Raw genomic sequence first — 115,343 nt, 5'->3', positions numbered from 1 at the left:
ATTAAACGAAGGCAAAAGAAAGGCGAATCAGTTGTACGAAGAAGGGGTACACAAGGTGAACGAAGTAGAAGAGAACGTCAAGGAATATTCTGATCATTTAGTGAAGAAAGTACAGGAAAATCCATTAACTTCTATTTTAATTGCTGGAGGAATAGGCTTTTTGTTATCTCGATTAATGAAGAAATAATGGAAGTCTTAAAACAGTTAGAAGGTCTTATCGCTGCAAAAATATCTGTTTTTAAAACGGTTTGCTCTTTAATCCGTCTTGAAGCACGATTAGCTGGGCTTAGCCTTTTTCCTTTATTATTAAATATATGCATGCTGTTCGTTGTGTTAATTACAGCATGGTTAACGGCGATGTTCTTAACAGGGTATCTTGTGTTCCTGGTTTTAGGATATTGGGAGCTTTTGATTCCCCATCGTTTCCTGGTTTCTATTTCTCTTGTTTTTCTACTTAATGGAGGATTATTACTGGGATTACTTAAGTACTTATCCTTTAATTTAAATAGTATGAGTTTTCCAAAGACAAGAGAATTTTTTTCACAAAAGAGCGTAGAACATGAAAAACTCGAGAAAGCAGATAATAGCGCAAATTGAATTGATGAGTAATATACTCCAATCCCAGAAAAGCAGGGTTAGGGAACATGAAAAGTATTTTAGTGTAAGTGGGATTACTCGTTATCACTTAGCAACCTGGATGATGCTAATTTCTGCATTCTTTATAGGTTGGAATGCCGCACGAAAACATTGGAGTGGGAACGTGATGCGGCAAATAGTTGATATAGGGAAATTAGCGGTGCTTAATTCGTTCAAAAAAACAATTATCTCTTTTATAAAGTAATTGTTCGGATTTGGTGTTGATGCATAAGAGCTATGACCAAATACTACGATCGGAGACAGAATATCCTCCGTCGATGGGAATAATTGAACCGGTTATGAAATCTGAACCACTTGAAGAGAGAAAAACAGCCAAAGGTCCAATATCTTGAGGCTGACCCCATCTACCTAGAGGCGTTCTTTTCCGGATTTCCTCACCTCTATCGGTTTGAGGTAAAGAACCGTTAATTGCGGTTTCAAACCAACCTGGCAAAATAGCATTGACTTGTATGTTCCAGACACCCAGTTCTAATGCAAGCGAGCGTGTTAGGCCTAATATTCCTGTTTTTGTTGTCGCATATCCAATTGAATGAGGATGTCCATAAAGAGAATACATGGATCCTACATTAATAATTTTTCCCCGATGATGGATTTTCATGAGACGAGCCGCGCTTTGTGAACAAAGAAAAACCGAGGTAAGATTAGTGCTGATGAGTTGCTCCCATCCTTCAAGTGAGAGATCTAAAAGATGCTGATCTTCGTAGATACCTGCATTATTAATTAATATATCTAATTGTTCAAATTGGTCTGAAATGATTTTAAAACCATTGTGAATACTTTCTTTGCTTCGTACATTCATAGTGATTGGAATTAGCCCATATGTTTTGGCATGTTCTAGCTTTTCCTGATCTCGACCACTCACGATGACTTGTGCCCCAGCTTGCCGCAAGGCGATTGCCATAGCAAGACCTAGCCCTCCATTTCCGCCTGTGACTAAAGCAACGCAATTATTCAATGGGGTCTTTGAGTTCATAGTGATAATGTACCTTATTAATTGCAGTTAAAAATTCATCTAGATCTTCTTTTTTCAATGTAGGTGAAAGTGCAATATCAATATAGGAGCGGATGTGTTTAAAACTATTAGGGTAAAGATTGGGAATTTCGTGTCTTGCTATATCCTTGAATAAATAGCTCCAATCCCAAAATCGGCGTACATTGATTTTATTGAGATCTCCGAGGGCTTTTGTGTCTATACCTTCTGCAGTTAGCGCATCTGCAAACCAACAGCACTCTTTAATCGAACCATCTAATTCCAAAAGTAAGTTATCACCAAGAGGTAATACCTCCTCATGCCAGGTGCTGCGCGGCCTTAGGTGTTTTAAATGGGTCATACCTTGAATGGCATAATGATAATTTTGTGACAACAAATTGAGTCGCTTATTGAGTTTTTTTAATTGGGATAATCCAAGTGCCCCGCGAATTTCATCTAAGCGAAAATTAAATATGGGTAATGAGGTAAAATCAATGGCACACTGTTGCCCGCAAAAATGTTTTTCATAAAGACGCTCATAAGCTCCAGATAAAATAACGCATTTTAGGTAGAGTTCTCTATCATTTGTTAAAATAAATCCGCCTTCTCCAGTGTTTAATGATTTATCAGATTGAGTGCTGAATGCGCCTGCTAGACCATAGGTTCCTAAATATTTATTCTTCAATTTACATCCAAGACTGGGAACAGCATCCTCAATAATAGGCACACCATGTTTGCTCGCAAGCTCCATAATTTGTGGGAGAGGAGCAGGAAACCCTCTCATATGCACCACAACTAATGCACTCATATGAGGAATTTTTTTCTCAAGATCTGTTAAATCAATGTGGAGATCACGATCCACTTCGATAAGGACAGGTTTCAATTGAGCTTGGATAATGGCACTGGGTGTTGCAGTAAATGAATATGCGGGACAACCCACCAATGCATCGTTAGGTAAATTCAGAGCCATAAGGGGTAATGAAATTGCTGCAGTACCAGAACTTACAGCAAGAGCATATTCAGAGTTGAAGTAGTCTTTTAGTTCTTCTTCAAATTGACCTACTTTTGTATCCTTAATGTCACGATTATCATAACGAAATAATCGCTTACTTTTAATCACATCCAGAACAAGCTCCAGATCTTCTTCATCAATAATGACATTTCCTTTGTCATAGGTGGGCCAAGGTTTGGCTCGAACTGGGCTCCCACCATCTAATGCTAATTTTTCAAAAGAAGGGCATTCTTTTTTTCTACTACTCATACTACCTGTCTCCGTATTACCACTCAGGTTTGTAGTTCTTTATTTGTTTTTTTTTTATCAAGCCACAAGCGAAAGCGGGCTAATGATTTATTCCCCATAAATAGCCTGATTGTTGCAAGTACAATAAAACCTTTTAGAAATTGAAATTTAGAGCCCTTCCTAATCCAAAAGTCACATTCTTTTCCTTTTGTAGGTACAAATAATTTTTCATAGAAAATAATTTTGGGGAAAGGGATAGAAAAAAAATTATTGATATTTTTTCCATGAGTTCCAAAAATTAGGGGGCCGGGACGCAAACAAAGCACATCCATAAATAATATAAAATAAAGAAATACTACCCATGCGGAATGTTGCGAATTTTTTTCGATCCAAAGGCACGAAATTTCATGAGGATGTTGGCGATCAAAGTGATGATTACTATAGAGTTTTTGTAATTGCAATGGATTTAAAGGAAGAAAAGTTCGATAATTAGGGCCTGAGTTGATACAAAAGCCTCCTATCATTTTTTCCTCTGAATCTTTAAAAAAAATACGTACTTTAGAGCTTTTAAAATATTCTATATCTGCACGATTATGGGCCAATGATGAATAATTGGTTTCATAGATTTTAAGTAAACTATCATTTTTAATTATTTTTGTTTTAATCATCATCCTGGCTCAAAAAAACCCTATTTCCCAATTATAGAACATATTGGGATTTTTTTGCCCAGATGGTATGAAGGAGGAATCCTCATAAACCAAAAATCGATTAATGAGTCTTTGCTAAAAATACAATCGATTACAATGTGGCATAGCTCTGGATCCCGCATTCCTAAGTCAGTAACTTATTAATTAATTTGCGTGAATTTCGGGACAGTAGGTGGAGTTAACAAATAATCCCTTAAAAAATTAGGGATACGTTGCTCCAACCAAAATTGTTTTTTCTCAGCAATAAATCCTACATGACCTCCATGCTGGCTCAACTCTAGAAGGATATCTGGGGATAATTCATCAACTGTAGGAAGGACATCCGGGGTCATAAAAGGATCGTCCAATGCATGAATAATTAACGTAGGTGTCGTGATTTGAGATAAGTACTGCCTCGAACTGGATTTTTGATAATACTCATGGGCATTAACAAATCCATGTAATGGAGCAGTTATTTGTTCGTCAAATTCATGCAGGGTTTTTATTGAATACAATTTTTGTTTGGAAAGTGGTAATTGGCAATTGATAATATCCAATTTTTGTAAAAAGACGGTCCGTAATTTTTCGAGCAGATGTGCTTGATATACCCGAGAAAATCCTTTGTTTATCTTTTGAACCACATTATGCAATTGAAACGGTACAGAAACCGCGACTGCTGCATCAATTAGGGATTGGGAGCTATTTTCTCCTAACCATTTGAGGAGTATATTGCCGCCTAATGAAATACCTACTACCGCTTTTTTGGTTGTGGGTTCTCTAAGGTTTAGTACATTGAGAAAATAAGCCAAATCATCGGTATCGCCTCCGTAATAAGCGCGCGGCAGACGATTGGGTTCTCCACTTGCGCCACGGAAATTCATTAAAACTGCTCGATAACCTGATTTATTGAATGCATGGAATAATGTCGAAACATAAGCCGAATTGATATTTCCACCTAATCCATGAAGTAAGATAATTAAAGGAGCATTATTGTCTAATCCATTTGTTTTCCACGATAAATCAATAAAATCTCCATCAGGTAACTCTAAACGTTCACAAGAATCTACAGCAGTATTTGTTCGATGGGTGAACGTTCGATACAGAGTTTGTCCATGATTATTGGTAAGCCACCAAAGCGGCTTAAATTCACTATGAATGATCATACTCTGTTACCTATGAATTGGATTTTATTTAATCTGTTTAGTGTTGTCTTAACCTATAAGTATAAAATACTACTAGGAAGAAATAAATGGAGTACTAAAGTGTAGTTTACGTTGAATTTTCATTGCTAAAGTATTCATCTGCATTTAAATTATCTCATTGAGAGTAACATTTTTTCAATAAATTCAGTGGTTAAGATTATTGACGGTGAGTTTTTCTATAAAGGGAGGTTTGATGCAAGTCAAGGCAGCGGTAGCATACGAGGCAGGGAAACCATTGGTGATTGAAACAGTTGATTTGGAAGGTCCTAAAAAGGGAGAAGTACTGGTTGAAATTAAGGCGACAGGTGTGTGTCATACCGACGCATTTACATTATCTGGTGATGATCCTGAAGGTATTTTCCCAGTTATTTTAGGGCATGAAGGAGCTGGTATTATTGTCGATGTTGGTCCAGAAGTAACCTCCCTCGAACCTGGTGATCATGTAATTCCCTTATATACACCCGAATGTCGTCAGTGTGACTATTGTCTTTCTCAGAAAACCAATCTTTGTCAGGCCATTCGAGCAACACAAGGACAGGGGGTGATGCCTGATGGAACAAGTCGTTTCAGCCTTAATGGAAAAAAAATATTCCACTATATGGGGACATCGACTTTTGCAAATTATATTGTATTACCTGAAATTGCAGTTGCGAAAATTCGCAAGGATGCTCCTTTTGATAAAGTATGTTACATCGGCTGCGGCGTTACTACAGGGATAGGGGCTGTAATTTATACCGCAAAAGTGACCCCAGGTTCCCGCGTTGTTGTTTTTGGCTTAGGTGGCATTGGGCTTAATGTAATTCAAGCTGCTCGTATGGTTGGAGCCGATCAGATTGTGGGTGTGGATATTAATCCAGACCGAAGAGCTTTAGCTGAAAAAATGGGGATGACGGACTTTGTTAATCCTATGGAAGTGGATAATGATTTGGTAGCGCATCTCGTTGAACTGACTAAAGGCGGCGCAGATTATAGTTTTGAATGTGTAGGTGATGTCAAATTAATGCGTCAGGCATTGGAATGTTGCCATAAAGGTTGGGGCGTTTGTACGATCATTGGCGTTGCAGGTGCTGGAAAGGAGATAGCCACCAGACCGTTCCAACTGGTTACCGGTCGAGTATGGAAGGGCTCGGCATTTGGTGGAGCCCGTGGCCGTACGGATGTACCTAACATTGTTGATTGGTACATGGAGGGCAAAATCAATATCGATGATTTAATTACTGAGGTTTTTCCTTTTGAACAGATTAATCACGCCTTTAACTTAATGAAACAAAGAAAGTCAATTCGTACAGTGCTCACTTATTAAGGGATAATTAATGGCTATTGAGCTTCTAGAAGAGCATTACTGTTTTGATGGTATTCAACGAGTTTATTCACATCAATCCAATGTGACCCATTGTACTATGCGTTTTGGCCTTTTTTTGCCTCCTCAGGCGCAGAAACAAAGCGTTCCTGTTTTATATTGGCTTTCAGGATTAACCTGTACAGAGCAGAATTTTATTACTAAGGCTGGAGCCCAACGAATCGCTGCTCTTTTAGGTATCGCCCTTGTTGTACCCGATACCAGCCCCCGAGGAATTGATTTGCCTGGTGATCGAGATAGTTATGATTTTGGTGTTGGTGCTGGATTTTACTTGGATGCCACGCAGGCACCTTGGTCAAAATATTATAATATGGCCACTTATGTACATGAGGAATTGCCTGATTTGCTACTGCAATATGCGCCACTGAATCATCATGCTTGTGGTATCTTTGGCCACTCAATGGGAGGCCATGGAGCGCTTACTTTGGCATTGAAATATCCTCAGCAATATCGCTCTGTTTCCGCGTTTGCTCCTATTTGTGCCCCATCTCAATCCCAATGGGGGCAAAAAGTATTCACTGGTTATTTGGGGCCGGATAAGAAACAGTGGAAGGAGTATGATGCGTGCGAACTCATTGCGGAGAGGGGGTGGCCGCATCAATGCATTTTGATCGATCAGGGTGTTCAGGATCCTTATTTAAAAGAGCAACTCAAACCCGGATTATTTCAGGCAGCATGTGTAAGGGCAAAGGTTGCGCTTAATTTACGTATGCATGAAGGCTATGATCATAGCTATTATTTTATCGCAAGCTTTATTGAGGATCATTTACGTTTTCATGCATCAATATTGTATGAAAATCATTAATAAAGCCAATCAAAAAATACTTGTCAACAGAGGATTTTTTATAAAGTAAGCCTTTCAGTTGGCAAATCGGATTTTGGGAGTGGAGCATCGAACGACTCATTATCTTTGAGAAAATTAAACAATTTGTATCCTATTTCCTCGTAATGAAGTATTATCTTTCCAGGTGAGTTGCTGATTTTTTTAGGTTTTATTGTCATGAAAAAAGTATTATGTTTATCTGCACTGATGATGGTATTGAACCATTCAAGCTTTGCATATCCACTGCCAAATCCTTTTCCCCCATTTCGTATTGCTGGAAACTTGTACTATGTAGGCACTGATGATCTTGCTAGTTATCTGATAGTCACTCCAAGAGGGAATATATTAATCAATAGTGATCTTGAAGCGAATGTTCCCATGATTAAAGCCAGCATAGAAAAACTAGGTTTTAAATTCAGTGATACGAAAATTTTGCTCATTAGTCATGCTCATTTTGATCATGCTGCCGGCAGTGAATTAATTAAGCAACAGACAAAAGCAAAATATATGGTTATGGATGAAGATGTTTCTTTGATCCTATCTGGTGGCAAATCTGATTTTCATTATGCAAATGATACCAGTACTTATTTTCCTCAAAGTACTGTTGATAAGGTACTTCACGACGGAGAACGGGTGGAATTAGGTGGGACCGTATTAACTGCTCATTTGACACCGGGGCATACTAAAGGCTGTACCACTTGGACACTAAAACTAAAGGATCACGGGAAACAATATCAGGCGGTCATTATAGGAAGTATGGGCGTGAATCCTGGCTATAAATTGGTCGATAACATAACTTATCCAAATATAACTCAGGATTATAAGCACTCCATAAAGGTACTGGAATCACTGCGTTGTGATATTTTTCTAGGAGCCCATGCTGGAATGTTTGATCTGAAGAATAAGTATACATTATTGCAAAAAGGGAAAAATAACCCCTTTGTTGATCCCGCAGGTTGTAAAAAATATATTGAACAAAAGGCACAGGATTTTTATACAGAACTTAAGAAGCAAGAACCTGCTTAATCACTTTGCCTTTACCCAGGCTAGAACGGTATGATTTTCTTTCATAAAGATTTGTAGCCTGTTCAGCCTAGCGGAAATCCAGGTTAACGTTTCATCTTCGATTTTTACAAAAACAATCCACTAAATGATCATCGACCATGCCAACGGCTTGCATATAGGCATACATGATTGTTGACCCGACAAAACTCATTCCTCTTTTTTTCAAATCTTTAGATAAGGCATCTGATTCTGATGTACTCGCAGGAACTTCTTGGAGTGTTTTAGGATAATTTATTTTAGGTTTTCCACCCACAAATCCCCAGACGTACTTGTCGAAGGATCCAAATTCCTGTGCAATTTTAAGGAATGCTAAGGCATTTTTGCGAGCCGAGAACACTTTAAGACGATTGCGAATAATTCCTGAATCAGTCAGTAGGGTATTTAATTCCTTATCAGTCATTTTGGCTACACTATGAGGATCAAATTGTTTGAATGCCTTGCGGTATCCTTCTCGACGTTTGAGAATTGTTTCCCAGCTTAATCCGGCTTGTGCTCCTTCAAGCAAGAGCATTTCAAAGTGCTTTTGATCATTGTGTACAGGAACTCCCCACTCTATATCATGATACTGTTCATAATGAGGCTTACCAACTCCAACCCAGGTGCAACGTTTCATGATGAGCAATTTCTCCTATATGATCCGGATTTGTGTAGGTGTGGTGATGTTTATAATTTATTTTTTAATCATAACGTTTTTAAGGTGTAAAGACTATTTTAATTCGCGTTTTGCTCGCTTGTTTGCCTGATAAACAATTGCTTCGGCTTGTATTTGTTCTGGAATGCCTTAAAATTCACTACATACGATAACTTTATATTTATTTAGAGAGCTTCATGTCCGATTTTTATCAGGATTTTAATACAAGACGAACTTTTGCAATTATTTCTCACCCTGATGCCGGTAAAACGACCGTAACCGAAAAGTTACTATTGTTCGGAGGCGCAATTCAATTGGCAGGAACCGTTAAAGGACGTAAAGCCGATCGACATGCGACTTCAGATTGGATGGAAATGGAAAAAGAACGTGGGATTTCTATTACAACTTCGGTAATGCAGTTTGTTCATAATCAGCATGTCATGAATTTGTTAGATACCCCAGGACATGAGGATTTTTCTGAAGATACTTATCGTACCTTGACAGCAGTGGACTCAGCCTTAATGGTTATTGACGTGGCCAAAGGGGTAGAGGAACGAACCGTTAAATTGATGGAAGTATGTCGTTTGCGTGATACGCCGATTATGACTTTTATAAATAAACTGGATCGTGAAGGCCGTGATCCCATTGATTTACTTGATGAGGTAGAGTCTGTTTTAGGGATCCAATGTGCTCCCGTTACCTGGCCTGTTGGTATGGGAAAGCGCTTTAAAGGTATTTATCATCGCTATGAAGATACAGTGTATTTATATCAACCGGGTAAGAATGCACAAAAGCAAGATGCTGTGCAAATCAAAGGATTGGATAACCCTCAATTGGATGAACTATTAGGTGATAGTGCCCAGGAGTTACGCGACGAAATTGAGTTAGTTAAGGGGGCTTCCCATGAATTCAATTTGGACGATTATTTAGCGGGAAAAATGACACCGGTTTATTTTGGTTCTGCAATTAATAATTTTGGTATCAAAGAGTTACTGGATGATTATGTGCGTTATGCTCCAGGCCCGCAATCTCGAACAGCTCAAGAGCGAACTGTATCAGCAGATGAACAAAATTTTTCTGGGTTTGTGTTTAAAATCCAGGCTAATATGGATCCGAAGCATAGAGACCGGATTGCATTTTTACGTATCTGTTCAGGAGCTTACAGAAAAGGAATGAAAATCAATCATCTGCGTATTGGAAAAGAAGTGCAAATTTCTAATGCGTTAACCTTTATGGCTGGTGATCGTTCCCATACAGAAATTGCTTTACCTGGCGATATTATTGGTTTACATAATCATGGAACGATTCGCATAGGGGACACTTTTACTCAAGGTGAGCAATTAAAATTTACGGGTATTCCCAATTTTGCTCCTGAATTGTTTCGATTGGTACGTTTGAAAGATCCATTAAAGAGTAAAGCTTTATTAAAAGGTTTGATTGAATTATCTGAAGAAGGAGCAACACAGGTATTTCGACCATTAAACAGCAACCAATTAATCTTGGGGGCGGTTGGTGTGTTACAGTTTGATGTCGTAGCTCATCGTTTGAAACATGAATATAAAGTGGATTGTATTTATGAAACAGTAAGCGTTGCGTGTGCTCGTTGGGTTTATTCAGATGATGATAAGGCAATGAGTGAGTTTCGAACAAAAGCGTATGACTATTTAGCTTTGGATGGAAGTGATGCGTTGATGTATCTTGCCCCGACTCGGGTTAATTTGACCATGGCTGAAGAGCGATATCCTAAAATTAAATTCCATGCGACGCGGGAACATTAGAACGAAAGTGTCTTAGTAGCCCGGGTGTCCCGAAGCAAAACCCGGGCTTGCAGCGATCAGAATTCCTGCTCTCTTCGCTGCATCTCGACTAAGTATGTCTAAAGGGATTTTCTAAATAGATGGTGTATTAAGCAGTACAAGTTGCTTTTACTGTGTGTGCACCGAAATTAGTAATTTCAACTTTTGCGCCAGATTCAGCACTTAATTTCAGATTTTCATTTTGATGAACAGTGATTCGTAACGACTCTCCTGCTGATAGAGTGATGTCATTAACTTTTCCTTTTTTAGCTAATGCTACAACTAAAAATTCATCTCCGTCATCTTCGGTAGTAATTTTACAATTGGCTTCTACTGGCCAGAAAAGATAATTAAGAAATATTTGCGGATCATTGCTAGGCAATTCATATTCAATCGTAACTCCACGCTGGAGTAAATGACTTTCGGTTGAATATGCGCTTGTGCTTAAAGATGCAGCAATACATAATAAGCCAAGTCCAAATTTTCGTAACATTATATAACTCCATAATGATAATAACTGAGCTAAGATACATTTATTTTATAGGTATGGCAAATTAATCTCATTCAAGTTTTTAATGAGTAATAAATATGAAGTCATCGACAAAGTCTGTGTTCCCGACTTCAAAGATCAACAAACCACTTCATTATCTACACTGAAATGCACAATTTACGTATATTCATTAAGTACCTTATAACGTACCGACTCTAAAATAAGGGGAACCAATTACCACTTATTGAAGAGATTATGGCTTTAGGATTATTTAAATTTAGGGGTACTAAAAGTACTTTGAGAAAAGAATCATCAAATATAATTCTGCAAGCAGACGGTTGGGGTAGAAATTGGTTTGATTGCATTAAAAAAGAAGAGGGGCCAATAACAAAAGAGTTGTTGGAAGAAGCGTTTGATATGATGGAGATTGAGCGCGAAAAAGCTGAGATTATCCTCGTTACCCAGGAAATGGCTAAAAGAATAGATTTGCTGCCCAAGAGATTCACTTCAGTTGTGTTTTTTAACCGACTCTTTACCTATCCTGGTTCAATATCCAAACCAGCTGAGCAATCGAAAGAGGATTGCATTAACTATCTAAAACAGCTTCCTGATTGTGTTACTAAGGTTGAGCTAAACCTCTATTATAAATGGAGTCGTCCAGAAGAAGTAATAAAGGTTATACCCAAAAACGTGACTCATTTTACTATTAATGCGGACGTTATTGAAAATTGTACGTACGAAGAGCTAATTCCATTTTTTAGTAGTTTCCCTAGCCAGATAAAAGAAATTTCTCTATTAGGCAACGATACTAAAATACTGGCTTTTGATGATAAAGTATTACGTGATTTGATAATAAGATTACCTCTTTCTGTTAAAACACTTACTGTTCCTAGGGATGATTTAAGCATTTTCAACCTTGCTACAGAAAGAAAAATAAATCTGGATGAATACAGAAAAAAAGAGTACTTTCCTCAAAGCTATGATGATCTTACTGATTCGGTTTCAGAAGATTTATTTCAAAAGGCAAAAAATCTTTTAAATGATTATACAAAGAGTGCTAGTTGGTGTCCTGGATTCGCTCTTTTTGCTACGTTTCACTGGAATCGGCATTATGTGGATCAAGTGAATAAAATACTGCAAGAAAGTACCAATATAGAAGACCTATTGGGAAGACTTAAAGCGATCGAGATGCAAAAAGATTTCAATCCCACAGGTTCTCTGGCACGTCGAATGTATTACATAAAGAATATGCAGCATCAGGTTCGAAAGTTGGATAATGACGTTGTTGAAGTACCTAAATATAATTAATTAAAATAGAGTGTTTCACTTGGGTTCTGAGTAAAGTATAAAATCGCTCCCTTAGCCTGATGAGTACAGGCTAACGAGGAGTGATTCCTACAAATTAAATACTTAAATTAAAATACATGAAGAAGAGGAGGCGGTTTTTTTCTTGTCGTTATGCTGCTCTCTTTTGGCTTCATCGAGGAAGATTTTTCCTCCTCTTTTTAAGTTTAATTTAGCGCCTGAAAATTGAGGAGCAGATTGTGCTGAGGCGACTGAAGTTTCAAGCATTTCAATACCAAAGTTTAGGTAATGAATGGTTCGAATCTCACTATTTACCAATCCTTGCACGCTATGTTGATAGTATTCAAGCGGGTCTTCTTCAACAGTAGAAACACTAAAAAATGAGCTGGAGGCTATTTTATTTGACTCCACATTATTGTTGTTGAGCAGCGCACGCATTGCTTTAGTAAAAAATGGGATGCATGCTGCATTATCATTAAAGCTTCGATAAAATGGGCAAGCAAAACCTTCTTCTCCAATTTGAAAGATCGTTTTTCCATCAATTTGCTTACAAAAATCTTTACTCGCATAAAGAGACAATGTAATGGTAGAAATTTTCAAACTGTTGTCTTCAATTGTTTCCCCCGCTAGATGGTGTCTGCCTTTCAAATAGGTGTTTATGGTCTCAAATAAATTACGGGGAATTTTTCCCTTATCTGCGAGAGTGTATGGTGCTTTGAACGTAGCCTCCTTCATGGCTTGATAAGTAGGCTCATCAATAAAAATCCTTAACGAAATGGGAGTCTGTCCATCCTTTAGATGACCTACATATTCAGAAACAAGATTTTTCGTATAAGCAAGGACTCCTGGAACTTCTGTGATTTTATTAAGAGAACGCGTTGCACCCACTGCTTTATATTTAACTTCAACCGCATACCGCAAGGGTTCATTGATCTGATCTTCGCCATTAAATACTTGAGGATGAATAATACCCCGTAAACCGCCGCTCCCTACAAAATAATTAGTATCAGGGTATTGTTTTTGTAATTCATCAAAGTCTTTTACTTCCTGATATTGAATTTTAATTCCAATGGATGTGGCATATTCTCTAAGTTTTTTTTCCAAGTCGCTTATTATCACTTTGGAGGGGATGCTATCCAGCACTTCTCCAAAGCCTTTACTTCTATCCATTTCTGCAAAGGAACTTTGTTCAACATACATCGCATGATTGCGTGTAGGAATCTCATATTTTTCAAACATAAGAATTTCTTTTTCTGGACATTGTAGTTTTAATTGTATAGCCCCTAAAAGACCAATAGGTCCTGAGCCAATAAAAATAATATCAGTCATATTTATTTGTATTATTTATAAACAGAAAAGTATAATAACAAGTCTTGACTTATTTGTATGTGTTTTTTTAATCAGTTCATTGAAATAAGGTCTTAGGCAATTATTCCTTCTGGGGAAGAATGCTTTTTATTGAGTTAATAATTATATAGAGGAGGGGCTTCGAATCTGATAAGCCTTATTGGTCACGCATTATGGTACTCTTCAGAACATACACTTCTTAAACTAAAATATACCTTATCTTACTGATAAATATTAGATATATGATAGCATTCAACCTGTTGTACTAAGGTTAGAAAGTGTGTCTAAAAACTATTACAGATTAAATTGAACACCGTAGTACATAGAGGATTTTGAATATGCCTAAAGAGCAATTATCAAAAATAGTAGTCATTGAATCCAATTACCAGATAGATGCAAACTCGCGGCCAAAGTCTGGCTTCCTGCCGATGCATCGAAAAATCCCGAAATCACTCTTAAACATAGCTTTAAAGTAGAATTAATGAAAAAAACTGGAGAAAAACCAATGCATCGAAAAATGGAAGGGTATTATAAAAAAGAAAAATGTGATGTACCTCGAGAAAAAGGTCAAGACCTATCTTCATATGATTTGATTCTTAAGTTATTAGGGCCCTATGGAACAGATACACGTATAATTCGTGATGAGAATAATGAGGTTATTGGCTGTTTAAGTGTACCAGTACCTAATTTTAGGCCTGTACAATCAGAAGAAGATCCAGAACAAAATTTAGAAACACAAAAAGTAGCTGAATGTGTACAAATGACTTTGCCACTAATGCTTATTCAAGAGGATGATTTGCATTTTGATTCAAGAACAGAAGAGCAGTCTTTCGTTCCTCGCTCTTTTAAATAAAGGACAATGTAAATAAAAACAATCGGTTACCTTTTATGAATTTGTATACTTCCTTAAGCTTCCTATTGTATTTGGCCTATTAATCAAAATAAGCTTGAGCAAACTGAGTTGAAAAGTTTTACTACCCGATAAAAAAAGATAGTTAATTTGGATACTTCTAATGAAGCAATTAATCTTTTTGGTCTTAAATTTGGTCAGATTGTACGTTGGCGAGGGCGCAGTATTCTTACAATTGGCGTTGAGCCTGATGCCAAGATGTTATACTTCTAAATCGAAGATGATATAGCGGTATCTTTTGGGGATCATATTAAGCCAGACGGCAATATAAAAGAGCTTCCAGAGTTTGAGGTTACAAATATGGTTCTATCAGAATTTTTTATTTATAAAAAATTCACTGAATTGAATCAAGTTTTTGCTCCCAAAGTAAAAGAAAAAGAAAAAAACCTTTGATACAGCCAGGTACGCTGGCTGTATATTTATATTGGCTTACTTCTTAGCTGCTTGCTGTCACGATACTCCTCTACAATGGTTTTTGCTGATTTAAAAAAGGGATGAAACTTAGATAGCTTGAAAATATTCAAGGCTATATCGGATGCATTTATTTTATGGTGTAACAAATAATCCGCGCTGCTTGCCTGATAGCGCATATTGTTTAATTCGTATTTCTGCTGCGGTGGAAGAAGCTTGAGTAGTGTTTTGTCTTTTTCTAGCAAAAAATCAATGATGTGATAATGATTTTGTTGTATGGCATAATAAAAAACATCTTGAATGAGTTTACGCGGAGTTTTGTCTTTGTCTATGTGTCGTGTAATAACGCCAAAATACACTGCTGCCGATTTAAGCTCCCAAGAATTTGTTACAGGCATTACTTCCTGCAGCTTAAAAGGGGCATTTGTTACAAGAAACTTGAGTAACTCGAGAGAACCATTCATTCCAGCAACTTGAAAAGCAAAACCATTCTCTGCTGCAATCATTTCTTGTAGTTTGTCCGGAGCCTTTTTTGCAAGAAAGCGAAGTACCTCAAGGTTGCCCTTCTCTGCAGCCTTTCGAAAAGCAAAATAATTCTCTGCAGCAATCATTTGTTGGACCATGTCAGGGGCTTTTTCTGCAAGAAAGTGTAGTACATCTATACGACCATTCATCGCTGCCCAGCGAAACGCATTAAAATCCTTTGCGGCAATCATCTTGAGCAGTTTGTCAGGAGCTTTTTCTGCAAGAAATTGCAATACCTTAAGATGACCGTTTTTTGCAGCCATACGAAAAGCATAATAATCCTCTGCGGCAATCATCTCTTGCAGTTTGTGAGGCGCTTTTTCTGCAAGAAATTGCAATACCTCAATATTTCCCTCTTCTGCTGCCATGCGAAAAGCAAAATAATCCTCGGCAGCAATCATTTCTTGTAGTTTTTCAGAGGCTTTTTCTGCAAGAAAGTGCAGTACCTCAAGATGACCGTGCTTTGCTGCCATGCGAAAAGCATAATAATCCTTTGCAGCTATCATCTCTTCGATCTTGCCAGGGGCTTTTTCTGCAAGAAAGCGGAGTAATTCAATTTGGCCCTTTTCTGCTGCCCTGCGAAAAGCCCAATAGCGTCCTGCAGCAACCATCTCTTCAATCTTACTTGGAGCTTTTTCTACTAGAAATTGCAATATCTTAAGACGTTCTGCTCCTTGAAAAGCAAAATAACTCTCTGCAGCAATCATCTCTTCAACCTTACCTGGAGCTTTTTCTGCAAGAAAGCGTAAGACCTCAAGATGGCCGTTTTTTGCAGCCATACGAAAAGCATAATAATCCTCTGCGGCAATCATCTCTTGCAGTTTGTCAGGAGCTTTTTCTGCAAGGAATTGCAGCACCTTGAGCTGACCCTTTTCTGCTGCCCTACGAAAAGCATAAAAGCGTAAAGCGGCAATCATTTTTTGCAGTTTGTTAGGAGCTTTTTCTGCAAAAAATTGCAATACCTCAAGATTTCCTTCTTCTGCTGCACATCTGAATGCCTCATAGTTATCGAGAGCAATCATCTCCTGCAATAGTTGAGGAGTGTTTTTTGCGAGATAGATTAACCCTTTCACATACCCCAATGTGCTCAAGACAGTTAGAAAGTTATATATCAAAGCTTGATCGGAGAGGTGTGTGTTTTTTGCCAATTGATCTAATTGTTCCTGAGTAATTTGTATTGGATCGGTTAAAAACTGTGCTAAAAGGGGGGATGAGCGAGTAAAAGTAGCTGTCATTATTGTGCCTTATGATGTTTCAATAACTCTTAAAATTCAATGAATTAGTAATTGGCCACTTTGTTTGATTTTAACTCTTGTTGTATGTGTTGAGAATGCCATTTTTTGGAATCTTAATTTTTCCAAATTGGAAATTTCCATACTGAAGATAGGGGGTGAGTGTCCTGCACTCGACTTCTGAAATGATGGTTGAGCATCTTGGCCTGATAGGCTTGGTACAGGAAATATTTCGTCAAAAAAGAGAATATATCGGGATTTTTCTTTGCAAGAGAGTATGTTCATTCAATTCAGTTGAAGAAACTCACCGAATGGAGCGCTTTCTCTCTAAGTAGTCAGCAAGTGCAGATACTTTAATAAGAAGAAAATTCTAACCTATAATCTGAATAGGTAAGTTTCTGGTATTAATGTGAATAAGGATTTTTTATGATTAATTGGAGTAAATTTAAATCGTTTTTTTTAAGTTTCATAGGTTTATCATCAACACTCTTTACTCCAGATATTTATGCTGCGAATAAATCACTCTTTCAAAATATAGGCCAGTTACCAACATCTGTGATCTCTACAACTCCTGGAAACAACAGTTTACCTTTAACTCAAACAATAACTAATGAAGCGCTTCATTATAGCCTGAAGATTCCTGCTGGTTGGAGTTATAAAAGAAATAATCAAGATTTACAAATTTTTGATGCTGAAAAAATGCCTATGATTTTTATCGTTGCTATTAATGACACTGAGCCTTCTGGGACTAAGCAAAAATTAGATGATTTATTTAATCATTATAGTCCTGAAAAAGCGGCTTTTATCCAAGAGATTGTAGGTAGTTCAGCGCCTAGTTATAAATTGATCAAGGAAGGGATGTTAACAAAGCCTAGTGTTAATGGTCCTTTAAAAGGATATTTTTTTATTATGGAAGCAACGATGTATAACCATAACGTACAATTCGCTAATCTTCTTATCCAACGTCCTTCAGAACCTCGTTATTTAATATTTACTTATTTATATCGTTTAGAGCAAAAATCCCCCCAAAATATAGACACTGAGTTAGCCATTTTTCAGTCATGGACTCTTTAGTTCAATGCTCGTTATTTATTCGAGGCAAGCAATAGCCCGTAAGAAGCAAAGCGGATTACAGGATTATTCATCAAGGTTCACGGAGTTTTAGGTACATTTTGCTTCTTACGAGCTACGTTGCATCTGCTTTTTTGAGTCAGTTTAACGAGTAAATAATAGGGGTTGATAGTCCTCGATGTACAAAATTGGCTATTTTTAAGGTATAGCTATGTCCCATAGAACCGCATCCTAACGCAAATAGATTTTTTTCAAAGAAATCCTTTGCAGTTTGATTATTTAATGCGGTCTTGCTGAAATAGGGTATGCTCTATCTAGAGTATTAACGTGATCCACTACTGCTTTTAGCAATCCTTTTCCACTTTTTTATGAGGTGCATCCTCTTTTATCGAATAACATCGCGAAATCATCGATGTTGGGGAGATCATCATATCCTTTATTTAAAAAAAATGTGCCACTGATTCCAAAGAATTCGTTGGAGTAACTTCTATAGGTGGATGGCCCATATCCTAATGCAATACCCTCATCCTCAGCGATAAAAAAAGCGAATTCATTTTTTTCAAAATTACTGTTCTCTTCTTCTGAAATATCCTTTTCCAAAAAATTTATCATATCTTGCACCGATTCACACCAAAAGTGGTGTAAATCTGAGTTATATTGTTTAGAGTAATTTTGATAAAAAAATTCATTGTCTGTTTTTTGCCTTACGTACGAGAGATAATAGGTTTTTTTTCAAGTTTGAATTGCGCGTAGTTTAATTTTCTGAACTTTATGTGATATACATCCTTATTTTACGAATTGACTCTAAGATAACGCTGAGCGAGTCCGCGTGCGCCAATGCAATCTTGCATGCAAAAAAATCTGCGGTAATGCGAGAGAGCTATTTAATGATAATCTTAAGCAAATTTCAACGATACATTGCAAACAAGGAAGTAGTTTTCCACCTATGCTGACGTGGTTTTAATGTGTTCCAACTATAGGGGACACGTTGTTCAGATCACAAACCAAATAGGAGTAATACCTTGGTAAAAACCAGCCTAGTTTTTGGAGCAGTGCTTGTATCTTGCTAGGTGCCAATTGATTCTTGTTAATCGAGAAGACTAACTCATGTTGCTCCGTTTCTGGTAGATAAACGAGTTTGATTTTGGCGTCGTTGATACCGAAATGTTGCATGATCGCTTCAAGTAATTTTATTGAGGTATTGGGTAGGATCTGCGCTGGCACATCGTTGATAAGGATATCAGATCCTTCTCGAATAAGCTGGGCTCGTGGTTTATCTGTTTTGAAGGAATGATCTTCTGGCTCAGCAAACGTCCGGTAGAGATAAAAACCAAGGACATCGCCATAGCTGAGATCGATAGCTTGTTTGGGATTACGTGCCTCGATGGCGATGCCAACCCCTTCATTAATTAAGAACGAATCGATAAGCTCAGGAATGTTATAGCTTGTTATGGTGCTGTTGTCATCAGGAATGGTTGCAGTAAGTTCAAGATTATAGTAGGTGAGACCTTCGGGATTGAAGATAATTTCAGGTTCACCACTAGTAAAGAGAGCGTGGGGAAGGCACATTATGAGACGATTATACCAAGCAGCTTTTCTGTTGGAATTGTCTATCTCAAATAGGGCTCTTAGTTCTTGAGTGGCTGACACAGAAGCAGCTTTTTTTTCGGGTGTATCCATAGAGTTTATCTTCATTTAAAAAATGCATTGTATCAAAAATATCATAATGAATAATATTAACTGTCCCCAAAGACAAGGATTTAGTATGTTTTCTGAATTTGAAACGATTTGCTGATAACCATATTATGTCATAAGTGATATATCGCTTTTTTTGTTTAATGTCTATTAATGTGCAATTTAATTTTCGGTCGACTACGTCCCAACATTTTATTCGCGACTCGAAGTAAAAAAGAACACCATATTCCATACAATACGGATAAATGCATCAAATATAAAGAACGATAAGCCAGTTGAGCCACTTTGCCGCCAACAAAATAGCGGATTTTTCCCATTCCTGTAATATCTCCATAAGTACCGTAGCAACTTAATGCGATTAAAGATCCTTTATCTTCATATTTAAAATCAAGCAGCTCTTTGTTATTTAATCTATTTTTTAAGGATTTTGCTAATAAATATGCTTGCTGGTGAGCTGATTGAGCACGGGGTGGGACAGGTTTTCCTGTAGCTAGATCCATCACATTTGCACAATCCCCTATAGCAAAAATATGTTCATCATCTGTAGTTTGTAATGTTGAATTAACCATTAACCGATTTAAATTATCTACAGCTAACCCATCAAGAGTTGACAAAAAGTTCGGCGCTTTAACACCAGCTGCCCAGATACACATACTTGCAGGCAGAATTTTCCCACTTTTAGTATGAACTCCTTCACTGTCAATTTGACTTACAATTTCATTGGTTAGAATTTCAATCCCTAACTCTTGTAATTTTTTAGTTGTTAAAGTTGAAAGCAATTCGGGAAGAACAGGTAATATCCGAGGAGCTCCTTCAACTACTGTAATTTTAGCTAATTTTTTAATGGCATTATTAAATTGATATTTTTCCGTCTGATTGAGGGTATGGAGTAATTCTGCACCCAGTTCAATGCCTGTAGCGCCACCTCCAACAATGACAATATTAAAGTTCTGGTGTGTTTCTTCCTCAAGCGCATACTGTAGACATAATAGTCTGTCTACATATTTTCTTTGAAAATGGTTTGCTTGATCAAGATTATCAATACTCAAACAATGCTCCTTAACCCCTGGAGTATTAAAATCGTTACTTTGACTTCCTACAGCAATAATTAATGTGTCGTATGTTAAAGTTCGTTCTGGGACTATAAGATTTTGTTCTTCATCCTTTATAGCAGCAATATGGATGACCTTTTCTTTGCGATTTATACCAATCATAGTTCCTGGCTGGTAATTATAATAATGGGATATCGAGTGAGAGTAAAAATTGAGCTGATCCATATTTGAATCGAGAGATCCGGCAGCAACTTCATGCAATAGAGGTTTCCATATATGGATTTCTTGTTTATCCAAAAGGGTAATCTTGGCTAATTTTTTCTTTCCCAAATCTTTACCCAACCGTGTAACTAACTCAATTCCACCGGCTCCGCCACCCACAACTACAATATGATGTGGTTCTTTACTCATTTTGGTATCCTTAACTTCTAAATTTGAGATAAAGCGCTCTATGTCTATAATCCTTAACTAAAGCTGTGGATTTACCGCGTTTTACCCTTCAGTATAAAGTAGCTAATACCTAATACCGCACCATATACAATATGGCCTACTAAAGCAGGTATATTTTGTTTTATGCCTTCAATAGTCCATTTAGCAAATAAAGGATCGCCAGAAGAAAGAACGGGTAAGAAAGTCATAGGTCCACCCACCCACATCGCAAAACCAAATAAAACCCCCAGAACTAGAGCTACTAACCAGGAATTAATGAACCATCCTAACACCAGAGCAAAACCAATACCGCTTCCTATGCTCACTACAGTATGAACTAACAAGCCACCTGTTACTGTAGGCATGTTAATAATCTTGCCTAATGTTTCAAGCATTCCTGCATGGGCTAAAAAAAAAGCAAAAACAATTCCAGCAATAATTCCTGCTATTGCGCCTTGCCAAATCCAATTGATATTTTTCACGATAGTTCCTTAAATGAAATCTATAATGTTACTACTTGTTAATATAGATCAAATTTTGAAATGAAGTGGCTCCATCGAATGAATTTTTTATTGTGATATCGACTACCATCACATATCAAAAGGACTCGTAAGAAAGTTCAATTAAGGAATCCCGTAATCCGCTGCGTTCCTTACGGGCTATGTGCTTAAGCTCTCTTCGATCTTATGATTTGAGTTCTATACTATTATTAGTGTAAATATTTTAATTTTTTATTCAAATGCATCATCAAATTTTAGCCTTCATCTTTATGGCTTTTTCTACTGTCGTTTCAGCACAGTGTATCCAAGACCAATATGGAGAAGTAGTTTGTGGGAAGGGTGCTTGCCTTATAGACAGTAAGCTCAAGGTGGTTTGCTCACCTTATAAGAATGGCGAATGTGAAAAAGATTATTATGGGAAAGTTATTTGTGGTCCTGGGCAATGTTTACGAAATCGTGACGGCACTGTAGTTTGTTCCCCCTATCCAGAGGGTGGTTGTGCTAAGGATCAATACGGTGAAGTGATATGTGGCGCAGGACAATGTGTTAAAGACCGAAATGGTAAGGTTGTTTGCGGAGGCGAAGATGAGAGTTGTGAACTTAATTCTTATGGAGAGGTTAAGTGTGGTAAATAGCAAGAAGTATCTCATGAGCTTATCAAGTTGATTTTCTCGCAAAAAAAGTGACAAAAACAAATACACCACCCACAGAAAGAAATCGTATGTTTGCCCTCTCTTTATTTGCAAGTACACGATGAAAAATAGTTGGGCATAAAGAGGCTGCTGCAAATGAACCTGCCGAAAGCTGTGATGCTGGGCAGGGTTTATTCTCGGCCATGAGATCAAACATATTAATTATTCGAATCTCTTTGTTTAAAGATTGCATTTTGCGATGCACCGCACACCAGGTATTCTTAGAATCCCGAGCGACGATGCTCGCAAAAAGGCGTAGAGCCAGCACTACTACTTATTATTGATTGCTTGCAAAGACAATCCCCTCAGGTCCTGCAGTTTGACCGCCAGAAGCTCCAAACATTGTTGTTCCTGTTACACCTAACATTGAAGGTAGAAACAATAAAGCGGCAGAAATAAAGACTAGAGCAATTGGCGTTCCAATTGGAATTTGAGTTGGGTTATCTTTGTGCTGTTTAAACTTCATAATTGCCCCAATAGAAAATCCCAAACCAGCCAAATAAGAGCCAGCCGTAATCAACTTAGATAGATTTGTAAATGAACTAGTAATTGTTTCTGCCATTTCTCCCAAAGACATTGCAGTGTTTGCTGCTGCACTATGGCTTACTAATGTCAGCACTGTAAGATAAGCAATGGTGCTTAACCAACACTTTAAACTTGTTTTATTTATAATGTTACTTTTCACAATTTTCTCTCCAAAATTAACAAAAAATCTAGGCATGATATTATTTAATAAATATGATTATTTTACAAAACATTAAATTTTAAATTTTTATATTTATATGTAAATAGCAAAGAGCAAGAAAACTGCCTGAATCAGGATTCAAGACTGTTTGCAATACATCCAAATATTCAGCATTGTTTGAAATATATTTACATTCAGAGGATGTCAAGCAGAAGATTCTCTCAAATAAAAATATGATTAACCCTTCTAATGATACTGATGAGGAACCAGAGATTATAGTCAACTCTGGATTTAATGTAAGCGGGATGCGTTTTATAGCGATGAATGAAGATATCTATGAGTCCTTACAAAATCCAACACCTACCAAACAATGTGATGGAAAAGTAAGTGGTTTCTCAATATTCCATCATGATAAAACAAGTGACTTAGACCAGGGAATTTATTCATCGCTTGGGACAACTCAAGTACCATTTAAGCTCCAAATTTAATTGGTCTTCGAATTAGATTTGTATGCATGTAGGTTGGGTCAAAATGACCCAACCTCATATTTGGCTTATAATGTTTCAAGAGCTTTAGCAATAGATTCAGTCATTGCTTTGGCATCGCCAAAAAGCATGTAGGTATTATCATGGTAAAACAGATCATTCTCCACACCGGCATAGCCTGGTGCTAAGCTTCGTTTAACAAACAATACGTTTCTGGCTTTTTCTACTTCTAAAACGGGCATTCCATAAATTGGTGAGCCGGGATCTGTTTTTGCTGCAGGGTTCGTTATATCATTTGCCCCAATTACATAAGCTACATCACAGCTTGCAAAATCACGGTTAATTTCACTTTGTTCAAAAACTCTATCATAAGGAATATTGGCTTCTGCAAGTAAGACATTCATATGGCCAGGCATGCGGCCGGCGACCGGATGAATTGCAAAGCGAACTTTAATATTGCGGTGTTCTAGGGCATCAACTAATTCTTTGACTGCATGTTGAGCATGTGCTACCGCCATACCATATCCAGGAACAATAATTACATCTTTAGCGTTACTTAAGAGGAATGCTGCGTCTTCACCATTACCCTGGCGTACAGTTCGTGATTCATTTGTACCGTTAATTTGAGAACTAGCTGCTGATGATTGAATGCCTCCAAAGATTACATTAAAAATCGAACGGTTCATTCCAACACACATGATATAACTTAGAATCGCCCCGCTAGCACCTACTAAAGCACCTGTAATAACAAGTAAGTGATTGCTGAGGGTAAATCCGATACCTGCTGCAGCCCATCCTGAATAGGAGTTAAGCATTGATATAACTACTGGCATGTCGGCGCCGCCAATAGGGATAATGAGCAATACACCAATTAAAAAAGCCAAACCGGCCATGATACTGAACAGCGTGAAGGTTTGGTTAATAAAAAACAAGACTAATAAAACAAGGATGGCTAGGGCTATAATCAGATTAATTAAGTTATGGCCTATGAGTTTAATAGGTTTTCCCGACATAATCCCTTGCAATTTAAGAAAGGCGATCACTGAGCCTGAAAAAGTAATGGCCCCTATAATCAGACCCAGACTCATTTCAATTAGACTTGCTTTGGCAATTGCACCAGGGACACCAATATGAAACGAAGTAGGGGAGAGAAAGGCACAAAAAGCAACTAGAACTGCTGCCATCCCCACCAATGAGTGAAATGCCGCAACGAGTTGGGGGATTGCCGTCATATTAATTTTATAGGCAATAAAAGTTCCAATGATGCCTCCTGCAATCATTAAACTAATGAGAATGGGTTGATGATAAGTTGTTGGCATCATCAAAGTTGAACCTACTGCAAGGATCATACCGGCAATCCCTAACAGATTTCCTCGTCTTGCAGACGCAGGGCTGGCTAAGCCTTTTAGCGCCAGTATAAAGCAGACAGCCGATAAGAGATAAAATAAAGGAACCAGGGTTGTCATGAGAAATCATCCTTAACTATTTGATGTGTAATGACTCTATATAAACCAACTTAAGGAAATGCAGCCTGAAATCCAAGCTTAGCTGCACCAGTCCGGATTCTAGCGCCGTTCTGAATAAACTTCCCTAGTTGACACCTTGAGGAGCAATTACCTATTTTTTATACATACGCAACATGCGTTGGGTTACCACAAATCCACCAAAAATATTAATTGAGGTAATAAATATTGCTAAACCACCGATCCAGGTGATGTCTCCAATGAACTGACTTCCTGCAGCAATAAGTGCTCCTAAAACAATAATACTGGATATTGCATTGGTTACGGACATTAATGGAGTATGCAATGCTGGGGTGACCTTCCATACCACATAATATCCAACAAAGCAGGCCAAAACGAAAATAGTGAGTATGGTAATGTATGGATCACCTAGAGTGTTAATCTCATGCATTTTGGGTCTCCTTTTTTGCCTGAAATGGTAGGTATTGATTTTGATGACAAAGTACTGCTTGTTGAATAATTTCATCATCGGGATTTAATGTGACTTCTGGGGGAGTCGGCGCCAAGAGATTAATAAGATGGACCAGATTATTGGCATAAAGTTCGCTCGCTGTCGCTGGAACGAGTCCGGCCAGGTTACTGAGACCGATAATGGTAACTTCCCCATGCTTTATCGTTTTATCAAGAACGCTGACTTCACAATTTCCTCCTCGTGCAGTCGCGAGATCGACAACAACTGATCCAGGTTTCATTTGTTCTACAGTTTTTTTATACACTAAAATCGGAGCTTTTCGACCAGGAATTAAGGCTGTAGAAATGACGATATCGGATAATTTAGCATATTCATCAATAAGTTCTGCTTGAAGTTTTTTATACTCTTCACTAACTTCCGAAGCATACCCCCCTTTAGTTTCACTGTCTTGATCTTGGCTTACTTCAATAAATTCGGCGCCTAAACTTTCTACTTGTTCTTTGGCTGCTCGCCGTACATCGAATGCGTACACTACAGCACCTAAGCGTTTCGCCGTTGCGATGGCCTGTAAACCAGCGACTCCAGCACCAAGAACAAGTACTTTTGCAGGTTGAATCATCCCTGCCGCGGTCATCATCATGGGGATGGCTCGATGAAATTCAGCACATGCTTCTAAAACAGCTCTATAGCCTGCCAAATTAGCTTGTGACGATAGGCTATCCATACTTTGTGCTCGACTGATGCGCGGTATAAGATTCATTGAAAGCAATGTAACTTGTTTTTCCTTGCACCAAGTAATTAATTTGCTTTCCGGCTCATTATCGATATGACCGATTACCAACGCGTTTTGAGACAGACCTTCTAAATCCTTGGGAGCTGGTTCATTGATACAAAGAAGAATATTGGCCGTCTCGAGTATTGTTTTTTTATCTCGAATCTGGACGCCAACCTGTTCGTAATCCTGGTCTTTGAAACCAGCAGCGAGTCCTGCGTTTTTTTCTATGGCGACATCAAAGCCTGATTTAATTAAGTGCTTTGCTGAGTTAGGAGTAATAGCCACCCGAGTTTCATTGTCTGGTGCCAGTAAGGTTGCGATCATCATGGGTAAATCCTTTTTACCTAAATATTCATTATCCTATTGTAATTTAGAATGATTTTCCAGCGTAATATGAGTATCAAAGAAATTGAGTTCAGGTTGAGGGATTAGTTGGTTTATTTTGTTCCTCTTGCAAACTGTCTACTTCCAACGCCAAGGCAATTTGATTGGCACAAGATTCTAAAAGCTGTATTTTTTCGGGTGTAGTTAAATCATTATCCTTAGAAGGTTGAACTCTTAAAACCCCCATGGTACCTCGTGCTCCGAGTAATGGAATAAAAAGTGCATTAGAAAAGGAGAGCGTATCCGTTCCCCATCCTGCTTTTTGCCCTAACTCGAACACCCACTGGGCAATACTGTATTCTTTTTCATCCAAATCTTGATGTGATTTTGCTCTTGCCCGCACAACAAGACGCCCATTTTTGGGTAATAGGGCGATGATCTCACAGTGAAGAATTTCTGAAATATAATTAATCCCGGTACGAAGCAATCTGACGATTCCCCGTGTTCTTGATAACCTTCGACTTAACGTATACAAGGACGAAGTTTGATATTCTGCAAGACGGGCAATTTCTGATTGGCGCCGAGTGACTAAGGTTAATTGACAAATAATTAATGCCATAATAAGCATCATAACCAAGGTAAAAAAATAATCTGACTGGAGAGTAAAAAAACTATAATAGGGTGGGATAAAGAAATAACTATACGCTAAAATACTAAGAAAAATTCCTGAAATCGCAGGTCCTGCGCGTCCTAATAAAGCAATACACGTCATTCCAATTAAATATGTTAGAGTTAAACTTGTATCATTAACCAAAGGATAAATTAAATAATTAATGAGGGTTGTGACTCCAACAATACAGGTTGATAAAAAGTAATAGAGCCATGGCGTCATGGGTTTCGTCGGCGATTTTTTTCTTGATTTCTTTGCTCCTTCGGTCATGGTGTAAACATCAATTTCACCACTGTAACGCAAAATTTCATCTGCCAGACTGCGAAAGAAAAAATTTCTCCAACGAGTACGAATCTGTTTGCAGATCATAATCAGCGTGACATTTTGCTCACGGGAAAAATTAATAATTTCTTTGACAAGGTCATACCCCATTAAAATATGAGTTTCAGCACCCAACTGCTCAGCAAAAAATAAATTTTTTAAGACTTGATTTCGTTGCGTTCTGGATATTTGAGTTCGTGTAGAGTCTACATATACTGCAATCCAATCCGCTTGCAAACTGGAGGCCATTCTTTTGGCTGCGCGAATTAATTTATGTGATTCTGGGCCTGGACCAACGCAAACGAGTATTTTTTCCATGATGGGCCAGATATGTTTGATACCTTGACCTTGTCTGTATAAAAGTACCTGTGTATTTACCCGTTTTGCCAGAGTACGTAATGCTAGCTCGCGTAAGGCCATTAAATTGCCTTTACGGAAATAAAATTCAGCTGCAAGCCGGGCTTGTCTGGGGAGGTAGACTTTGCCCTCGGAAAGGCGTTTTAATAAATCTTCGGGAGCTAAGTCGACTAACTCAATGGTATTTGCTCGTTCTATCATGACATCTGGAACAGTTTCTTGGACGGGTGCGTGGATGATTTGGGAGACGTCATCATTGAGACTTTCTATATGTTGAACATTGAGTGTGGTATAGACATTAATCCCACGGTCGAGCAATTCTTTAATATCTTGCCAGCGTTTTTTATGCCGTACCCCGCTTACATTGGTATGTGCCATTTCATCAATGAGAATCAATCCAGGATTTCTTTTTAAAGAAGCATCCAAATCAAATTCTTGTAATTGTTTACCGTGATATTCAATTGTTATTTTAGGCAAAACGACGAAGTCTTTAAGTATTTCTTCAATTTCAAATCGTCCATGAGATTCGACAATGCCTATTACTACATCTAATCCTTTAGCTTGCTCCCCCATCGCCTCATGAAGCATAGAATAAGTTTTCCCTACTCCTGGAGCGGCTCCGAGGTAGATTTTGAGTTTGCCACGTTGCTTTTGTTGCTCTTCCTCGATAACTTGTTGTAATAATGCATTGGGATCGGGGCGTTTGTCTGTCATCGATTTGTCCTTATATGATCCAGAGCTAAATTCAGCTCCAATACACTAATTCGTGGTTCTCCTAAAAGATGTAAGGTCCGTTTTTTTATTAATTGATTCACTAATTGTTGAATTTCTTGTTCTGAAATATGACGTGCTTTAGCGATCCGTGGTATTTGATAGTAGGCTGCCAGCGGACTTATTTCAGGATCCAGACCACTAGCAGATGCAGTAACTAAATCAACTGGAATTAATTGCTTGTTCATCTTAGTTGGATCTTCCAAATTGTATTGCTGCAGTTTATCAACGCGTTGTTGTACGATTGCCAAAAGGTTTGGGTTTGAAGGCCCCATATTAGATCCAGAAGAATGTGCTCCATTATAAGGAAATGGAGGGGTGGCAGAAGGGCGTCCCCAAAAATAATCGGGTGCATCAAAGTATTGTCCAATTAATGCGGAACCGATCGGTTTGTCGTTAACGAGTAATAAACTACCATTTGCTCGATAAGGAAAAAATATTTGAGCTATTGCAGTAACTACAGCAGGATAAATTAAACCGGTTAATATAGAAAAAAGGAGCAGGAATATTAAAGCTGTTTTGATTTGTTTGAGAGCTTCTCTAATCATTTTTTTTATCCTGTTAAACCTAAGGCTACTAAGAGCAGATCGATCATTTTGATTCCAACAAAAGGAACTATAAATCCCCCTAACCCATAGATAATTACGTTATTTCGGAGCAGTTCTGCTGCAGGAAGACGTCGATATTTAATTCCACGCAAAGCTAAAGGTATAAGAAGAACTATAATAATTGCATTAAAAATTACTGCGGAAAGCACTGCAGTATGTGGGGTTGCCAGGTGCATGATATTGAATACATTGAGCGCAGGGTAGGTGCTTACAAAGGCAGCTGGTAAAATGGCAAAATATTTAGCGATATCATTGGCAATACTAAACGTAGTCAAAGCGCCGCGCGTCATCAATAACTGCTTACCTATTTCTACTACTTCAATTAATTTAGTGGGGTTTGAATCCAGATCGACCAAGTTACCCGCTTCTTTTGCTGCTTGTGTTCCCGTATTCATTGCAACAGCAACATCAGCCTGAGCAAGTGCTGGCGCATCATTTGTTCCATCACCAGTCATTGCAACTAAATGACCTTGAGCTTGTAGGTCACGAATCAATTTAAGTTTGTCTTCGGGTTTTGCATTGGCTAGAAAATCATCTACTCCCGCTTCACCAGCAATAGAAGCAGCCGTTAGGGGATTATCTCCAGTTACCATAATGGTTTTAATGCCCATTTGTCTGAGTTGGGCAAAACGCTCTCGAATTCCCCCTTTAATTACGTCTTTAAGACGGATAATGCCCAGAACTTTTGGGCCTTCTGTAACCACCAGTGCAGTTCCACCTTGGCGTGAAATAATTTCCACATTATTTTTCACATTTTCGGGAACATGACCACCTAACTGATTGATATATTCTTCGATTGCTTCAGCTGATCCTTTACGTATTTGTCGATCACCGAGATTTGCGCCACTCATACGTGTTTGTGCGGTGAATGGAATAAATGTTGCCTGTAATGGGGCAAGAGTTCTTCCACGTAACTTATATTTCCTTTTAGCAAGAATCACGATGCTTCGACCTTCAGGGGTTTCATCAGCAAGTGAGGCTAATTGAGCTGCATCGGCTAGATCGTTGATATCGACCCCTTCTGCGGGAACAAACTCTGTTGCCTGCCGATTACCTAAAGTAATTGTTCCTGTTTTATCAAGTATTAAAACATCGATATCACCTGCAGCCTCAACTGCTCGCCCTGATAGGGCTATGACATTGGCTTGAATCATTCGATCCATACCTGAAATACCAATTGCAGAAAGTAGTCCGCCAATTGTAGTTGGGGCAAGGCAAACAAAAAGGGCAACAAGCACCGTGATTGAAATTGTTGAACCCGCTTTAGTTACAGAGACACTATAAATCGAAAAAGAGAGTAGGGTGCTACAAACCACTAAAAACACAATGGTTAAGGCAGCAAGTAAAATGGTTAATGCCAGCTCATTAGGCGTTTTTTGTCTTTTTGCCCCTTCTACCAGGGTAATCATCCGATCCAGAAATGTCTCGCCCGGGTTAGATGTGATGCGGATGATAAGCCAATCGGAAATGATCTGCGTTCCTCCAGTTACTGCGCTACGATCTCCGCCACTTTCACGAATGACGGGGGCGCTTTCGCCAGTGATGGCACTTTCATTTACTGAGGCAATTCCTTCGATAATCTCCCCATCACTGGGTATGAAATCACCTGCTTCAACCAAGACCAGATCCCCTGCACGTAATTGCACGGATGGAATAACCGTGAATTTTGCATTTTTAGATGCTTTTGCCAATTTTTTAGCTTGAATTTCACGACGTGCTCGTCGTAGCTCTTGCGCCTGTGCCTTGCCACGACCTTCTGCCATGGCTTCCGCAAAATTGGCAAATAAGAGTGTAAACCAAAGCCACAAACTAATAGCGAGAATAAAAAGTGGTGGTGCTTCACCTTTGCCTAGACAGGCTTGGATAAAGAGAATCGTTGTAATAATTGAACTAGCATAAACGGTAAACATTACCGGATTTTTTATTTGAACATGGGGTGCTAATTTGAAAAATGCGTCAATTAGGGCACTTTTTATAATACTAAAATCCCAAATAGAATGTGATTTAGTAGCCATATTTCCCCCAAAGCATCAAATGCTCCACAATAGGACCAAGAGCAAGAGCTGGTAAAAAGGACAGTGCTCCCAGAATGATAGCAATATAAATTAATAAAGTAATAAAAAGTGGTGTATGAGTAGCTAAGGTACCTAAACTGTTGGGAATCCGTTTTTTCTTAACAAGTGAGCCAGCCATGGCAAGAATTGGAATAGCAAGCCAATATCGGCTAATCAACATCAGTACGCCACCAACAATATTATAAAAGGGGGTATTAGCATTTAAGCCTGCAAAAGAACTGCCATTATTATTCCCTATGGAAGTAAAAGTATAGAGTATTTCAGTAAAACCATGGGCACCAGGATTTGCTATAGAGTTTATTCCCACCTGAGTTACAGAAGCATATGCGGTCGTGATGAGTACAATTAGAGGCATAATTAATACAGCAATTGATGCCATTTTCATTTCATAAGGTTCAATTTTTTTACCTAGGTATTCAGGAGTTCTGCCTACCATAAGCCCCGCAACAAATACCGTGAGGATGACTAGCATGAGCATCCCCGATAATCCAGTGCCAACTCCTCCAAAACTTACTTCACCTAAATGCATCATCCATAAAGGAACCATCCCGCCTAGAGGAGTAAATGAATCCAGCATGGAATTGACGGAACCGTTAGAGGTGGCGGTTGTAGCTGTTGCCCAAATTGCAGAGTTAACAATACCAAAGCGACTCTCTTTGCCCTCCATATTGCCGGCTGGGTAAAATTCAGATTGAGCAGTAGCATCAATCCCCATGCGGTGAAATGCTGGATTCCCTGATTGTTCGACTACAACTTCAAATAGTAAACATGGAACAAACAAAATGGACATGGCTATTAATATGGCCCAGCCTTGCCTTTTATCATGAACCATGGTGCCAAATGTAAAACAAAAAGCTGCAGGAATAAGTAAGATCGCTACCATTTCCAGAAAATTACTCAATGGAGTGGGGTTTTCGAAGGGATGTGCTGAATTGACATTAAAAAAACCACCACCATTAGTACCGAGTTGCTTGATGGCAATTTGTGATGCTACTGGTCCCATGGGAATGATTTGTTCAGTTATTGTTACCGGTGTTGTTTTAGGATTGCCTTGGCTATCTAATACCGTTTGTCCTGTCGCATCGGTTACAGGTTGTTGGTAAGTAAAAGGGTGGCTGAGGCTAATTTTTTGAAAAGGTTTAAAATTTTGAATGACCCCTTGTGAGCATAGAACAAGTGCAAAAATCAGCGACATAGGCAATAAGATATAGAGTATTCCGCGTACGGCATCTACCCAGAAATTTCCTAAACTATGACTTTCATGTTTTATGATCCCGCGGATCAATGCAACTAATAATGACATACCTGTTGCTGCAGAAATAAAGTTTTGTACCGTAAGTGCAAGCATTTGCGTTAAATAACTCATTGTTGTTTCCCCACTATAAGCTTGCCAATTTGTATTAGTTGTAAAACTTATGGCCGTATTCAATGCAAGAGCAGGGGAGGGAGAGGAAAATTCTTGGGGATTTAATGGTAAATAAAATTGAATACGTTGCACAAGATAAATAACCAGTAAGCCCGCTAAGTTTAGGAAGAGCATGCTTGTGAGATAGGTTTTCCATCCCATTTCTTCTTGAGTCTGAATACCGCAAATCTTATAGATTAAGTGTTCGAACGGTCTTAATATTCGGTCTAAGAAACAAGGGCGGCCCTGGTACACTCGTGCCATGTACCAACCTAAAGGTTTTACAAGTAGCAACAAAAAGAGCAGATAAAATGCAATTTGCAGCAAACCAGGTTTTGTCATAAGGGGTCCATCCCGGGTTTAAATTAATCCATGGCTTAAAATAATTCGGGTTTGAATAGTACAACTAACAAAAAGACTAATAACCCGAAAGCAATTATTCCACAGATTAAATACAAGCTCATGATTCACTCCTTGATAAATAATCATAGAATCTAATTAGTCCAAAGGACAAGCTGAAAAATAATAGGACAAGCAAAATTAATAAAAGATCCATTTAAGCGAAGTCCAATTTATAAGTGTGTCCTTAATTATAATACGAACTTAAGCTTTAAGTGTTTGATTATAGTAATTATGCATTAAAAAAACAGTCAAACTGACAGTGAATAATTAGATTAACTGGTAACAACTGCATCTACTGACCAGCACCCAGGCTAAAGTTTATTATGATTTGCACAATTAAAGAGGAAAATAAAAAAAGCGTATTATGGTTTTTTAATACGCCTTTTTATGGAATTTGGGATAGACAGTAAGATTGAGTACAGTCCTTTTTACCAAGGTGGACTCCTCTGGAGTGTTTTAGGCTTCTTAGTACTTGCTAAGCTTGCTCACCGCACTCTCAATCTGGCTCCCAAAGTAATAATGTTGGCTGAACAATGTGTACTGTCTATGGTTTTATGATAGGCCACTCTGAGTTTTAATGCCACATGATTTCGCTGGTTTTTTGCAAAGATTTCGTTAAAGTCAAAAACGGTTTAATTAGGTTGTTGAATTAATAAGGAAAATGAAACGGGTATTTTATTATTACTCATGCGCCTGGGTTTGACGCCGCTGGAACCATGGTTTCGCTGCGCTGCACCCAGATTGCATGTTTCTAATCTAGCTATGTCGTTTAATACCAAAGAATGGAACGCCAATGTAGGGTCTTCTTGCTGTGTAACTTCGAGGACTTTTTCCTGTTTGCAGGAATATTTGGGTATAGTAAAGTTTGCCTTGTTTATCACGGGCAACCCCTATGCCAGTCAAGTTATAATTTCCTACAATATTTCTTCTGTGGCCTGGGCTTTTGACCCATTGACTGACTACAATTTCAGCGGTTTTATAGTTGTATGCAACATTCTCCGCACCACCACCAGTATTTTTAATCTGTGAACGCAGTTTCTTAATGCGTTTTCCAAAATCTTGATGACCAAAAGACATACGATGGTTGGCCATATCTTGAGAGTGTTGTTTGGCTTGAATTACAATCTTGTTATCCATTGTAAGTTTGGATAAGCCATGTTGCTGACGGTATTTGTTAATATAGAATAAAACAGCATTTTGGATGGCGGTGTCACTTTCAACATGTTTTGTTGGAGAAGCGGCATAAGCATTGGGCAATAAGTTAAAAACAATCAAACTTAAAATAACTATTTTGGTTTTTAAAGACATAACTATTCTCTTTTCATGTAAAAATCGAATGGAATAGTGACTAAAAAACTGTCATTTGTCTAGAGTTGATTTGTATCAGATAAATTCAAAATAAAAAAATAATAACCTATTTGTTTTGAAATATTTCTTTTCTATTTTGGGTATTAATGACTCAAATAAGCGATAGCATCCTTTAAGTTTTCGACTTCGCCGGAATAATGGAAGTAAATTCGTTGTTTTGAACAGTCTATAATGCATAATGGTTCTTGAGGATGATCACCAAATTGTTTAAATATCCAGAATATCCCGTCACTATGTTGTTTTTCTATTTCTTTTAATAAGTCCACCATTTTATCGTTTTGCAAGGCGGAATGAGGGCAATTCAAACTGGACTTGCCGTGCGTTATTTTATAGGCGTAATGTTGTTCTTTCATGATAGTACTCCCTGCTACTGTTCAATAGAGAAGTAGATCCGTTTTGTTACATTATAGTCTATTGTAGCTTCGGCGCATCTGCCTCTAGGGTACAATTATTTTTATAGATTAACTGACAATCCTAAAAGTACAGCATGTAAGGTAGGAATGTTAGATAGTTGTTCTCTTTTGGAATAGGTTTCAAAATGAAAATTCGGTCCATTGCCGCTGAATATTCCTTGATATAATAAGCTCAGGTTGGCCAAAGCACTAATTGGATAACCAAAGCCTGCTTGTATTTCGCCTGCTAATTGGGAAATATCATTAAGGGGTACGCGCTCGTCTCGCCAATGCCTGTAGGCAAGTCCACCTTTTAGTTGAGCAAAAAATGAACTATTCCCCAGAGGATCGCTTTTGGACGTAATTAATAAATCCAAGGTAGGGGCAAGGGTCGTTTGCATAGGAATCCATTTTTTCAGAGCATGGAATGCTTCTTGAGGCATATTGAGTTTGATTCGTGTACCTGTTTGCAGCCCTAATTCCAAGCCTAAAGCAATATTGCCAGCAAGCATCATTTCATTGGCCAGCGCTAATCGTCCTATGGGAGCATTTTTATCTCTTGAGGAGGTTATATGATAAGTTCCTGTGCCAGCACTCGCAGTAACAGACCAAGGCTGATCTTGTGATGTTAATTTAGGGAAATAATCGCCAGCGATCGCATTAAATGATAATAAAATTCCTATTACAATTAATTTCATATGCCATATCCCTAAATGAATTGTTCATAATCATACCTTTGCATACCCACAAATCAGGATTTTCAGTTCCATCACTGCAAAAGCACCTATGGGAATATTAAATATAAAAAAGCGACAAGCAATTCAATGGTGAGTTGACCGCCTTTTTATCAAATTTGGCGGAGAGAGAGGGATTCGAACCCTCGATACGTTGCCGTATACACACTTTCCAGGCGTGCGCCTTCGACCGCTCGGCCATCTCTCCAATTCGGGCAAGCTTATACAGGTCGGATAATAAAATCAACCCTGTATTGACCTAAATTTATAACTTATTCGTAACTTATGATCGTTATTGTATATACTATGAATAGATAAGCCCTAAAGACTGTTACTATTTAGTTTTATGGGTGTTTTTACTTTGAAACAAAAATTGTGAACACGTTCAGTGAATAAAAGGATTGAATTATGTTAGCACGAACTTTTATTTTCATTTTCAGCCTCATCTCTTCAAGTGCGCTTTGGGCTGAGATTACTTGTTATTACACTTTAGTTAAAGATAATTGTTGGATTAAATATGATGTATCAGTAGATGTAATGGATGCCGAAAGCGCCAAAATTTTAACAACAGTTACTGTACCTGTTGGAAAATCTTGGATTCGCCAAACGTTCCCTTGTGAACCTGGCCAAAAATTAATGTATCGAGCTCGATTTTCTCCAATTTTTTGGCAAAGTGATGAAGGTAAAACCTATACTGCTAAAAATTATTGGTCCTTACCTAATACAATAAATCCTGGGGATTCAGCTTGGAACGTGACAGTTTGCTACTCAAGTGATTTTTCATTAGTTCCCCTTCCACCTAATGCACCAGGCAATTGCAGTTGTGATTTTAATGATATTCCAGCAATACCGCCAAAAAAGATATAAATGGCATTAATTTTTATCTTTGTGTATGATTCACTTACTATAACATCAACTATTCTTTAGGGAATTTTTTCCTTATTTTGTTGACGGAGCGACTGATGATTACTCTTAGAAATAAAATTGGTCAGATGTTGGTTATGGGGTTTGATGGTTGTGATATACACGACAAAAGCCCTATAGCTGAATGGCTGTCTTCAGATGGATTAGGCGGTGTTTTGTTATTCGATCAGGATGCTTCTACCAATTTATATGGTAAGAATTTAAAAAATCAGACGCAAATTAAAAATTTAACGCATCAACTCAATTATTATTACCATTCCTCAGAAGAGTTCAAAAATAACGGTTTGCCCTTATTAATTGCCATTGATTATGAAGGAGGAAGCATCGACCGCTTGTCTCGGATTGAGGGATGTATGCCAACTATGGATGCATACAACATGGCACACTTATCCCATGAGGATTTGCAGGCCGAGTTGACGCAAATGGCATTTACATTAAAATCTTTGGGTTTTAATCTTAATTTTGCTCCGATTGTGGATTTGCATTTACAAGATCAGCAGGGAATTATTGGAAGCTTACAACGTAGTTTTTCAACTGATCCTGATGAGGTAGTGCGTCTGGCCAGAGCATTTGTTGATGTTTTCCAGCATTATGGTATTGCATGCTGCTATAAGCATTTCCCAGGCCATGGTAGTGCATTAGGTGATACCCATAAAGGGTTTGTAGATGTTACCAATACCTTCAATGAAGATGAATTGGTGCCTTATTATCAGCTCGTGCGAGATGTTTACCAACCAACTCTGATCATGACCGCGCATGTGATCAATAATCAATTGGATAAACAGGGGGGACCTGCAACGTTATCCCATGATATTTTAACCGGCTTATTGCGCCAAACGATGGGCTATGATGGAGTAATTATTGCAGATGACTTACAAATGCAAGCAATCACCGATCATTACTCACTTGAGGAGGCTTTATGCCTGACAATCAATGCGGGTGCTGATATGCTGATCTTTGCAAATCAATTAGCAAAAATTACGGCGCCAGAATTGATTGAGAAGATTGAACGTTTGATTTTCGAGAAAAAAATAACTCCTAAACGTATAGAGGATGCTTATCGTCGAATCATCCGTTTAAAGCAGCAAATCAATTGTCTTGAATTGGTTGACTGATAGATCAGCAGATTTTAAAATCTCTTGACGCACATGCATAATGTGTTAGAATACTCCTAATTGCGCATTTTTTGATCAGAAAATATAAGGTTTTTATGGTAACTCACTCGAATCAAACGAATCATCGCTCTACCCTTGCTCACTTTAAACTCGTTTCTTGTTGTTGCTGTTAATTTAATCTTTTCATTTTTTAATTTATTGATTTTTAAGGATTATTAACATGTGTGCAGCGCATCAACAAAAAAAACTCATACTCAGCACTCCCTTGCTTTATGCTTTAATGATTGGTTTAGGTATCGTTAGTGGGATGTCCAATATTGTTGTTTTAAAAGAGATAGGGTTATTAATTTCTGATTTATTTATTAAGCTGTTTAAATGCATTAGTTTGCCCATTATTTCTTTATCCATCATTGTTACTCTGGCCAATTACAAGACCGATGGATTCATGAAGAAGATTTGGCAGCGAACACTTAAGTATACTTTTTCTACAACCATAGTGGCTGCAGTGATTAGTTGCTTGCTTTATATTTTAATCCAACCCAGCACCGTGCAGGTTAGTTTGGATGCACAAACCGTCAAATCGGCAAGTAGTTTAGGTTACTTAGGATACTTGGCAAATATTATTCCTACCAATTTATTATCTCCTTTTCTTGAACAGCAAGTTATAGGAGTACTGTTCTTAAGCATTATTATCGGTATTGCGGTACGTCAAATTCCTGAGGATGAATCTCGCGAAACAATTACGCGATTTTTCCGTGGTGCACATGGAATGTTCTTAGTGATGACTCGTTGGATTATTACCATTATTCCCTTGGGATTATTTGGTTTTATTACTTCAACAGTCGTTCAATTGCGCTCAGGTATGGATATTAAGGGAATAGGGGAGTATTTATTGATTGTTGTATTAGCGAACATCATTCAAGGTTTTGTAATATTACCATTGTGGTTAAAAGCGAATAAGATTAAGCCTTTTGCAGCAATGCGTTCTATGCTTCCTGCATTATCGGTCGCTTTTTTCTCCAAGTCTTCAGTAGGGACATTACCTGTCACCATGAATACTATAGAAAATAATCTGCAAGTAAAACCATCGGTAAGCCGTTTTGTTTTACCTTTATGCACCAGCATTAATATGAATGGATGCGCAGCCTTTATTTTTGCTACGGTAATTTATTTAATGCAGAATCACGGAATGCCAATTTCTTATGGCACAATGGTTTTATGGATATTTGTTGCTACAGTAGCTGCCATTGGGAATGCCGGTGTACCCATGGGATGTTTCTTCTTAAGTATTAGTTTGTTGTCGAGTATGAATGTTCCTATCGTGCTTATGGGTGTTATTTTACCTTTCTACGGTTTAATTGATATGCTGGAAACTGCTTTAAATGTTTGGTCTGATGCGTGCGTTACCAAAATCGTGAATGATAAAGCCATTGCTGAAGAGCAAGCGGAATTAAAGCCCCGAAAGGTTTCTACATATGAGCCTGAATTGGGTTAAAAAGTATATATTTTATAATCACTGAAGCCCGGGTGCAATGCAGCGTAACCCGGGACACTGCTCCAAGAAAACCTGGGTTACGAAGCTATTTTTGAATCGACATCCTCGCCATCAATTTTCCCTCCTGGATTCAAGCACCTATGATTTTCATAAGGTTCGCAGAAGTGTGCAAAATACTGTTTAAAGTTGGATACAAATATTTCTTCATTCTCCATGAGGAAAATTTTTTCAGGCTGAAGTTCAACATAATTTGAATCGCGTAAAACGGCTTTATAAAAGGAGCTTGCATGAGATGAAATCCATTTATCCAGAAAAGGAAATATTTTATCTGGATCCTGGGTGAAGAAATTTTGATAAACATCACTAAATAATTTGTTTTTCATTTCATAATTGCTTTTGAAATAAAAGCTACTATGGTCTTTTCTATATTCTGTAAAAGGAGGTCTATTGGGTTTTTTTTTCATTCCTGCGGCAATATCTATGGAAAGGATGAGGCCTTTTGCAGATTCAATTTTGTACTCTGTTCCTAATAAATTGGTCCCATTATATTTATTAAGGTACGATTCTAAATAGGTAATTGCTGCATCACTTACAGGATCAAAATAGCTGCTGATAATGAATTGAGTTGCTAATTTAGTTTGTGGATTATAATAACAACTAATGTAAATTGCATAAGTAAATTGTTCATTCACTATATGTTGTACTAAGATTTTATCAATTTGAGTATTCACCTCATCGCATGAGAGTTGCTGACTTTCTATATTTTTTTCCATGCGAATAACTTGAGTTGGATAATCAATGCTGCGAGTGAACGACTTCTTTTGTTTTAAATCGTCTGTTTCATTTGAATAGGTGAGGACCTGAGTGTTTTTATTTTCCGGATTTTGTGAAATGGTTAAAGTGGTAACATTATTATGAGTTTGGCTGAAAACAGATAGTGGTACTAAAATGAGAGGGGCAACCAAGTAATTAACTTTCATAAAAAAACTCCTTTTTTGTCAGCCCAGTGTTGCATCCTGCAAGATAAACATATGACTGGGTTATTTTGAGTATAGATGAGTGGATGAAAATTACCCTTCATGTTCATTGTTTTGGTTGGAATTTTTCAAATGGATTAGGCCCCAAAATATCACCGAGTTTTTTTTGCTATACTTTTCTTCATGCAGAACATAAAAAATACATCAACCTAAGAATAAGGATAATTCATGCAAAAACTATATGGGGGTATTGTTTGGTTGATTGCAACATTATTTGTTGTTTATTCTTTTTGTTTGAATACTGCGGCAGCAGTATTTTCCGAACCCATAAAAAATACGCTAAGTGCGAGCGATTATGGCGTATCCATTGCAACAGGTGCGTTTATTTTGGGCTTTGCCTGTATGCAAATTCCTGTAGGTTATTTGCTTGATAAATTTAACCCAAGAATTGTAGTCAGTGGGGGAATTTTAATACTGGCCTTAGGGAATATTTTTATTTCTATTGCAGATAATTTGACGATTTTTACATTGGCGAATTTTATACAAGGAATAGGTGCTTCTTTTGCGTTTGTTGCCGCTGCAGTTTTAATTTCTCAATGGTTTTCCGCACAAATTTTTCCTGTATTATTTGGTTTGACCCAAACACTTTCATGCATTTTAGCTGGGGTTATTCATTATTATTTTAAAGTGGAATTGCAATCGCATACATGGAATGAACTGTATCAAAGACTCGCGGTTTGTGGTCTGGTTTTATTTGTTTTATCTTCTATTCTTGTTCGTTCTCCTACTGGTTTTGTAAGAGATAGCTCGATTTCACTAAAAAAATCGTTAGCGGTTGTGTTTAAAAACAAACAAATTTTGCTGTGTTCTCTTGCTGCAGCAATGTCTTTTGGTGTTTTGCTTGCTTATGCGAGTTTATGGTTCATGCAAATTCAAAACTATTATTCAGTTGATAGCCTGCAATCGATTATGATTAGCGGATTGATTTTTGCAGGGATAGGTATTGGGACTCCATTATTAGGTTGGTTTTCCAATGCAGTCAAATCAAGAATTATGGTAATACATATTACTTTGGTTACCGGAACAATGCTTTTATTACTGGGGATATATCTTCCTCACTACAGTATGGATTCATACATCATTACAAAAATAGTTTCATTTCTGATTGGCTTTTTACTTTCAGGCTCCATGCTTTTTTATACAATGGTTAGTGAAATTTCATCAGATAGTTCCCGTGGTGTAGCAATCAGCGTATTAAATACAGCAGTTTTTTTATTTAACACCCTTTTACTGTTCATTCCTTATTTATTTATTACTGCAGTATCCAAAGATTTTTTTACCTATTTATGGGTATTACCATTTTGTACGCTGTTCTCAATTTTGTTGATTTATTTTATTAAAGACACCAACCCAGAATAACACGGAGGTTGTTATGAGTGATAAAACAGCTTATAGAGGTGCGATTTTTTATTTTAAAGATACGGCTACCATTGAGAATCTTCCTGTTAATAAGAAAGAAAAACAGTCAGAACAAGAGTGTCAATATGTGTACATCGAGGATGGCATACTGGTTATTGAAGCAGGGAAAATTGTTGATGTAGGGAGTTATTCAGATTTAAAACACAAAATAAATGGTATAAAACTGGTTAATTATAAAGATAAGATAATTACTCCTGGATTTATTGATACTCATCAACATGCTTCGCAAAGTGCAATTGTTGCTGCCTATGGTGAGAAACTCTTGGAATGGTTAGAAGACTACGTATTTCCTGGGGAAAGTGTGTACAGTGATAAAGCCAGTGCGTCAAAAGATTTGAATTTTTTTCTGGATCAACTGTTAAGAAATGGAACCACGACAGCCGTATCTTACGGTCCATTATTTTATGAGGCTTCTGATATATTTTTTGAAGCCCTGCAAGAAAGGAACATGCGTTTTGTAACCGGTAATATTTTAATGGATGAAAATGCTCCGGATATACTTAGATTATCTACACAGGAGAATTATGATAATTGTGTTCGCTTGATTGAAAAATGGCATAATAAAGGTCGTTTATCCTACTGTATCTCGCCACGTTTTGCTTTATCGTGTTCTGATCAAATGCTTGAGTTGTGTGGCGCTCTAAAAAAAGAACATCCTGATTGTTATATTCAAACGCACCTGGATGAAAATCCGAATGAAATTGCTGCAGTAAAAAAACTTTATCCTTGGAGCAAACATTATATGGATGTTTATGACCATTTTGGGTTGGTGACGGATAAGAGTGTATTTGGCCACTGCATTCACACAACCGATGAGGAACTGGAGTTGTTTAAAAAATCAGGTGCAATTATTTCCTGGTGTCCTTTAAGCAATAATTTTTTAGGGAGCGGTTTATTCAATTTTTCACGAGCGCTTAAATATACCAATAAAATTACTTTAGGGACTGATTGGGGGGCCGGAAACTGTCTTTCAATGTTTGCTGTTTTAGATGATGCTTATAAGGTTTCCATGTTAAATAGTGTGAAATTACCCAGTATGATTCGTTGGTATATGGCGACTTTTGGGGCTGCAAAAGCATTACAATTGGATGATAAAATTGGCACGTTCAAACCAGGCAAGGAGGCTGATTTTATTGTGATTGATCCGGATGCCACCACCTATCTTAAATATCGCCGTGAAAAGGTAAATGATATTTTTGAATTGTTGTTTATTTTGATGACTTTGGGTTCTGAAGATAATATTAAAGCCACTTATATTATGGGTAAACCGGCGTACGTGAAGGAGTGTTGAAATTATTCCACCAGAATTTAATGGAATTTTAATGATGTTTCACAGTACTGTGAAACATCATTAATTGAGATAAAGATTAAATCTTTAAGATATTAAACAAGAACTACTGGCACTGCATAACTTATCCTCGGGTAACCTAATAGGAGATCTGTTTATTTTTTGAGCTGCAACTGGCTTATGAAATGCATATAGATTTCGCCCAGGATTTCCTGCTGGATTGAGTGGATGATCTAACTCCTTTGGTTGGTGAGGTGTGGTAGTTTCAGTCGCAAGAGCTGGTTGCTCAGCACTCGTTTTTCTTTCTAGAGCCTCATCGTCAGCAAACTCATCGTTGTCTGCATCCGAGGAATCAACAGAGCTCTCACTAAGGTCATCAATATCTGCCCCAGCTTCTTTTTCGCTACCATTGTCTTCAGCATGTTCATCGTTATATTCTTCTACTAAGTCAAAATAGATCTCATAACCAATGTTAGCCTCTTTTTCTCGACCATCATCTTCAACAAATGCACGATTTTTGTATTGAACCATATAATCTACAGGCATATCACTAAAGGCATTACTATACCCATTGAGAAATAACCTGAAATCAACAAATTCCCCAGTTTCCAATTCAGTTCCATGTGCAATTTCTTTAGCTGTCTCAAATTCAAGTTTTACAGAATTAAATTCACCTTCCAACGTCGCTATAGCACGTTCACTAAGTTCAATATTTTGGTGGCGTAATATCTCTATTGCTTGAAATAAAGACGGATCTTTAAAAGGAGAATCAGGATGAACATTGATGAATAGGATAATCTGATCGCCATCCTCCATATACTCGGGTGGTTGATATCCTTTGAACCATTTATTAATATCGTTTTGAGTAAGATTTCTTTTGTTAAATGCAAGCTTTGCTCTAGGCTCACCACTGGAGCGATCGGTAAAATAACTAAGTGCAAATGAATCGTTACTGGATTCTAATTCTTTTTCTGTAGAAAGTTCACTCTCATCAATAGCTTGCGTATTTTCAATAACGGGGATACTTTGCTTTATTTCTGTCTCAAAAGCTGTAGCTTGTTGCATGAGTGGACTGGAATTTTCTAAGTTATCCTCAATTTGCTCTATTGAAAGTTCAATAACTGGGGCTGCTGATTTTAAAGATTCAGCGAATTTATTTAGATCCCACAAATTATCTAACATATGAGTAACAAGCTCGCAATAATTAGGATAGGGCTCGCCGGTTCCTTGGATAGACGCTACTAAAGTAACATCCTCACCTGCATATTGATTCAGGCGCAAGGTTACATTTTTAGGAATCATATGCGGGTATTTTGTAAAAAACTCTTGTAAATGACGTTCCAAAATATCATTCCGGTCGTCAAAGAAATCAAAAATAATTTCTTCATTAGGATGATCTGCAGCTGCTTTTTGCACCTGAGCAAACAGCAAAGTTCTTTTTGTATCATCCATGGTACAGTCAGCATGGGTATGTTGAGGATTCTCGAAATAAGTATTCCCGGCAATTTCCTGCATAATTAAATTATAAGAAGTTCCGTGAGGAAGCATTCCAGTAACATCAGCTATAAGGAATGGATTGAATGTAACATTCAAATCTGAGCACACTTTTTGTATTGCAGGACAGCATGAGCCTTTAAATGTAGTTGGACCGCCCATATTGGCAGTATCAAGTTCAAATGATTGCCTATTAGAGCCAATCATTGCATAGACGGAATCAAATGCAGCATTTTCTATTTTGATTTGATCTAAGAATGGTCTGTTGTGAACGAGAACGGCATTCCCCAGATGCTTTGTAAAATCTAAATGGGGTTCTTTGATGTAATTTGAATTAAATAAACACCCATCAAAGTCAAACGATAAATAACGTATAGCCATTTTTTATACCTTTATAAAAATTAAATTGGTTTAATGTCACATTGAGATGAGATTTGATGGTTTTCTATAATCCTAATTACAACGCTCACGTAGTAAGAGTAAATGGAAACCACTGGAAGGTATTCATTGGGTTTTATGCAACTGCTATTTCGGAGTAGCCGATACAAAAAAAGCACTGATTAACTTAAATATCTATCTCAACATAAAATCTGCTTATTGATTTAGTTAACTAAGTTTACCAGTCCTCCATTCAGTACAGACAACTCTCAGTTATCTGATGAATAATTGAATAATTATTAATGGTATATTTTAATATTTTTTCCTTAAGAAAATATTAAATAAGAAATTTTTTATTCATAACCCAAGCATTGTTTTCAATTGACCATTAATTCTTTGATTATACAATGAAATGAAGGAACCAAAAATGTCACCATTTCTAATGAATTAACCCCAACTATGCATAGAGAATCAAACTGACAGTAGTCGGTTATCTTATATACAAACGAGGCAAATGTGATAATATTTAATCCGGAGAACTGGTGAATTTTATTGCAAGTTTTGTGCTGAATTCTGCGTTTTTCAAGTTATACGATTTATGGAGATGAAGTCAGTTTATCCAATAACAGACTTTTTATTTTATATATTTTAGATTTTAGGGAATAAAATGGGCAAAATATACGCAATTGTTAGTCCTGCATACACCAAATCCGGTGATAGTTTTACCGATTTAGCATCTTATTTGGTTACTCCGTTTCATGCCGCAGCCTATGAACATGTTTGTGGTTATTCATTAGGTCATGAAGTTGTTTTTTCAGAAACGCTGGAAGAGGCTAAAAAGATCTTAGAAGATGGCGTCAAGGGTACTAAAAAGGATGCCACAACAGCGATTCAAAAAGCCGTTCTCGAATTAGAAACTGATGAGAAAGGAGAAATCAGTGGATTTAGCAAGATTTATACGGTCAATTTTAACAAACGCTATGAACAAGCTGAAGATAATTTTTTTAAGGGAGTTCGCGTTCCTAAGTGGAGTGAGCAACCAATTGATGCAAAAAAAGATGCCTCGCCCGATGCGCTTCCGGCACTGCACCAGCAGTATGAAGAAAGTAAAAGGGTAGTTAAAGAACAAGTTGCGATGTAAAACATAATTGTAGTCTGGATGCAGGTCACTGTTTCTTATACACATCCCTGCCTACGCCCCGCGGCTTTGTCCGCGGGGTTCCAGGGGTTTAGGCAGATTTTCTGGATCCCGCGGACAAAGCCGCGGGACGTCGAGATCGGGCTGGACATGTTTTTCAGAGATGTGTATAAGATTCAGGTGCAGGTCCGAAGGACCGGAACCCGGGTTTCGCTGTCGCTGTACCCGGTGCTTCAATTATATACCTCCCAAATAGCCAAAGAATAATCCTTGAGGATCATACTTGGCTCGGATCTTCTCTAATTTTTTCCATTTAGCAGAAGTATAAGAGTTCTGTATGCGTGTGGGATCTTGAACAATATCTGTTTCACCAATATAGTGGGTATTCGTAAATTTTTTAAGAATGGCACATACTTCATTTTGCCATTTAATATTGGCTGCATCATCTTCTGGTTTCTCCCAAATGGCCCAACATCCACCATAAGACTGACCCTCCATGGACAGAGCAACTTCAGTATGGGCTTCTAATAAATTGTGTTGACCGGTGCTTTGACAAAAAACAATAACAGACTTACGCGAAGGTGCATCGATAATTTTGTCACGTAAGGCCATTAAAATGTCTACGGGCTTGGCTTTAGAACATTGATTTTCACACAAGTTTCTATGATGTTCGGGCCAGGTAATTCCAGAGATTTCAGACAAACTCTCAAAGCTGCTGGGTTCATTTAATTTTTTGGCAAGGCATTTCTTTGCCATGCTTCCTTGCTCTAAAATTTTAAGGGCATCAAGGCCTTCTTTTTGATTATGAGCAAAAGCCACAGCGGTAATCATACATACTTTTTCATTAGTTGTTTTGCATTGATCAATTAGTTCCGAAGGCGCCTGGATAAGAAAGATAGAGAGTTCCACGCAGCGAGGCATAGTCCAACCGAGTGTAGTTACTTCTTCCACTACTTCTTTGAGCTGATCCAGCGAATAGTAATAGTTACTGGTCATTATTGTTTTAGGAAGAGGGTAGCATTTAAGATGAAATCGGGTGGCCACAGCAAACATCCCTGGTCCACAACCGCGAGCAGCCCAGAAGAGATCGGAGTGTTCAGAAGAACTTGCTATGACTTTTTGTCCATTTGCTGTAACCAATTCTATTGCCTCAACACTCAAGCAGGCAGGCCCCCAGTCACTTAAGTTCCACGACATACCGCCATTTAAAAGATAGCCACTAGCTTTTACTGTTGGACAGTGTCCAATTGGAAATGCCAGATCGTAAGCTGCGAGTCGTCTGGCTAGTTCGCGATTACTGATTACTGGTTGAATGACCGCTTTTTGAGATAGTTTGTCTATCTTTGATTCGTTAAGTTCAGACAAATCAATCACCATACCACCATGACGCACAGCCAATCCACACCAAGTGTGGCCACCTCCATGAACTACCACGCGCAAGCCATTTTTCTGTGCAAAGTTGATGGCTGTAACTACATCATCATCATTTTTAACGATGACTATTACTTCAGGCGAACGGTCTGGTTTTAATCCATTCCATACCATAGATGCTTTAATCGAAGGAAAGTTTGCATCGTTTTTGGTAATCACGGTACCACTAATGTGATTGCGTAAGGTATTCCAATCCATAATTGTTGTACTCCAATTCCATTTAGTAATTCCATTCTTTAATTGTAGTCTGGGTGCAGTAAAAAGGAGTCCATTGGGCTACTACTGCACCCCAAGTGCCCCGTTTACATCTTATCCGGTAAAAATCCTCCTGCTTGCATTTGCCACATGTGACTGTAATGACTTGGTATCTTAATTAGTTCCTCATGCGAACCATCTTCAATGATGCGACCCTTATCAAAGACCAGAATGCGATCCATTTCGGATAAGGTAGAGAGACGATGCGCAATCACAATCGTTGTTCTATTTTGCATTAACAAATGTAAACCATCCTGAATCAATTTCTCGGTCAAGGAGTCTAAAGCGGAAGTCGCTTCGTCCAGAATTAAAATGGGTGCATTTTTTAGCATAGCTCTGGCAATGGCAATTCGCTGTCGTTGCCCACCTGATAATTTAATCCCTCGTTCACCCACTAAGGCATTGTATTTTTCAGGAAGCAGGGAAATAAATTCATGACAATGTGCTTTTTGGGATGCAGAAATGACTTCTGCATTGGTTGCATCAATGCGACCATAGCGAATATTCTCCATCAGGGTGCGGTGAAATAAAGTCACATCCTGTGGAATCATCGCAATGTTTTCGCGCAATGATTCCTGGGTAACATCGCGAATATTTTTTCCATCAATCAGGATTTGTCCTGATTCCACATCAAACAAACGAAGAATCAGATTAACAAAAGTACTTTTTCCAGAACCAGATAAGCCTACAAGACCAATTTTTTGTCCGGGCTCAATGACTACGGATTTGTTTTTAAAAAGATGTGCTCCCTCATCATAATAAAAGCTCACGTTTTTAAATTCAATCCGACCTTGAGAGACGGTGAGTATTTTTGCATCGGGTTTATCAGCAATCTCATGCGACTCTGAAATCAAAGTTAGGGCTTGTTTACATTTTCCTAACTCCTCCGCAAACAATACAAATTGACTTGCGAGGTACCATAAATTATAAAAAATGCTGATTGATAAGGAGATAATAAAACTAAAATCACCGATTGATACTTGATTTTTACTGTACATATCGACCAGCATATATAAATTGGTGGCAATCAGCACAATAATACTCAGGTCCCAATAAGAACGCATTTTCAAAATCGTCCATTGCATGGTCTGATCTTTATCTGTGGTTTCTTGGGCTGTATTGCGAATTAGTTGATTTTCAAAAGCTGCTCTGGAAAACAATCGTAGATTGGTGATATTGCTGATGCTGTCCACAATTTTTCCTACCAATGTGGTTTTACTGGTAGCAAATGAATTAGAAAGATCCTGAACTGGTTTGAAATAAACCATCGCAATACCCAAAAAGACAATCGCCCAAATAAATAAAATTAAGGCAAATACAGGATGTACAAGTAGCATGCTGATGATTGCAATGATGAGCCCAACAACTTGGGCTGATGCATCATCAAGCGTTGTAAAAATTGCTATAGTCCCTGCGGTCATGTCAGAGATTTTATTGGACAAACTCCCTGCAAAGTTATTTTGGAAAAAGCGATGAGAATGCTGATTCAAATAGGCAAACATATTATTTACCAAGTCATAACGTATGTAGGGAAATAATTTTAATCGAAACCAATCTGAAAGACGCATATCAAGGGCGATCAGGACCCACAGGGTAATGTATACAATCACATAGGGTTTTATCACACTAAATACAGCGGATTTATCTCCTGAGAATGCAGCAACCTTATCAATGATAAGTTTTAACACATAGGGTGAAAGCGTGTTGTTAATTCCCCAATACACTGCGGTAAATAATAATCCTATAACATACACGGTGTACGGCTTTATCAGACTTAGGAAAAATTTTCTTAGCAAAATATCTTTTTTATTCATGTTATTACTCGGTTTTAGGTATAATTATAAGAATTTAATAAACCATTCTTAATTTCATACCCGTAAGTTACGTCAATCGCGTTCAAAAAATCAGAATCGTGGGAAATAACAATCATTGCTCCTGGATAATCTTTGAGTACCTGGATTACATGAGCTCGTGTTTCTCTATCCAGGTTATTGGTCATTTCATCCAAAATAAGTAATTTGGGCGTAATTGCGGCAATTTGTGCCAAGGAGAGTCGGGCTTTTTCTCCACCGGATAAAGTAGAAACCAAGGCATCAACCTCTTCATTTTTACGAAATAAAAAATCATTCAGATACTTCCTAATTTCGGAATAGGATTTATCCTTGAATAAACAACTTATAATCTCCCATACCGTCTTGTTTGGAGATAATGTATTGTAGTGCTGATCTAGGATGCCTATTTCATGGGCATTAGGTACTATCCAAGTTCCTTTTTTTATTACAGACTGAGTCTTCAAAATGGCTTTAAGTAAAGTGGATTTACCCGAGCCATTCTCCCCATGAATTGCAATCCGTTCTCGTGCTTTTATTGAGAACCTCAATTCACTTAAAATCGGATTGTTTTCATCATAGCCAACAGCTCCATCGCTTACTGTGACTAAAGCTTCATTTGTTTCTACTCCATGAATAGCAAATTTAGGGTAAATGACTTCAGGTAAGTAAAGATCTGATAAACGCTGAGTCAACTCCTGTTTTTTGTGATTGATTGCGCTTTTTTTGCGACCTGAAGTTTCTTGCGCATTTCGTGCTTTACTCTGCGAAACAATCGTAGGCCACTTTCTCTGCTGAATGTGTTTTTCTCCTTGAGTTTTACTGCTCTTGGCTCGTGCCTGCTCCCTCATCATATCCGCGTGTACTTGTTTTTTCTGACGAGTAAGATCTGTAATTTCCCCCTCAATTGCACTACGTTGAATATTAATTTCTCGCAAGTAGTCTTCGTAACATCCTGTAAAAACATGTATTTTGGCATGATCGATATGCCAAATCGTATCTACAGTGGTTTGCAGTAATTCAATATCATGAGTCACTATAATTAAGGTTTTTCTATAATCAGCAAGCATTCTCATCAAAGAGCCGCGATTGTTACGATCCAGATGATTGCTGGGTTCATCGAGCATTAAGAGATCGGGATCCGATGCTAATGCTTGGGTTAATAATTTATGAAAACGTTGCCCTCCACTTAATGAATCGAATTCTTCAATAACTTGTGGGACATAGCCTATGTTTAGTTCTTTAGGAAAGCGGATGTCACCATCAGTTGGCTCAAGTAATCTTGCAAGCAATTTTAATAGGGTCGATTTTCCGGAGCCGTTGCGTCCAATGATCGCAATGCGATTGCCATAGGAAATTTGACCGCTAAAGTCCTCAAAACATGTTTTATGGGGAAAAGAAAGACAAAGATTTTTAAATTGAATTGGCTGATGCATCATGTAACTCACTTAAGTAATTTAATGGGCAGTTAGTGCGGCTGCTTTTCGTCATTGCCCGGCGCTTAGGGCGTACTTAAGAGATAATGTCCATGATGTGTATAAGCCTCTTTGATGATGTGCTTGTTTGATATTGGGTACAATTATAACCGATTGCATGATTATCTGTCAATAATCGAGAAAATCAATAGAGAAAGAGATTTTAGACGGTTTCTTCCAGATGAGGGATAAGTTCTTTGCAATGCCTCATGACTCGTTGCTCTTCTGGGGGTAATTGCAAATAATCACCATATTGTTGAATAAGAAATGTTTCGGCATTTTGTGGAATATTAAGTTCTTTCGTTTCAAAGACAACGCGTTGCAATGGATATACTTCTTCCTTTTTAATTAAGTTTCTTCCTACACAATTATAACCACGTCCTATATAAGGGCTTTGACTGGTATTTGCTTGGCGAATAATTTTTTGCAAACAAAACTCAAGCAAGCTCTTAGGGAAAAATGAGGATATGACCTTATATAGCGCGGGATAGTGGCCTATTTTTACTTTGCTGTATTTAGAGCTTAACAAACGGGAAAGCTTTTTAGCGTAGAATTTATATCGCTTACGTTGCTTTGGATTTACAGGCATGGTGTCATAGACAAAAACGTCAATAAATATACCTTGTATGTAAGGCTCATTACCTTTTTCGTGTTTTTCGATAAACCGGCTGGTGCGATCTCTGATTTTTAAAGGAGTAGCCATATTAAAATAGCCGGGATCGCTATGAATTGTTTGCAGCCACATCCAGTCTGGAATTTCTGCTGGCGCTACACGTAAAAATTGTTCATAACTGGCGCGCGGCATGGCAATATCTACATCGTCATCCCAAGGAATAAAACCTTGATGGCGAACTGCTCCTAAAAGAGTCCCTGCATCAAGCCAATAGTCCAAACCATATTTAAGACAAATAGAATCCACCACTTCAAGCATCGCAAGCATCTTCAATTGAGCTTGGCGTAGCCTGCCATCATGAAATGCTGTTTCTGCAGAATAAGGATTTGGATTCTTTGTTAATGTCATAGCGTTTTCTTATTAAATGACAACAAAAGCTATATTAGCAAAATAATTCAAAATCATTAACTATAATGAAACAAAAACTTAGATAATTGATTTAATTCAAGCAATACATCGAGCACTTGCAAGATTAACAGCACTGCTGGTGTAAATCGCGAGTGGCTTGTACGTCAAATGAGGAGCAGTCATGGTGCAGTTATATACTGATGTCGGTCCAATGTTGATTCAATATAGAGAAGCAACTCCTGAAGGTCGACATACCATGATGCAGGAGAAAATCACAGAGGTTAAAAAGCTTTCCGGGCAAGCGACTCATAAGCAGCAAGCAAAGACTCATTATAAAACCTTAGCGTATGCTGCGACATTAATTAACTATGCTGATGTGATACAACGTATAGAAAATCAGCGGTATTTTGATGTTTTATTAGATTTCTATGGGATGGAGATGGAGGCCGAATTAAGCTCCTGGTTTGAGTTTGGTACTACTCCAGGTCAAATGAGATTGAAAAAGCCACTCGATGAATATACGCCTGGGATTTGGGAAAAATTTCGCACAGCTCAAAAAGCACATCTGAAAAAAACCCACAAAACCCATCTTTTTGATCTGGATCAGCTCGATATTTATCATCCTCCTGCGAATCAATTATATCCCATTCAAATTCAGATGGGAGGCAAACTGAAGAATGAAGCAGTAGATAGAATCAATATTGATGCGCATGGACGCATTCGTTTTGCGCAACATTATGGATTTTATATTCTCCCTGGTGGTGGGATGATTGAAATTACCAATGTTACCCAAATTGATGCTTTGCAATTCAAAATGTTAGAAGAGCATATAGAAGAGGAACATGCCAATCTTCATATAAAGGCGGCTGAATTATATGATCAATTAATACCGGAGGAGTTTAAAGCTGCATTAACTAAAGCCTGTTCAAGTAAGCAAGCTCAATCTTTATCTTCAGAGTTTCGCAGTTGGTTGCAAAAGCAAATTCTAACGAACCAAAGTAATGCAGTTTGCTTGCAAAAGATTGTTTCTGAACTTGATCGGCAAATCGAGATAACGAAGAGGGAGGGGCTCGTTTCTTTAGAGAAATATACTAAAAAAGAACATGTGGAAAGTCTGCATCTGCTTAAGTCGCTAATTGAATTACGCGCTCTAGTGCAGGTACAAACTTTTAAATTAACTTCATTATTCGCCGAAGCTTTTGAGTATATAAAGAGGAATACTATTTGTGTTGATATACAGCAATATTTGGATACGCGAGTATTAGGTGGTTCACAACTCTCTCACAGTTTCATCATGAGAGGGGTCCCCTTAGAAGATTGGTTTGCTGCAAAGTTTAATGGGATTGAGGGAGAGTTTGGCGATGACATTTCCGGATCTGTAATTGAACCCATGACCTTACTTGAAGCCTTAAGTAAGTTTAGAAAAATCAAGTTTTCTCATATTTTGATTGCATTAGCTGCTTATGAAGAATGCATCGAGAATGGAACATTACAGATAGAAAATATCTGGAGTGAGGTGCAATTTGAGCGTTCTCGTCAAGTAGTAATAGCGGAAGCAATTAAATTTTAAATAATTAACAATAATCCCTTATAACGTTAAGAATTTTTGTCATTACCGCGAAGGCTGGCTCTATTTTTATAAAAGCAGCGTGTCTCTTTAGAAATGGGTTCCCGCCTTCGCAGGAACGGACAGTTTTCGGCAATGCCTTGTCTATTTTATTTTTAATAAAAGTAAACATTGATTTATCAAAAATTAAAAACGAAAATAACACTCCAACTTTTCTCTAGCATTACAGTATTGAAATGAGTCTTTTATGTCAGACACTTTAAATCGTTATTACCTACAGACTATGGGAATCGATCTATGGGTGTTACGCCAGCCTACTCGTTCTTGTGAACAGGATTTATCTGCATTAGCTCAAGAGGTGGCTGCATGTACTCGATGTTCTTTACATAAAACTCGTACGCAAACGGTCTTTTATCGTGGCAGCTCAAAGGCTAAATTGATGATAATTGGCGAAGCGCCAGGTTTTTATGAGGATCAACAAGGCCAACCCTTCGTGGGTAAAGCAGGGAGTTTATTAAATCAAATGCTGCACAGCATTGAGATGGTTGAAGAAGACGTCTACATCGCTAATGTTTTAAAATGTAGACCACCAAATAACCGGGATCCTCAAGAGAATGAAATTGCTCAATGCAGTTCCTACCTGGCTCGTCAAATTGAGATTGTACAGCCTCATTTGATTTTGGCTTTAGGCCGTTTTGCAGGGCAGTTTCTACTTAATAAACCTCTTCCTCTCAAACAATTACGTAATACACTACATCACTACCATAATATCCCCTTTATAGTAAGTTATCATCCTGCTTATCTTTTACGTAACCCAGCCGATAAGAAAAAAGCATATTTTGATTTAGTCACGGCAAAAAAATTATTAATAGATAAAAGTTGCTAGAAGCTCCTTCTGTGTAAATACTGTATTATTTGATGGGTATTTTTACGTATTGATTCTATTTGAGTGTGTTTTTTATAATATAAGTAGATTCAAAATTAGGGCTTTTAAAAAAGTCTGTAGGAGAGAGAGGCATGAATCAATATAAACGTGTTTTTATTGTTGGCCTACCTGGCGCAGGTAAAGGTATATTTGCAAAACGATTGGCTGAAAAATTGGGTTGGCAGTTTATCGATGCGGATCTTGGAATTGAGTATCATATTGGGCGTACCTTAAATAAAATTTTTAGCGAAGAAGGCCAAAAGGACTTTTACCAATGCCAATATGATCTACTTAGCGCACTCAAAACTAAAGAGAACATTGTCGTAGCCACTGAAGCAAGTATTATCTGTAATGAGGCAATTCGGCACATCTTATCTTCAGAGTTTGTAGTATTTTTGCAAGTCAGTACTGAAGTACAAATAGGGCGAATAGCGCGAAATCCGTCACCATTATTAACTACTGATCTTAAAACCTTCTTTGATATGCTGCATGCGGAACGCGATCAACTGTTTGAAAATGTAGCAAGTATATCTTTTGATACAGATAGTAATGCATTGGAACAATATGTATTAAGTGCATTCGAGCTCGTCGCAGGAAATCAAGTAAGTGATTCCAAGTCAGTCAAATTAAATGAGAAAGATATCGTGCTGTTTCATAAAGTGTTACATACTCCGGTCCATTTATCAGAACAACAAGCACTCTGTCTTAAATTACTTGCCCAAGGGAAAAGTTCAAAACAAATTGCACGTCATATGAATATTTCTTATCGAACTGTGGAAGGTACTTTGGCTAAGACAATGGAGGCATTAGGGTGCTCCTCCAGTAAGGAACTGATTGTTTTGTATCATGATAAGCCTTGATTAAGATTTTAAAAAAAGAGCTCTATTGAACTTCTGTTTGTAGCCTGGCTATAGCACAGTGGATCCCAAACCCCCTTTAACCAGAGGTCTACTGTGCTATAGCCAGGCTACTTGCTTTCGGTTAAACCGCATGATGTCTTTAAAAAATTGTTCTTGAAGAACTATTCTTTGCTTTGGGACATGTACTGAATTGCCTTAATGAAGGCTTCATCCGAACAATTTTTCTTGGGGACATCTGCTTCCTTACACAACCCACTATGCGGCATTAATCCTTTACCAAGTTTCATTTTGTACAATAAGTAATCCATCCCAGTTTTATATTCTGCAGGATTTTTTTTGGCTTCTAGTTCCGCATTTTTAAAGGGTTTCTCCCAAGCTTTTTTATCAAAAGCAGCAGGAGCTTTTATCCCGGTTGCAAATTGGGGCGCATGACAGGTTTGACAGGTGACCTGATAGGTGTTTTTTCCCAAATCATCAGCAAGCACTGAAGTACAAATGATACTAAGTAAAATAAGGAATAGATTTTTCATTTTTTCCCTCTGTTCGATTTGGTTTATATCCTCTTTTAAGCATACTCCAATATTAGAGCAACTCAAGCTGACCTCTTCTCTTTATTTGTTTTATAACATACGCATTATATTGAAAATAATACTATAATTTACTGCGGCACACCGTTTAATTTTGCCAACAAAGTGTTAGCAGGATGAATCAAAAGGAAATTGACCATGAAAGGAACAGAGAAAAAGAAAACCGCATCAAGATTAGATTTAAAGAACCAACCTAAAACTTCATCTGAGATGGTCAATAATTCCCAGCATGTAAATTATATGAATGAGTTGGATGAATTTTTTTATTATATCAATAAGTGGTATCAGGCAAATCTTGGCAAAATTACAATGGGAATGAGTCCGGCAGTAATAGGAACTGCTTATTGTGCGTGGCTTTTGCAATTAGCCCAATCACCAGGCCACTTATTGGCATTGGCTTGTTATCCAGGCCTACACGCCGATGAGTTCGTTGCTCGTCTGCTGTGTGAGAAACAACCAGGGCAAGGAAAGGACGTCCGTTTTCATAAAGAAAGTTGGCAATTGATGCCATGGCGTTTTTATGCTGAAACTTTTCTTCAGATTGAAGAGTGGTGGGGATATGCCACACGAAAAGTTCCTGGTCTTTTCGGTCGTGCAGAACGCACGGTTTCTTTTTGTATTCGTCAGTTACTTGATGCGTTATCACCTTCGAATTTTGTCATGACCAATCCGGATCTTTTTTATGAAACAATCCACTCTGGTGGTGCCAATTTAATTCAAGGTACGGAACTTGCGATTGAGCATGCGCAGAGAAGATTAGCAGGTATGCCACCTCCAGGAGCAGGGAAGTTCAAACCAGGAAAGAATGTTGCAATTACTCCCGGCAAGATTGTATTTACTAACCATTTAATAGAATTAATCCAATATGAACCGCAAACTGAAACTGTTTTTAAAGAACCCATCCTCATATTGCCTGCATGGATAATGAAATATTATATTCTGGATTTATCACCAGGAAATTCTTTAGTTAAATGGCTGGTGGGACAAGGGCATACAGTCTTTATGGTTTCATGGCGCAATCCGGATGAGAAAGACCGTGAATTAGGCATGGATGATTATTATCGTCAAGGAGCAATGGCAGCAATTGATACGGTAAGTAATATTTTACCTAAGACAAGAATTCATTTGATGGGATATTGCCTGGGTGGAACTTTAGCCATGATTACTGCTGCTGCAATGGCACGAGATAAGGATACACGTCTTAAAAGTCTTTCGCTTCTTGCGGCACAAGGAGATTTTACCAAAGCAGGGGAGCTCATGCTCTTCATTAATGAAAGTGAAATAGCATTTCTCAAAAACATGATGTGGGAAAAGGGGTATCTTGATCCCAAACATATGGCCGGTTCGTTTCAAATGTTACGTACCTACGATTTGATTTGGTCAAAGATGATTGATGATTATATGACTGGTAAAAAACGCGGTATGATCGATTTGCTGGCATGGAATGCTGATGCGACGCGCATGCCTTATAGAATGCATACCGAATATCTTGAGAAATTATTTCTGCAAAACGATTTTGCTGAAGGACATTTTCGTGTTGAGAATGAAATAGTAGCTCCTAAAAATGTTCATGTACCTATTTTTGCGGTTAGTACCAATAATGACCATATTGCTCCCTGGGAATCGGTGTATAAGGTACATTTGATGATGCATTCGGATATTACCTTTGTATTAACAAATGGTGGTCATAACGCAGGTATTGTTAGTGAACCGAATCATCCAGGACGCTTTTATTATATTCGTGAAAGTAAGAAAAGCATGCCTTATCTAGGTCCGAAAAAATGGGTTAGCAAAGCCAAAAAAAGAGACGGTTCATGGTGGATTTCCTGGCATGATTGGTTAGTGGACAACAGTTCACAAAGACGTATTGCACCACCTCATCTTGATCCATCGCTTCCTTCTGCACCGGGTTCTTATGTGATGCAAAAATGAAGAATACTCCACGTATTAACGTGTTGAAAATTCTCTTCACTGCCTACGTTCCCGACTTGTTCGGGGAACGTGGAGCACGATGGATGGTCAATATACCTTAGTATTTTGTGTGTTGAATCTTGGTTGCAGTATTGGGATGTGTTAAATTTAGCCCCTAATTTTTTTTTGGAGCTTTATGATGAATAAAATCTCAATTGCAGCAGTGGCCTGCTTTATTATTTCAGTTTCCGCAAATTCATTTGCGAATATATCTCACCTTAAAGTTAACTTTAAGAAAACGTACTGTGGTAATGCCGAGTTTGTAGGGAATGATGCGGGAAAACGTCCTCATTTACATTGCGGTGAAACGTTTATGGCTTACAAAAAAGCCAATGGCGATCATGCAAATATTACAGAATATGGAACTTGTGGTCGAACAGACTCGGTTTTTGATGATATTAAAGCAAATAGAAACGCATTTGCAGATTACCAAGGTATTTATAACGCACTTGTAGCATTCCATCAAGCTGGTTGTCCAAATCAATTGGCATCTAAATAGTAGTTAAGCTGGTATCGTCAAATTGTAGAGCCCGGGCGTAGCGAAACTCGGGGGCTCCTATTGTAACACCCTGTTATAGTATGGAGATCCCGCGTTACACTCGGAATGAGTGTGGACTCTTAATGGATGTAAGCCCGGGCTCCGCTTCACTTAACCCAAACAAGAAACAACTACTCAAATAATGCCAGAACGTTCTCAGGTGGGCGTCCTATAACTGCTTTATCTTTATAGGTAACTATCGGACGTTGCATTAATATGGGATCTTTAAGCATGGCTTGCAAAACCTGAGCTTCATTTTCCAGCGATAATCCATGCTCTTTAAAAACAGGTTCCTCTGTGCGAACAAAATCCTTAAGCGTGAAGTGCGCTCTTAAACTGTTTAATTGTTCCAGATTAAGCGGGGTTTTAAGATATTCAATAACAACAGGTTCATAACCTTTGCTCTGAAGAAGTTCCAACGTTTTTCTTGATTTGGAACATCTAGGATTATGATAAATTGTAATGTTTTGCATTTTTTTCAAATGTTGCTAGGATTGATTTAAACTATAACATGTTCTTGTTGTTTTATCTTTATTTTAATTTTGTTTGGATTCTGACATCAAGAGATCTGATTACTTTGGGTTATTGACTCAAGAAGAAATCTTCTTTTTACTTATATCACTGTCAAATTAACTGAGAGTCCTATGCACTTTTCGATTATCCCTATCCAGGAAAAACATATTGACGCGTTTTGGTCCGCTGTAGATAGTGTGGCTCGTGAACGTAAATTTTTAGCTTTTTTAGAAGGACCTCCAATCGAATCAACTAAAGAGTTTGTTTTAGAACATATTAACAATAACTGGCCTCAAGTTGTTGCAATGTTCGATGGGAAATTAGTTGGATGGTGTGACATCAGTCCGCTGGATCGACCTGTTTTTGCTCATGTGGGTAGTTTAGGAATAGGGGTAATTGCACCGTACCGTGGACAGGGAATAGGGGAGGCCTTATTAAGTACGGCATTGCAGATGGCTAAGTCAAAGGGGTTAACCCGTATTGAACTTACCGTGCGTGAACATAATCAGACTGCAATATCATTGTATGAAAAATATGGGTTTGTGAAAGAAGGAGTGCATAAAAATGCGGTGCGAATCGATGGGGAATATGAGCATCATATTTTTATGGCCTTACTTTTTGAATAGGTCTAAAAAGAACTGGCAATGAGCTATTAATCACACATTGCAGAAGGACTTGCTCACTTTTTATCTCATTTATTGAGTTTTTCTTTATTCAACGGAAGCGGAATTTCTTTTGGATAATGTTTATAAATATTCCATCTTTTTGCAGAGAACTCGTCGGGTGTGGTTTTTAATAAGAGAAAAGCTAAAAAGTCAGCGCATACAGCGGGCGGAATCAGGGTGTGTTCTTTATAAGCTTCTTGAAATTCAGTAGCTAATGGGAATTGCTCAACAGGGCATTCTCGCAAATTTTTCTGCATTCCGGTATCTACTTCACCCGGAATAACATCAGTTGCTACGATCTCTGCTGGTAATTCGGTCTGCAATACTTGGGTCCACATATTGAGTGCCGATTTGGTGATACAGTACGCTCCTGCGCCTGGGACTGCTTTTTCTGCCGCTACCGAGGTAATATTTAAAATTCGACCGCCTTGTTTGGTAAAGAAAGGAAGTACATTTTGAGTGAGCAGTATAGGTGCAATAAGATTTGTTTCAATTATTTTCTTTACATCAGAAGGGTTCGCTTCATTTAATGAACCAAGAGGAGCAATAATACCTGCATTATGGATTAAGTAATTGATTTTTAATCCCTTGAGTCCCGCTCCAATTTTGTTTAAACCCTTATCAGTAGTAATATCTGTAGATATTATTTTAATCTTATCTGGATTTTTATCCTTGAGTTTAAGTAATTCATCGTTATTTCTTGCAATAGCGATTACGGTGATGTCCTGAGACGCCAGTTCTAAAGCTAATGCCTGTCCGATACCACTGCTTGCTCCAGTAATAAGTGCAACGTGTGACATATTGGGTCTCCATGATAAGCTATAAAATTTTTAATATTGTTGTAATATATAGACAATTTGTTTGATTTTGTAAGTCCAATGCAAAATAAATACTTGCTACCCTTTAAAAGAGCACTTGATAATTATATAAAACAAACGAAACGCTCTCATTTTTCATTTAGTTCAGATGAAAAGCGCATTTATAAAGCTGATTTTTTTGGCAGTTTTCGGCACAGTCAAAAACTTTATCCTGCTTTAGAACAACTTCAAGATAAATTAACGGAAGTTAATGACGAAGAAGCCAGAAAAATTATTAAAATTCATTTTATGGATAAAAATAATAAATGGAATAACTATTCCTTCAATAGTTATTTTTTAGATGAAATCTATAAAATAGAAATCTATGAAGAGTGGGAAAAAGAATGGAAAGTATTTGATAAAAATCCAATAAGTTATTATCAAGGGATTTTATTTAGAGGTTCAGCAGAAAATATTTCTCATTGTTTTAAATACGGAATTAAAGAAAGCGTTAAATCAGATTTTCTGGAAGATTACGTTCAGGATATGAATGGTTCAATTGGTATTTCTACCTCAAAATCATTTAATGTCGCAAAAGTTTATGCCTTACCAACAGTTTTTGTTCGCAATGAAGTGAGTATGACTGCTACCCCTATATTGGAAGAATCTTATATTTATTTGATAGATTTTAAAGGAAAAACAGCGATTGATCTTGAAGGTACTTTTACATCAAGAGGTGAGAAAGGGGCTGCTGAACTTTCAAAAAATAAAGAGGAAGTTAATGTCGTAGGCTCAATTTCCCCCGAAGAAATTGTAGGCGCATTTTATGTTAATAGATATGGAAAAATACAATGGCATATTAATCCTAATCGAAAAGAGTTATTGGATTATTCAATATTTGAACCGTTACTTCCAAAAGAATTTTATAATGAATTGACGAAAGAAAATAAAATAGATCGTTCTAGTTTCGAGCTATCCTCGACTGAAAGCTCCTCGAATATCCATACATTTAGTTTAGAGATAAAACCTCGCTGATAAATGCTCAAGAAGTTCAGATATAATTCCCTATGAGGATAGCGAAATTCAAAAACCTTTCTAAATTTCCGGTTTTAATTATAAATTGCTTGGACGGAGGACTTCCTTATCACCAGTGGTGCGTCTATCCTCAGGGGCTACGGGCACAAAAAAGGCAAATTTTTCTCGATGGGGATATTTTGAAGCAGAATCTGGGCTGCGATTATATTCAGGTTGTGGGGGGCTCTGCTCGTTATTAGTAGGATCTGGCGTTTTCCAAATAGCAATTGCTTTAAGAACTCGTTCTAATATCTTTCCTAAAGAAACTAACCATTGAGGTAAGTATCCTGAATTTTCTTGCTCACTTTCATCTTGGTTCGGTATAGGGGTGGGTGAGTTCTCTTCATGATATTCGTTTAAAACCAAATCCATTTGAGCTAAATCTGTTAAAAGCTTTTCAGCATTATAGGTAAAATCATCCAAACTTAGCGGAGGTAATTCGTCTTCAAGTTTCTTTTTAATGTGAGTAGCTCTTGGATTTTGTTCTAGTTTTTTGATATAAGCATCAAGTTCTTCTAATTTCTCGCGAAAATCGATTTTGAGATCAAATCGTTGTAAAAGTTGTTCATATTTTTCAAGATAACTAAAATGCTGCTTCAGCAATGCCGTCTGGATAAGTAGGGCTTTGAGGAATGATTCATAACCCTCATCATCTGGATTTATTTGTTCTAATGATCGTTGTGATAGCTCAATGCTCGCAAATAACGCAGTGATTAATCTTTTTGACTTATTCACCTGAATAAGTGCTATAGAAGAGTCTATCTGATAGTTTTCAATGAACTTTTCCCAAAGTAAATTATTTTTTTTAACCGATTTAATTAATTGATGTTGGTACGCTTTTTCATCCTCTTGGGAAATTTTTTGGTTCGCTTTGTTCCACCAGTAGGTAATCGAGGCTGCAATTAACTCACAATCGGAAGTTTGAAAAAGATTCATCATGGTCATTTTATTTGCTTCAATAATTTTATTTAATGAAGCTCGAATCTCTTGAGGATCGTCCTGTTTGAATGCTTCTGTGATTTTTTCATGAATATCCTTATTCAATAATTCCACCGCAGTCATTTGGATATCAACTAAATCCGCTTTACATTCAAAAAAAGCATTTATCTTAGATACTGAATCATGTTGAGAAACATCTTTTAAAAGATCCTGCATTTTTAAGGCGAGGCGCTCTCTTTTTTCAGTCAGTATTCGAACATTTGTGAATTGTAGTGTGTTGGTATAACTTTCATAATAACGACAAAAATCTTTGAGTTCTAAATCAAAAGTACCTGCAATACGTTCTTCTTTGATTTCAATTTGATTAGGATTTTCCATATTGGGTAAATAAATCCGACCGGTGAAGCCCCACGGATTTCTAATGCGTATCATTTTAATTGGACGTATTACATCTTCTCCATCCTTATCAACAGGACGGAGTGTTTCAACAACGCCAACAATCGTATAAGCGTGAGTCGCCCTTAAGCCGGGGACCTTTTCATCGTATCTATGGGGGGTGCCTGCTGTTAATGATTCACCTTGGGCGAGTTTGTTTTTAATGTCGTTAAAAACTTGGAGTTCTTCAGGTGAATAAATTCCACTGAATAGTTCTTGATTATCTCTTCGTATGTCTTTTTCTACATCTTCATGATAATAAGTAAATAATTTTTTTAAGATATCCACTGCTTGCTCATTTTTCTCATCCTGTGAAAAATGCTTTATGATTTCTTCAAGACGCTGTTGGCTAGTACCGTGCTCATTGTATATTTTTTCCCACGCATCTTTGTTTTCTGAATAAAAATCGATTAATTGCAAACAGATTTTTTCCGCATCCTCACCAAAAATTTCTTCAAAGACCCTTATTCTCGCTGAGAGCATTTCTGTAATAATTACATCTGTTCCTGATTGGTTTTCTAGTCCACCGAGTTCTTGCATGAGCTTTTTCTGTTGGCTTAATACCTCCAATTGTTCCAACTCACTAGCAAAAAAGTTACCTATATCCCAAGCAAAAAATTTATCATAATTAATATAATGTTCTTTCGAATTGCAACCTGTTAATACTTTTAAAGCAAGAGACTCTGAACCACCTTTCAATGCACCACTCATTGATGCGTTCGTGTTTCCAAAGAATTCGGGAACGGATGCCGCCGCTTTTTCGATTATATCGACCCATAGAGCAGTATGGTTATTTAAGCTCCCTTTTTGATCCACGATGTAGGAATTCTCTACGCGAATATAAACGGGTTCCAATGTTTTAGGGTTGAATAAACGGACGGTTGTTGTCCCATCATCATTTTGCCTCAACATACTACGAATGTAGCTGACTCCATCGGGCTCACGCAAAATGGCTGCTAGTGAGGCTAATAGAAAGCAATCAGGTACTCGGGCTTGTCTAACATCTTCTATTGATGGGGAACCCTCACTAAATAAAGGAGAGTTGGATTGCTGATATTGTTCAATGGTATAGTCTAAATACTGACTCGGATCATCAAGTTCAACTTCACCGCTATTTTGATCATCAATGGAAATATTTCTTTGATTTTCAGGCAAATCATCACGACTTGAACCAATCGGTACATAAGGAGTTAACCTAAAGCGCTGTTTTTCTTCTGGTTTGTCTAAATTTAATGGTTGTATTATTGCTAAGCTATTCGCTTCTAAGGATTGACCATCAGGTAATGAAATTGTTTTTTTTATTTTTCCTCGAACACCGGGGAAAACTAAAGGAATAGTACTATCAGTTGGAACCACAAGACTTCCATGAGTCATAAAATTAAGTGGTAGCATAGCTCTCCAGTGAAGTCGACAAATAGATCACAATGCCCTTTATTATGTCATATTTATCTTAAGAGATCATTAAGTGTTCAATTTGCTGATAATAATGCGATAATGACCAAACTTTATTTATGTCATTCCCGCGAAGCGGATCTATTCGCAAACTTGGCATTGCGCCTAATTTATGGATGGATTCCCGCCTTCACGGGAATGAAATCCAATTTTTTCAACAAAGCCGTTTACAATAGGAACGAGGGAAGTTTTATGCGGGGGCACTTTCAGTATTTGCAAATACTAAAACTCATAAGAGGTAACAAGTTCCTCTAATAGTTGATGTGTTACTTCCGCAATTGCTTGCACTACAGGAGGGGAAAGTCTTTCATCTAAGGTAATGGCATTAATTTCGATTCCATAAAATAAAAGATTATCTGGTAATTCATTCAGTACACTGGCTAATTGTAGGGTTTGTAGAATACTGATGCCATGAGTTGAGAATCGCGGTTCTGAATCAAGAAGCGCGTCTTTTTGAAACCGATGAACAGTTCCAATTTCGCTCCCTGATTTGACTGCATCAATGATAAAAATCGTGTCGAAGCCACTAATTAACTCAATCAGCCGAACACCTGGGCGATCATGGCATTCAATAAGCACGTAAGGTGCGCTATGGGTATGATTTGCAAGTTGTCGTTTTAATTCCATTGCTACGTTCCAACCGGCTTGATCGTCGCCAAAAGGTGAGCCGATACCTAGTACTTTGATGCGGTTCATTTTCGATTCACTTTAATCGTTAAAAAATGAGTGGAACATGAAATGCAGGGATCATAGTTACGAATAATCATTTCACTATAGGCACGCAAGGATTCTTCATCCTGATTAAGGCCATATTGCACCAATGAAATACGTAAATCTTGCTCAATTCGCGCCTGATTTTGGCTGGTTGGCGGCACAATACGAGCAGTTATAACTTGTCCTTGATCACCTAGTTGAAGATGCTGCCATAGAGTTCCTCTGGGCGCTTCGGTACATCCAAATCCCATCCCTGCACGTGGCGTAATTTCAGGGTGTGCTTCTTTAGGAATTTCATACTGCTCCATAATGCGTATCAATTCCAAGACACAGAAATAGATTTCAACTGCGCGGGCCATGATGCTGTGATACATATTATGAGAAGGAAAATTAATTTTTAAATCTTGAAGCAGAAGATGAATAGGGGGCGGGAGATGGCCAAAACAATTATTGACACGTGCAAGAGGTCCTACGAGATAAGGTTTATTTTGTAACAAACAATGCAACGCAGTGGAGTAGGGGACTTGATGCTCCTTGAAATAAGCATCAAATTCATCAATGCTGATATTTAACCCATGATCAGAGACCAATCGTCCCTCATTAAACGGGTATTCTGTAGGATGATAAAGTGAGACACAAGTAAAGTCATGAGAGTTATCTGGAAATGACAGTTTTGCAAGCCAGCGAATCAATGCTTCGCAATCTTCGACGCGGGCTTTCGCTTTTTCTAAAAGGGTATTGATTGCCGTATGGTTAGGCGCTTTATAAAAACCTCCAACGCAGGCACCCACCGGATGCACGGAGCGACCGCCAAATAATTTAATTAAATCATTGCCAAAAGATTGCAAACGGATGCCACGTCTTACTTCTTCGGGATAAGTTTTTGCCATTTCAGGTGCTGATTTAAATCCTAAAAAATCAGGTAACGCTAAAAAATGAATGTGCATGCTGTGACTTTCCAGCCATTCACCACAGTAAAAAAGTCGGCGCATTTCCCGTACCCATGGGGAAGGTTGTATGCCAAAACAATGTTCAATTGCCTGAGTTGCGCTCATTTGATACGCAACCGGACATATTCCGCAGATTCGGGCGACAAGATCTAGAACATCAGTGTAACTTCTGCCTTCGAGAAATTTTTCGAATAATCGTGGCGGTTCATAAATTTTTAATTGTAATTGGGTGATCGCATTGTCTTGAATGTGGAGCTCTAACGCTCCTTCACCCTCCACGCGCGCCAAAATGGGAACGTTGATGGAAATAGTATTACTCATTGCTGATTTTAATTCCCTTAAAATAAGCACCTGCTTTATTAAACGCGGGTGCTTGATTATTAATATGCAAAAACTTTTGTGCAATAGCTTCTCGAGTCAGGCCTAGCTGTTCAAACCAGTTGCCTAAGGATTGAGGATTGGGATTTTCCTTGGGCCCATAACATGCATAACATCCTCGACCTACTGTTGGACATAGGGAGCCACACCCCAATTTGGTAACCGGGCCCATACAGGGTTGTTTTTGAGTGACTAAAACACAAACATTACCTTTACGTTTACACTCCATACATTCAGAATCTTGTTTGATGCGTGGCGTTGCATTAGATAATAAAAAACGAATCGCTTCTAATACTTGATTGCTATTTACGGGACAACCCCATAACTCCCAATCGACTTTAACATGTGCGGCAATTGGAGTTGAGGTACTTAAGCTTTGGATGTATTGTGGGGAAGCATAAATACTGCTTACCCATTCTTTGGTATTGGCGAAATGACGTAATGCTTGCACACCACCTGCGGTAGCACAGGCACCGATTGTAATAATGAATTTGCTGTTTTCGCGAATTTTTTTGATGCGTTGCTCTTCATCTGGGGTGGAAATACTCCCTTCAACAAATGCGATATCGACTTGTGCATCCAACTCGACTGCCCCTGCCTCTGAGAAATGCACCATATCCACTAAATCAGATAGTGTGAGTAAGGCCTCTCCTGCATTTAAAAAGGCTAATTGACACCCATCACATGACGTGAATTTATGCACCGCTACGCGTGGTTTCATGGTTGTTAAAATCCCGGTTCATTAAATAATTCTTTAATTTCAGAATAAGCAAATACAGGTCCATCTTTGCAAATAAAAACACCTCCGTATTGGCAATGTCCACATTGTCCTATACCGCACTCCATATTTCGTTCCATGCTCAAATAAATATTATCTTCCGAAATACCTCGTTGATTAAGTACCTTGATCGCGGTATTCATCATCATCTCGGGTCCACACATCATGACGATTGTGTTTTCAGGATTTAGCTTGAGCTGATCAATCATATCCGTAACATAGCCTATTGCCCACGGCCATTTAGGTCCTGCTTGATCTGCAGCAACATGAATTACAGTATTGGGTGATTTTTGCCAAATTGCATATTGTTTTCTAAATATAAAATCTTCGCTGTGTTTCACGCCTTGTAAGATACTCAAATTTCCATATTGTTCTCTACGCGCTAAAATATATTCGATAATCGAAACCGAAGGAGCACAACCTAGACCCCCTGTGAGGACTACAACATCTTTGCCTTTTGTTTGTTCAAGTGGCCATCCGCGTCCATAAGGTCCTCGGACTCCAATTCGGTCTCCGGGCTGGAGTTTTTGTAATGCTTTAGTTACTCGGCCTATAGCGCGGATTGTGTGGGTCAGAATATCTTTTTTTTCCGGGTCAGAAACAATGGAAATCGCGACTTCACCCACCCCAAACAGATAAAGCATATTAAATTGACCTGGGGAAAAGAGAAATTGTTCATGATGTTCGGGATCAAGAAAACGCAAATGCAAGGTAAAAATTGTAGAGGACTCTTCAATTTTCTCTACAATGACAGCCTCAAGTGGCAAATAAGGATCGAGTTTTGGGTTAATCACGTTTTTTAATCCTCACGTTGGATTCACCAGAAATCGCTGCTAATTCTTCGGTAATATCAATTCCCACTGGACACCAAGTCACGCACCGCCCACAGCCTACGCAACCACTGGTGTCAAACTGATCGAACCAACTGCCGACCTTATGAGTCAACCATTGTCTATAGCGTTTAGGTGTATCCTCACGAAGTACTTTTCCACTCAAATAACTGTGACCTGCGGTAAAGCAAGAATCCCATTCGCGCTGATGCTCGCTACAGGTGCCATCTAAACTGGGTTTTTCTACTTCACTATGACAAAAACAGGTCGGACACACTGAGGTGCAATTGCCACAGGATAAACATTTTTGCGCTACTTCTTCCCATCTTGGGTGGTTTAAGTTGGCAAATAATAAATCGCGTAAACCTTGTTTATTATCCAAAGGGATTCGTTTAGTTTGCATGTCTGCGGTGTGTTTTACAATGTTACTTACTTTGGTACATTGACTCTTTTTTGCTTTAGACAACTGTAAGCTTTCAATAATTGCTTGTCCCTGTTCACTACCTGAATTGACGACAAATCCTTCATCAATTTCAGTCATCAGAATATCAAACGAATTCTTGACTTCGGGGCCTGTGCCTGCTGAAACACAAAAACAGTTGTTGGAGGAATATGAACAGTTTACTGCAACAATAAATAAATGTTCGCGTCGTTTTTTATAACGTGGATCGGGATGTGCACTCTCAATAAATACTTTGTCTTGAATGTTCATCGCGGCTATATCACAAGAACGTGCGCCAATCATCGCAAGCGGTTGTTCCTCTGCTTGCTGTGGTTGGAACGATAATTTTCCTTCACTGTTCCGTTCTACTTTCCATACCGTTTCCTGAGGTTTAAATAAAAGAGGTTTGATTGCTTGTGGGCCATTGGCAAAGGCAAATGCTTTATGTTCTGAAATTTTTTCTAATTGATAGCCCCCTGGGGTTTGCTGATCACGAATCCCCCAAGGTAATTGCTCTACGTTATTTAGCACATCATAAACAATGGCTCCATCGCGTACTTGAGGGCCAACACAGGAATATCCTGCGTTATTCAAGGCGTGCAATAGACTCTGCAATTTTAAATAAGGCATGAAATAGCTTATTTTATTTGTGGTCATAAAATTCCTTGTAACTTGATGTGTAGCCTGGTGCAGCCGAGCGGAACCCGGTTAGGTTGGTTACTCACAAACCCCTGGGTTTCGCTCTGCTGCACCCAGGCTACATTGATTAATAAGCATTAACAAATCCGTGGTAATTGTTCTCCTGCCAACCAATCGACAATTCTCATACCGCCCAATTTTGTTTTTAACTGTACAAAATTCCGTGGGTCTTCAATCACTTCCCCAATAATTTCAGTATGTTTTCCCTGAGGATGTGCTCGCATTGCGGCTAATAAGGTATTCGCATCGTCAGGAGCGCAAATGGCTACTAGTTTTCCTTCATTGGCAACATATAAGGCGTCAAGTCCTAATAACTCACACGCACTCGCAACTTCGGTACGAATTGGGATCTTACTTTCTTCAATGATAAAACCAACATTGGATTGCGAAGCAAATTCATTTAATGTGGTTGCGAGCCCGCCACGCGTAGGGTCGCGCAAACAATGAATGTCAGGCACTGCATCAATCATATGAGCCACCAAATCATTTAGTGCAGCCGTATCGGATTGTATTGTTGTTTGAAATTGCAAATTATTCCGATGCGCCATAATGGCAACACCATGATCGCCCATATGTCCGCTAACTAGGATGCGATCACCGGGTTTCGCTCTATTACCAGAGATATGGACGCCTTCAGGGACCACTCCAATCCCCGTAGTGGTAATGAACACTCCATCTCCTTTGCCACGTTCAACTACTTTGGTATCACCAGCAATAATAGCCACATCAGCCTGTTGTGCGGCAGCAGCCATCGATTGAACAATTTTTTGCAAATCAGCCAGTGGAAATCCTTCTTCTAAAATGAAACTGGCAGAGAGGTATAGTGGTTTTGCACCTGACATCACAATGTCATTCACTGTTCCATGAACTGATAAAGAACCGATATTGCCTCCAGGAAAAAACAACGGTGAAATCACATGTGCATCTGTGGTCATGACCATTCGACCTGCCGATACTGAAAAACAAGCCTGATCATTTCTTTCAGCAAGCCAGTGGTTATCAAAGGCGGCTAAAAACATTTGCTCGATTAATTGGGTCATGGCGCGTCCACCGCTGCCATGAGTTAAATTAATAATGCCTTCTTTAAAATTGAGTTTTGGTGATTTTACTTTCTTGGTTAGTACTGCTTCAGTCATCATGCATTCACCCGCCCATAAGCATACACCGCAGCACATGCACCTTCAGAAGACACCATACAGGAACCTAATGGATTCTCCGGGACACATGCTTTGGCAAATAATTTACATTCTGTTGGTTTTTTTACACCACGCAATACTTCACCACAAAGGCATTGTTTGTGTTCTTGAGAAGTAAAATCAGGAATATCAAAACGTTTTTCTGCATCGAACTCAGCATACTCTGATCTTATTTTTAAAGCACTTTGAGGAATAAATCCCAGGCCACGCCATTCAAATTGATCGCGTAATTCGAATACTTCAGCCATAATTTGTTGCGATCGTAAATTTCCTAAACGGTTAACTGCTCGAGTATATTGAATTTCCACCTCACATCGTTGTTCATTTGTTTGCTGAACTAACATTAAAATAGAATGCAATACATCCAACGGTTCAAAGCCGGAAATCACAATAGGCTTGTTGTATTTTTTGCATACCGCTTCATAGGGTTGGCTACCAATTACAATACTGACATGAGCTGGGCCAACAAATCCATCGAGTTTAACCTCGTTGGATTGCAGTAAGTGATCCATGGGCACTGGTGTTAAGACGTGGTTACAAAAAACACTAAAATTACTAAGCTTTAATTGATGCGCTTGGCGAATAATCAGTGCCGTTGGTGGCGTGGTGGTTTCAAAGCCAATAGCAAAAAATACAATTTCTTTTTGTGGGTTTTCTTGAGCAATTCTCAAGGCATCACTTGCTGAATAAATCATTCGTACATCAGCACCTGTAGCTTTGGCGTGCAACAGATTTTTTTGTCCTGTGCCTGGAACTCGCAACATATCTGCATAGCTGCAGAGAATCACATTCGGTAATGCGGCCAAAGCCATTGCTTTATCTGTCGTAGCCATAGGCAATATACAAACAGGACAACCGGGGCCATGGATCATTTCTACATTATTTGGTAATAGGCTTGGAATTCCGTACCGATGAATGGCATGCGTATGACCACCACAAAACTCCATGAACTGGTAATGTCGGTCTGTGTCAACTTGCGTCGCAATTTCACGGGCGAGCGCTTTTGCAAAATTGCCATCTCGGAAGTCTTCAATGTATTTCATGCCGATTCTTCCTGTGCCATTTGAGAAAATAAATCTAGGGTTTTCTGTGCTTCGAGTTCATCGAGTCGTGTTAACGCATAGCCAACATGAATAATCACATAATCCCCCAATGCGATTTCATCTAATAATTCAGTTGAGATTTCTTTAGTGATACCACCCACACTCACTATTGCTTTGGCATCATCAAGAATTTGTATAATTTGGGCGGGTAACGCCAAACACATAAATTATCCTTTGTTCTTATTAAATTTGGATATGGCCTTTAGCGCTGCGCTCTTGTTCCATTAAGGTGTGTTTGGCAATGATGAGTTGTCAGTACACCTCAATTAAAAATTTCCGGCAATCCAGGCTTGTCCGAGAGAAATTCCTCCATCATTAGGAGGAAGAGCACGCGGAAAAAAAGAGGCGATGCCGAATTCATTTAAGGTTGTAGTTAATCTTTCGGTCAATATTTGATTTAAAAAACAACCTCCGCTTAATACTATCATATCAATTTTCCTTTCACGACAGGCTCTCTTAATCCATTCTGCAAGACCCGCAATCAGTGTTCCATGAAAAAGATTGGCACCGATTACAGGATTAGGGCAATTCGCCAACAATTCGAGGGTGGGCATCATATCTAAGCAATTCTTTTTTATTTGCCAGCCATTGGGGATAATTTGTACTTGAGTTACGAGACTTTCTAAGCGCATCGCTGCCTGTCCTTCGTACTGCGAGATTAATTGAACTCCTAATAATGCGCTTGCCGCATCAAACAAGCGGCCACAACTGCTTGTGGCTGGGCAGTTTATTTTTTTATCCAGCATCTGATGAATCAAGTGTGCTTGTGGAAACTCAGAGAATCGCTGTGTAATTTCATCGCGGCGTCCTAGAGAATGTAACACACTAGCTGCCATTCTCCAGGGTTCGCGCGCTGCTTTTTCTCCACCGGGCTGTAGGAGAGGCATAAAAGAGCCAATCCGAGTACACCTTGTATTTTCTAATAGAAAGAGTTCGCCACCCCATGCCTCTCCGTCAATACCGTAGCCATATCCATCAAGAGCCAAGCCTAAGACTGATTTTGTGATGCCATGTTCTGCGAGCACAGAGGCTAAATGCGCATGATGATGTTGTATTGCATAGGTTGGAATACCATAGTGCTCTGCAAAGTGTGTTGTATAAAAGTCAGGGTGTAAATCATGAGCGACTCGTTCTGGAGTTACATCAAGAAAACGTAACAAATGATTGAATGATTCATGGAAAAATTCAATGGTGGCTTTGTTATTTAAACTGCCAATATGTTGAGAAACAAAGGCTTCTTTACCTCGAGTAATGCAAAACGTATTTTTTAGATGCCCACCTACGGCCAAGGTTGGTGGAATTGCATAGGGAAGTTGAATTGGGGTTGGTACATATCCGCGAGAGCGGCGAATGAATACAGGAGTATGATGTATTAGGCGTAGTACAGAATCATCTGCGCGAGTTATAATTTGACGCGTATAGGAGACAATTTTATCAGCGATATGATTGAGTTCTTGTGTGGCAGCATGGTCGTCCATAATAAGGGGTTTACCGCCTAAGTTTGCACTAGTAACTACTAATATGATGTCTTGAAATTCGCTTAACCAGGCACAGCCGTTTTCATTTCCAATAAGCGCATTAAAAAGTAAATAATGTAATGGAGTGTATGGGAGCATGACTCCTAAACTGTTTAAACCCGGAGCAATTTGGGGATTGAACTCGTTTAATTCATCATTTTTTTTGAGTAAAACAATAGGGCGGGGCATACTTTCTAATAAATCTTGTTCCTGTGGATTGATTGTGACCAGACGTTTTGCGCTTAAACTGTTCGCAACCATAATCGCAAAGGGCTTCGCGTCGCGGTTTTTTCTTGCGCGTAATTTGGCTACCGCCGCTTCATTACGTGCATCACAAATGAGTTGGTAACCACCTAAACTTTTTAAAGCAATGATCTCGCCTTGCAAAATACTTTGGGCTACCTCTTCCACCGAACAGGAAAGTTGAGGGCCACAATGGATACAGGCAGTAGGTTGAGCATGATAGCGTCGGTTTTCAGGATTGTTATAATCTGTTTGGCAATCAACGCATAAAGGAAACACATCCATGGAGGTTTGATTGCGATCATAAGGAATATTGCGAGTGATGGTAAATCGAGGACCACAATGCGTACAATTCAAAAAGGGATAACGAAAATAGCGGCTTTGGGGATCAAAGAGCTCCTTTAAGCATTCAGAGCAAATCGAGACATCAGGAGTAATGATGGTATTGACTCTGCCTTTTTGGCTTTCAATAATTTTGAACAGTATTTCGTTGTCCTGTAAGGGGATAGTTTCCTGTTGAATATCATTTACTATAGCAAGTGGGGGTAAATTATCTTTTAAATGAGCGATAAAATTACCGGCCAATATCCCTTGTACTTCAATCAGCACCCCGTACGCATTATTTTGGATCCATCCAGTGAGAGCAAGGTGTTTTGCAATCCGGTAAACACAAGGTCTAAAGCCAACACCCTGAACCTGTCCTTGAATGATTATCCTTAATCGTTCGATTTGTTTAGACACGGTGATTCATTTGTTTTTGTCTTAGCCATTCATACCAATCATTCAAACCATCACCATTGTTTGTTGAAAGGGTTAGTGTTTCAATGCCGGGCTTAATTTGACGCGCGTATTTAATGCACTGTTCAAGATTAAAATTGACGTAAGGGAGTAGATCCATTTTGGTGATAATCATGAGATCTGCACAACGAAACATATCAGGATATTTCAGCGGTTTATTATCTCCTTCGGTTACGGAGAGAATAACGACTTTGAATTGTTCACCTAAATCAAATAATGCTGGACACACAAGATTGCCTATATTTTCGATGAATAAGAGCGAATTCTCGTTCAGAGGAAGATCCTCTAATGCATGACCCACCATATGCGCATCTAAATGACATACTTTTCCAGTATTTATTTGTAGGGCATTGCCACCACTGGCTTGAATGAGTTCCGCATCATACTGAGTTTGTTGATCACCAACTAAAACGGCAATATCCAACTCCTTTTTTAAATCCAATATGGTTTTTGCCAAAAGGGTTGTTTTGCCTGAGCCCGGACTTGACATGATATTCAATGCTAGAATATTTTTGTTAGCTAAAAAACCTTTATTATGGAGGGCAAATTGTTGGTTTTTAGCTAAAATATTTTGCTCTACATGAATCAGATGTTCGTCATGAACATGATGTTCGTGTTGATGCCCATGCTGATGCTCATGACCATGACCATGATGCTCCATTTCGTTATGTTCTTCAGAACAACCACAAATTCCACACATTATTCGACCACCATCGATTTAATTCGTAATTCTTCACCGTGAATAACTTTTAATGCATGACTTCCACAAACCTGGCATGCATCGTAATACTGTTGCAAAGGACTTCGTTTTTGACACGATTCGCAGAGTGCTTCCCCAGGAATATCAATGATGGAAAGTTCTGCATTCTCAGCTACGGTTCCTTTGGCAATTACGGTAAAACCAAAAATTAGGGCATTCTTCTCAACTGCAGCAAGTTGACCAATTTCTAAAACTATTTTTTTGATACGAGCACACTGTGTTGCATTCGCTTGCTGCTTAATTATTTCGAGAATGCTTTTACACAGCCACAATTCATGCATTATATGACCTGGTATTAAATTTCTAATTATACATTTGGATTAAATTAATCATACCAATAATCAAACTAAATGATGCAATCATAAGACCTGCAATTCGAGAGAATAAAAGAGAAACTGAATCAGCACGTTGGATTAAAGTAGATACAAATAACCCATTTAATCCGTCAGAAACCATCATCCCAAACATAAAAACGAACCCGAGTATTCCTGAAAATATCCATCCAGCCATAGCGCGTGCAGAAAGAGAAAATAAAACAACTTGGCTCACTGTGTCGAAGGAGAGGGCAAAGAGTGCTCCAATTAAGAGGATAAAAAAAGGATTAATGTTTTTTCTAATTAATTTTTTTGATAAATAGTTTTTCAAACTGGTGGGAAGAGGAGGTGTAGATGGGCTCCGGAACACATTCCAAAGATTTAAAAATCCAAAAATCAATAAAAAAGTAATCGATATACTGTTTCCAACTCCATCAAGCCATTGGGGAACCATTATGGGCTTCACCCCATTGCCAATAATTAAGCTAATTAAAATAACTACAATCCCATGCCCAAGAGAAAATAAAAAGCCTACAAATTTTGCTAGAGTTCGATGTGTACTGACTATTCGTGTCACTGAATCAATAGTTGCTAGATGGTCCAAATCAAAACCATGGCGAAGACCTAATAGGAATGCCATCGCGATTAAAAGTAGTCCAGAATCTTGCATAGTTAACTCTAATAGCTTGGGCGTAAAGCTGTGATTCCCGCGAAAGCGGGAACCATTTCTAGAGAGGCATGTGCTACTTTAAGAATAGATTCCCGCTTTCGCGGGAATGACAAGAATCCTTAACTTAATAGCGATGCCAAGTGCTGCACCTGACTATCATTAATTACAATTATTATTAACAACGCAGTTTACCAGACTGGTTGCAAAGTGATAATTATTATTTTGATCATGGATTACTTCCCAGTCAAAAACTCCACCAAATCCTGGATAAGTTCGTGGTGGAACATAGCTACCACAACTTGATGAACTTGCAACTCCAGTGCGTAAACATTGTATGGCTCGTTTGATTGTACTAATAACTGCTGCCGGTGAGCCATCACTTTGTCCTGATGCATTGGGCGCAGGATAACCAAGGACCACTTGAGATGGGGTTAGGTAACTGATGTACGGTTGGAATCCAGTTTGTTGTCCTGAACTGGTAACTGCAGGCCAATTTTCTAATAAGTCAGTTGCCATGGCTACCGAAGCATTAGGAGTACTTGTATTGTTTGGATCATAACAAATTAAGTCGATGCCAAAAGTACATCCTGCATTATACATTTGGATACCAACCCATTCTAAAGATTGATGGGTTTGCATTACCAAAGATGCATAGTTCCCCCATGTTGCATCAAACCCTGAAGTGGCAGCAACATTAGCAGTTTGCGGGGCTAAGGTAAGAAGCAAATTAGGGTGATTGGTATGCATTGTATTAATGATATTTGCTAAAACAGCAATATCACCAGTAGGATTGGTAAAAGTTCCACCTGCATTTAACCCACTCTCAATATCAATATCAAAACCATCAAAATGATATTGGGTTATAAGATTTTCTAATGAAGAAATGAAGGTTTGTTGAAATGCTGAAGGTGAAGAGGCAGCAGCTAATACCTGATGAAAATTCACTGTGGTATTTGGGATGCCTGAGGATGCACCACCAAGAGAGAGCAATACTTTAATGCCTGCATTGTGCAATGATTGAATGTAGCTTGCTGATACAGTATCAAAGGCAGAAGTAATTTGTCCGGGGGAGGTCGTGCTAAAGACCCCAAAAGCTACAAGAATGTGGGTATAACCTGCATTAGCTAGTGCGGTAGCAGGTGGTGGTGTTACCCAGCCTGGTAAGTAGCCAATAATTCTGCCTCCAGTAGTCGTGCTTTGGGTATAAGTAATCGTCTCTGTTGCAGAAGACGATGCGGTTAAAGGTTGTGGAGAATAACTTATTGTATAACCATTAACTGCTGCTGCACTTACGGTGTAAACGACTCCATCTGTTAAGTTTACATTACTTGTCCCTGTACCATTGACCAAAGGAATTGCTTCATTAACTGGTGCACCATTACCACTAGGAGTAAAGCTTACATTAATGGAGGCGAGCGAGGAGGGTGCTCCTGTTATTGTAATGGGAACACTATCTTGAGCTACTTGAACACAGTTATAAGTGAGTTGTACTGTAGGGGCCGAAACTGCTGCTGTAGCCGATGTTGGTGCAAATACTGGAGTACAATTATATCCGTTATATGCGATTGCAGGAGTAGAAAAAGTATAACTGACTCCATTAGCTAGCTGACTAATTACATTCGTGGTGCTCCAATGGACTTGTGCATTGATGGCGCTCTGATTATCCATCCTAGTTAAAGTTACAGTAGGTATAGCCGTATAACCCGATAACTGAGAGGGCAATGCAGGTAATGTGATATTGATATTTCCTGTTGTTGGCGCTGCTGTATAGGTAAGGGTAGAGGATACTGTCGTATCGGCTGTGACAGTTAAATTTGTAGGATTTGCTACGCCTTGATATACGACTCCATTACTATCCGTAACCGCGGTGGGTGAAACGGTATAAGTTCCGCCAGCGAGACCCGATATCAGTTGTTGTCCAGACCAGGGAACCTGTACCGTACTTATAGTTTGTCCATTTAAAGTTAAATTAACTACAGCATAGTTTTGCGATACGTTTGTAGGTTTTGCTGTTGCATTAATTAAATTAATATTGCCCGTAGATACTGGGGAATTTAAATAAACAAGAACACTATTGGCTATGTAATCTGCAGTAGGCGCCCCATAGATAATCGTAAAAAAACTCCCTTTAGGTAGCTTACTATTGGCACCAGGATAGGTGGGGAATTGTAACGAGAGTGAAGATAAATAGGTACCATCACTTTGGGACTGTGATGTAATTTGTAATGTATTGATTGGATAAGATAAAGGTGAAAAATTTCCCCAAAATGAGGTGTTTAAATTACTGCTATTAGAAAACGTTATTGTAGCGTTTTGAAAATCTACAGCTTGAGTACAGTTGTTAGTTATTTTCAATGAAATTGTTTGCCAGTTTTTTGTACCCGTTGAGCTCAAGCTTCCTGTAATACAAGAAGTGGGTTGAGGAGCAACAATTGGCGTTTTGGCAAATCCATCATTTAAGAAAAACAAAAAACCAACTAAGAGCCCTATTTTTTTCATAAATTCCCTTATTTTTCATAAAATTAGTTATTGTGGGGATATAAACAATAAAGACCTTTATGGGTAAATGCAAGAGTTCGTTGTAACAAAAAAGCACGGTTTAAACCGTGCTTTGAAGAGAATGGATTGTCGAAAAAATAGGCTTAAATTGAAGGACTTTTATCCTTTATTTTTGACCATTGTTCATCTGCTTTTTTGATATTAGCAGGAATATTTTTTACCCAAATATCTTGTATTTGTTTATTTAAATTAAGGTAAAGTTTCCCATCTACGAGTTTCCATGCTAACGGGTCACTAATTACTTTATGGCCGGAAGCTACTCCAAAAGCACAATAACCTCCATAGGCAGGTAAATATTTTTCAGGATTTGCGGTAAAGGTTTTTTTATTTTCTGTGCTAGCAAAAATGTAAGCAATGCCCTGATAAAATACGACATGGTTGCCACTTCCTCGTATAGGTCCACTTTTTTGTTGATAAGATACGAGATCATAGCCTTGGGCCCCAACCAGACTGATTTTGCTATCAGTTACTGCTCCGGAGGCCAAGGGAAATAAAAAAAGCAAAAAGAAAAAAGATACAAAGCGCAGCGGTGACACATTCATGTTTATGGCTCCCTAAGCTGGTTTATTTAATAGTATAGTATTCTGAGTTGTACGATGAATCTAGTGAAAGCCGTTATAATCCATAGCCAGTACTTGTGATTCCTTCCTATAATTTTCCGAAAAATGTACCAATTCAGGTAGACTTTTTTCACACCAACGAATTGCAGTTATTACGGGTAGGGTATCCTTATTGTTTTTCAAGGTCCATTGGGCATGTTCTAATAATAAGCTGGCGGCATAGGCTTGTGCCAATGCAAATGCAAGTTGTCGTGCCCCAGCCTGTTGTTCTTCTTCATTCATCTGAGACATGGATTGAACATGGTTTTTCAGTTTTTGAATGGCGTGCTTTGTTTTTATTTGAGACTTGATCAGTTCTTTATTGTTAATTTGACTCAATCGCTTCTGGATGTCCTCAAGAAAAAATATCGCAGCGTTTTCTTTATGAATGGCGCGCAATGCATCAAGACTTAGAATATTAGTTGTTCCTTCCCATATGGATAATACTTGTGCATTTCTTAATAATTGTGGAAGTCCTGTATCTTCAATATAGCCAGCTCCACCAAAAGCTTCTAGAGTCTCGCTGACTAAGGTGATTGCTTTTTTTGCCGTATAAAGTTTTATCAGAGGAGTTAAGAGTCTTAGTACTGCCCGCTCCATTTCTGTTGCTTCATTTAATTCATCTTTTCCTAAAAGCTCAATTGCATGAAACACCAGATGAAATGCGGCGGAAAATTCGACTTGCATGTTTGCTAATGTTTCCAGGTGGAGTGCATGTTTTGATAAGGTGTGGCCAAAAGCAACACGTTTTGTTGCGTAATCACGAGCAAGCGCAAGGGCTCTTCGCATGTAACCCACAGCACAGCAGGCATTGTAAATGCGTGTAATATTAAACAGGGATGAAATTTTTTTAACCCCATCTCCAGCTGTCCCAACTAATAATGCAGGAGCATCCTCTAGAGTTAATTCTGCGGTGGGTAAGGCACGAGTACCTAATTTATCTTTTAAGCGATTAATCTGTATGCCATTCAGTTTGCCCATCTGATCCCGGAGTTCAAGATAAAATAGACTTAACCCTTTACTGCCTTCGGGGGCGCCTTCAATACGCGCAAGCGTCATAGCAATTTGTGATGTTGTGGCAGAAGTAAACCATTTAACACCACTAAGACGATAATGAGCACCATCTGGTCTTGCAATCGTCGATGTGCCACTAACATCAGAACCTCCAGTGCGTTCGGTCATCCATTGTCCAGAAGTCCAAAAATGAGCCGGATCAGAAGAGGTTAAATGGGGGAATGCGTGTTTTTTCAAGGCCTCATCTGCATACAGTTCCAATGCGCGAGCAGCCCCATCAGTCATCGCGAGCGGGCAAGTATAGATTGCTGATGAGGGATGAAATAAATACAATTTGGCAAATTGATGAATGCGTGATAATGCACCATGTCGTCGTTCATACCCTATGGCAATTAATTGTTCTTCTGCAGAGATTTTGTCGAGTTCTTTCCATGCTTGACAAACCTCAATATGGTCAATGCGTTTACCCCATGGGTCATAAGGTACATGCTTGGGTGGAAATGCCTCAGCCTCTTGGCCTAATTTATAGATCTCTTCGATGACTCGCTGACCCAGACGGTACAATTCAGGTTGAATTTCGGTCAGCATGGAAGAAGGAAGTTTCCATTCTAGATACGTTTTTAAAACTCGATCTTCATCATATTGATTGCCTAAAAGAGGCGGAGTTTGAAAAAAATCACTCATGGATCTATTCCTTTAGATTTTAAATTTCTATCTATCTTAACCGGCTTAAATATAAGGAGCAATCCAAAAACTTTATGACTTCCTTTTCTACAGTCCTCACTCTCTATATACCGAGTATGATCAAAAATCAGGTAAGTTTGGCAAGAAAATAAAAATAGATTTGAACTTTCTTTGCAAATCTGACAAGGTATTTGCTGGATTTTAAATGAAGTGCAATGAAATGAAGAAAGGAGTCTAAGGTGAGTTATTCACGTTTATTAAATAAGGAATTTGCAGCTGGTGTTTTAATTTCTCAATTTTTTGTTGGGGTATCAGTATCTGCTCCGGGTTTGCAAATCAATGAGACTAGCCCAAGCCTGCAAGGTTCTGCAATGGCTGGTTCTGCGGCGGCTAATAACGATGTTTCTGCTTTGTATAACAACCCCGCAACATTAGCTACTTTACAGCAAAGCCAGATTTATCTCGGTGCAAGTGAGCTTATTCCCCAAATCAGCATGATCAATGGAGAAGCTACTCACACTTTTTATGTACCAGGTATGCCGCCATCAACTATTACCGGACCTGTCCAAGGAAGTGCTTCCCAACATAACATCAGCAACGCAGTTTTTATTCCACAAGGTTATATTGGTTGGCGCACACCTCTGGATAAGTTAACTCTGGGTTTAGCAGTTGTAGAGCCATTTTATTTAGATAATAAATATTCCGAAGCTTCTGTATTACGTTACGCAGCAGTCAAAAGTGAGATTAATTCTGTTGATATTAATCCTTCTCTCGCATATCAAGTTAATGAGAAACTATCGGTAGGCGTTGGGTTTCAAGCTCAATATCTAAAAACATTTTTCTCGCATTTTGATGGAGTGAACACAGGAGTTCCTCCAATTGACCTTTTCATTGCATCTACCCAGCCTACTCATTTAAAAAGTGATGGATGGGGTTATGGTTATACAATTGGCGCCTTATATCAGTGGGACCAATTTACTCGTTTTGGGGTGAGTTACCGTTCGGAAATCTCCACAAATCTAAGTGGCCATGGCGCACAATATACAATTATCGGGGATATAGTTCCTTCGCCTGCAACTACTTTTTTATTTAATAGTGAAACCGCTGTAAGTAATAATTTTAAGACCCCAGGTGTATTAACTATTGGTCTTGCTCACGATATTAATGAGTGGACGCTTAAGGCAACAGCTCAAGTTAATTTCTGGGATTATTTAGGTGATCTTGTTATTTCAACTCCAGATGCTTATGAAACAATTTATATTGTGCCCATGAAATGGCATAACACCTTTTTCGGTTCTCTTGGCGCTGATTACCGTTACAACTCTTCTCTGACTCTGCGTGGAGGATTTGCTTATAATCAGACCCCCTTCAATTTAGAAAATCGTACTCCGCTTATTCCTGAGGCAGATCAATATTGGTTAAACTTTGGATTGAGCTATTTTATAAACAATCATTTTTCAGTTGATGGTGCTTACTCACATATTTTTATTCGCAAGCAATCAGTGAACATCACACAAACTAATGAAGGGATTCCCGGTTTGGCAGCCCCATTAGAAGTCAATCAAGTAAGTGCCGACTATAAAGGTACAGAGAATATTGTATCGCTAGGATTACGATACAGCTGCTAAGTCATTATAAGGAGATAATTTGATGGTAACAAAAATAAGAAAAATGATATTACATGCCAAAACACAGTTAGTTGTGTTGATGAGTATGTTTTCTTTATGCGGGATGCTGCCTCATGGCGCACAAGCTATTCCACTTAATAAAATTACCAAAGTTTATTTTTTTGGCGATAGTTTATCAGATAGTGGTTTTAACAATATGTTTACGCTCATAAATGGAATACCCGATAAAGCACCTACATTTACAACCTTTAATGGTTACACTTGGGCTCAATATGTAGCGCATGACATCGTGGGTACTCCTCTCTTGCCGCCGGGGACTTTATTTCCCACCACAAATGATAAGATGACCAATAATTCAACGCCTATTTTTAATGACCCATCTAAACCGCCGGCACCTCCGATTGTATTACTACCTAATGGGTTTAATTTTGCGTGTGGAGGAAGTAGGACTGTGGCTGAACCCGGCATAGATTTCTATTGGGCTCCATCCGTTCAGCGCCAAGTTCAAAATTACTTATCGACTGCCCCCAAGACATTGGATCCTAATGCAATGTACTTTATTTGGTCGGGTGCGAACGATATGCTTTATGGAATTTCCGCACAGCTTAATCCAATTGCGTTCATGCAATTGATTGATGTGACCACCACTCAGATTGTGCAGCAGGTTGAGGCACTTAGTGCTCGAGGTGCTAAAAGAGTCGTTGTCTTATCTCTGCCTAATATTGGTGTTACTCCGTTCATAACCCAACTGGCAGTAGCAATTGGCGATCCATCGCTTCCAGGAAATATAAAAAATCTTAGCTTTATGTTTAATTCACTTTTAAATCAAAAATTGGGTGCTGTGGCCAAACGGCATAAAGTAAAAATTTTGTATTTTGATACTTATACTGCTTTGGATAATTTAATCAGTAATGCAAAAGCGGGGGAGCCGACAGTCATAAGCGGGGTATCGTTTTTATTTCAAAATGTTACCAATCCTGTATGTACTGCCCCATTGGCTATTTTATGTCAACAAACTTCAAACAATTACCTCTTTGCCGATTCGGTTCATCCAACAGACATGGCACATCATGCTTTATCGTTGGAAGTGGAAAATCAAATTAGACAATGGAGTTAGCGCAAGTCGAATTCTCATCTATAACCCCCCCTCCCATGAAAGGGAGAGGGGAGTTCATCAATCCAAGCCGAAGTACTCACTAAATTAGCAATTCAACTGTTTCTTAGCTTCTTGCTCATCTATTTCTTTTTCTTGCTTGCTGTTGGTTGCAAATAATCCTAATTTACTGCAGGTTGCTTCATAATAAAGACGTGCTTTTTGATATTGCCTGCATACCATTTCTTGTACCGCTGTGGGCAATATTCCTATGGTGCCATAGACTTTAACATTCCCAGCGGGCTTTTGATCTGCAGGATATTTTTTTACAGCGGCTACAGCATCTTGCAAATCACTAATGAACTTATCTTCAAAATGTTCAACCAAAGTATGTACATGGGTTAAACATAAATGAAATCCATCGGGTTTTTGCAATAAATTCAGCTTCCAGCCTCGTTTGTCTAACTCATCAGCAATTAAATGGGGATTTAACGTATCGCTGCGAAAACCCAGTATTGACCATTGTGGATTTCCGAAGATAGCGATGTCTCGTTTACCTGCCTCATTTGGTTTATATAATTGTTCGACTTTATCTTGCAGCCGTTGACGCATCTCTACGATTTGTTTGGAGATTTCCTGATATTTTTTACGTCCATAATATGAAAGTGTGGCATATATTTCAGCAACTCGTGCCCCACTTGTTGAGCCATCCAAAATACCCGGAGTAGTATAAAGCCCACCCGGCCAGTTTAAAGCAGCATATACTGATAAAGCAGGGGAGTCTTTACTAAATAAGCACACAGAAGTTCCTTTAGGACAACAGCCATATTTATGTAAATCGGCAGAAATCGAGGTTACTCCTTTAACGCGAAAATCCATAGGATTCTTGGCGGTATCTAGAAAGGCTGTTAAAAATCCGCCTAAACAGGAATCAACGTGAAATGGAACTCCTTTTTCTTGTGCTAATTGACCTAACTCGCTAATTGGATCATTAATACCATTCATAAAGGATGGTGCAGATCCAACCATAACGGCAGTATTGCTCGTAATATATTTCCTCATTTCACTGGCAGTTACGGCACCTGTTTTTGGATCAACGGGAACGACGACAAGTCGGGCTCCTGTCAGATCGGCTGCTTTTTTAAACGCTGCATGTGCAGTTTCAGGAACTACAATTTCGGGGTTCTTAATTCCTTTGGCCCGAGCGTGCATCACATAAGCCGCCATTGCTTCAATAATACTTGTAGAGCCGCCATGTGTTATCAAACCATAACCATCTCTAGATCCACCAAATAAATTCTGGCACCAACGGATAATCTCTGCTTGCATCGCTATAATGCGGGGCCATTTGTCATGCAAAGGATTAGTTAAGGCAGTTTTAGCATATACTTCTTTGAGCAATTCAGTAAGTTCCTGAGGATGAACCGCATAGAGAGCCCCCGAATCCTGACCATCTCCCTGTTGTACAGTAAATTGTCTGGCTTCATCGTTATCTTTTACTTCAGAGAAATTAAAAAGACACTTTTGGGGGGTAATGCCGAATTCTTTTAAAATCAAATTTGGTGGCGTGTTTTCTTCAGGAATTTCGTCTTGTAATGCCATTGAGGAGCGTAATTCCTTTAGCTTATCTTTAGTACTCTGGAGATCTTTATTTAGCTCTTTGTCTAAATAGGCTTTTACTTGAGGTAAGTTTTTACCCATGCTATAGGCTACATCAATTAATCGTTGTTTATAGGTACTATTATTTCGCGAACGATAAGCCTGAGCAATTGCAGGGTATTGTTGCCAAAGAAAATAAAGAGCAGCGGTAGCGAAAACAATTTGATGAGCTGGGGTGTCTTTAAATGTTTCATCAAATCCCTCAAGACTCCGGTTGAAGAGTTCGGTAATATAAGTAAGCATAGTCAGAACATCCTTTTATTTGAATTGAGTGCGCATATTAAACTCTTTTAGAAGTTGATGTCACTAAGTTATCGCTTTTGCTTCACAATCGGACTCAAGTTACACTGTAATTTTTATGTAGAGTAAGGATCGATGAAATTGAGATCACATAATCTTTTAACCTGGGTACCTCATCTTTTTTTGTTTTATAAAGAAAAAGTGTTTCGGAAATTATTACCAATAACAATAATTATCATCGTGTATGCGGTAATAATCGCTATTTTTTTTGAAAATGCGACGCGATATAGCGTTGGCCAATTCCATCTGATTTTTAGCTTTATCTTAACGATAATTATTAGTTTTAGAGTAAATACTAGTTATGCACGCTGGTGGGAAGGTCGTATTTTATGGGGATCGATCAATAATAATTGCAGGAATTTAGGTTTAAAGTTCGACGCCTTTATTGGATTAAATGAATATCCTTATTTTTTTGAATTGTTAAAGAGACTACCTCTTATTATCAAAGCTCATTTACGCAAAGAAAGTAAAGAGATTCAAACCGAGTTACTTTCCCTATGTATTCATGAATTTGAAGGAAAAAATCCTGTTCTTCTAGTAACACAAAAAATGTATCGTATTCTGAATCAGTTGCGCCAAGAAAATAAGCTGCATCTGGAGCAATACCTGACTTTAGATACCCATATAGCCAATTTAATTGACATGACTGGCGGCTGTGAGCGAATCGCCAATACTCAAGTTCCTTATGCCTTTGCCTTTTTTGTGAAACAAGCAATGCTTTTTTATGCCATCATGTTCCCTTTTGGTTGGGTAGACACATTCGGATTTATGATTATTCCGATGATGGTGATGATCGTATATATTTTATTGGGTTTGGAAATATTATCCGAGGAATTGGAAGATCCTTTTGGTAAAGATGACAACGATTTACCTTTAAGTACGATTGCAAAAAATATTTCTCGAAATATAGAGCAAATAGCAGGAACTAAAGGGACATAAATTTTACCTTTCGTCTTTGTAATGGTGTATGCTCTTGAAAAATAAAAATATATAGGTTAATTTTTGAATGATTTCTATTCTGTAAATTCAATATAATTGAGAGCAACAGTCCCAAAACAAAACTTCATATGTATTCCTGAAGCTATAATGTTCGATATGAGAAAAGGAGGGCTCAAATGACAAGTAAAGTTACATCGGATCAAGAACACTGGCGTATTTATCCAAATAAAAGGATCTCTTGGACTGCCGTTTTTGTAGGGGCCTTAACTGCGCTGGGCCTTACTTTTTTATTGAATCTTTTAGGGGTTGCTATAGGATTGAGTGCCTTTAAAACAATGAGTAATGGATCTGTTATAGTCGTTGTCGGCGGCTTATTGGGAATCATTGTGGGCGTGATAATTTCTACTCTGGTATCAGGTTATGCGGCAGGTTATTTAGGACGTTTATATTGTCCCGAGCATAATTTGGGAATTATATATGGTTTTATTACTTGGGTTATGGCTTTAATCTTGGGGGCTGCCCTGATAGGACTTTTAAGTCAATATGTAGTGACTTATACTAATTCTATTTCTCGTACTGTAGTCGCCGTTCCAATTACAGTGAATCAAATCTCCACGCCTGTAGGTACTACCAAAATTTCTTCTTCAACAAAGAATGGTCAGAAAGAAGCGATTGTAGAGGTTAATGTGACTCCAGCAAATCTTGCTTCAAGTGCATACATTGCGTTCGCATTATTTTTACTGGGTGCTATATTCAGTTGCGTTGGTGCTAGTTGGGGAATGCGTTGTAAGAGGGATGATAGCTAGTTTCAGAAATACATATTCCACGGCATGTGCCTATATCCAAGCGATATAGGCGCATAGTAGTTATTAATTTGCACAATTAAAGTCGTAGGGAAATACCACAGAAACACTATTTTCCGAACCATTTAAGACAACATATCCTGCTTTTAAAACACATTGTCCAATGGCTTGGCCCTGCATGGTAAAACCAGGTGTGGCGTACACGGTTGCACTGATGGTCAGAGGAGCCGGAGAGCAAGGGATGTTATCTATAAATTGAGGTCCTCTTCCACCCATTAGGGTTAGCGATTTATTTAACCCCAGTTCATAAGACGTTACATTAAATGCGACATTCTGATCAAACGGTATTGGTGGTGTAGCAACAGCCACTTGCACCTTACAACTCATATCTCCTTCAGCATAAGCAGGAAGAAAAACAGATAAGCTGATAACAGAAAGAGTGGTCATCATTATTTTTTTCAACATAACAAACTCCAAATTTTGAATATAATAGGGGATAACTGCTGAGCTTTAATTACACAGGCTCTATAAAATGATTTATTGCTTACTGCATACCTGTACAAATGTTGATAACATGTACCATAATATAGGTAAAAAATCTATCAATTTAGAAAGAAAGATAGTGCATAGATAATTTTAAGAACAATATTAGGATGGATTTAAAACGATTAATTCATAAAATACTTTTTAATTAAAAATTTTTTTGAACCTGTAATAGGAGTTAAATTAAAATGGTACGTATTAGAATAAATAAAGAGAAATAATGTCCAGAGCTATTCTTAAAAACAGACAGTTAATCCACCTTCTGATGATCTTCATTGGGATGAGTCACATGGCTCAATCATATGCATTTTTATCCAATCCTAGGCAACAAACCCACGCAGCAACTCCTTCTATTCAGGGCAAACACAATCGGGAAATTATTGTGTTAATACATGGTTTGATGCGTACCTCTCTCAGTATGTGGCCATTAAAAAATTATCTAACAAGACAAGGCTATGACGTTTATTCCTATAGTTATCCTTCCCCCAAATACAGTATTCAAGAACATGGTATCTATTTAAGTCGATTTATTAAAAATTTATTAGAAAAAAATCCAGGCGTTAAAATCAATTTTGTTACTCATAGTCTTGGTGGAATTATTACCCGAGAGGCATTAGCTACCTTGTCAGAAAAACAATTAAAAAATATAGGTAGCCTCATCATGTTGGCACCACCAAATCAAGGATCAAAATTAGCTAAACTCTCTACGACGATGTTTCCTATGCTCACCTCTCCAATAAAGCCATTGGCAGAGCTAAGCTCAGAGCGCTCATCATATGTGCATCACGTTCCTGTTCCAAATATTAAAATGGGGATTATCGCTGGGCGATATGATGCGAAAGTTCCCCCTGAATGTGCTCGTTTGGAAGGTCAAAATGAACCGGTTATTGTTAATACCAATCACACTTTTATAATGAATAATTCAAAAACAAGACAACTCATAATGAGTTTTTTAAAGAAAGGAACTTTTGTTGAAATGGCAGAACGATAATACAGAATCTGGTCTTAAGGTTACCAAATTGCCATAGCCATATTTAGATCCTCTTCTTCTGGCTCTGAGCCCCAATCATAATCTGTTCCTTCATCATAACCTCGAAATATGGAGCTCAATGTACGGATGATAAAAATAACAGGATGAATGGCAATACTGACCAGGCTAAGTGCAGTACCCACTAAATCATCAACAAGATTACAAACATGCTCTGGTAAACTGGGCCAGGAAAACGGATTCAAAAGACAAAAAGGAGTAATTAACACACGGATTAGGAATGCAGTGAAGTCATATAGAGCGCGGAATATGTGGCAGAAAAAGCTAGTAATTGCATCCAGATGAAAACCCAGATTATAGTAAGGATAAAATTTTAACTCCGCATAAATTGCAGAAGCTGCCGTACGTGTCGCGTTAAAAAAAGTGCTCAGAATGATTCTCCTGAGGAACAACGGGGCGCCCATCTTATCCCATTTTTTATGAGGGCGCCACTGTTTGACTTTCATTTTATAGACATTTTTTATAAGTTGAAACAAGTACTTAATGGAGAAAACTCCATAGCAATCCATATTAGGGCCGCAACAATTGGATTGTTTTGTTGGGGAGTAGCATAAAAAATTATGTTACATAGTTAATCGAGCTGAGGGAGTATTTGTTTTCGCAAAAATGAGCTCCGTAATGGTTTTACTCAACAGGTCACGTATACTTTGTTTTTTTTCTGTGATGATATCAGCGAATAAATCTTTATATACTTCATGATCATCGCTCAGGGATCCTTGGCATAAGCCATTTATTTCCCGAAGATGCTGCTGCAAGTAAACGATAGTATTCGCCTTTTCATTTTTGGGCAGCACACATTGAAATTCATGTTCAAGATCTTCAGCTTTTGCATAGGTTGCCAAGAGTAATAAAGTATCAAAAACCTCAAGACGATTTGCTCTCTCGGCTGTATCAGGAGTTTTCTCAAGGAGCGAGCGCATCTCATCGATAAATTGTTTTACCTTATTTCTCTCTCGTGTGATCTTTTTCAACAAACGAGCGTTCATGGTTCCTCCTGATCTAAAAAAACGAATTATATCGCATTAACTTTGCACTCTATACATTATAGTTGCAAATTGTTTTTTAAATGAATTCTGTTTGATGGGTTTTTAATTGTTTGGTTTCGGATTGAGCATCAATGATTTGCTCGACAATTAGATCAATGTCTTCATGCATCAAACATTCTTTTTGAACAGCTTTCAAACTTCCAAGTTGCCCATACAATAAAAGCATTTGTAACAAGGCTTTTTCAGTTTTATTTTCTTCGATTTTATTTTTGACTTGTTCGGGATCAAGAATTTCCATCATGATCTGACCATTAGTTCCTTTTTTGACGACTAAACAAGGCAATTGATTTTCACCTTGTAGGACAATTTTAAATCCATGATCCATAACTGCGAATAATGAATCAATTTGAAACTCAGGATGTTTTAATTTTTTTAAAAAAAGATGTTGATCGTTTTTAGCTCTTACATTTACCCGTGCTTTATTGAAAAAAGAAGCTAAATACATCAAGGAACCTTGAGCATGGTTAATAGAGAGTGTCTTTTCTCCATGCGTATCTACAGTAGCAATCAAGGGAGGAGTTATGCCACGCGGTACATTAGTATTATAAAAAGCAATGGTAGAATTGGGGGCGCAATACGTTATTAAATTGAGGCTTGCTGTCTTATGCATATGGAGCAAGCTAGTGGTGTTAACATATCGTCCTTTATCAGCTGAACCGCTTTCTTCTTGTTTGGCTCTATCATAAGAGCGCTTAACAACTTGGGACATATCATCTAAACATGCACAAACCACTACAGAATTATTATTTTTTTCTACTAAAGCTTTTTGCGAGGACTTGTAGGTCACGCCATCAATAATTACATTGGGTCTTTTGTCTGTTTGAGCCAAAATACGTTCTTCAACCAGCTCGCTAATTAAGTAGGCGCTGTCTTGTGTACGAATAAAGGCTTGTTCTGTTTCTCGTTTTTCAAAATCCTCTGTAAATGGCAAAAATATGCCTCGATAATCATCCGTAGCTAAAGATACATAATCCTTTCGTTCTTCCTTGGTAATATATAGATTGGAAATAGTACTTTTACCGCTCGCTGCAGGACCTAAAAAAACAAAATCACGATTATCAGTCAATGAATGAACGGGTTTTTTCTCCAGTTTATATTTTTGCACAAAATGCTCTAAGTTTTGATCAAGAAAGTGGGACATTGTTTTATTGACCAGTTGTTTTTGGACTTTATTTTTTTCCATTATTAAAAAGGATTTGAATTTGGTTTCGTATTCGATGCTGTCCATGCTTAAAGAAGGATATAATTGTTGGATTCTTTTTTGCGCTTTATTAATACAACTTTGATGTACTTCTTTTTCATTAAGTGACTCATTAATGTTTGACCAATCAATTACGAGCGAATAACTTTGAGCTCCATCCATGATGTCATGGAATAATTTTTGAGTGAACGTGTTTACTTCTTCGGTATCGACTCGATAATCCGTAATTAATCGTGCAGCAAGATGAAGGATCAATGCTGTCTGCATTCTGGGAACTAACACATCAGTTAACCACTCTTCATGAGCGACATTTGCATGCGTTAATTGTTCTTGAATGTCACCTTCCATAAAATGAGGTTGTAATATACGATTGTACGTTTCCTGTAGCCTTCTCTCCCGAGGGCTCCATCGATTAAAATCTTTCAGTGTTAATATATGTCTCATATTGAAGTGAGCTATGGCAGCTTCCCTTACTTCACTTAATCGACCAGGAATCAATTTAAACGAACCCTCAGGAAATTGCAGTTTTTCCTCAGATAATTTTAGGGATTCTATTTCAGGTCTCAATGATTCCAAGGAGAGCATTTTATGACCAGAACGAACGTGTCGTGAAATTCTAATACTGTCGAATTTTTTTGCAGAAGGAACTAATTGAACAGATGAACTAGGTTCTAATTGATGAGAGTGTAGAACATCAAGTAATGGTTTTTTCTCAGCTGAAAGAGGTGTTGTTGCAGATTCCTGTTTAAGCGGAGTTGGTAGTTTTACCGAGGGTGAAGTCGATGATCCATCATGCTTTTTATTATAAAATTTAATGCCCGAGGCAAGCACTTCTCGAGTTGATTCGTTTACTCCTTGAATTTCTCCATCCAAGTTTCCTGGAATCACATCAAGTATTTCATTGTTACGATTGTAGAGTATTGTCATGACATAATCATGAGGATCAACATGGGTATAAGCTATTTCACCTAATTTGGTCTTTCCTACAATTTCTGCAAAAGGTTGTGAATGAAATGATTCTTTACCACGAACAATATAGAGAATCTTTACATCCTTCATACCACCAAATTTAAGTGCAACATCAAGTTTATCCGTAACGGAACGTGTTCCACCAACACCTGTAGCTGCCAGGGTTGTGGCTGCTCCGGAACGAATTTCATGTTTTTTAATATTATTTTCTTGTCCAGATAATAAATGACTGTCAGCGGAATATTCCCCCGTGCGAGTCATTTTTTTTGCAAAAAGTATGGTTTCCTCAAGGGAATCAGTTAAATGACCTCCTCTAAAAACAACAGGTGCTTCCGTCATATTTAATCTATCATTTTGATAACTCTGTACTGTGCAATAATGATGAATATCATTTTTGAGATAGGTTGTAAGTCTCATTTTAAGCTGTTCTCTAAAGACAATAGGTGTAGGAACAATAGAACCTAATTTATCTGTTAGAAAAGAATGGTCATTTTTATTTTTTATATCACGAACTGCAACAAAATCTCTGTCACTAACTAATCCACTAACCAACTCGATCAAATGCAATTTCCAAATTTTGTCTGCATCACTACTGTCGGCAATATATTGAATCAACTTATCCTCAGAGGAGTTGAATAGGATTTTTTTAATGAACTGTTCAAAATTACCTGCTGTCGAGGGGTAATCATCTCCTGGTTTTAAAAAAGGTGTGCTGTTATAAAGGCTTTTAAGTTTTTTTAAATGAACCTGTAAAAGCTCTATTTTTTTATCTAATTCCTGGTCTTTTGCATTTGGATTATCATCAAGAGTAGCGATTAGGGCTGTAATTTCTTTCATTAAAGCACCCACAGCCTCGATTTCTTTTTTAAATTCATCATTTATTTCTGCAGGTTTGGTCATTTGTTTTATCCAAGTATCCATTTCTTGGTTATAGCGTTGGCATGCTCCTGAAACCAAAAGATCTGTTAAGCGCTCTAAATTTCCCTGATTTAACCATTGATAAAGATTAAATTTATATTGCTCATCCTTAACCAAATCGACCGCAGGTAAATGAGATAAAAATAAGCTTGAACCAACATCACTTTCCAGAAAAGCCATACCTTTTTCTTTTAATGCTCTGGTACTCAGTGCCATATCACCGGTATGACCTCTTTTAGATGTAATTTTCAACAGATCCGGTAAATGACTTTTTAGTTCTTCCTCAGTGATTTGTTCGTCCAAGGTAAAAGAGCATTCATTAAGAGGGATTGATGCGGTAATTTCATTCCCCATGGGGTCAACGACTGTGTAGCTCAATTCATTTTCTAATAATGTGACATACAGTGTATTGGCTTGCAGTGGTTTTTTGGGAGGCTGTACACTTAGATCATAGCTTATTGCCTGGAAAAAATTTAATAGCGATTTGCTATCGATTTCTTTAGGTACTGCAACGTGAAGGCTTTTTATCCTGTCTTTATTAAACTCTGCAGCAAGATATTGGGTTAATGAATGAAGAAAAGATTCATATAATGGTTCATTCGCCATGTATGTTATGAGCTGATAATAATCATCTTCTTCGGTTATTTTATTGAAATTAGGGAAGCTCGTGTCTAATTTATTTTGTACATACAAAAAGTGAGTGAATACTTCATCGAATTGCTCAAGAGTCACAATTCCTGCCGATGTTAAGTGTTCCAGACTAAGCTCTTTAGATTTTTTACCTGTAATATGTAGTGCTAATTTTTGTACAAAAAGGGAATAGCGTGGATTACTCTGTAATTTCTCAATAGCATTTTGCAGACACTCTTTATGAAATACTTCTTCGCCCATACTCTGAATTATTTCATTTTGAATATTAATTTGGTGTTTTTGAGCCTCTTGAAGGATAACAAGAGCAATCTCTGGAGCTATATTATCCCATTGGTAAATTATCCCATCTCTTGTTTGTTGCGAATAACTGGTAGCAGATAACCTAATAGCACTGCGTACAGTACGATGATATTCATATCGAGGAAGATCGCTAGAAGTTAAAGAGTCGAAGTTTATACGTTGCTTTGAGTATATTATCGGCATAATTATATCAATGTGTGCAATTTATAGGCTACAATTTAGCATAAAATTATTAAGATTTTATTAATATAGACCTTTTTCGAGGAGTAGGAGGCAATGCAAAAGAAGTTAAGAAAAAAAGATTTTGGTTCTAGGTAAGGTGGCCTAATAACTGCTAACGCTTAACTAGTAATACTGGAGTTTTGGATATTCGTATGACCTCTTCTGCAATACTCCCGGTAAGTATGTGATGGAGACCACGACGACCATGGGTACCTATAACAATTAAGTCAGCAGATAATGAAGTTGCTTCATCAACAAGTTTTTCCGCAATTTGTGCTTTGGAAGGAGTTAACTCGATAAGTTTCATTTCGAATTCAATTTTCGAACGACTGAGCATTTTCTTCATTGAGTTTAAAACTTCCTGTCCTCGTTTTTTTGTTAACGCAACAAATGAGTCGCGATCAACATCTCCTTCATACAGTGTATCAATGATATGAACGATACATAGCTTGGAATTTTGATTTTTCGCGAGTTTAATAGCTTCTTTTAGTGCTAGATTGGATGAGTTAGTATCATCAACGGCTACCATAATGTGTTTGTACATATCTCTGACTCGTACCAGTATTATATATTTAATAATACATTAGCTTTGCTTGCTTGCAATCTTTCCTGTTGGATATCTTTAGTTCTTGTCGAATTTTTGCAGTTACTCCTTGCTTCCCAGCTAACATTTATTTTTGCCTAGTCAGGACGTCTAACCCAATTGATGAGCCACTTGCCTTCATTGGTTTTTTCAAGGCAGATAATTATTCCTGGAACAAAGGCAATAATAGACCGTTCTTCATCTAGAAGAACTAGTTTACCAATTAATTTACCCATAAAAGGCATATGTCCCACGAGCATAAGGTTATGTGGTTTTTGGTTTAGTTCATCTGCTAACGGATTTACATCATCTAGTGGCGCTAGTCCCTGATGCAATTCAATTTCTGTGGAAAGACTGGATGCTAAAATTGCAGCTGTTTGTTCTGCTCTATGTTTACCACTGTGAAATAGATGGGCGATTTCTATTTTTTGTTCAGCAATAAAATGACCTAAGTTCTCAATATCAGTCGTTCCTTTTTTACTAAGGGACTGTTGGGGATCAATTTCTTTTCCTAGACTTTCCCCATGCTGAACGAGATAGATTTTCATGGCTGCTCCTTGCTACCCGAAATTGTAGTCTAATTATAGTCCAATGCAATCATAGCTTAAAGTATTCACGGGTTGTCTATAAAACAGGAAAGAAGAACATTAAGTCGGAAGAAGATTTCTAAAGGGGGGAGCGCATTTGAGAAGGGTTATATATCTATTATGGTTTGTTTATGACATCTATATATAATTTTTCCTGTAGCAATCTCAATGATTTCTCCTTCTGCTCCTGAATGCTCTAAATCACATTGTTCAGTCAAAAGTATCGTTAAAGATTCAATATTTGTTCCGGTTGTTGAAGAAATAATTTTTTCCTCTATTTTAATCCTGGCTTCATAAGGATCGTTCTTTTTGGCTGAGTTCATATCCTTTACCTCCAATTTCATACTCACTATATACAGTATAGTGCAAACTCCCTCAGGACTTATGAAAAAAAACGATCTCTTTGTAAAAAAATGATTTTAATTCGGGCATTCAGTTTTACCTCAACTTCCTCTTTATATTTTTCACCTCGATCTTTGGGGGCTTAATCGTGTTCTTTTTAAAATGGTATAAATGAATAACAAAATTGGAGTTAAAATCACTTTTGCTGTTAAATTGGTTTAGCTAGTGACAGGGGGTAAATCAATTTTGATTTTTCCTCCCCACGCGAGCCTTAGCGCATTAATAATGGCAAGCACATCAATTATTTCTTGAAGAATTGCGCCGGTCACTGGAGTAATATAGCCAAGAGCAGCGAAGCTCATCCCAATGATACTGAGTAGCATTCCGCCAATGGCACTTTGTAAGGCAATCTTACGGACATTCAGGCTCAGATGAATCAACTCATCAACTTTTTTTAAGGTATTTTCCATGATCACGGCGCCTGCTGCTTCCGAGGTTATATTGCTGTATTGTCCAAAGGCAATACCCACTGTTGCGGCGGTAAGGGCCGGCGCGTCATTAATGCCATCACCCATAAATACTGTAGGTGCTTTTTTTCTTTCTTCTCGAACAATGGCAAGTTTTTGTTCAGGACTTTGTGAAGCACGAATTTCTTTCAGATTTAACTGTGACGCTAAATAACGTACTTCGGATTCCCGATCACCAGAGACAACCATGATTTTTTTAAATTGATGTGAAGGGGTTAAGTGACTGATAAATGATTTTCCTTCTTTACGAGGAGCATCATGAAATATTAATGAAGCTGCAAATTGCTCGTCGTAGAGGACAATGCACTCTAATCCCGGAGCTTCTGGCGGAAGTTCATGAGCCGATTGAGGCTGATTGAGTAGAAACTTATTACGACTGGTAACATAAATCTTATGACCCGCTATGGTTCCGGTCAACCCTTGACCGGGTTTTTCGGAGACATGGGAAGCTTCCAGCAATTCTAAATGGTGCTCTTGAGCTGCATTAAGAATGGCGGGTGCTAGTGGATGTTTGGAATAACGTTCAAGACTTGCTATGGATTGTAAAATGATATCCGCAGTAAGGCGGGTGTTCTTGGCAAGATGAATTTCTGATAATGTAGGTTTGCCATAGGTTAGAGTGCCTGTTTTATCAAAAATTGCAGTTTGGCATGTAGGCAATTGTTCAAGAACAGTGGGATCGCGAATAATAATACTTTGTTTGGCAGCCATTGAAATAGCGCTAATCAATGTAATAGGAATTGCAATGAGTAAAGGACAGGGTGTAGCGATGACGACCACAGCAAGAAAACGCATCGCTTCTTCAGTGAAGTACCAAGCAGCACATGCAAAAATCAAGGCTAGAGGAGCAAAAATTGCTCCTATTTGATCTCCTAATCGTCGTAAAGAAGGCCTCTTTTGTTCTGCTTCCTTAAGCACTTCGACAATCGCTGCGTAACGTGAATCAGAAGATAATTTTGTTGCTTGAATGGTTAAAGGGGATTCCCCATTAATTGCACCGGAAATTACAGTGGTGCCCGGAGCTTTGGATATCATATACGGTTCACCCGTCAGATAGGACTCATCCATAACGCCATGGCCCTCGACAACAGTACCATCTACAGGACAAATTTCATAAGGATAAATCACGATATTATCGTTAACTCGAATATCAGCTAAGGTGATGTCTTCAATTTGGTCCTTAATTTTTCGATGCGCTTTAGTAGGCATACGCTCGGCAAGCGCCATTAATACAGAAGAGGCTTTACGCATTGCATATTGCTCTAATGTTTGTCCCCCGGCTAACATTAGTATAATCAGCACCACAGCTAGATATTCATGTAAAAAGGTACCAGTGATTAACGCAATTGCAGCCAAGGAGTCGGCACCTAAATTTCCTCGAACTAATTTTAATACGATTTGTAAAAATAAGGGGATTCCACCGGTGAACATCATAATCAACAAAGGGATTTCTGCTTGCGGCAAATCCATTATTTTCATTACGATATAGAGAAAAATTGCAATGAGTGATAGGAAAACCAAAATCATTTTCCATTTTGAAGTCAGAGGGGAGAGGGTGAGTTCCATCGTTATTGATTATGAAATATTTTTATATTTCAATATCATAGTTAAGGAAGAGCAAGGATTCAAGTTTTGAACCTGGGCAGCGGCAGACACAACCTCTACGTACCGCGCTTTATGCGCGGTACGTAGAGGTTAAGAGGATCTTTCGGGTTTTACTACAATGCACCTACACATTAATTACATAGGCTTTTGTAAGCAGCAACCAGACTGTTTGGATTAGAAACGGGTAAGTCTGTATCAGCACTCCACATAATGGCGCCTTTAAGTTGTTTGCTCTTAACAAATCGACATACGGCCTTAACTACCTCTGGTGATTGGTAGCCAACAAATTGTTTGGCTGCTGAATTGTAGAGGTAAGAACCAGTAATGAACGAATTATTATTATCATCCAAGGCATTGATATGAACAATCTTGTAATTCAGCTGTTTTACCAATTTATCCACGGATTTATAAGGTAATAGACCATCTTGAATGGTATAGTCAGAGGCAAAATGACTCGCACCATTCCAAGGTTGTTCAAAACCTGGAAGTGCAGGGTTTTCACCAGTATTAACCCCAGAAAAACCGCGTCCGTAAGCAGCTAAACCAACCTGTAATTTTGCTTTGGGCATTCCATATCCGAGAACTTGTTCTGTAATAGAGTCCGTTGCATAGTTAATCGCAAATTCATCTTTACGGCTGGTCTCTGGTTGCTTTAGATAAGCATGAACTGCGGTATAAGGATCGCTGCTTTGTGACCATGGACCATGTAAATCATAAGTCATTAAATTAACACTATCAGCATAATTTGCGATTTGTTTAAACCAACCACCATCTACTGATTGATTGATTTTTTCCAAATACTCTTTATTTACAGTGATGGTTACTGAAATATAAGTGTCTTTTCCTAATGTTTGACGACTGGCTTTGACCAAATCAAAAAGGTGTTTGTAGTCGGACAATGTTTTCGCATCAGGAGGTAATTGGCCGCCTGTTTGTAGATCAATAGGGGGTTCGAAATCATAATCAATTCCTTTTAAGTTTTTAAAATGAGTCATCCAGGATTTGAATTGATTTAGGAATTTATTTTGATTAGCAAAGATGGCTGCGAATGTGGCAGTGCTAATTCCTTTATTATCTGGGGTATTTGCGCCACCGATGGCAATAATACGTTTTGCGGTATATTTATTGGAATTAATAAAGGCACCAAAGCTATTGAGTTGACCTACACCTTTTTGATCTGTGTAATTGAATAATTCTTTTTGGCCCGTATTGCCATTCGTCTGTACCGAAGCACAACTGCCTTGATTCGCGGTGCAAAAATTAAGGAAATCTTTAGTTTCCAGAGGTAAAGGAGATATCCAGGAGCCTTCTAGAGGCAGCTCACCCCAGAGATCAGCAAAGTGCATTAAACCATCCCAACTGGAAGGAATTTGGTATAGAGCTTGATTCGGATCTTTACTATTCCAAACTTGTAAAAAACTCCAGGCGATGACATCTGCCTTATTAAATTGAGCAACCATTTCAGGATTGGAAACATAAGCCAATTGTCCATAAGGTCGACCAATTTTATAAGCGCCGTCATATTCATAAGGGTTCTGACCATACATGGACCAATTGGTGGTGTATAAGGTTAATGTTGCATTTGCTACCGCGGGAATAAGAAACGCAGTAAGAATGGTTATTTGCATAATTTTCTTAAAAAAAGTCATTATGATCCTCCAATAGATAAGGAGTTAAATTTTAATCCCTATGATTAATAAATAACCACTGTCAATTATGACAGGGGGATCATAATGTTAATAATTGAAATTCTAATGCCTTGGCCAAGGATTGATATTTATTTTTGGTCCCTAATTTTTTATTGATTTTTTGAATATGGAAATTAATTGTTCTCTCACTGATCTCAAGACGTTGTGACATCTCTTTGACTGAACATTGTTCGGCAATCAATAACAGGCATTGAATTTCACGTTGGGTTAAATGAAACGCTTCTTTTTCGCTTACCTGATCTAAAAGGTGAGTTTGGAGGTAGTGATAGTAGAGATGTGCTGCAACAAAAAATTCATATTGAGCTCGGTTTTCTTGCAAGTGACATTGTTGATTTTGCATTTGTACTAATAACAGGATTGCAAAATTATTATGTGGACCATGAATCGGGATTGATAGACCCGATTCTGCCCCAAAGGCAATAGAGTCTTCTCGCATTTTTCGTTCGGACGGACTTGTTGCCTGAGCTAATTGTTGTTTTAAATTCCAATAAATCGGCAAATGATTATGATAAACAAAATTCAGTGTGCTATCGATATTATGGTATTGCTCGGCAAGATAATGTTGATGCCAGGATTTGAAATTGGCAGAACACATATCATATTTTAAGCGATTTGCTGAATTTGGATGATAGGCATAATAAGTGAACGAAAATGTTGTGATACCTTGTTTGTTTAAATAAGAACTCAAGGCATGATCACAATCAGCTAGAGAGGGGGCTTGCACCAATTCATTTTCTAGTGTTACGAGCAAATCATTCATACTGATTCATCGCTCTGTGCGTTATAAAAAGAAGCGCTATATTGGCTGCAAAAATATAAAGAAAAAAACCGGAGTAACCCAGTTTCTGCTCTATCCAGCCACTAAAGGCGCCAAAAAATACATAACTTGAAGCCATGATTGAAGTGCAGATCGTATACATAGACATCGGATAATTACTTTTATTGGCAATCATTAAGAGATAGCCCATATAAGTTCCATTAGCTAACCCCACTGTAAATTGATTCAATAAAATAACTACATAAATGAGTACATTGTGGGCATGAAAATAGGGAAATAAAAGGTAAAGCAAATGACCTAGTAGCAAGAGTAAAGTCACATTTTTTAAGCACTTTTCGAGGACATAACGCGTAATGAGCCAGCCTGAAACAAAGATACCCAGCATCAGGAACATACTGCCAATTATTCCATAAAGCTGGCTAACCTGAGATAAATTGAGTCCTAATCCTCCTTTATCCAGCAAAAATAAAGGAATAATTTTTTGCATTTGCGCTTCAGAAAAGTTGTATAAAAAGATAAAGAGTAGTATTGGATAGATTTGCGTATCGAAGAGAAGGGTTTTAAAAATTGCCCAATAACTCAGATGAAACGATTCCACTTTGTTAGGGATTTCTGGAATTTTGGCTTTATGATAAAAAGTGAGTAAAAATCCCACAACAAATAAGCTAAAGTAAAATAATTGCCATACATTTAGTTCGTAATACACAGCAAAACTGCCAATAAGAGCTAATAAGCCACCTTTAATAAGTAATCGGCCCATTTGATAAAAAAAACTGCGTAACGCAACATATTTTTTTTGTTCTTCATTATTTAAATTAAGTAAATAAATACCGTCAGAAGCAATGTCATGAAGCGAAGAAATAAACGCAAGACTTGCAAAACCTATCGAACTAATCATTAGAAAATAGGAGTTTTCGACACAAAGTGCCAATAGGATAAAAATTAGAGTTACTATTGCTTGAGCATACAATGTTAATTTTTTTTTCGTAGCAATTTGTTCGAGGAAAGGAGCGAAAAGAGGCTTAATTGTCCAGGGTAGCATGAATAAGCTGGTTAAAAACGCGGCCTGGGTATTGCTCATCCCATATTGCTGATACATGATGGTCGCAATCAAGGTGACCACCACATAGGGTATACTTTGAAAAAAATAGAGACTGGCTATCCATTGATAATTCTTTGGAGATACTAAAGAAAACACATATTAATTCCAAATTGATCATTGCTCACATTGTAACATAATTGCACATCAATAAAAAATAGAGCTGCTCTAACAATAGGATTGACCGATTTTCTTTAGGTTCAAAGACAAAAAATTGAATTTTTTGTTATAAGGGATCCATTACAGTTTTATATTCTGATTCTCTACACGCTTCAAGTTCTTCTTGCATGTTAGAAATATAGACATCTAGTGATTGTTCTTGTTCATCAGCGTTTTGAATGATTATGTTTCTGATTCGTTCTGCAATAAATAACATATCCTGAACACTAACAGCCTGGGTTTTATATTTGAAAAAAAGATTCTCATTAATATATGAGATCATTTCCTTCATGTTTGCAGGGACTTTTACCTCGACTATGGGTTGAGCGGAATACAATTCAAGATAAATGAGTTCTTTTTCTAAATTAGAAACACTGGGATTAAGTAATCGAGCCAATTTGCGTAAATGTTCTGATAGATTTGTTTTAAATGACTTGGCGTCCATCAACCACGCCGCGAGAGAAAAAGAGTTATCTTCCATTTGGTAAGCTACATTTGATTGATAAACATATCCCCAAACTCCGTGGGATGTTTTTTCACAAGCTACCATAACATAGGAATGTCCTGGTATATCAATGCGAACCACTTTAGGTAAGTCGTTCTCGAGCTCTTCGTCAAGACTTGCAAGAGAGTGTGTTTCCTTTTTGGAGATAATCATTGCATCTCCAGTTATTAAAGTACAAAATGCATTTGCGATATCACCGCACCCAACAGGGGAAAAGATAGCTTGCTTTAGGGGGATATTGAGTAAATTATTTTTTTCCATGGTTAAGAGAATTTTGACTGTAGATTCTAAGTCTACACCGCAAATCGCTAAATAGAGTTTGGCATCTGTTGCGCTATTCAATCGTTTCGCATAAGCGCCCAATACAAGTTTTCGAAACGTGGAATCAAAGTTATCTATTGAATAGTTAGTCGTGGCGAAAAAAGCAGATTTGCTTTGCATGAAAATGGCATGAAGTTATATATTGTTATACAATATTGCAACTTTTTGGTATTTGTGGCAAGAATTTTAATTAATTAAATATTTATTATGCGTAAAACTAATTATTATAAATTTTTTATAGAAAACAATACATTTAAGATCCAAGTTGACACGATGCTAAATCGTCTGAGAAAACATAAGGATTCTAAGGTAATTGATGCAATTAGGCTTATTATTGATGGAAAAGCGCAAGATCCCTTACTCGTAGAAATTGCGATTTTAAATTCTCTTATGAATCACCCAGAGCACTATATCAAGAATATAGATCCTGAAACTAAGAGAACTATCCAGAATGAAATCAAAGTTACTCTAGAGACTTTTATTCTTGAGTTGAATGATGAGGTAGTTTCTTCTAAGCCGGGAGTACGCGCTTGAAGAATGAGTTAAAGTTAGTTAATTGATTTGCTCCAATTTTAATTACCTTCATCCTCTTCTTCGATCCAACAATCACTAGGGCCACCAGGCGGTGTGGGGCGTCTTGGCATTGGGGTAGGATGAAATTTTGCTCCTTTTTCATTTCCCGAAAAGCGAGTGGTTGCTTTGATCCGATGAAGAGCGATCGTTTTGTTTAAGGTGTCAATTAAATTTTGTTCTTTAAATAGGAATAAGAGGTCATTATCGTCGAGGGTTTCATCTGATTGACATTTGCAAATCATGAATAAATTCGCATCATTTTTATCATTAAAGTTCGCAATCCTTTTCTTTTCTGAGGCATTCTCTGTTTTAATTAATACTTGGAATGAAAACTGAACGAAATTAAGATCGCCATTTCCTTCAGCATATTTTGCATAGGCAACAGAAATATTTTCCTAATTGAATTCCTGTAATAAATCTGAATCGTCATAGAGTCTGAAAATAATTTTTTGTTTTTCAAGGTCAGGGAGGGCTAATTTTTTTGCAATGAAGATGCGTGTGTCACCTAGATCACTAAATTCAGCTATTACTTTTTCTTCGCCTCGTGCAAATTGCTCAGTAATTTTATATTGCATATCTTCATGGATCAGTGTTGGATTTATCTTTTAAACAAATCAGTGTTAAAAATAAATTAGTAATATCCAGACAAATTGATCAAATATTATACTATAATAGTCTAAAGTTTGTAAAGTACTTTCTTTATTTTAAGTATACATACCTTATTTATGGAAGCGGAGAGTGAGTTTTTTACGCTCTGAGATAGGAGAACAGAGGAATTGAACGAAGAAATTTGTTTAGGTGTTTATTATGAAGAAAATAGATTTGGTTGCTGTAAAGCCCGCCCACTTAAGTAGTAAGCAAAAATCCGATTATGTAACCCTTCATCAAGAGTATTTATTTTTAGACAAAGAGACCTTACTTGATTATTTGGCTCCAAGAGATTATGTATTACTATTTTACGATAAAAGTTCGAAAAAACTTGTCGCAACCATCGGTGTTTCTATAATACATTTTAAAAAGGATGTATTAGTTTACTTTGGAAACGTGGTTGTTGAAGCATCTTATAAGCATTCGGGTATTATTTCATATGCCATGACCAAACACGTTTTAAAATTATTTTTATTGTATCCCTTTAAGAATAAGTACTGTTGCGGTTTGGCCTCATCGTCGGGTACTTTGGAATATTCTCTAAAATACCCCCCCTCATGGCCCAGTCCCAAAGAAGAAACACCACCTCATATCGTTCAATTAATGCTCGATACCTTACAAAAACTAAATATTGATAGATATCGAATTGAAAATGGGAATGTAATTACTTATAACTTATCCGAAAAAATTAAGTCTACCTTTCATAAAAAAGCGCACGCTATTTCTAAAATGGACAAGTATTTCAATAAAATTAATCCTTACTCTGAACAAGGAGAGCAAGTTTTTTTTCTAAATCCAATTACGATCAGGAATACGGTGAATCTTGCTGTACGTGGATTCCATAACCATTTGATAAATCACCCTAAACTTTATCACAAAATCATGAAATGTAAGTCCAAAAGACCTATTTATACAATTGTTCTTTTAACAATAACAATGATTAAACTAAAATTAATAAATAAAAAAGGGAATTATAATTTAAAAAGATGATTCAATTTTAAACTGACAAGGAACTAATTATGGAGCACGAGCAGTTTGATTATCTAAACGCTTTTACTCGTAACATTGGTTGGCTTACTGAAGAAGAGCAAATTTTTCTTCGAACAAAAAAAATTGCAATTGCAGGACTTGGCGGAGTGGGTGGAATTCATTTACTCACACTAGTTCGCCTAGGCATAGAACAATTCCATCTGGCAGAGATGGATACTTTTGAAATCCAAAATTTTAACAGGCAAGTTGGTGCAACCGTAAGTTCTCTTCATCAACCCAAAATTGATGTACTTGCCCAAATGGCCAAAAGCATCAACCCAAATGTCCAAATTACCTGTTTTAATGAAGGTATTAATCAACATAATATTAACGAATTTCTAGCTGGAGTGGATCTATATGTAGATGGCTTGGATTTTTTTGTTTTAGATGTAAGGGCCCAGGTATTTAAACGAGCTTATGAAATGAATATTCCGGCAATTACTGCTGGTCCTATAGGAATGGGGACTTGTTATTTAGTGATGATGCCAGGTCAAATGACCTTTGAAGAGTACTTTCAATTTAATGGATACAATCCCAAAGAGCTTCCTGTTCGTTTTTTGGTGGGATTAAACCCTAAGCTATTTAATAGACATTATTTAGTTGATCCCAGTCGAGTTAATTTTGACTTAGAAAAGGGGCCGTCAACAATGATTGCCTGTCAATTGTGCGCAGGAGTGATGGGTGCTGAAGCTTTAAAAGTATTGCTTCATCGGGGACCTATTTATGCACTACCCAGATATCAAGTATTCGATCCATACCTATGTAAACATCGTATAGGATGGATGCCCTGGGGAAATCGGAATCCAATTCAGAGATTGAAAATTTTTCTAATGAAAAAACGTTTAAGCTCTTCAAGTCAAGAAAAGGACGATTTTTTATCAGAACATTCAACAACAGTCGAAAAAATTTTAGAGCTTGCTCGATGGGCACCTAGCGGTGACAATTCACAGCCTTGGCGATTTATACTAGTGAATCCCTCGCAAATTAGAGTGGTAATCACTAATGAAACGCCAAACAATTGCTATGATTATGGAGGAATACCTACCTTAATTTCAGGTGGATTCTTACTTGAGACATTCAATATTGCTGCAAGTTTATTTGGATTGGAGAGTGAGTACCAAAGTGAATCTCACACAAGCACACAACATCACATTTTAGTTACTTTTAAAAAGAACTCTAAATTAAAACCAGACCCATTAGCTTATTGCATCAAAATAAGATCGGTGGAGCGGGGTAATTATAAGCGATTAAAATTAGCCGATAATGTAAAAAGGCTCTTAACTGAGTCAATAGGGGAGAAGTTTGACATTATATGGCTAGAATCGATGAGAGAGAAAAATTTTATAGCAAAACTCACCATGTTGGCTACAAAATTACGAATGACTATGCCGGAACTTTTTCCTATTCACCAACAGGTATTTACCTCAAAAAATCGAGCGACTCAAGGCATACCCATAGCCGCTACCGGTATTAATCCTTTGACTCAACGGATCATGAAATGGGCACTTAAATCATGGTCTCGAATTACGACTTTTAATAAATTAGGTGCAATACAAACCAATCAATTCGAATTGGATCTTCTTCCAAGCTTATTCTGCAGTGCCCATTTTTTTCTTATTCCCAAAAGCCCAATTAGTGGAGATGATTACTATTTTAAAGTGGGTGCTGCCATGCAACGATTTTGGTTAACTGCAACCCAATTAGGTTTAGTCATGCAACCTAATTTTGCACCGCTGATGTTCCAATATTATGCTGATGCTCAAATCCAGTTTTCACAATTAAAGTTCTCGCAGAATACAGCTCTTAAAATATCCAAAAATCTACATGCACTTTCTCATGAGAATCCCGTATTATTTCTTGGCCGCATTGGATATCCTCAGCAAAAACACACCAAAGTGCGTTCCCTTAGAAAATCTCTTGAAGAGCTTCTTACCAAGGACACCCCATGAAAATTTATGGAGCTTTAAGTTACTCATGTTTTTATTATTTGCACGTAATTTGTTCCATCATCCCCAACGACAACACCATGAATTTCAGTAGCAAAACCAGGTAGCGCTTCTCCAATATCATCTAACATAAGCAAGAATTCAAGAATCACTTCACAATCATCGGTGATTTGTTCTCCGGGCATAATTAAGGGAATACCAGGTGGATAGGGCAAGATCATCACAGCAGAAATTTTATCTTTTAATTGTGCTAGAGGTATCAGTTGAGTTTCTTGCCGAATAAGCTTTTGATATGCCTGATGAGGCGTCATAACTACTTTAGGTAGTTTATCAAAAGCATGGTACATCACGTTTGGTAAATTATGCTTTTGCATCAAATTATGAAGTGTGTTAGCCAAGGTTTGAATAGACATTTTTTCATAAAATTCAGGATGTGCTTGATACAGTTGTGGGATTACGATTTTAACTGGGGCATTTTCATCATAAAGTTGTTTAAATTTATTTAAAGCTGCCAATAAAGCCATTGATTTGGCTCGCGTAATTCCTAAACTAAATAAAAACAGCATCGAGTAGGGGCCGGTTTTCTCAACAATGATTCCATGAGATGCAAGGAATTTTTCCACAACAGTCGCTGGAATACCCCAGTCATCGAGTTTATCATTCTTGATTCCTGGTAATAGTACAGTCACCTTGATTGGATCCAAAAATAAATGATCCTCGTCTACTTCATGAAAGCCATGCCATTTTTCGTTGGGTTTTAAAGGGAAACAGGATGGTTTGTTTTCTAATGTGGGTTGCCATACATCAAAAAACCAATCAGAACTTTGTTTTTTCAAGCGTTTGATTTCTGTTCGAAAATCCCATGCCAATTCAATTGCTTCATTGATTAAATCATACCCTTGATTTCCAGCCATCATTGCAGCCGAAACTTCACAACTGGAAACAAGAGGATAGAACGGAGAAGTGCTCATATGTATCATGTAGTTGGTATTAAGAATGTGTTCATTATAATTACCTTTAACATGAATCATGGATGATTGACTAAAAGCGGCTAATAACTTATGGGTTGATTGGGTTTCAAAAATCACTTGATCTTTTTGTGGGGTTAAACTGAGCCCGAATTTTTCAGCGTAAATAGGATGAAAATTGGTATATGGAACCCAAGCGCTATCAAAATGTAAGTGTTTTACTTTAAGCTCATTTTGAAAATTTTCAACTTTATAAAGTAGGCCATCATACGTTGAGTTCGTAATGACGGCATAAGTAGGCCAGGCCACTGCTTCAGGATGATCCAGAATTTTGTCGTGAATCGCTTGTTCAGTATATTCTGATTTAGGGATCCCTCCGAGAATCCCATAAGTGTTTCGTGTAGGCTTCAAATAAATGGGAATGACATCCACCATCATTAAGAATTGGGCGATGGATTTATGGCAGTTCCGATCAACAATGACGGTGTCCCCAGAAGTTGCTGAATACATGCCCACTATTTTATTGGATGTTGATGTACCGTTGGTTACAATTAACGAACGATCGCTTTTGAAGACATTGGCTATAAAATCTTCGGCCTCTCGTTGAGGGCCGGAATGTTCCAATAAGCTTCCAAGTTCTTCTATCGAAACGGAAAGATCGGCGCGAAAAATATTTTTACCATAAAAGTCATAGAATGCGGCACTGGTCGGATTTTTTTGAAATGCGGTTCCACCTAAATGTCCTGGAGTGCAAAATGCATAATTCAATTCCTGAACATAATGCATAAGTGCTTTAGTGAAAGGGGGTAGAATTGCGTGACGGTATTTTTCTATGGCAAGTAATATGCGTTTAAAATCATCATGTGCCAAATTAGCATCATATTGCAAAAAATCCAAGGTAAGATCAAAGTCACTAAGATTGATGTCAATAGAGGCATGCTTATTCGTCATAGCAAAAACAGGTAACAGTTTATTATGATTCGAAAAATGATGTAAATCATCAAATCCAAAATCATCCCAATCATAAAGAATAGTGACAATTCGTGGATTTAAACTACTTACATCATAAGCGTCCTTTAATGAAGTGCATACGGTAAGCTCATAATTTTTTTGTGTTAAAAAATTTTCAAGCATACTGATAAAATGCTTTTTGTATTCTTCAATTCCTTGCGCATACACAATAAGAATATGATTCATCGATTGTCCTTTTACCTCAATTTATTCTCTAAAATGTACTTTAGCCTATTCGAAGTAAATGATATATTTTTTTATGATTATAAAGAAATATTTTAATGAGTAACGGGAGTTATATGCCTCATATAAAAGTGAATGATATTTCCATGTATTATGAGATGCATGGCAAAGGAGAGCCGCTTGTTTTTATTGCTGGATTTAGTGTGGATCATATAGCCTGGGTTGAGGTTGTGGAGCGTTTTAAAGATAAATACCAGGTTATTTTATTCGACAATCGTGGTGTTGGGCAGACTGATGTTCCTGAGGGACCTTATTCTATAGATCAAATGACGGATGATGTCGCCGCTCTATGTTCGGCACTTGATGTTTCTCATGCTCATTTTGTGGGCAATTCGATGGGGGGATTCATCCTGCAAACTTTGGCCTATCGCTATCCCTCATTGGTTCGCTCGGCAGTAATTAGCCATTCGGCAGCAAGATTACATAGCGTTTTTCATATTTATCTTGAAGCACAATTAGAGTTACTCAAGGCGTATGCTCCACTTAAATCGCTACTTAAAGCCTCATGTAGTTGGGTTTATTCATATCAATTTCTTGCTCAACCCGGAGTGCTTGATCAATTAATTCAACTTGGTTTTGACTATCCTTTTCCATTCACTGTAAAAGGATATGAAGGTCAATACGCAGCGCTTAAGCATTTTGACTCAAGCACTTGGGTTAACAAAATCAATGTACCAGTGCTTGTATTAAGTTCAGATCAGGATTTAATTTTCAGTGAAAAGGATGCTAAATCTCTTGCCGATCAGATCCCTAGAGCACGTTATTATTGTTTTATGGAATGTGGGCATCTGCCTCAGATGGAGTATCCTGCGCAATTCACTAAAGTAGTGTGCGAATTTATTGAGAGTTTATGAATTGTAGCCTCAGTGCAGCGCAGTGACGGTATTCAAATCGATGAAACCAGTGTTTTGCTACGCTGCGCCCGTACTACAAAATTCGGTTAATTAAGAATCAGCATGTGTTTTAGTAAAGTCATGAATTTCAGGAATAATAATATTGCGGAATTTCTTGCCATTAAACAATCCATAATGTCCCACTCCTTCCGCAAGTAAATATTTTTTCATAGAGTCAGGTAAATTTTTACACAAAGATAGAACGGATTTTGTTTGTCCTACTCCGGTAATATCATCTCGCTCACCTTCTATGGCCAGAATAGAGGTGTTTTTTATATCCTGTACGCGCACATTATGACCGCGCGATTTGTAACGACCCGTTGTTAGCAGTTTTTCTTGAAATACTGTGTTTATTGTTTGCATGTAAAATTCAGCAGTCAGATCCATGGTTGAAAAATATTCGAGGTAAAATTTTATTATCTTGAAGGCTGCTTCTTTTTGATTATCTGCGTAGCGATCAACCGCTTTTTGTAGTGACTCCATATGACGCTGAAAATTCATACTCATAAAACCTGCAAGTTGCATAAAACCAGGATATACAAGCCGCATCGCGCCTGGAAAACGAGAGGGGACAATCGAGATCACATTTTGTTGAAACCAATCATCTCCTCGTGAGGCTGCTAATTCGTTTAGCGAGGTAGGGGATTGGTTCGTATCAATTGGTCCTCCAAGCAATATTGCTGTGCGAGGAAGATTGGGTGAGTTATTAGTAGACATGAGTGCAACTGCAGCTAAAACAGGAACCGTTGGCTGGCAAACTGCCATAACATTTAAATTAGGTGCGAGTAAATTTAAATAAGAAATGATGTAATCAATGAAATCATCTAAATCGAATGAGCCTTCAATCAAGGGTACATCACGCGCATTTTTCCAATCTGTAATATAGACATCGTATAAAGGAAGTAAATTTCTGACGGTGTCGCGTAGCAAGGTTGCATGGTGACCTGACATGGGCGCAACTACCAGTAATTTTGGCAAATTCAAGTGTTCAGCATTTACTTTTTTAAAGCGAATTAGATTGCAAAAACTTTTTCTATCGATAAGTTCTTCTTGAACATCGTAATATTCATCTTGAATTTTGACTTCATTAATATCAAATTTGGGTTTGTCATATACATTAGTAATGATATGAAATATATAGGAATAGCCTGATAATCTGCGAAAATGGCTGGAATTTGCTTCCAACATTTTTTTCAAGGCATTTTGCTCATCCGCTGAAATATAGGGAATGTTAACAGGTAAATTAATATTGTCAGAAATTCTGCGCAAACGTTTTGCTACATTGTCAAAATAATCTGAGTAAGGCTGGAGTAAACGCATGTTAAAATCATAGATATTGTAAAGATAACGATTATCAAGAGGATTAAAAAACATTTACGTACCTCGCATGTTTTAGGGAGATGCGAACAGGAAGGTGCATCACAATACTAATTAATATACACAAAATTATAAAATAGCAAATTTTTCTAGTATGACTCTTTTCCTCAGAATTTAAATGATAATTTGATAATCGAGTACCAAGTAAGCTGGTGCTTTCAACCAGGTTTACCGCCTGCATAAAAGGAGAAAAGGGTCTCTCCGAAATTCCGGAAGTACTAACGTTTTGACCAGCACTGAGAGTAATAATAACAGTCTCGGATTTCTTCTTGGATTACAGGTGCCGGTATCCCTGCTTTAAATGGTGCGATAAGCATTTTGGTACTGATGAGACGTTGTTGAAGAAGAGTTACCAGAGTATGTGCATTTTGTTCTGGTTTGCCATAAAACGTAGCATTCAAGTGGGTTTTTAGTTCATTGGCTTGTAAAGATGAGTCTAAAGTGAATGCGTTCTCTGGCTCATTAATACCTCTTCCAATAAATAAGGATTTTGTGCCAAATTTTTTTCTGCGACAGTAATTGCCTGACAAAAGCCATCGAGCATAGAGCGACTAATGCCATCCTCTCCAGACATGTCGAATAAATCAGAAATAATTGTATGCGGTAGAAGAGGACCAACCAATTTATCAAAGGGCAGGGCATAACCATGGCGATAATGATCACGATAGTTTTGCCCAAAAAATGAATAACTGATTTTCTCAGTCGGAGAAAAACTGGGATCATCCAATGCTAGCGTATCTGCATGACGTCCTTTGTAACTCAGAATACCAGCACAACCAAAATCTACAATTGCAGCTCGTTTAGTACCATCACTCTCCACACAATAGCCTGAGTTGAGTAATTTGGAGTTTAATATATCCCATAAATTAAAAACCAAAGCTACTGCATACAATTGGCCAATAATTTTTGCTTCTTCTGAGTTGAGCGATAAATTTTTCCGCGTAGGTAAGTATTCGCGATCAAATAAGGGGGCTGTTCTGACTTCTTCTTTTTGTGATAAAAACTCAGAAAAACCATTTATGAATTTGGAGATGACCCCAATTGATTGGTCCTTATCAATATGTAGATGGTTTTCTGGGACGACTAAAATACCTTCAAACATTTTTTTTGCCATACGAGGAATCAAAACTTCGAGGAAGGCGCCTTCAAGCTTGATTGAGAAAATATGCTCCGTAGTATTAAAGGAAGGATTATTTAATTCTTCATGAGAAAGATATCCTTTGAAGACATCGTTTACAGTTAAGGTATCTGGTTTTTTTATCAGATAATAAGCACCAAATTGGTCAGATAATATTTTTTTTTCGGTAATCCCTTTGGATAAAGATGAAGCAATTTTAGAGGGTAACTCTTCTTTTTTTACTTCCTTGAGCTCGATATTATGAGGAAGCTTTGGCATGATTATTCTCCCCAAAAAATACAATGAATGTATCGTGATTAATTTCAGGTCATACTAAAGTGATTTGTATAAAAAACTGTGTTCCAATTTTCCATCTTATTATACAAAGCAAGAAAAAGGCACCATTTTATCTTGTTGCGAGTTGATGAGAGGAACTAATAGATTGCTCTTAAAGAATTCTAGAGGTAAATCGCATTCTAACTCGAATGCGATTCGTATTATAAACTTTGAAGAACTAAGCTCACATGTATTGACCACCATTAATATCCAGGTTAGAGCCGGTAATAAATCCTGCTTCTTCCCCTACTAAAAAAGAAACGGCATTTGCTATTTCTTCTGGTTTACCAAGTCGTCCAACAGGAATACTGCTCGTGATCTTATCTAGGACTTCTTTTTTCAAAGTAGTTATCATCGACGTTTCAATATAACCAGGGGAAATGGTATTTACGGTAATTCCTTTATTTGCAACTTCTAAAGCCAAGCTCTTTGCAAACCCAAATAAAGCAGATTTTGTTGCTGCATAATTGCATTGACCAAATTGACCTTTTCGACCATTAATTGATGAGATACAAACAATACGTCCGTAATTTTTCTCAATCATAAAAGGTAGTACGTTACGTGTTATATTGAAGGTACTGGTTAAATTCGCATCAATTACTTGTTGCCAATGGTGAGGTTCCATTTTCTTTAGGCTGACATCGCATGTAGCTCCGGCGTTATTGATTAAGATATCAATACGACCAAAACGCTCCATGATCGAATTAGTCAGTGCTTCACAATCAGAGAAATTAACCAGATTTGCGAAGAGAATTTCGATATCATAGCCGGACTTTTTTTGAAGGGTTTGCCACTGTAATACTTCAGCATGTTTACCATTTTTAAAGTAACACGCAATTACTTTATAATTTGTTGCAAGACGTCTGCAAATTGCAGTACCTATTCCCCCGGTCCCCCCTGTAACAACTGCTATCTTTTTCTCCATGAATGATTCTCCTGGTGAAATTGGCTATTACTTCTTTTTAATGCTAGATTAAGTGGGTTTGATATTATTCAAAATTTTATCGTACAATGACTAGTTAGCCTTTACCTTGGATGAAGTTGGGGTAAACCCTAGATTTAGAAAAGTAAAAGTAAAAGTAAATTAAGTGGTACAAATCACTTTGAAAAGTCATTCCTATAATGAGGAACACTAAGAAAACTAACCGATTATTATTGTGACTTTTTGAGATAACGATATGATATTTTCTGAAGTATTTGATTTTTCTTAATCAAGGAAGTGGACATGGATTTTGCTGAGGCAGCTGTTTCTGTAGTGGATGATGATCCAGAGATTCGTCAGTCATTTCGTTGGTTATTTGAGTCTGTGAATATTCCAGTATGCACCTATGAAAATGCTGAATCATTTCTTGATAGTTATGATTACATGCAAAAGGGATGTTTGATTATTGATGTGCGGATGCCGCTTATGAGTGGTCTAGAATTGTTAGAGTATCTTAACGCATCAAGAAATCAGCTTTCGATGATCATGATCACGGGCTATGGTGATATTCCAATGGCTGTGCGAGCGATGAAAGCTGGAGCTAGTGATTTTATTCTTAAACCTGTAAATCATCAGCATTTACTGGAAATTACTCAAAAATGTCTTAAAAAAATCCAGACGCATTCTCTTCAGCCTCAATCGGATTTTTATGAGCGCCTAGAACGTTTGACTAAACGTGAGCGACAGGTTATGGATTTGGTTATTGAAGGAAAATTAAATAAACAAATAGCTCACACACTTGATATATCTATATCCACAGTAGAAGTTCACCGCGCGAACGTGATGCGAAAAATGGAAACTAAGACTCTAGCTGAACTTATAAAAATAAATCTGCTTTACACCCTGCATTTTGCCGAGAGTTCTAACTCTTTAGTCGAAACCTCATAATTTCTCTTTGCCCAATTTAAGTTATTTAAAAGAATAATTTAAATTGTTTTAATCTGTCCTAATACAAGACTCCTAAATAAGCATAATGATAAAATAGTTTTTATATGACTAAAAAGTGATATTATTTGTTTTTTTAAATATCAGGAAAAGATTATGGCAAGATTTCCAAATAAAACCCCTTATGAGCTTCGTCAATATTTTAAGCAACTAGACTTGGCTCAATTAATCAAAATTAACCAAGATTATGGTCCTCATTTTATTTCGCTTGAAGACCGACTGGACCATCATAGAGAAACATTAAGGGTTGCAGAAGAACGTTTAGCTAAGCTTAGGCAGGATAAAGAATCCCTTGAGTCAAAGTACGATCAGGTTGCCGAGGAAGAGGCAGGATATCAAAAAACTCTTCAAGGAGTTCTTTGTGATACGGATCACACAGACCGATTTCTTGGCAGACAAGCTGCAGGTTATTCTCCCCTGGCTTCATTCGAGCTTAAATCACGGTATATATATACTGAACTTTCACAGGCTGCTGAGAGAGTAAATGGTTTGAATCGAATTATTGAGAATTTGGAGCAAAGGAAAACAGCTGCTATTAGCGAACTAAAAATTTTAAATAAGGTTATTGAGGAAAAGAGAAACGTCTTCGCAGCAGAACAAATACAGACATCCAAACCATCATAGTAAAGTAGTACGTTGAGTTTTTTGGATGTACACAAAAGAGAGGATCAAAGTATTTGGTGTAGTTTGGTCAAGTACTTTGCCTCAAATTGTTTGCTCTAAACCATTTGAAATGAGAAAGAATTGCTACTCTATATTTTCAGTATAAATAAAATTGTTTTTGGCCTTATTCATTAACTCTTTAAACTTTTGTAAATGCCTTTCAGTAGTTGTGGAGGAGTGTAAAACAAATTCAGAAACACACAATGCAAATAAAACCCTGCGTATCTCCCCAATCGTTTCTTGAAAGATATCAACTCGTTTTTTGGTCTCTTGGCTAATTCTTACTTCCAGTTTTAAATTTTCAGAACTTATTTCAATTGGCGCACAATGTTTGATTACTTCACTACGTAATTTTTCCACAAAAAGAAATGTATTTATTTTCTGTTCTCGACATTTGACGATTTGTTGCATGATATCGTTAAAAAAATTGTACACCATCATTTGATGAAATAAATAAAGTTTTTGGGAGTAACGATAAGCTTGAAATAAAAAATAATCACCAACTAAAACAATAAAGATACCAATTAGGGTACACGTACCGCGATTGAGAACCATTTCAAATGGTCCCTGAGGTGAGTTGGCTTCAGTGGTTTGCGCTAATAGTAAAAAAACTACAAGAGTAATGAAAAATACACTAATGTCGTAGCGTCTTGTATTTAATGATGAAACGGCGAGTCCAATGATACAGATAATAAATACGACAGGAATTAATCGATAGTTTAACTGCATGAAATAAATTAGAGGGATTAAAATCAACAATGCAGCAAAAGTGCCGCCAATCCGATGAATTGCTCGTCGGATAATAAAACCA

At 37.8% G+C, this 115,343-nt stretch carries 107 protein-coding genes, 1 tRNA gene and 1 other RNA gene (2 of these 109 running past the window's edge); 36 read left to right on the top strand and 73 right to left on the bottom strand.

The features are described from left to right. The 3 genes in view from ACWTEW_RS12185 to ACWTEW_RS12175 are tightly spaced (each overlapping or abutting the next) and all read left to right on the top strand, a layout consistent with a single transcriptional unit that may run on beyond the window. Nucleotides 1-187, top strand: partial view of an ElaB/YgaM/YqjD family protein gene (locus ACWTEW_RS12185; RefSeq protein ID WP_454781902.1) — the 3' portion only. The gene continues 68 nt to the left of window position 1, outside the view; only the last 187 of its 255 coding nucleotides appear in the window; its start codon lies beyond the left edge, outside the window; the stop codon is at nucleotides 185-187. Then, the gene (locus tag ACWTEW_RS12180; RefSeq protein ID WP_454781901.1) at nucleotides 187-597 is read left to right on the top strand and encodes a hypothetical protein; all 411 of its coding nucleotides are present in this window, start codon (nucleotides 187-189) and stop codon (nucleotides 595-597) included. Before ACWTEW_RS12185 ends, ACWTEW_RS12180 begins: the two co-directional genes overlap by 1 nt. Next, the gene (locus ACWTEW_RS12175; RefSeq protein WP_454781900.1) at nucleotides 560-841 is read left to right on the top strand and encodes a hypothetical protein; all 282 of its coding nucleotides are present in this window, start codon (nucleotides 560-562) and stop codon (nucleotides 839-841) included. The genes ACWTEW_RS12180 and ACWTEW_RS12175 overlap by 38 nt, the downstream gene beginning before the upstream one ends. 30 nt (nucleotides 842-871) lie before the next feature. Here ACWTEW_RS12175 and ACWTEW_RS12170 read toward each other — a convergent pair whose 3' ends face one another. From ACWTEW_RS12170 to ACWTEW_RS12155, 4 genes are all read right to left on the bottom strand, one after another. Then, entirely contained in the window at nucleotides 872-1,630 is a 759-nt protein-coding gene (locus ACWTEW_RS12170; protein WP_454781899.1) for an SDR family NAD(P)-dependent oxidoreductase, read from the bottom strand. Then, the gene (locus ACWTEW_RS12165) at nucleotides 1,605-2,888 is read right to left on the bottom strand and encodes a DegT/DnrJ/EryC1/StrS family aminotransferase (protein WP_454781898.1); all 1,284 of its coding nucleotides are present in this window, start codon (nucleotides 2,886-2,888) and stop codon (nucleotides 1,605-1,607) included. The genes ACWTEW_RS12170 and ACWTEW_RS12165 overlap by 26 nt, the downstream gene beginning before the upstream one ends. A gap of 23 nt (nucleotides 2,889-2,911) precedes the next feature. Next, a complete protein-coding gene (locus ACWTEW_RS12160) occupies nucleotides 2,912-3,538 on the bottom strand; it encodes a hypothetical protein (protein ID WP_454781897.1) in 627 nt (208 codons plus the stop codon). Nucleotides 3,539-3,714: 176 nt separating this feature from the next. Beyond that, the gene (locus ACWTEW_RS12155) at nucleotides 3,715-4,716 is read right to left on the bottom strand and encodes a hydrolase (protein ID WP_454781896.1); all 1,002 of its coding nucleotides are present in this window, start codon (nucleotides 4,714-4,716) and stop codon (nucleotides 3,715-3,717) included. Nucleotides 4,717-4,948: 232 nt separating this feature from the next. Here ACWTEW_RS12155 and ACWTEW_RS12150 point away from each other — a divergent pair, with 232 nt between their 5' ends. The 3 genes from ACWTEW_RS12150 (at nucleotide 4,949) to blaFEZ (ending at nucleotide 7,964) form a co-directional block, all read left to right on the top strand. Then, complete coding sequence (locus ACWTEW_RS12150) at nucleotides 4,949-6,058, top strand: S-(hydroxymethyl)glutathione dehydrogenase/class III alcohol dehydrogenase (protein ID WP_454781895.1); 1,110 nt, start codon at nucleotides 4,949-4,951, stop codon at nucleotides 6,056-6,058. A gap of 10 nt (nucleotides 6,059-6,068) precedes the next feature. Next, nucleotides 6,069-6,920: an S-formylglutathione hydrolase gene (fghA, locus tag ACWTEW_RS12145; RefSeq protein ID WP_454781894.1), complete on the top strand. Its 852-nt coding sequence runs from the start codon at nucleotides 6,069-6,071 to the stop codon at nucleotides 6,918-6,920. Nucleotides 6,921-7,115: 195 nt separating this feature from the next. Continuing rightward, nucleotides 7,116-7,964 carry an FEZ family subclass B3 metallo-beta-lactamase gene (blaFEZ, locus tag ACWTEW_RS12140; RefSeq protein WP_454781893.1) on the top strand — a complete coding sequence of 283 codons (849 nt, stop codon included), beginning with the start codon at nucleotides 7,116-7,118 and terminating at the stop codon, nucleotides 7,962-7,964. 91 nt (nucleotides 7,965-8,055) lie between these two features. On the opposite strand, the gene ACWTEW_RS12135 is transcribed toward blaFEZ, so the two are convergent. Further along, on the bottom strand, nucleotides 8,056-8,616 hold the full coding sequence (locus ACWTEW_RS12135; protein WP_454781892.1) for a DNA-3-methyladenine glycosylase I: 561 nt from the start codon (nucleotides 8,614-8,616) through the stop codon (nucleotides 8,056-8,058). Nucleotides 8,617-8,831: 215 nt separating this feature from the next. Between ACWTEW_RS12135 and ACWTEW_RS12130 the strand changes: the two genes are divergently transcribed. Further along, nucleotides 8,832-10,412, top strand: coding sequence for a peptide chain release factor 3 (locus tag ACWTEW_RS12130; RefSeq protein WP_454781891.1), 1,581 nt, complete (start codon nucleotides 8,832-8,834; stop codon nucleotides 10,410-10,412). A gap of 127 nt (nucleotides 10,413-10,539) precedes the next feature. Here the strand turns inward: ACWTEW_RS12130 and ACWTEW_RS12125 are convergent, their stop codons facing one another. After that, on the bottom strand, nucleotides 10,540-10,923 hold the full coding sequence (locus ACWTEW_RS12125; protein ID WP_454781890.1) for a hypothetical protein: 384 nt from the start codon (nucleotides 10,921-10,923) through the stop codon (nucleotides 10,540-10,542). Nucleotides 10,924-11,175: 252 nt separating this feature from the next. Between ACWTEW_RS12125 and ACWTEW_RS12120 the strand changes: the two genes are divergently transcribed. Continuing rightward, the gene (locus ACWTEW_RS12120) at nucleotides 11,176-12,228 is read left to right on the top strand and encodes a DUF5617 domain-containing protein (RefSeq protein ID WP_454781889.1); all 1,053 of its coding nucleotides are present in this window, start codon (nucleotides 11,176-11,178) and stop codon (nucleotides 12,226-12,228) included. A 102-nt stretch (nucleotides 12,229-12,330) separates the two neighbouring features. Here the strand turns inward: ACWTEW_RS12120 and ACWTEW_RS12115 are convergent, their stop codons facing one another. Continuing rightward, entirely contained in the window at nucleotides 12,331-13,554 is a 1,224-nt protein-coding gene (locus ACWTEW_RS12115; RefSeq protein WP_454781888.1) for a hypothetical protein, read from the bottom strand. 499 nt (nucleotides 13,555-14,053) lie between these two features. Here ACWTEW_RS12115 and ACWTEW_RS12110 point away from each other — a divergent pair, with 499 nt between their 5' ends. Beyond that, complete coding sequence (locus ACWTEW_RS12110; RefSeq protein ID WP_454781887.1) at nucleotides 14,054-14,425, top strand: hypothetical protein; 372 nt, start codon at nucleotides 14,054-14,056, stop codon at nucleotides 14,423-14,425. Between the two features lie 476 nt (nucleotides 14,426-14,901). Here ACWTEW_RS12110 and ACWTEW_RS12105 read toward each other — a convergent pair whose 3' ends face one another. Further along, the gene (locus ACWTEW_RS12105; RefSeq protein ID WP_454781886.1) at nucleotides 14,902-16,653 is read right to left on the bottom strand and encodes an ankyrin repeat domain-containing protein; all 1,752 of its coding nucleotides are present in this window, start codon (nucleotides 16,651-16,653) and stop codon (nucleotides 14,902-14,904) included. A 423-nt stretch (nucleotides 16,654-17,076) separates the two neighbouring features. Here ACWTEW_RS12105 and ACWTEW_RS12100 point away from each other — a divergent pair, with 423 nt between their 5' ends. After that, a complete protein-coding gene (locus tag ACWTEW_RS12100) occupies nucleotides 17,077-17,724 on the top strand; it encodes a hypothetical protein (protein WP_454781885.1) in 648 nt (215 codons plus the stop codon). Nucleotides 17,725-18,087: 363 nt separating this feature from the next. Here ACWTEW_RS12100 and ACWTEW_RS12095 read toward each other — a convergent pair whose 3' ends face one another. The 4 genes from ACWTEW_RS12095 to ACWTEW_RS12080 form a co-directional block, all read right to left on the bottom strand. Further along, the gene (locus ACWTEW_RS12095) at nucleotides 18,088-18,333 is read right to left on the bottom strand and encodes a hypothetical protein (protein ID WP_454781884.1); all 246 of its coding nucleotides are present in this window, start codon (nucleotides 18,331-18,333) and stop codon (nucleotides 18,088-18,090) included. Nucleotides 18,334-18,681: 348 nt separating this feature from the next. After that, nucleotides 18,682-19,401 carry a hypothetical protein gene (locus ACWTEW_RS12090; protein ID WP_454781883.1) on the bottom strand — a complete coding sequence of 240 codons (720 nt, stop codon included), beginning with the start codon at nucleotides 19,399-19,401 and terminating at the stop codon, nucleotides 18,682-18,684. A 155-nt stretch (nucleotides 19,402-19,556) separates the two neighbouring features. Further along, on the bottom strand, nucleotides 19,557-20,879 hold the full coding sequence (locus ACWTEW_RS12085; RefSeq protein ID WP_454781882.1) for an NAD(P)/FAD-dependent oxidoreductase: 1,323 nt from the start codon (nucleotides 20,877-20,879) through the stop codon (nucleotides 19,557-19,559). A gap of 71 nt (nucleotides 20,880-20,950) precedes the next feature. Further along, complete coding sequence (locus tag ACWTEW_RS12080) at nucleotides 20,951-21,379, bottom strand: hypothetical protein (RefSeq protein WP_454781881.1); 429 nt, start codon at nucleotides 21,377-21,379, stop codon at nucleotides 20,951-20,953. Between the two features lie 257 nt (nucleotides 21,380-21,636). Between ACWTEW_RS12080 and ACWTEW_RS12075 the strand changes: the two genes are divergently transcribed. Further along, nucleotides 21,637-22,032, top strand: a complete 396-nt coding sequence (locus ACWTEW_RS12075; protein WP_454781880.1) for a hypothetical protein — start codon at nucleotides 21,637-21,639, stop codon at nucleotides 22,030-22,032. Between the two features lie 22 nt (nucleotides 22,033-22,054). Here the strand turns inward: ACWTEW_RS12075 and ACWTEW_RS12070 are convergent, their stop codons facing one another. Then, nucleotides 22,055-22,282, bottom strand: coding sequence for a hypothetical protein (locus tag ACWTEW_RS12070; protein WP_454781879.1), 228 nt, complete (start codon nucleotides 22,280-22,282; stop codon nucleotides 22,055-22,057). A gap of 84 nt (nucleotides 22,283-22,366) precedes the next feature. After that, nucleotides 22,367-22,774, bottom strand: coding sequence for a type IV secretion protein IcmD (locus ACWTEW_RS12065; RefSeq protein ID WP_454781878.1), 408 nt, complete (start codon nucleotides 22,772-22,774; stop codon nucleotides 22,367-22,369). A gap of 233 nt (nucleotides 22,775-23,007) precedes the next feature. On the opposite strand from ACWTEW_RS12065, the gene ACWTEW_RS12060 reads away from it, so the two are divergent. Further along, on the top strand, nucleotides 23,008-23,262 hold the full coding sequence (locus tag ACWTEW_RS12060; RefSeq protein WP_454781877.1) for a hypothetical protein: 255 nt from the start codon (nucleotides 23,008-23,010) through the stop codon (nucleotides 23,260-23,262). Nucleotides 23,263-23,327: 65 nt separating this feature from the next. On the opposite strand, the gene ACWTEW_RS12055 is transcribed toward ACWTEW_RS12060, so the two are convergent. The 13 genes from ACWTEW_RS12055 to ACWTEW_RS11995 all read right to left on the bottom strand — a co-directional run bounded on the left by ACWTEW_RS12055 (nucleotide 23,328) and on the right by ACWTEW_RS11995 (nucleotide 35,604). Beyond that, the gene (locus tag ACWTEW_RS12055) at nucleotides 23,328-24,725 is read right to left on the bottom strand and encodes an NAD(P)(+) transhydrogenase (Re/Si-specific) subunit beta (protein WP_454781876.1); all 1,398 of its coding nucleotides are present in this window, start codon (nucleotides 24,723-24,725) and stop codon (nucleotides 23,328-23,330) included. 151 nt (nucleotides 24,726-24,876) lie between these two features. After that, complete coding sequence (locus tag ACWTEW_RS12050; protein ID WP_454781875.1) at nucleotides 24,877-25,173, bottom strand: proton-translocating transhydrogenase family protein; 297 nt, start codon at nucleotides 25,171-25,173, stop codon at nucleotides 24,877-24,879. After that, nucleotides 25,166-26,296, bottom strand: coding sequence for a Re/Si-specific NAD(P)(+) transhydrogenase subunit alpha (locus ACWTEW_RS12045; protein ID WP_454781874.1), 1,131 nt, complete (start codon nucleotides 26,294-26,296; stop codon nucleotides 25,166-25,168). Before ACWTEW_RS12045 ends, ACWTEW_RS12050 begins: the two co-directional genes overlap by 8 nt. Before the next feature lie 88 nt (nucleotides 26,297-26,384). After that, nucleotides 26,385-28,355, bottom strand: coding sequence for a DUF4118 domain-containing protein (locus ACWTEW_RS12040; RefSeq protein ID WP_454781873.1), 1,971 nt, complete (start codon nucleotides 28,353-28,355; stop codon nucleotides 26,385-26,387). Beyond that, nucleotides 28,352-28,960 carry a potassium-transporting ATPase subunit KdpC gene (kdpC, locus tag ACWTEW_RS12035; protein WP_454781872.1) on the bottom strand — a complete coding sequence of 203 codons (609 nt, stop codon included), beginning with the start codon at nucleotides 28,958-28,960 and terminating at the stop codon, nucleotides 28,352-28,354. Before kdpC ends, ACWTEW_RS12040 begins: the two co-directional genes overlap by 4 nt. Nucleotides 28,961-28,965: 5 nt before the next feature. After that, nucleotides 28,966-31,035 carry a potassium-transporting ATPase subunit KdpB gene (kdpB, locus tag ACWTEW_RS12030; RefSeq protein WP_454781871.1) on the bottom strand — a complete coding sequence of 690 codons (2,070 nt, stop codon included), beginning with the start codon at nucleotides 31,033-31,035 and terminating at the stop codon, nucleotides 28,966-28,968. Continuing rightward, nucleotides 31,025-32,842: a potassium-transporting ATPase subunit KdpA gene (gene kdpA, locus ACWTEW_RS12025; protein WP_454781870.1), complete on the bottom strand. Its 1,818-nt coding sequence runs from the start codon at nucleotides 32,840-32,842 to the stop codon at nucleotides 31,025-31,027. Before kdpA ends, kdpB begins: the two co-directional genes overlap by 11 nt. Nucleotides 32,843-32,877: 35 nt before the next feature. Beyond that, nucleotides 32,878-32,964 carry a potassium-transporting ATPase subunit F gene (locus ACWTEW_RS12020; protein ID WP_220471025.1) on the bottom strand — a complete coding sequence of 29 codons (87 nt, stop codon included), beginning with the start codon at nucleotides 32,962-32,964 and terminating at the stop codon, nucleotides 32,878-32,880. 335 nt (nucleotides 32,965-33,299) lie between these two features. Further along, nucleotides 33,300-33,451: non-coding RNA, 6S RNA (gene ssrS / locus ACWTEW_RS12015), on the bottom strand. Between the two features lie 207 nt (nucleotides 33,452-33,658). Further along, on the bottom strand, nucleotides 33,659-34,210 hold the full coding sequence (locus ACWTEW_RS12010) for a CAP domain-containing protein (protein WP_454781869.1): 552 nt from the start codon (nucleotides 34,208-34,210) through the stop codon (nucleotides 33,659-33,661). Nucleotides 34,211-34,353: 143 nt separating this feature from the next. Then, on the bottom strand, nucleotides 34,354-34,623 hold the full coding sequence (locus ACWTEW_RS12005; protein ID WP_454781868.1) for a hypothetical protein: 270 nt from the start codon (nucleotides 34,621-34,623) through the stop codon (nucleotides 34,354-34,356). Between the two features lie 101 nt (nucleotides 34,624-34,724). Continuing rightward, a complete protein-coding gene (locus ACWTEW_RS12000) occupies nucleotides 34,725-35,360 on the bottom strand; it encodes a hypothetical protein (RefSeq protein WP_454781867.1) in 636 nt (211 codons plus the stop codon). Between the two features lie 156 nt (nucleotides 35,361-35,516). Beyond that, nucleotides 35,517-35,604 (bottom strand) — tRNA-Ser (locus ACWTEW_RS11995). Nucleotides 35,605-35,804: 200 nt separating this feature from the next. Between ACWTEW_RS11995 and ACWTEW_RS11990 the strand changes: the two genes are divergently transcribed. From ACWTEW_RS11990 to ACWTEW_RS11980, 3 genes are all read left to right on the top strand, one after another. Next, the gene (locus tag ACWTEW_RS11990) at nucleotides 35,805-36,263 is read left to right on the top strand and encodes a hypothetical protein (RefSeq protein ID WP_454781866.1); all 459 of its coding nucleotides are present in this window, start codon (nucleotides 35,805-35,807) and stop codon (nucleotides 36,261-36,263) included. A gap of 95 nt (nucleotides 36,264-36,358) precedes the next feature. Then, nucleotides 36,359-37,435: a glycoside hydrolase family 3 N-terminal domain-containing protein gene (locus ACWTEW_RS11985; protein WP_454781865.1), complete on the top strand. Its 1,077-nt coding sequence runs from the start codon at nucleotides 36,359-36,361 to the stop codon at nucleotides 37,433-37,435. A 220-nt stretch (nucleotides 37,436-37,655) separates the two neighbouring features. After that, entirely contained in the window at nucleotides 37,656-38,930 is a 1,275-nt protein-coding gene (locus ACWTEW_RS11980) for a dicarboxylate/amino acid:cation symporter (RefSeq protein WP_454781864.1), read from the top strand. A 77-nt stretch (nucleotides 38,931-39,007) separates the two neighbouring features. Here the strand turns inward: ACWTEW_RS11980 and ACWTEW_RS11975 are convergent, their stop codons facing one another. Further along, on the bottom strand, nucleotides 39,008-39,910 hold the full coding sequence (locus ACWTEW_RS11975) for an Lpg0189 family type II secretion system effector (protein ID WP_454781863.1): 903 nt from the start codon (nucleotides 39,908-39,910) through the stop codon (nucleotides 39,008-39,010). A gap of 225 nt (nucleotides 39,911-40,135) precedes the next feature. Here ACWTEW_RS11975 and ACWTEW_RS11970 point away from each other — a divergent pair, with 225 nt between their 5' ends. After that, complete coding sequence (locus tag ACWTEW_RS11970; protein ID WP_454781862.1) at nucleotides 40,136-41,326, top strand: MFS transporter; 1,191 nt, start codon at nucleotides 40,136-40,138, stop codon at nucleotides 41,324-41,326. A gap of 13 nt (nucleotides 41,327-41,339) precedes the next feature. After that, nucleotides 41,340-42,677 (top strand): guanine deaminase, encoded by a 1,338-nt coding sequence (gene guaD / locus ACWTEW_RS11965; RefSeq protein ID WP_454781861.1) that lies wholly within the window; start codon nucleotides 41,340-41,342, stop codon nucleotides 42,675-42,677. A gap of 84 nt (nucleotides 42,678-42,761) precedes the next feature. On the opposite strand, the gene ACWTEW_RS11960 is transcribed toward guaD, so the two are convergent. After that, entirely contained in the window at nucleotides 42,762-44,549 is a 1,788-nt protein-coding gene (locus tag ACWTEW_RS11960) for a hypothetical protein (protein WP_454781860.1), read from the bottom strand. Between the two features lie 664 nt (nucleotides 44,550-45,213). On the opposite strand from ACWTEW_RS11960, the gene ACWTEW_RS11955 reads away from it, so the two are divergent. Continuing rightward, nucleotides 45,214-45,687, top strand: coding sequence for a hypothetical protein (locus tag ACWTEW_RS11955; RefSeq protein WP_454781859.1), 474 nt, complete (start codon nucleotides 45,214-45,216; stop codon nucleotides 45,685-45,687). A gap of 234 nt (nucleotides 45,688-45,921) precedes the next feature. Here the strand turns inward: ACWTEW_RS11955 and ACWTEW_RS11950 are convergent, their stop codons facing one another. The 4 genes from ACWTEW_RS11950 to ACWTEW_RS11935 all read right to left on the bottom strand — a co-directional run bounded on the left by ACWTEW_RS11950 (nucleotide 45,922) and on the right by ACWTEW_RS11935 (nucleotide 51,695). Next, the gene (locus ACWTEW_RS11950; protein WP_454781858.1) at nucleotides 45,922-47,313 is read right to left on the bottom strand and encodes an FAD-binding oxidoreductase; all 1,392 of its coding nucleotides are present in this window, start codon (nucleotides 47,311-47,313) and stop codon (nucleotides 45,922-45,924) included. Nucleotides 47,314-47,417: 104 nt separating this feature from the next. Next, nucleotides 47,418-49,184: an ABC transporter ATP-binding protein gene (locus tag ACWTEW_RS11945; RefSeq protein ID WP_454781857.1), complete on the bottom strand. Its 1,767-nt coding sequence runs from the start codon at nucleotides 49,182-49,184 to the stop codon at nucleotides 47,418-47,420. Nucleotides 49,185-49,198: 14 nt separating this feature from the next. Beyond that, nucleotides 49,199-50,638: an ATP-binding cassette domain-containing protein gene (locus ACWTEW_RS11940; protein ID WP_454781856.1), complete on the bottom strand. Its 1,440-nt coding sequence runs from the start codon at nucleotides 50,636-50,638 to the stop codon at nucleotides 49,199-49,201. Nucleotides 50,639-50,837: 199 nt separating this feature from the next. Then, nucleotides 50,838-51,695, bottom strand: coding sequence for a LicD family protein (locus tag ACWTEW_RS11935; RefSeq protein WP_454781855.1), 858 nt, complete (start codon nucleotides 51,693-51,695; stop codon nucleotides 50,838-50,840). Nucleotides 51,696-51,876: 181 nt separating this feature from the next. Between ACWTEW_RS11935 and ACWTEW_RS11930 the strand changes: the two genes are divergently transcribed. The 3 genes from ACWTEW_RS11930 to ACWTEW_RS11920 all read left to right on the top strand — a co-directional run bounded on the left by ACWTEW_RS11930 (nucleotide 51,877) and on the right by ACWTEW_RS11920 (nucleotide 55,047). Next, entirely contained in the window at nucleotides 51,877-53,265 is a 1,389-nt protein-coding gene (locus tag ACWTEW_RS11930; RefSeq protein ID WP_454781854.1) for a hypothetical protein, read from the top strand. Between the two features lie 244 nt (nucleotides 53,266-53,509). After that, complete coding sequence (locus ACWTEW_RS11925) at nucleotides 53,510-54,148, top strand: uracil-DNA glycosylase (RefSeq protein WP_454781853.1); 639 nt, start codon at nucleotides 53,510-53,512, stop codon at nucleotides 54,146-54,148. Between the two features lie 131 nt (nucleotides 54,149-54,279). After that, a complete protein-coding gene (locus tag ACWTEW_RS11920; protein ID WP_454781852.1) occupies nucleotides 54,280-55,047 on the top strand; it encodes a shikimate kinase in 768 nt (255 codons plus the stop codon). Between the two features lie 161 nt (nucleotides 55,048-55,208). Here ACWTEW_RS11920 and ACWTEW_RS11915 read toward each other — a convergent pair whose 3' ends face one another. Continuing rightward, nucleotides 55,209-55,577: a c-type cytochrome gene (locus ACWTEW_RS11915; RefSeq protein ID WP_454781851.1), complete on the bottom strand. Its 369-nt coding sequence runs from the start codon at nucleotides 55,575-55,577 to the stop codon at nucleotides 55,209-55,211. A 195-nt stretch (nucleotides 55,578-55,772) separates the two neighbouring features. Between ACWTEW_RS11915 and ACWTEW_RS11910 the strand changes: the two genes are divergently transcribed. Continuing rightward, complete coding sequence (locus ACWTEW_RS11910; RefSeq protein WP_454781850.1) at nucleotides 55,773-57,566, top strand: PHA/PHB synthase family protein; 1,794 nt, start codon at nucleotides 55,773-55,775, stop codon at nucleotides 57,564-57,566. 175 nt (nucleotides 57,567-57,741) lie between these two features. Then, nucleotides 57,742-58,104 (top strand): hypothetical protein, encoded by a 363-nt coding sequence (locus tag ACWTEW_RS11905; RefSeq protein ID WP_454781849.1) that lies wholly within the window; start codon nucleotides 57,742-57,744, stop codon nucleotides 58,102-58,104. A gap of 170 nt (nucleotides 58,105-58,274) precedes the next feature. On the opposite strand, the gene arsC is transcribed toward ACWTEW_RS11905, so the two are convergent. Continuing rightward, nucleotides 58,275-58,616 carry an arsenate reductase (glutaredoxin) gene (gene arsC / locus ACWTEW_RS11900; RefSeq protein WP_454781848.1) on the bottom strand — a complete coding sequence of 114 codons (342 nt, stop codon included), beginning with the start codon at nucleotides 58,614-58,616 and terminating at the stop codon, nucleotides 58,275-58,277. Between the two features lie 171 nt (nucleotides 58,617-58,787). Between arsC and ACWTEW_RS11895 the strand changes: the two genes are divergently transcribed. Next, nucleotides 58,788-59,282 (top strand): GNAT family N-acetyltransferase, encoded by a 495-nt coding sequence (locus ACWTEW_RS11895; protein WP_454781847.1) that lies wholly within the window; start codon nucleotides 58,788-58,790, stop codon nucleotides 59,280-59,282. 65 nt (nucleotides 59,283-59,347) lie between these two features. Here ACWTEW_RS11895 and ACWTEW_RS11890 read toward each other — a convergent pair whose 3' ends face one another. Further along, nucleotides 59,348-60,121 carry an SDR family NAD(P)-dependent oxidoreductase gene (locus ACWTEW_RS11890; protein WP_454781846.1) on the bottom strand — a complete coding sequence of 258 codons (774 nt, stop codon included), beginning with the start codon at nucleotides 60,119-60,121 and terminating at the stop codon, nucleotides 59,348-59,350. Nucleotides 60,122-60,199: 78 nt separating this feature from the next. Here ACWTEW_RS11890 and ACWTEW_RS11885 point away from each other — a divergent pair, with 78 nt between their 5' ends. After that, nucleotides 60,200-61,153: a hypothetical protein gene (locus ACWTEW_RS11885; RefSeq protein ID WP_454781845.1), complete on the top strand. Its 954-nt coding sequence runs from the start codon at nucleotides 60,200-60,202 to the stop codon at nucleotides 61,151-61,153. A 78-nt stretch (nucleotides 61,154-61,231) separates the two neighbouring features. Here the strand turns inward: ACWTEW_RS11885 and ACWTEW_RS11880 are convergent, their stop codons facing one another. The 16 genes from ACWTEW_RS11880 to ACWTEW_RS11805 all read right to left on the bottom strand — a co-directional run bounded on the left by ACWTEW_RS11880 (nucleotide 61,232) and on the right by ACWTEW_RS11805 (nucleotide 80,266). Further along, a complete protein-coding gene (locus ACWTEW_RS11880; RefSeq protein ID WP_454781844.1) occupies nucleotides 61,232-63,958 on the bottom strand; it encodes a C2 family cysteine protease in 2,727 nt (908 codons plus the stop codon). Nucleotides 63,959-64,240: 282 nt separating this feature from the next. After that, nucleotides 64,241-64,714 (bottom strand): hydrogenase maturation protease, encoded by a 474-nt coding sequence (locus tag ACWTEW_RS11875; protein ID WP_454781843.1) that lies wholly within the window; start codon nucleotides 64,712-64,714, stop codon nucleotides 64,241-64,243. Next, the gene (locus tag ACWTEW_RS11870; RefSeq protein ID WP_454781842.1) at nucleotides 64,711-66,003 is read right to left on the bottom strand and encodes a Ni/Fe hydrogenase subunit alpha; all 1,293 of its coding nucleotides are present in this window, start codon (nucleotides 66,001-66,003) and stop codon (nucleotides 64,711-64,713) included. Before ACWTEW_RS11870 ends, ACWTEW_RS11875 begins: the two co-directional genes overlap by 4 nt. Continuing rightward, nucleotides 65,996-66,781, bottom strand: a complete 786-nt coding sequence (locus ACWTEW_RS11865; RefSeq protein WP_454781841.1) for an NADH-quinone oxidoreductase subunit B family protein — start codon at nucleotides 66,779-66,781, stop codon at nucleotides 65,996-65,998. The genes ACWTEW_RS11870 and ACWTEW_RS11865 overlap by 8 nt, the downstream gene beginning before the upstream one ends. 5 nt (nucleotides 66,782-66,786) lie before the next feature. Continuing rightward, nucleotides 66,787-67,632 (bottom strand): FAD/NAD(P)-binding protein, encoded by an 846-nt coding sequence (locus ACWTEW_RS11860; protein ID WP_454781840.1) that lies wholly within the window; start codon nucleotides 67,630-67,632, stop codon nucleotides 66,787-66,789. Beyond that, the gene (locus ACWTEW_RS11855; protein WP_454781839.1) at nucleotides 67,625-68,767 is read right to left on the bottom strand and encodes a 4Fe-4S dicluster domain-containing protein; all 1,143 of its coding nucleotides are present in this window, start codon (nucleotides 68,765-68,767) and stop codon (nucleotides 67,625-67,627) included. Before ACWTEW_RS11855 ends, ACWTEW_RS11860 begins: the two co-directional genes overlap by 8 nt. Nucleotides 68,768-68,886: 119 nt before the next feature. Then, nucleotides 68,887-69,945, bottom strand: coding sequence for a hydrogenase expression/formation protein HypE (gene hypE / locus ACWTEW_RS11850; protein WP_454782062.1), 1,059 nt, complete (start codon nucleotides 69,943-69,945; stop codon nucleotides 68,887-68,889). Then, complete coding sequence (gene hypD, locus ACWTEW_RS11845; RefSeq protein WP_454781838.1) at nucleotides 69,945-71,048, bottom strand: hydrogenase formation protein HypD; 1,104 nt, start codon at nucleotides 71,046-71,048, stop codon at nucleotides 69,945-69,947. The genes hypE and hypD overlap by 1 nt, the downstream gene beginning before the upstream one ends. Continuing rightward, nucleotides 71,045-71,272 carry a HypC/HybG/HupF family hydrogenase formation chaperone gene (locus ACWTEW_RS11840; RefSeq protein ID WP_454781837.1) on the bottom strand — a complete coding sequence of 76 codons (228 nt, stop codon included), beginning with the start codon at nucleotides 71,270-71,272 and terminating at the stop codon, nucleotides 71,045-71,047. The genes hypD and ACWTEW_RS11840 overlap by 4 nt, the downstream gene beginning before the upstream one ends. A gap of 102 nt (nucleotides 71,273-71,374) precedes the next feature. After that, nucleotides 71,375-73,609, bottom strand: coding sequence for a carbamoyltransferase HypF (gene hypF / locus ACWTEW_RS11835; protein ID WP_454781836.1), 2,235 nt, complete (start codon nucleotides 73,607-73,609; stop codon nucleotides 71,375-71,377). Next, on the bottom strand, nucleotides 73,602-74,366 hold the full coding sequence (gene hypB / locus ACWTEW_RS11830; protein WP_454781835.1) for a hydrogenase nickel incorporation protein HypB: 765 nt from the start codon (nucleotides 74,364-74,366) through the stop codon (nucleotides 73,602-73,604). The genes hypF and hypB overlap by 8 nt, the downstream gene beginning before the upstream one ends. After that, on the bottom strand, nucleotides 74,366-74,707 hold the full coding sequence (gene hypA / locus ACWTEW_RS11825; protein ID WP_454781834.1) for a hydrogenase maturation nickel metallochaperone HypA: 342 nt from the start codon (nucleotides 74,705-74,707) through the stop codon (nucleotides 74,366-74,368). The genes hypB and hypA overlap by 1 nt, the downstream gene beginning before the upstream one ends. Nucleotides 74,708-74,729: 22 nt before the next feature. Next, nucleotides 74,730-75,410 (bottom strand): HoxN/HupN/NixA family nickel/cobalt transporter, encoded by a 681-nt coding sequence (locus tag ACWTEW_RS11820; protein ID WP_454781833.1) that lies wholly within the window; start codon nucleotides 75,408-75,410, stop codon nucleotides 74,730-74,732. A 159-nt stretch (nucleotides 75,411-75,569) separates the two neighbouring features. Beyond that, nucleotides 75,570-77,909 (bottom strand): glycosyl hydrolase family 18 protein, encoded by a 2,340-nt coding sequence (locus ACWTEW_RS11815; RefSeq protein ID WP_454781832.1) that lies wholly within the window; start codon nucleotides 77,907-77,909, stop codon nucleotides 75,570-75,572. 143 nt (nucleotides 77,910-78,052) lie between these two features. Next, nucleotides 78,053-78,511 carry a YHS domain-containing (seleno)protein gene (locus ACWTEW_RS11810; RefSeq protein WP_454781831.1) on the bottom strand — a complete coding sequence of 153 codons (459 nt, stop codon included), beginning with the start codon at nucleotides 78,509-78,511 and terminating at the stop codon, nucleotides 78,053-78,055. Between the two features lie 60 nt (nucleotides 78,512-78,571). Then, nucleotides 78,572-80,266 (bottom strand): acyl-CoA dehydrogenase family protein, encoded by a 1,695-nt coding sequence (locus ACWTEW_RS11805; RefSeq protein ID WP_454781830.1) that lies wholly within the window; start codon nucleotides 80,264-80,266, stop codon nucleotides 78,572-78,574. 239 nt (nucleotides 80,267-80,505) lie between these two features. On the opposite strand from ACWTEW_RS11805, the gene ACWTEW_RS11800 reads away from it, so the two are divergent. Both ACWTEW_RS11800 and ACWTEW_RS11795 read left to right on the top strand, forming a co-directional pair. Beyond that, nucleotides 80,506-81,894: an OmpP1/FadL family transporter gene (locus ACWTEW_RS11800; RefSeq protein ID WP_454781829.1), complete on the top strand. Its 1,389-nt coding sequence runs from the start codon at nucleotides 80,506-80,508 to the stop codon at nucleotides 81,892-81,894. Nucleotides 81,895-81,916: 22 nt separating this feature from the next. Then, nucleotides 81,917-83,011, top strand: a complete 1,095-nt coding sequence (locus ACWTEW_RS11795; protein WP_454781828.1) for an SGNH/GDSL hydrolase family protein — start codon at nucleotides 81,917-81,919, stop codon at nucleotides 83,009-83,011. A gap of 84 nt (nucleotides 83,012-83,095) precedes the next feature. Here ACWTEW_RS11795 and ACWTEW_RS11790 read toward each other — a convergent pair whose 3' ends face one another. Then, the gene (locus tag ACWTEW_RS11790) at nucleotides 83,096-84,889 is read right to left on the bottom strand and encodes a pyridoxal phosphate-dependent decarboxylase family protein (protein ID WP_454781827.1); all 1,794 of its coding nucleotides are present in this window, start codon (nucleotides 84,887-84,889) and stop codon (nucleotides 83,096-83,098) included. A 132-nt stretch (nucleotides 84,890-85,021) separates the two neighbouring features. On the opposite strand from ACWTEW_RS11790, the gene ACWTEW_RS11785 reads away from it, so the two are divergent. Together ACWTEW_RS11785 and ACWTEW_RS11780 are read left to right on the top strand one after the other, a co-directional pair. Further along, a complete protein-coding gene (locus ACWTEW_RS11785; RefSeq protein WP_454781826.1) occupies nucleotides 85,022-85,885 on the top strand; it encodes a bestrophin family protein in 864 nt (287 codons plus the stop codon). Nucleotides 85,886-86,061: 176 nt separating this feature from the next. Continuing rightward, complete coding sequence (locus ACWTEW_RS11780; RefSeq protein ID WP_454781825.1) at nucleotides 86,062-86,691, top strand: hypothetical protein; 630 nt, start codon at nucleotides 86,062-86,064, stop codon at nucleotides 86,689-86,691. Nucleotides 86,692-86,754: 63 nt separating this feature from the next. On the opposite strand, the gene ACWTEW_RS11775 is transcribed toward ACWTEW_RS11780, so the two are convergent. Beyond that, the gene (locus ACWTEW_RS11775; protein WP_454781824.1) at nucleotides 86,755-87,153 is read right to left on the bottom strand and encodes a hypothetical protein; all 399 of its coding nucleotides are present in this window, start codon (nucleotides 87,151-87,153) and stop codon (nucleotides 86,755-86,757) included. A 298-nt stretch (nucleotides 87,154-87,451) separates the two neighbouring features. On the opposite strand from ACWTEW_RS11775, the gene ACWTEW_RS11770 reads away from it, so the two are divergent. Beyond that, nucleotides 87,452-88,222, top strand: coding sequence for an esterase/lipase family protein (locus tag ACWTEW_RS11770; RefSeq protein ID WP_454781823.1), 771 nt, complete (start codon nucleotides 87,452-87,454; stop codon nucleotides 88,220-88,222). A 20-nt stretch (nucleotides 88,223-88,242) separates the two neighbouring features. Here the strand turns inward: ACWTEW_RS11770 and ACWTEW_RS11765 are convergent, their stop codons facing one another. The 11 genes from ACWTEW_RS11765 to ACWTEW_RS11715 form a co-directional block, all read right to left on the bottom strand. Beyond that, nucleotides 88,243-88,725 carry a hypothetical protein gene (locus ACWTEW_RS11765; protein ID WP_454781822.1) on the bottom strand — a complete coding sequence of 161 codons (483 nt, stop codon included), beginning with the start codon at nucleotides 88,723-88,725 and terminating at the stop codon, nucleotides 88,243-88,245. Nucleotides 88,726-88,842: 117 nt separating this feature from the next. Beyond that, a complete protein-coding gene (locus ACWTEW_RS11760; RefSeq protein WP_454781821.1) occupies nucleotides 88,843-89,265 on the bottom strand; it encodes a hypothetical protein in 423 nt (140 codons plus the stop codon). 76 nt (nucleotides 89,266-89,341) lie between these two features. Continuing rightward, on the bottom strand, nucleotides 89,342-93,547 hold the full coding sequence (locus ACWTEW_RS11755; protein ID WP_454781820.1) for a DEAD/DEAH box helicase family protein: 4,206 nt from the start codon (nucleotides 93,545-93,547) through the stop codon (nucleotides 89,342-89,344). Between the two features lie 151 nt (nucleotides 93,548-93,698). Then, nucleotides 93,699-94,130, bottom strand: a complete 432-nt coding sequence (locus ACWTEW_RS11750) for a universal stress protein (RefSeq protein ID WP_454781819.1) — start codon at nucleotides 94,128-94,130, stop codon at nucleotides 93,699-93,701. Nucleotides 94,131-94,267: 137 nt separating this feature from the next. After that, nucleotides 94,268-94,717, bottom strand: a complete 450-nt coding sequence (sixA, locus tag ACWTEW_RS11745; RefSeq protein ID WP_454781818.1) for a phosphohistidine phosphatase SixA — start codon at nucleotides 94,715-94,717, stop codon at nucleotides 94,268-94,270. 146 nt (nucleotides 94,718-94,863) lie between these two features. Beyond that, on the bottom strand, nucleotides 94,864-95,079 hold the full coding sequence (locus ACWTEW_RS11740) for a hypothetical protein (RefSeq protein WP_454781817.1): 216 nt from the start codon (nucleotides 95,077-95,079) through the stop codon (nucleotides 94,864-94,866). Between the two features lie 237 nt (nucleotides 95,080-95,316). Beyond that, entirely contained in the window at nucleotides 95,317-97,152 is a 1,836-nt protein-coding gene (locus ACWTEW_RS11735) for a heavy metal translocating P-type ATPase (RefSeq protein ID WP_454781816.1), read from the bottom strand. Between the two features lie 209 nt (nucleotides 97,153-97,361). Further along, nucleotides 97,362-98,879, bottom strand: coding sequence for a glycosyl hydrolase family 18 protein (locus ACWTEW_RS11730; RefSeq protein ID WP_454781815.1), 1,518 nt, complete (start codon nucleotides 98,877-98,879; stop codon nucleotides 97,362-97,364). 79 nt (nucleotides 98,880-98,958) lie between these two features. Then, entirely contained in the window at nucleotides 98,959-99,699 is a 741-nt protein-coding gene (locus ACWTEW_RS11725) for a helix-turn-helix transcriptional regulator (RefSeq protein WP_454781814.1), read from the bottom strand. Then, the gene (locus tag ACWTEW_RS11720; RefSeq protein WP_454781813.1) at nucleotides 99,692-100,915 is read right to left on the bottom strand and encodes an MFS transporter; all 1,224 of its coding nucleotides are present in this window, start codon (nucleotides 100,913-100,915) and stop codon (nucleotides 99,692-99,694) included. The genes ACWTEW_RS11725 and ACWTEW_RS11720 overlap by 8 nt, the downstream gene beginning before the upstream one ends. Before the next feature lie 127 nt (nucleotides 100,916-101,042). Further along, on the bottom strand, nucleotides 101,043-101,921 hold the full coding sequence (locus ACWTEW_RS11715) for a hypothetical protein (protein WP_454781812.1): 879 nt from the start codon (nucleotides 101,919-101,921) through the stop codon (nucleotides 101,043-101,045). Between the two features lie 153 nt (nucleotides 101,922-102,074). On the opposite strand from ACWTEW_RS11715, the gene ACWTEW_RS11710 reads away from it, so the two are divergent. Beyond that, entirely contained in the window at nucleotides 102,075-102,335 is a 261-nt protein-coding gene (locus ACWTEW_RS11710) for a hypothetical protein (RefSeq protein WP_454781811.1), read from the top strand. Nucleotides 102,336-102,373: 38 nt separating this feature from the next. Here the strand turns inward: ACWTEW_RS11710 and ACWTEW_RS11705 are convergent, their stop codons facing one another. Both ACWTEW_RS11705 and ACWTEW_RS11700 read right to left on the bottom strand, forming a co-directional pair. Beyond that, entirely contained in the window at nucleotides 102,374-102,616 is a 243-nt protein-coding gene (locus ACWTEW_RS11705) for a hypothetical protein (RefSeq protein WP_454781810.1), read from the bottom strand. A 153-nt stretch (nucleotides 102,617-102,769) separates the two neighbouring features. Further along, the gene (locus ACWTEW_RS11700) at nucleotides 102,770-102,949 is read right to left on the bottom strand and encodes a hypothetical protein (protein ID WP_454781809.1); all 180 of its coding nucleotides are present in this window, start codon (nucleotides 102,947-102,949) and stop codon (nucleotides 102,770-102,772) included. Between the two features lie 232 nt (nucleotides 102,950-103,181). On the opposite strand from ACWTEW_RS11700, the gene ACWTEW_RS11695 reads away from it, so the two are divergent. Continuing rightward, entirely contained in the window at nucleotides 103,182-104,012 is an 831-nt protein-coding gene (locus ACWTEW_RS11695) for a hypothetical protein (RefSeq protein WP_454781808.1), read from the top strand. 29 nt (nucleotides 104,013-104,041) lie between these two features. Next, nucleotides 104,042-106,000, top strand: coding sequence for a ThiF family adenylyltransferase (locus ACWTEW_RS11690; RefSeq protein WP_454781807.1), 1,959 nt, complete (start codon nucleotides 104,042-104,044; stop codon nucleotides 105,998-106,000). 23 nt (nucleotides 106,001-106,023) lie between these two features. On the opposite strand, the gene ldcC is transcribed toward ACWTEW_RS11690, so the two are convergent. Next, complete coding sequence (ldcC, locus tag ACWTEW_RS11685) at nucleotides 106,024-108,162, bottom strand: lysine decarboxylase LdcC (RefSeq protein ID WP_454781806.1); 2,139 nt, start codon at nucleotides 108,160-108,162, stop codon at nucleotides 106,024-106,026. A 113-nt stretch (nucleotides 108,163-108,275) separates the two neighbouring features. Between ldcC and ACWTEW_RS11680 the strand changes: the two genes are divergently transcribed. Continuing rightward, nucleotides 108,276-109,073 carry an alpha/beta fold hydrolase gene (locus ACWTEW_RS11680; protein ID WP_454781805.1) on the top strand — a complete coding sequence of 266 codons (798 nt, stop codon included), beginning with the start codon at nucleotides 108,276-108,278 and terminating at the stop codon, nucleotides 109,071-109,073. A 90-nt stretch (nucleotides 109,074-109,163) separates the two neighbouring features. Here ACWTEW_RS11680 and phaZ read toward each other — a convergent pair whose 3' ends face one another. The 4 genes from phaZ to phbB form a co-directional block, all read right to left on the bottom strand. Further along, nucleotides 109,164-110,486, bottom strand: a complete 1,323-nt coding sequence (gene phaZ, locus ACWTEW_RS11675; RefSeq protein WP_454781804.1) for a polyhydroxyalkanoate depolymerase — start codon at nucleotides 110,484-110,486, stop codon at nucleotides 109,164-109,166. A gap of 221 nt (nucleotides 110,487-110,707) precedes the next feature. Next, nucleotides 110,708-110,890, bottom strand: a complete 183-nt coding sequence (locus ACWTEW_RS11670; protein ID WP_454781803.1) for a hypothetical protein — start codon at nucleotides 110,888-110,890, stop codon at nucleotides 110,708-110,710. 35 nt (nucleotides 110,891-110,925) lie between these two features. Then, the gene (locus tag ACWTEW_RS11665; RefSeq protein WP_454781802.1) at nucleotides 110,926-111,885 is read right to left on the bottom strand and encodes a hypothetical protein; all 960 of its coding nucleotides are present in this window, start codon (nucleotides 111,883-111,885) and stop codon (nucleotides 110,926-110,928) included. A gap of 241 nt (nucleotides 111,886-112,126) precedes the next feature. After that, a complete protein-coding gene (gene phbB / locus ACWTEW_RS11660) occupies nucleotides 112,127-112,867 on the bottom strand; it encodes an acetoacetyl-CoA reductase (RefSeq protein ID WP_454781801.1) in 741 nt (246 codons plus the stop codon). Nucleotides 112,868-113,167: 300 nt separating this feature from the next. Between phbB and ACWTEW_RS11655 the strand changes: the two genes are divergently transcribed. Together ACWTEW_RS11655 and ACWTEW_RS11650 are read left to right on the top strand one after the other, a co-directional pair. Then, nucleotides 113,168-113,812, top strand: coding sequence for a response regulator transcription factor (locus tag ACWTEW_RS11655; RefSeq protein WP_454781800.1), 645 nt, complete (start codon nucleotides 113,168-113,170; stop codon nucleotides 113,810-113,812). A 153-nt stretch (nucleotides 113,813-113,965) separates the two neighbouring features. Beyond that, nucleotides 113,966-114,493, top strand: a complete 528-nt coding sequence (locus tag ACWTEW_RS11650; RefSeq protein ID WP_454781799.1) for a hypothetical protein — start codon at nucleotides 113,966-113,968, stop codon at nucleotides 114,491-114,493. 123 nt (nucleotides 114,494-114,616) lie between these two features. Here ACWTEW_RS11650 and ACWTEW_RS11645 read toward each other — a convergent pair whose 3' ends face one another. Then, nucleotides 114,617-115,343 carry the 3' portion of an FUSC family protein gene (locus tag ACWTEW_RS11645; RefSeq protein ID WP_454781798.1) on the bottom strand. 161 nt of this gene lie beyond the right edge of the window, so 727 of the gene's 888 nt are visible here — the last part of the coding sequence; the start codon falls outside the window, past its right edge; it ends in the stop codon at nucleotides 114,617-114,619.

The sequence above is a fragment of the Legionella stuttgartensis genome (assembly GCF_977063405.2).
The sequence above is the reverse complement of the archived record's forward strand: the minus strand, read 5'-3'. Positions and strand labels throughout refer to the sequence as shown.

Coding starts and splice junctions, on each gene's coding strand:
- ACWTEW_RS12180 (WP_454781901.1), top strand. CDS start 187: ATGGAAGTCTTAAAACAGTTAGAAGGTCTTATCGCTGCAAAAATATCT.
- ACWTEW_RS12175 (WP_454781900.1), top strand. CDS start 560: ATGAAAAACTCGAGAAAGCAGATAATAGCGCAAATTGAATTGATGAGT.
- ACWTEW_RS12170 (WP_454781899.1), bottom strand. CDS start 1,630: ATGAACTCAAAGACCCCATTGAATAATTGCGTTGCTTTAGTCACAGGC.
- ACWTEW_RS12165 (WP_454781898.1), bottom strand. CDS start 2,888: ATGAGTAGTAGAAAAAAAGAATGCCCTTCTTTTGAAAAATTAGCATTA.
- ACWTEW_RS12160 (WP_454781897.1), bottom strand. CDS start 3,538: ATGATGATTAAAACAAAAATAATTAAAAATGATAGTTTACTTAAAATC.
- ACWTEW_RS12155 (WP_454781896.1), bottom strand. CDS start 4,716: ATGATCATTCATAGTGAATTTAAGCCGCTTTGGTGGCTTACCAATAAT.
- ACWTEW_RS12150 (WP_454781895.1), top strand. CDS start 4,949: ATGCAAGTCAAGGCAGCGGTAGCATACGAGGCAGGGAAACCATTGGTG.
- fghA (WP_454781894.1), top strand. CDS start 6,069: ATGGCTATTGAGCTTCTAGAAGAGCATTACTGTTTTGATGGTATTCAA.
- blaFEZ (WP_454781893.1), top strand. CDS start 7,116: ATGAAAAAAGTATTATGTTTATCTGCACTGATGATGGTATTGAACCAT.
- ACWTEW_RS12135 (WP_454781892.1), bottom strand. CDS start 8,616: ATGAAACGTTGCACCTGGGTTGGAGTTGGTAAGCCTCATTATGAACAG.
- ACWTEW_RS12130 (WP_454781891.1), top strand. CDS start 8,832: ATGTCCGATTTTTATCAGGATTTTAATACAAGACGAACTTTTGCAATT.
- ACWTEW_RS12125 (WP_454781890.1), bottom strand. CDS start 10,923: ATGTTACGAAAATTTGGACTTGGCTTATTATGTATTGCTGCATCTTTA.
- ACWTEW_RS12120 (WP_454781889.1), top strand. CDS start 11,176: ATGGCTTTAGGATTATTTAAATTTAGGGGTACTAAAAGTACTTTGAGA.
- ACWTEW_RS12115 (WP_454781888.1), bottom strand. CDS start 13,554: ATGACTGATATTATTTTTATTGGCTCAGGACCTATTGGTCTTTTAGGG.
- ACWTEW_RS12110 (WP_454781887.1), top strand. CDS start 14,054: ATGAAAAAAACTGGAGAAAAACCAATGCATCGAAAAATGGAAGGGTAT.
- ACWTEW_RS12105 (WP_454781886.1), bottom strand. CDS start 16,653: ATGACAGCTACTTTTACTCGCTCATCCCCCCTTTTAGCACAGTTTTTA.
- ACWTEW_RS12100 (WP_454781885.1), top strand. CDS start 17,077: ATGATTAATTGGAGTAAATTTAAATCGTTTTTTTTAAGTTTCATAGGT.
- ACWTEW_RS12095 (WP_454781884.1), bottom strand. CDS start 18,333: ATGATAAATTTTTTGGAAAAGGATATTTCAGAAGAAGAGAACAGTAAT.
- ACWTEW_RS12090 (WP_454781883.1), bottom strand. CDS start 19,401: ATGGATACACCCGAAAAAAAAGCTGCTTCTGTGTCAGCCACTCAAGAA.
- ACWTEW_RS12085 (WP_454781882.1), bottom strand. CDS start 20,879: ATGAGTAAAGAACCACATCATATTGTAGTTGTGGGTGGCGGAGCCGGT.
- ACWTEW_RS12075 (WP_454781880.1), top strand. CDS start 21,637: ATGCATCATCAAATTTTAGCCTTCATCTTTATGGCTTTTTCTACTGTC.
- ACWTEW_RS12070 (WP_454781879.1), bottom strand. CDS start 22,282: ATGCAATCTTTAAACAAAGAGATTCGAATAATTAATATGTTTGATCTC.
- ACWTEW_RS12060 (WP_454781877.1), top strand. CDS start 23,008: ATGATTAACCCTTCTAATGATACTGATGAGGAACCAGAGATTATAGTC.
- ACWTEW_RS12055 (WP_454781876.1), bottom strand. CDS start 24,725: ATGACAACCCTGGTTCCTTTATTTTATCTCTTATCGGCTGTCTGCTTT.
- ACWTEW_RS12050 (WP_454781875.1), bottom strand. CDS start 25,173: ATGCATGAGATTAACACTCTAGGTGATCCATACATTACCATACTCACT.
- ACWTEW_RS12045 (WP_454781874.1), bottom strand. CDS start 26,296: ATGATGATCGCAACCTTACTGGCACCAGACAATGAAACTCGGGTGGCT.
- ACWTEW_RS12040 (WP_454781873.1), bottom strand. CDS start 28,355: ATGACAGACAAACGCCCCGATCCCAATGCATTATTACAACAAGTTATC.
- kdpC (WP_454781872.1), bottom strand. CDS start 28,960: ATGATTAGAGAAGCTCTCAAACAAATCAAAACAGCTTTAATATTCCTG.
- kdpB (WP_454781871.1), bottom strand. CDS start 31,035: ATGGCTACTAAATCACATTCTATTTGGGATTTTAGTATTATAAAAAGT.
- kdpA (WP_454781870.1), bottom strand. CDS start 32,842: ATGACAAAACCTGGTTTGCTGCAAATTGCATTTTATCTGCTCTTTTTG.
- ACWTEW_RS12020 (WP_220471025.1), bottom strand. CDS start 32,964: ATGAGCTTGTATTTAATCTGTGGAATAATTGCTTTCGGGTTATTAGTC.
- ACWTEW_RS12010 (WP_454781869.1), bottom strand. CDS start 34,210: ATGTCTTTAAAAACCAAAATAGTTATTTTAAGTTTGATTGTTTTTAAC.
- ACWTEW_RS12005 (WP_454781868.1), bottom strand. CDS start 34,623: ATGAAAGAACAACATTACGCCTATAAAATAACGCACGGCAAGTCCAGT.
- ACWTEW_RS12000 (WP_454781867.1), bottom strand. CDS start 35,360: ATGAAATTAATTGTAATAGGAATTTTATTATCATTTAATGCGATCGCT.
- ACWTEW_RS11990 (WP_454781866.1), top strand. CDS start 35,805: ATGTTAGCACGAACTTTTATTTTCATTTTCAGCCTCATCTCTTCAAGT.
- ACWTEW_RS11985 (WP_454781865.1), top strand. CDS start 36,359: ATGATTACTCTTAGAAATAAAATTGGTCAGATGTTGGTTATGGGGTTT.
- ACWTEW_RS11980 (WP_454781864.1), top strand. CDS start 37,656: ATGTGTGCAGCGCATCAACAAAAAAAACTCATACTCAGCACTCCCTTG.
- ACWTEW_RS11975 (WP_454781863.1), bottom strand. CDS start 39,910: ATGAAAGTTAATTACTTGGTTGCCCCTCTCATTTTAGTACCACTATCT.
- ACWTEW_RS11970 (WP_454781862.1), top strand. CDS start 40,136: ATGCAAAAACTATATGGGGGTATTGTTTGGTTGATTGCAACATTATTT.
- guaD (WP_454781861.1), top strand. CDS start 41,340: ATGAGTGATAAAACAGCTTATAGAGGTGCGATTTTTTATTTTAAAGAT.
- ACWTEW_RS11960 (WP_454781860.1), bottom strand. CDS start 44,549: ATGGCTATACGTTATTTATCGTTTGACTTTGATGGGTGTTTATTTAAT.
- ACWTEW_RS11955 (WP_454781859.1), top strand. CDS start 45,214: ATGGGCAAAATATACGCAATTGTTAGTCCTGCATACACCAAATCCGGT.
- ACWTEW_RS11950 (WP_454781858.1), bottom strand. CDS start 47,313: ATGGATTGGAATACCTTACGCAATCACATTAGTGGTACCGTGATTACC.
- ACWTEW_RS11945 (WP_454781857.1), bottom strand. CDS start 49,184: ATGAATAAAAAAGATATTTTGCTAAGAAAATTTTTCCTAAGTCTGATA.
- ACWTEW_RS11940 (WP_454781856.1), bottom strand. CDS start 50,638: ATGATGCATCAGCCAATTCAATTTAAAAATCTTTGTCTTTCTTTTCCC.
- ACWTEW_RS11935 (WP_454781855.1), bottom strand. CDS start 51,695: ATGACATTAACAAAGAATCCAAATCCTTATTCTGCAGAAACAGCATTT.
- ACWTEW_RS11930 (WP_454781854.1), top strand. CDS start 51,877: ATGGTGCAGTTATATACTGATGTCGGTCCAATGTTGATTCAATATAGA.
- ACWTEW_RS11925 (WP_454781853.1), top strand. CDS start 53,510: ATGTCAGACACTTTAAATCGTTATTACCTACAGACTATGGGAATCGAT.
- ACWTEW_RS11920 (WP_454781852.1), top strand. CDS start 54,280: ATGAATCAATATAAACGTGTTTTTATTGTTGGCCTACCTGGCGCAGGT.
- ACWTEW_RS11915 (WP_454781851.1), bottom strand. CDS start 55,577: ATGAAAAATCTATTCCTTATTTTACTTAGTATCATTTGTACTTCAGTG.
- ACWTEW_RS11910 (WP_454781850.1), top strand. CDS start 55,773: ATGAAAGGAACAGAGAAAAAGAAAACCGCATCAAGATTAGATTTAAAG.
- ACWTEW_RS11905 (WP_454781849.1), top strand. CDS start 57,742: ATGATGAATAAAATCTCAATTGCAGCAGTGGCCTGCTTTATTATTTCA.
- arsC (WP_454781848.1), bottom strand. CDS start 58,616: ATGCAAAACATTACAATTTATCATAATCCTAGATGTTCCAAATCAAGA.
- ACWTEW_RS11895 (WP_454781847.1), top strand. CDS start 58,788: ATGCACTTTTCGATTATCCCTATCCAGGAAAAACATATTGACGCGTTT.
- ACWTEW_RS11890 (WP_454781846.1), bottom strand. CDS start 60,121: ATGTCACACGTTGCACTTATTACTGGAGCAAGCAGTGGTATCGGACAG.
- ACWTEW_RS11885 (WP_454781845.1), top strand. CDS start 60,200: ATGCAAAATAAATACTTGCTACCCTTTAAAAGAGCACTTGATAATTAT.
- ACWTEW_RS11880 (WP_454781844.1), bottom strand. CDS start 63,958: ATGCTACCACTTAATTTTATGACTCATGGAAGTCTTGTGGTTCCAACT.
- ACWTEW_RS11875 (WP_454781843.1), bottom strand. CDS start 64,714: ATGAACCGCATCAAAGTACTAGGTATCGGCTCACCTTTTGGCGACGAT.
- ACWTEW_RS11870 (WP_454781842.1), bottom strand. CDS start 66,003: ATGAGTAATACTATTTCCATCAACGTTCCCATTTTGGCGCGCGTGGAG.
- ACWTEW_RS11865 (WP_454781841.1), bottom strand. CDS start 66,781: ATGAAACCACGCGTAGCGGTGCATAAATTCACGTCATGTGATGGGTGT.
- ACWTEW_RS11855 (WP_454781839.1), bottom strand. CDS start 68,767: ATGACCACAAATAAAATAAGCTATTTCATGCCTTATTTAAAATTGCAG.
- hypE (WP_454782062.1), bottom strand. CDS start 69,945: ATGACTGAAGCAGTACTAACCAAGAAAGTAAAATCACCAAAACTCAAT.
- hypD (WP_454781838.1), bottom strand. CDS start 71,048: ATGAAATACATTGAAGACTTCCGAGATGGCAATTTTGCAAAAGCGCTC.
- ACWTEW_RS11840 (WP_454781837.1), bottom strand. CDS start 71,272: ATGTGTTTGGCGTTACCCGCCCAAATTATACAAATTCTTGATGATGCC.
- hypB (WP_454781835.1), bottom strand. CDS start 74,366: ATGTGTGGAATTTGTGGTTGTTCTGAAGAACATAACGAAATGGAGCAT.
- hypA (WP_454781834.1), bottom strand. CDS start 74,707: ATGCATGAATTGTGGCTGTGTAAAAGCATTCTCGAAATAATTAAGCAG.
- ACWTEW_RS11820 (WP_454781833.1), bottom strand. CDS start 75,410: ATGCAAGATTCTGGACTACTTTTAATCGCGATGGCATTCCTATTAGGT.
- ACWTEW_RS11815 (WP_454781832.1), bottom strand. CDS start 77,909: ATGAAAAAAATAGGGCTCTTAGTTGGTTTTTTGTTTTTCTTAAATGAT.
- ACWTEW_RS11810 (WP_454781831.1), bottom strand. CDS start 78,511: ATGAATGTGTCACCGCTGCGCTTTGTATCTTTTTTCTTTTTGCTTTTT.
- ACWTEW_RS11805 (WP_454781830.1), bottom strand. CDS start 80,266: ATGAGTGATTTTTTTCAAACTCCGCCTCTTTTAGGCAATCAATATGAT.
- ACWTEW_RS11795 (WP_454781828.1), top strand. CDS start 81,917: ATGGTAACAAAAATAAGAAAAATGATATTACATGCCAAAACACAGTTA.
- ACWTEW_RS11790 (WP_454781827.1), bottom strand. CDS start 84,889: ATGCTTACTTATATTACCGAACTCTTCAACCGGAGTCTTGAGGGATTT.
- ACWTEW_RS11785 (WP_454781826.1), top strand. CDS start 85,022: ATGAAATTGAGATCACATAATCTTTTAACCTGGGTACCTCATCTTTTT.
- ACWTEW_RS11780 (WP_454781825.1), top strand. CDS start 86,062: ATGACAAGTAAAGTTACATCGGATCAAGAACACTGGCGTATTTATCCA.
- ACWTEW_RS11775 (WP_454781824.1), bottom strand. CDS start 87,153: ATGTTGAAAAAAATAATGATGACCACTCTTTCTGTTATCAGCTTATCT.
- ACWTEW_RS11770 (WP_454781823.1), top strand. CDS start 87,452: ATGTCCAGAGCTATTCTTAAAAACAGACAGTTAATCCACCTTCTGATG.
- ACWTEW_RS11765 (WP_454781822.1), bottom strand. CDS start 88,725: ATGAAAGTCAAACAGTGGCGCCCTCATAAAAAATGGGATAAGATGGGC.
- ACWTEW_RS11760 (WP_454781821.1), bottom strand. CDS start 89,265: ATGAACGCTCGTTTGTTGAAAAAGATCACACGAGAGAGAAATAAGGTA.
- ACWTEW_RS11755 (WP_454781820.1), bottom strand. CDS start 93,547: ATGCCGATAATATACTCAAAGCAACGTATAAACTTCGACTCTTTAACT.
- ACWTEW_RS11750 (WP_454781819.1), bottom strand. CDS start 94,130: ATGTACAAACACATTATGGTAGCCGTTGATGATACTAACTCATCCAAT.
- sixA (WP_454781818.1), bottom strand. CDS start 94,717: ATGAAAATCTATCTCGTTCAGCATGGGGAAAGTCTAGGAAAAGAAATT.
- ACWTEW_RS11740 (WP_454781817.1), bottom strand. CDS start 95,079: ATGAACTCAGCCAAAAAGAACGATCCTTATGAAGCCAGGATTAAAATA.
- ACWTEW_RS11735 (WP_454781816.1), bottom strand. CDS start 97,152: ATGATTTTGGTTTTCCTATCACTCATTGCAATTTTTCTCTATATCGTA.
- ACWTEW_RS11730 (WP_454781815.1), bottom strand. CDS start 98,879: ATGACTTTTTTTAAGAAAATTATGCAAATAACCATTCTTACTGCGTTT.
- ACWTEW_RS11725 (WP_454781814.1), bottom strand. CDS start 99,699: ATGAATGATTTGCTCGTAACACTAGAAAATGAATTGGTGCAAGCCCCC.
- ACWTEW_RS11715 (WP_454781812.1), bottom strand. CDS start 101,921: ATGCAAAGCAAATCTGCTTTTTTCGCCACGACTAACTATTCAATAGAT.
- ACWTEW_RS11710 (WP_454781811.1), top strand. CDS start 102,075: ATGCTAAATCGTCTGAGAAAACATAAGGATTCTAAGGTAATTGATGCA.
- ACWTEW_RS11705 (WP_454781810.1), bottom strand. CDS start 102,616: ATGATTTGCAAATGTCAATCAGATGAAACCCTCGACGATAATGACCTC.
- ACWTEW_RS11700 (WP_454781809.1), bottom strand. CDS start 102,949: ATGCAATATAAAATTACTGAGCAATTTGCACGAGGCGAAGAAAAAGTA.
- ACWTEW_RS11695 (WP_454781808.1), top strand. CDS start 103,182: ATGAAGAAAATAGATTTGGTTGCTGTAAAGCCCGCCCACTTAAGTAGT.
- ACWTEW_RS11690 (WP_454781807.1), top strand. CDS start 104,042: ATGGAGCACGAGCAGTTTGATTATCTAAACGCTTTTACTCGTAACATT.
- ldcC (WP_454781806.1), bottom strand. CDS start 108,162: ATGAATCATATTCTTATTGTGTATGCGCAAGGAATTGAAGAATACAAA.
- ACWTEW_RS11680 (WP_454781805.1), top strand. CDS start 108,276: ATGCCTCATATAAAAGTGAATGATATTTCCATGTATTATGAGATGCAT.
- phaZ (WP_454781804.1), bottom strand. CDS start 110,486: ATGTTTTTTAATCCTCTTGATAATCGTTATCTTTACAATATCTATGAT.
- ACWTEW_RS11665 (WP_454781802.1), bottom strand. CDS start 111,885: ATGCCAAAGCTTCCTCATAATATCGAGCTCAAGGAAGTAAAAAAAGAA.
- phbB (WP_454781801.1), bottom strand. CDS start 112,867: ATGGAGAAAAAGATAGCAGTTGTTACAGGGGGGACCGGGGGAATAGGT.
- ACWTEW_RS11655 (WP_454781800.1), top strand. CDS start 113,168: ATGGATTTTGCTGAGGCAGCTGTTTCTGTAGTGGATGATGATCCAGAG.
- ACWTEW_RS11650 (WP_454781799.1), top strand. CDS start 113,966: ATGGCAAGATTTCCAAATAAAACCCCTTATGAGCTTCGTCAATATTTT.